This is a genomic window from Streptococcus urinalis 2285-97, assembly GCF_000188055.2.
Classification (GTDB): Bacteria; Bacillota; Bacilli; order Lactobacillales; family Streptococcaceae; genus Streptococcus; species Streptococcus urinalis.
The window spans coordinates 1432744-1548086 of record NZ_AEUZ02000001.1; the positions used below are offsets into that span (position 1 = coordinate 1432744).

116 protein-coding genes and 7 pseudogenes (2 of these 123 only partly in view) are annotated in these 115343 nt (G+C 37.1%); 30 read left to right on the forward strand and 93 right to left on the reverse strand.

Annotated features, from left to right (window positions below):
* The 6 genes and pseudogenes from STRUR_RS07245 to STRUR_RS07280 form a co-directional block, all read right to left on the reverse strand.
* A pseudogene (locus tag STRUR_RS07245) lies at positions 1–12 on the reverse strand (sialidase family protein) (it extends 1151 nt beyond the left edge of the window).
* A gap of 13 nt (positions 13–25) precedes the next feature.
* Positions 26–472: a NanQ anomerase/TabA/YiaL family protein gene (locus STRUR_RS07250; RefSeq protein ID WP_006740228.1), complete on the reverse strand. Its 447-nt coding sequence runs from the start codon at positions 470–472 to the stop codon at positions 26–28.
* A gap of 16 nt (positions 473–488) precedes the next feature.
* On the reverse strand, positions 489–1526 hold the full coding sequence (gene pdxA, locus STRUR_RS07255; protein ID WP_081479445.1) for a 4-hydroxythreonine-4-phosphate dehydrogenase PdxA: 1038 nt from the start codon (positions 1524–1526) through the stop codon (positions 489–491).
* Between the two features lie 4 nt (positions 1527–1530).
* A pseudogene (gene dapA / locus STRUR_RS11330) lies at positions 1531–2427 on the reverse strand (4-hydroxy-tetrahydrodipicolinate synthase).
* Between the two features lie 12 nt (positions 2428–2439).
* Positions 2440–3597, reverse strand: a complete 1158-nt coding sequence (locus STRUR_RS07275; protein ID WP_006739833.1) for an iron-containing alcohol dehydrogenase — start codon at positions 3595–3597, stop codon at positions 2440–2442.
* Positions 3597–4856, reverse strand: coding sequence for a four-carbon acid sugar kinase family protein (locus STRUR_RS07280; protein ID WP_006740465.1), 1260 nt, complete (start codon positions 4854–4856; stop codon positions 3597–3599). The genes STRUR_RS07275 and STRUR_RS07280 overlap by 1 nt, the downstream gene beginning before the upstream one ends.
* Before the next feature lie 221 nt (positions 4857–5077).
* Between STRUR_RS07280 and STRUR_RS11530 the strand changes: the two genes are divergently transcribed.
* Complete coding sequence (locus STRUR_RS11530) at positions 5078–5398, forward strand: helix-turn-helix domain-containing protein (RefSeq protein ID WP_006738791.1); 321 nt, start codon at positions 5078–5080, stop codon at positions 5396–5398.
* Positions 5399–5422: 24 nt separating this feature from the next.
* On the opposite strand, the gene STRUR_RS07290 is transcribed toward STRUR_RS11530, so the two are convergent.
* The 4 genes from STRUR_RS07290 to STRUR_RS07305 form a co-directional block, all read right to left on the reverse strand.
* A complete protein-coding gene (locus STRUR_RS07290) occupies positions 5423–6703 on the reverse strand; it encodes an SLC13 family permease (RefSeq protein WP_006738992.1) in 1281 nt (426 codons plus the stop codon).
* Between the two features lie 254 nt (positions 6704–6957).
* Positions 6958–7416, reverse strand: a complete 459-nt coding sequence (locus STRUR_RS07295; RefSeq protein WP_231288868.1) for a Rossmann-fold NAD(P)-binding domain-containing protein — start codon at positions 7414–7416, stop codon at positions 6958–6960.
* A 39-nt stretch (positions 7417–7455) separates the two neighbouring features.
* Positions 7456–7818 (reverse strand): SDR family NAD(P)-dependent oxidoreductase, encoded by a 363-nt coding sequence (locus STRUR_RS07300; protein ID WP_006740206.1) that lies wholly within the window; start codon positions 7816–7818, stop codon positions 7456–7458.
* 15 nt (positions 7819–7833) lie between these two features.
* Positions 7834–8883 (reverse strand): ammonium transporter, encoded by a 1050-nt coding sequence (locus STRUR_RS07305; protein ID WP_006738578.1) that lies wholly within the window; start codon positions 8881–8883, stop codon positions 7834–7836.
* Positions 8884–8988: 105 nt separating this feature from the next.
* On the opposite strand from STRUR_RS07305, the gene STRUR_RS07310 reads away from it, so the two are divergent.
* Complete coding sequence (locus STRUR_RS07310; RefSeq protein ID WP_006739852.1) at positions 8989–10116, forward strand: NAD(P)/FAD-dependent oxidoreductase; 1128 nt, start codon at positions 8989–8991, stop codon at positions 10114–10116.
* 65 nt (positions 10117–10181) lie between these two features.
* Positions 10182–10325, forward strand: coding sequence for a hypothetical protein (locus STRUR_RS11750; protein ID WP_006739449.1), 144 nt, complete (start codon positions 10182–10184; stop codon positions 10323–10325).
* Between the two features lie 24 nt (positions 10326–10349).
* Here STRUR_RS11750 and STRUR_RS07320 read toward each other — a convergent pair whose 3' ends face one another.
* Positions 10350–10562, reverse strand: coding sequence for a YdbC family protein (locus STRUR_RS07320; protein WP_006739818.1), 213 nt, complete (start codon positions 10560–10562; stop codon positions 10350–10352).
* A 116-nt stretch (positions 10563–10678) separates the two neighbouring features.
* Here STRUR_RS07320 and STRUR_RS07325 point away from each other — a divergent pair, with 116 nt between their 5' ends.
* A complete protein-coding gene (locus tag STRUR_RS07325) occupies positions 10679–11008 on the forward strand; it encodes a hypothetical protein (protein ID WP_006740272.1) in 330 nt (109 codons plus the stop codon).
* An 8-nt stretch (positions 11009–11016) separates the two neighbouring features.
* Here STRUR_RS07325 and STRUR_RS07330 read toward each other — a convergent pair whose 3' ends face one another.
* The 3 genes and pseudogenes from STRUR_RS07330 to brnQ all read right to left on the reverse strand — a co-directional run bounded on the left by STRUR_RS07330 (position 11017) and on the right by brnQ (position 14706).
* Positions 11017–12306, reverse strand: coding sequence for a peptidase U32 family protein (locus STRUR_RS07330; protein WP_006739812.1), 1290 nt, complete (start codon positions 12304–12306; stop codon positions 11017–11019).
* A gap of 36 nt (positions 12307–12342) precedes the next feature.
* Entirely contained in the window at positions 12343–13269 is a 927-nt protein-coding gene (locus STRUR_RS07335; protein ID WP_006740324.1) for a peptidase U32 family protein, read from the reverse strand.
* 84 nt (positions 13270–13353) lie between these two features.
* Positions 13354–14706 (reverse strand): annotated as a pseudogene (gene brnQ / locus STRUR_RS07345) (branched-chain amino acid transport system II carrier protein).
* Positions 14707–14916: 210 nt separating this feature from the next.
* Here brnQ and STRUR_RS07350 point away from each other — a divergent pair.
* Complete coding sequence (locus STRUR_RS07350; protein WP_006738921.1) at positions 14917–15204, forward strand: DUF3270 domain-containing protein; 288 nt, start codon at positions 14917–14919, stop codon at positions 15202–15204.
* A 55-nt stretch (positions 15205–15259) separates the two neighbouring features.
* Here the strand turns inward: STRUR_RS07350 and STRUR_RS07355 are convergent, their stop codons facing one another.
* From STRUR_RS07355 to STRUR_RS07430, 16 genes are all read right to left on the reverse strand, one after another.
* Complete coding sequence (locus STRUR_RS07355) at positions 15260–15736, reverse strand: YtxH domain-containing protein (protein ID WP_006739331.1); 477 nt, start codon at positions 15734–15736, stop codon at positions 15260–15262.
* Positions 15733–16137 (reverse strand): DUF948 domain-containing protein, encoded by a 405-nt coding sequence (locus tag STRUR_RS07360; RefSeq protein WP_006738603.1) that lies wholly within the window; start codon positions 16135–16137, stop codon positions 15733–15735. The genes STRUR_RS07355 and STRUR_RS07360 overlap by 4 nt, the downstream gene beginning before the upstream one ends.
* Positions 16138–16157: 20 nt before the next feature.
* Positions 16158–16934 carry a prolipoprotein diacylglyceryl transferase gene (gene lgt, locus STRUR_RS07365; protein WP_006739073.1) on the reverse strand — a complete coding sequence of 259 codons (777 nt, stop codon included), beginning with the start codon at positions 16932–16934 and terminating at the stop codon, positions 16158–16160.
* Positions 16931–17863 (reverse strand): HPr(Ser) kinase/phosphatase, encoded by a 933-nt coding sequence (gene hprK / locus STRUR_RS07370; RefSeq protein WP_006738643.1) that lies wholly within the window; start codon positions 17861–17863, stop codon positions 16931–16933. The genes lgt and hprK overlap by 4 nt, the downstream gene beginning before the upstream one ends.
* Before the next feature lie 176 nt (positions 17864–18039).
* Entirely contained in the window at positions 18040–18327 is a 288-nt protein-coding gene (locus STRUR_RS07375) for a PspC domain-containing protein (protein WP_006740298.1), read from the reverse strand.
* An 87-nt stretch (positions 18328–18414) separates the two neighbouring features.
* Positions 18415–18858 carry a SprT family protein gene (locus STRUR_RS07380; RefSeq protein WP_006739855.1) on the reverse strand — a complete coding sequence of 148 codons (444 nt, stop codon included), beginning with the start codon at positions 18856–18858 and terminating at the stop codon, positions 18415–18417.
* Entirely contained in the window at positions 18845–20977 is a 2133-nt protein-coding gene (locus tag STRUR_RS07385; RefSeq protein ID WP_006739421.1) for a Tex family protein, read from the reverse strand. The genes STRUR_RS07380 and STRUR_RS07385 overlap by 14 nt, the downstream gene beginning before the upstream one ends.
* 79 nt (positions 20978–21056) lie before the next feature.
* Positions 21057–21710 (reverse strand): phosphate signaling complex protein PhoU, encoded by a 654-nt coding sequence (gene phoU, locus STRUR_RS07390; RefSeq protein WP_006738896.1) that lies wholly within the window; start codon positions 21708–21710, stop codon positions 21057–21059.
* A gap of 13 nt (positions 21711–21723) precedes the next feature.
* The gene (gene pstB / locus STRUR_RS07395) at positions 21724–22476 is read right to left on the reverse strand and encodes a phosphate ABC transporter ATP-binding protein PstB (protein ID WP_006738485.1); all 753 of its coding nucleotides are present in this window, start codon (positions 22474–22476) and stop codon (positions 21724–21726) included.
* A gap of 3 nt (positions 22477–22479) precedes the next feature.
* Positions 22480–23295 (reverse strand): phosphate ABC transporter permease PstA, encoded by an 816-nt coding sequence (gene pstA / locus STRUR_RS07400; RefSeq protein ID WP_006740147.1) that lies wholly within the window; start codon positions 23293–23295, stop codon positions 22480–22482.
* Positions 23288–24151, reverse strand: coding sequence for a phosphate ABC transporter permease subunit PstC (gene pstC / locus STRUR_RS07405; protein ID WP_006738400.1), 864 nt, complete (start codon positions 24149–24151; stop codon positions 23288–23290). Before pstC ends, pstA begins: the two co-directional genes overlap by 8 nt.
* 61 nt (positions 24152–24212) lie before the next feature.
* On the reverse strand, positions 24213–25094 hold the full coding sequence (locus tag STRUR_RS07410; protein WP_006739838.1) for a substrate-binding domain-containing protein: 882 nt from the start codon (positions 25092–25094) through the stop codon (positions 24213–24215).
* A 105-nt stretch (positions 25095–25199) separates the two neighbouring features.
* Positions 25200–26537, reverse strand: coding sequence for a two-component system histidine kinase PnpS (gene pnpS, locus STRUR_RS07415; protein WP_006738474.1), 1338 nt, complete (start codon positions 26535–26537; stop codon positions 25200–25202).
* Between the two features lie 3 nt (positions 26538–26540).
* Complete coding sequence (locus STRUR_RS07420) at positions 26541–27248, reverse strand: response regulator transcription factor (protein WP_006738790.1); 708 nt, start codon at positions 27246–27248, stop codon at positions 26541–26543.
* An 83-nt stretch (positions 27249–27331) separates the two neighbouring features.
* Complete coding sequence (locus tag STRUR_RS07425) at positions 27332–28372, reverse strand: LLM class flavin-dependent oxidoreductase (RefSeq protein WP_006739192.1); 1041 nt, start codon at positions 28370–28372, stop codon at positions 27332–27334.
* A 68-nt stretch (positions 28373–28440) separates the two neighbouring features.
* Entirely contained in the window at positions 28441–28821 is a 381-nt protein-coding gene (locus tag STRUR_RS07430) for a VOC family protein (protein WP_006738448.1), read from the reverse strand.
* Positions 28822–29010: 189 nt separating this feature from the next.
* Between STRUR_RS07430 and STRUR_RS07435 the strand changes: the two genes are divergently transcribed.
* From STRUR_RS07435 to STRUR_RS07445, 3 genes are all read left to right on the forward strand, one after another.
* Positions 29011–29157: an SPJ_0845 family protein gene (locus STRUR_RS07435; protein WP_006740355.1), complete on the forward strand. Its 147-nt coding sequence runs from the start codon at positions 29011–29013 to the stop codon at positions 29155–29157.
* Positions 29158–29242: 85 nt separating this feature from the next.
* Positions 29243–30148, forward strand: a complete 906-nt coding sequence (locus tag STRUR_RS07440; RefSeq protein ID WP_006739782.1) for a permease — start codon at positions 29243–29245, stop codon at positions 30146–30148.
* Positions 30145–30960, forward strand: coding sequence for a TIGR03943 family putative permease subunit (locus STRUR_RS07445; RefSeq protein WP_006740614.1), 816 nt, complete (start codon positions 30145–30147; stop codon positions 30958–30960). Before STRUR_RS07440 ends, STRUR_RS07445 begins: the two co-directional genes overlap by 4 nt.
* 42 nt (positions 30961–31002) lie before the next feature.
* Here the strand turns inward: STRUR_RS07445 and ftsY are convergent, their stop codons facing one another.
* From ftsY to STRUR_RS07610, 33 genes and pseudogenes are all read right to left on the reverse strand, one after another.
* Complete coding sequence (gene ftsY / locus STRUR_RS07450; RefSeq protein ID WP_006739326.1) at positions 31003–32424, reverse strand: signal recognition particle-docking protein FtsY; 1422 nt, start codon at positions 32422–32424, stop codon at positions 31003–31005.
* Positions 32424–33248 (reverse strand): Cof-type HAD-IIB family hydrolase, encoded by an 825-nt coding sequence (locus STRUR_RS07455; protein WP_006740030.1) that lies wholly within the window; start codon positions 33246–33248, stop codon positions 32424–32426. Before STRUR_RS07455 ends, ftsY begins: the two co-directional genes overlap by 1 nt.
* Entirely contained in the window at positions 33248–34045 is a 798-nt protein-coding gene (locus STRUR_RS07460; protein WP_006739660.1) for a Cof-type HAD-IIB family hydrolase, read from the reverse strand. The genes STRUR_RS07455 and STRUR_RS07460 overlap by 1 nt, the downstream gene beginning before the upstream one ends.
* A gap of 133 nt (positions 34046–34178) precedes the next feature.
* Positions 34179–35744 carry a recombinase family protein gene (locus STRUR_RS07465; RefSeq protein WP_006740157.1) on the reverse strand — a complete coding sequence of 522 codons (1566 nt, stop codon included), beginning with the start codon at positions 35742–35744 and terminating at the stop codon, positions 34179–34181.
* Between the two features lie 2 nt (positions 35745–35746).
* Positions 35747–36955, reverse strand: coding sequence for a recombinase family protein (locus tag STRUR_RS07470; protein ID WP_003047272.1), 1209 nt, complete (start codon positions 36953–36955; stop codon positions 35747–35749).
* Between the two features lie 56 nt (positions 36956–37011).
* Positions 37012–37173: an SHOCT domain-containing protein gene (locus STRUR_RS11755; RefSeq protein WP_003047269.1), complete on the reverse strand. Its 162-nt coding sequence runs from the start codon at positions 37171–37173 to the stop codon at positions 37012–37014.
* Positions 37170–37571 (reverse strand): hypothetical protein, encoded by a 402-nt coding sequence (locus STRUR_RS07480; protein WP_003047268.1) that lies wholly within the window; start codon positions 37569–37571, stop codon positions 37170–37172. The genes STRUR_RS11755 and STRUR_RS07480 overlap by 4 nt, the downstream gene beginning before the upstream one ends.
* Positions 37572–37792: 221 nt before the next feature.
* Positions 37793–39262, reverse strand: coding sequence for a LysM peptidoglycan-binding domain-containing protein (locus STRUR_RS07485; protein ID WP_003047266.1), 1470 nt, complete (start codon positions 39260–39262; stop codon positions 37793–37795).
* Position 39263: 1 nt separating this feature from the next.
* Complete coding sequence (locus tag STRUR_RS07490) at positions 39264–39668, reverse strand: phage holin family protein (RefSeq protein ID WP_003047264.1); 405 nt, start codon at positions 39666–39668, stop codon at positions 39264–39266.
* 17 nt (positions 39669–39685) lie between these two features.
* Positions 39686–41542: a DUF859 family phage minor structural protein gene (locus STRUR_RS07495; RefSeq protein WP_003047263.1), complete on the reverse strand. Its 1857-nt coding sequence runs from the start codon at positions 41540–41542 to the stop codon at positions 39686–39688.
* Between the two features lie 12 nt (positions 41543–41554).
* Complete coding sequence (locus tag STRUR_RS07500; protein ID WP_006738705.1) at positions 41555–44470, reverse strand: phage tail spike protein; 2916 nt, start codon at positions 44468–44470, stop codon at positions 41555–41557.
* A complete protein-coding gene (locus tag STRUR_RS07505) occupies positions 44470–45195 on the reverse strand; it encodes a hypothetical protein (RefSeq protein WP_003047260.1) in 726 nt (241 codons plus the stop codon). Before STRUR_RS07505 ends, STRUR_RS07500 begins: the two co-directional genes overlap by 1 nt.
* Positions 45192–48311, reverse strand: a complete 3120-nt coding sequence (locus STRUR_RS07510) for a phage tail tape measure protein (RefSeq protein WP_003047259.1) — start codon at positions 48309–48311, stop codon at positions 45192–45194. Before STRUR_RS07510 ends, STRUR_RS07505 begins: the two co-directional genes overlap by 4 nt.
* Positions 48312–48493: 182 nt before the next feature.
* Positions 48494–48913, reverse strand: coding sequence for a hypothetical protein (locus STRUR_RS07515; RefSeq protein ID WP_003047255.1), 420 nt, complete (start codon positions 48911–48913; stop codon positions 48494–48496).
* 11 nt (positions 48914–48924) lie between these two features.
* Entirely contained in the window at positions 48925–49494 is a 570-nt protein-coding gene (locus STRUR_RS07520) for a major tail protein (protein WP_000818570.1), read from the reverse strand.
* A 2-nt stretch (positions 49495–49496) separates the two neighbouring features.
* Entirely contained in the window at positions 49497–49823 is a 327-nt protein-coding gene (locus tag STRUR_RS07525) for a hypothetical protein (RefSeq protein ID WP_001209975.1), read from the reverse strand.
* A gap of 8 nt (positions 49824–49831) precedes the next feature.
* Positions 49832–50200, reverse strand: a complete 369-nt coding sequence (locus STRUR_RS07530) for an HK97 gp10 family phage protein (protein ID WP_003047252.1) — start codon at positions 50198–50200, stop codon at positions 49832–49834.
* Positions 50193–50531 (reverse strand): head-tail adaptor protein, encoded by a 339-nt coding sequence (locus STRUR_RS07535; protein WP_000684957.1) that lies wholly within the window; start codon positions 50529–50531, stop codon positions 50193–50195. The genes STRUR_RS07530 and STRUR_RS07535 overlap by 8 nt, the downstream gene beginning before the upstream one ends.
* Entirely contained in the window at positions 50531–50788 is a 258-nt protein-coding gene (locus STRUR_RS07540; RefSeq protein ID WP_000988606.1) for a head-tail connector protein, read from the reverse strand. Before STRUR_RS07540 ends, STRUR_RS07535 begins: the two co-directional genes overlap by 1 nt.
* Positions 50785–51993, reverse strand: coding sequence for a phage major capsid protein (locus tag STRUR_RS07545; protein WP_000040506.1), 1209 nt, complete (start codon positions 51991–51993; stop codon positions 50785–50787). The genes STRUR_RS07540 and STRUR_RS07545 overlap by 4 nt, the downstream gene beginning before the upstream one ends.
* Before the next feature lie 14 nt (positions 51994–52007).
* Entirely contained in the window at positions 52008–52706 is a 699-nt protein-coding gene (locus STRUR_RS07550) for a head maturation protease, ClpP-related (RefSeq protein ID WP_001248759.1), read from the reverse strand.
* Complete coding sequence (locus STRUR_RS07555) at positions 52651–53988, reverse strand: phage portal protein (protein ID WP_000523689.1); 1338 nt, start codon at positions 53986–53988, stop codon at positions 52651–52653. The genes STRUR_RS07550 and STRUR_RS07555 overlap by 56 nt, the downstream gene beginning before the upstream one ends.
* 69 nt (positions 53989–54057) lie before the next feature.
* Positions 54058–54261, reverse strand: coding sequence for a hypothetical protein (locus STRUR_RS07560; protein ID WP_000155124.1), 204 nt, complete (start codon positions 54259–54261; stop codon positions 54058–54060).
* An 80-nt stretch (positions 54262–54341) separates the two neighbouring features.
* Positions 54342–54680, reverse strand: a complete 339-nt coding sequence (locus STRUR_RS07565) for a type II toxin-antitoxin system RelE/ParE family toxin (RefSeq protein ID WP_000181406.1) — start codon at positions 54678–54680, stop codon at positions 54342–54344.
* The gene (relB, locus tag STRUR_RS07570; RefSeq protein ID WP_000024185.1) at positions 54673–54966 is read right to left on the reverse strand and encodes a type II toxin-antitoxin system RelB/ParD family antitoxin; all 294 of its coding nucleotides are present in this window, start codon (positions 54964–54966) and stop codon (positions 54673–54675) included. Before relB ends, STRUR_RS07565 begins: the two co-directional genes overlap by 8 nt.
* A 66-nt stretch (positions 54967–55032) precedes the next feature.
* A complete protein-coding gene (locus tag STRUR_RS07575; RefSeq protein ID WP_025195231.1) occupies positions 55033–56625 on the reverse strand; it encodes a terminase large subunit in 1593 nt (530 codons plus the stop codon).
* Positions 56622–57095 (reverse strand): phage terminase small subunit P27 family, encoded by a 474-nt coding sequence (locus STRUR_RS07580; RefSeq protein WP_003047244.1) that lies wholly within the window; start codon positions 57093–57095, stop codon positions 56622–56624. The genes STRUR_RS07575 and STRUR_RS07580 overlap by 4 nt, the downstream gene beginning before the upstream one ends.
* 47 nt (positions 57096–57142) lie before the next feature.
* On the reverse strand, positions 57143–57592 hold the full coding sequence (locus STRUR_RS07585) for a DUF4314 domain-containing protein (protein ID WP_003047243.1): 450 nt from the start codon (positions 57590–57592) through the stop codon (positions 57143–57145).
* Position 57593: 1 nt separating this feature from the next.
* Positions 57594–57845 (reverse strand): Nmad4 family putative nucleotide modification protein, encoded by a 252-nt coding sequence (locus STRUR_RS07590; protein WP_003047241.1) that lies wholly within the window; start codon positions 57843–57845, stop codon positions 57594–57596.
* An 84-nt stretch (positions 57846–57929) separates the two neighbouring features.
* Positions 57930–59198, reverse strand: a pseudogene (locus STRUR_RS07595) (DNA cytosine methyltransferase).
* The gene (locus STRUR_RS07600) at positions 59195–59785 is read right to left on the reverse strand and encodes an HNH endonuclease (protein WP_000073292.1); all 591 of its coding nucleotides are present in this window, start codon (positions 59783–59785) and stop codon (positions 59195–59197) included. Before STRUR_RS07600 ends, STRUR_RS07595 begins: the two are co-directional and overlap by 4 nt.
* A complete protein-coding gene (locus STRUR_RS07605; RefSeq protein WP_006740451.1) occupies positions 59785–61038 on the reverse strand; it encodes a site-specific DNA-methyltransferase in 1254 nt (417 codons plus the stop codon). Before STRUR_RS07605 ends, STRUR_RS07600 begins: the two co-directional genes overlap by 1 nt.
* A complete protein-coding gene (locus STRUR_RS07610; protein WP_000999415.1) occupies positions 61010–61465 on the reverse strand; it encodes a hypothetical protein in 456 nt (151 codons plus the stop codon). Before STRUR_RS07610 ends, STRUR_RS07605 begins: the two co-directional genes overlap by 29 nt.
* Before the next feature lie 324 nt (positions 61466–61789).
* Here STRUR_RS07610 and STRUR_RS07615 point away from each other — a divergent pair, with 324 nt between their 5' ends.
* The gene (locus STRUR_RS07615; protein WP_001140275.1) at positions 61790–62071 is read left to right on the forward strand and encodes a type II toxin-antitoxin system RelB/DinJ family antitoxin; all 282 of its coding nucleotides are present in this window, start codon (positions 61790–61792) and stop codon (positions 62069–62071) included.
* Positions 62072–62074: 3 nt separating this feature from the next.
* Positions 62075–62347: a type II toxin-antitoxin system YafQ family toxin gene (locus STRUR_RS07620; protein WP_003047235.1), complete on the forward strand. Its 273-nt coding sequence runs from the start codon at positions 62075–62077 to the stop codon at positions 62345–62347.
* Positions 62348–62389: 42 nt separating this feature from the next.
* On the opposite strand, the gene STRUR_RS07625 is transcribed toward STRUR_RS07620, so the two are convergent.
* The 7 genes and pseudogenes from STRUR_RS07625 to STRUR_RS07650 all read right to left on the reverse strand — a co-directional run bounded on the left by STRUR_RS07625 (position 62390) and on the right by STRUR_RS07650 (position 68591).
* The gene (locus STRUR_RS07625; protein ID WP_001138026.1) at positions 62390–62749 is read right to left on the reverse strand and encodes an HNH endonuclease; all 360 of its coding nucleotides are present in this window, start codon (positions 62747–62749) and stop codon (positions 62390–62392) included.
* A gap of 1 nt (position 62750) precedes the next feature.
* The gene (locus tag STRUR_RS07630) at positions 62751–63491 is read right to left on the reverse strand and encodes a methionine adenosyltransferase domain-containing protein (RefSeq protein WP_003047233.1); all 741 of its coding nucleotides are present in this window, start codon (positions 63489–63491) and stop codon (positions 62751–62753) included.
* Between the two features lie 74 nt (positions 63492–63565).
* A pseudogene (locus tag STRUR_RS12125) lies at positions 63566–63721 on the reverse strand (DUF6900 domain-containing protein).
* 173 nt (positions 63722–63894) lie between these two features.
* The gene (locus STRUR_RS07635) at positions 63895–64392 is read right to left on the reverse strand and encodes a hypothetical protein (RefSeq protein WP_006738435.1); all 498 of its coding nucleotides are present in this window, start codon (positions 64390–64392) and stop codon (positions 63895–63897) included.
* Positions 64385–65761, reverse strand: coding sequence for an SNF2-related protein (locus STRUR_RS07640; protein ID WP_000773770.1), 1377 nt, complete (start codon positions 65759–65761; stop codon positions 64385–64387). Before STRUR_RS07640 ends, STRUR_RS07635 begins: the two co-directional genes overlap by 8 nt.
* Positions 65742–66023: a VRR-NUC domain-containing protein gene (locus STRUR_RS07645; protein ID WP_001208489.1), complete on the reverse strand. Its 282-nt coding sequence runs from the start codon at positions 66021–66023 to the stop codon at positions 65742–65744. Before STRUR_RS07645 ends, STRUR_RS07640 begins: the two co-directional genes overlap by 20 nt.
* A gap of 279 nt (positions 66024–66302) precedes the next feature.
* Complete coding sequence (locus STRUR_RS07650) at positions 66303–68591, reverse strand: phage/plasmid primase, P4 family (protein ID WP_003047231.1); 2289 nt, start codon at positions 68589–68591, stop codon at positions 66303–66305.
* Between the two features lie 357 nt (positions 68592–68948).
* Here STRUR_RS07650 and STRUR_RS07655 point away from each other — a divergent pair, with 357 nt between their 5' ends.
* Genes STRUR_RS07655 through STRUR_RS07670 form a run of 4 tightly spaced genes read left to right on the forward strand, consistent with a single transcriptional unit; the run spans position 68949 to position 72975 of the window.
* Complete coding sequence (locus STRUR_RS07655; protein WP_000077670.1) at positions 68949–69272, forward strand: hypothetical protein; 324 nt, start codon at positions 68949–68951, stop codon at positions 69270–69272.
* The gene (locus STRUR_RS07660; protein ID WP_003047230.1) at positions 69265–70386 is read left to right on the forward strand and encodes a DUF2800 domain-containing protein; all 1122 of its coding nucleotides are present in this window, start codon (positions 69265–69267) and stop codon (positions 70384–70386) included. The genes STRUR_RS07655 and STRUR_RS07660 overlap by 8 nt, the downstream gene beginning before the upstream one ends.
* A gap of 4 nt (positions 70387–70390) precedes the next feature.
* Positions 70391–70954 carry a DUF2815 family protein gene (locus tag STRUR_RS07665; RefSeq protein ID WP_003047229.1) on the forward strand — a complete coding sequence of 188 codons (564 nt, stop codon included), beginning with the start codon at positions 70391–70393 and terminating at the stop codon, positions 70952–70954.
* A 50-nt stretch (positions 70955–71004) separates the two neighbouring features.
* Complete coding sequence (locus tag STRUR_RS07670; RefSeq protein WP_003047228.1) at positions 71005–72975, forward strand: DNA polymerase; 1971 nt, start codon at positions 71005–71007, stop codon at positions 72973–72975.
* Between the two features lie 58 nt (positions 72976–73033).
* Here the strand turns inward: STRUR_RS07670 and STRUR_RS07675 are convergent, their stop codons facing one another.
* A complete protein-coding gene (locus STRUR_RS07675; RefSeq protein WP_003047227.1) occupies positions 73034–73576 on the reverse strand; it encodes a hypothetical protein in 543 nt (180 codons plus the stop codon).
* 161 nt (positions 73577–73737) lie between these two features.
* Entirely contained in the window at positions 73738–74334 is a 597-nt protein-coding gene (locus tag STRUR_RS07680) for a hypothetical protein (RefSeq protein ID WP_000182251.1), read from the reverse strand.
* 432 nt (positions 74335–74766) lie between these two features.
* Between STRUR_RS07680 and STRUR_RS07685 the strand changes: the two genes are divergently transcribed.
* From STRUR_RS07685 to tnpC, 7 genes are all read left to right on the forward strand, one after another.
* Complete coding sequence (locus STRUR_RS07685) at positions 74767–75891, forward strand: ABC-three component system protein (protein ID WP_003047226.1); 1125 nt, start codon at positions 74767–74769, stop codon at positions 75889–75891.
* The gene (locus STRUR_RS07690; protein WP_001176802.1) at positions 75891–76115 is read left to right on the forward strand and encodes an ABC-three component system middle component 7; all 225 of its coding nucleotides are present in this window, start codon (positions 75891–75893) and stop codon (positions 76113–76115) included. Before STRUR_RS07685 ends, STRUR_RS07690 begins: the two co-directional genes overlap by 1 nt.
* Entirely contained in the window at positions 76106–77764 is a 1659-nt protein-coding gene (locus tag STRUR_RS11630) for a DUF2326 domain-containing protein (RefSeq protein ID WP_000904398.1), read from the forward strand. The genes STRUR_RS07690 and STRUR_RS11630 overlap by 10 nt, the downstream gene beginning before the upstream one ends.
* Positions 77754–77963, forward strand: a complete 210-nt coding sequence (locus STRUR_RS07700; protein ID WP_000673009.1) for a helix-turn-helix domain-containing protein — start codon at positions 77754–77756, stop codon at positions 77961–77963. The genes STRUR_RS11630 and STRUR_RS07700 overlap by 11 nt, the downstream gene beginning before the upstream one ends.
* Positions 77964–78221: 258 nt before the next feature.
* The gene (gene tnpB, locus STRUR_RS07705) at positions 78222–78572 is read left to right on the forward strand and encodes an IS66 family insertion sequence element accessory protein TnpB (protein WP_000154547.1); all 351 of its coding nucleotides are present in this window, start codon (positions 78222–78224) and stop codon (positions 78570–78572) included.
* 53 nt (positions 78573–78625) lie between these two features.
* Positions 78626–78811: an IS66 family transposase gene (locus tag STRUR_RS07710; protein WP_000391861.1), complete on the forward strand. Its 186-nt coding sequence runs from the start codon at positions 78626–78628 to the stop codon at positions 78809–78811.
* Positions 78783–80054: an IS66 family transposase gene (gene tnpC / locus STRUR_RS07715; RefSeq protein WP_071659975.1), complete on the forward strand. Its 1272-nt coding sequence runs from the start codon at positions 78783–78785 to the stop codon at positions 80052–80054. Before STRUR_RS07710 ends, tnpC begins: the two co-directional genes overlap by 29 nt.
* Positions 80055–80334: 280 nt before the next feature.
* Here the strand turns inward: tnpC and STRUR_RS07720 are convergent, their stop codons facing one another.
* Positions 80335–82959 (reverse strand): GA-like domain-containing protein, encoded by a 2625-nt coding sequence (locus STRUR_RS07720; RefSeq protein ID WP_006740417.1) that lies wholly within the window; start codon positions 82957–82959, stop codon positions 80335–80337.
* 241 nt (positions 82960–83200) lie between these two features.
* Here STRUR_RS07720 and STRUR_RS07725 point away from each other — a divergent pair, with 241 nt between their 5' ends.
* On the forward strand, positions 83201–84445 hold the full coding sequence (locus tag STRUR_RS07725; protein ID WP_025195529.1) for a YSIRK-targeted surface antigen transcriptional regulator: 1245 nt from the start codon (positions 83201–83203) through the stop codon (positions 84443–84445).
* 317 nt (positions 84446–84762) lie between these two features.
* Positions 84763–85386: a YczE/YyaS/YitT family protein gene (locus tag STRUR_RS07730; RefSeq protein WP_001872998.1), complete on the forward strand. Its 624-nt coding sequence runs from the start codon at positions 84763–84765 to the stop codon at positions 85384–85386.
* A gap of 567 nt (positions 85387–85953) precedes the next feature.
* Here the strand turns inward: STRUR_RS07730 and STRUR_RS07735 are convergent.
* From STRUR_RS07735 to yycF, 7 genes are all read right to left on the reverse strand, one after another.
* Positions 85954–87255, reverse strand: a complete 1302-nt coding sequence (locus STRUR_RS07735) for a hypothetical protein (RefSeq protein ID WP_003047216.1) — start codon at positions 87253–87255, stop codon at positions 85954–85956.
* A gap of 256 nt (positions 87256–87511) precedes the next feature.
* Entirely contained in the window at positions 87512–88030 is a 519-nt protein-coding gene (locus tag STRUR_RS07740; protein WP_003047214.1) for a ClbS/DfsB family four-helix bundle protein, read from the reverse strand.
* A gap of 899 nt (positions 88031–88929) precedes the next feature.
* Positions 88930–92487 carry a chromosome segregation protein SMC gene (gene smc / locus STRUR_RS07745; protein WP_006738577.1) on the reverse strand — a complete coding sequence of 1186 codons (3558 nt, stop codon included), beginning with the start codon at positions 92485–92487 and terminating at the stop codon, positions 88930–88932.
* Positions 92488–92494: 7 nt separating this feature from the next.
* Positions 92495–93181, reverse strand: coding sequence for a ribonuclease III (rnc, locus tag STRUR_RS07750; protein ID WP_006738912.1), 687 nt, complete (start codon positions 93179–93181; stop codon positions 92495–92497).
* A 118-nt stretch (positions 93182–93299) separates the two neighbouring features.
* A complete protein-coding gene (walJ, locus tag STRUR_RS07755; protein WP_006739451.1) occupies positions 93300–94109 on the reverse strand; it encodes an exodeoxyribonuclease WalJ in 810 nt (269 codons plus the stop codon).
* A gap of 3 nt (positions 94110–94112) precedes the next feature.
* Positions 94113–95462, reverse strand: coding sequence for a cell wall metabolism sensor histidine kinase VicK (gene vicK / locus STRUR_RS07760; RefSeq protein WP_006738842.1), 1350 nt, complete (start codon positions 95460–95462; stop codon positions 94113–94115).
* The gene (gene yycF, locus STRUR_RS07765) at positions 95455–96165 is read right to left on the reverse strand and encodes a response regulator YycF (protein WP_006740362.1); all 711 of its coding nucleotides are present in this window, start codon (positions 96163–96165) and stop codon (positions 95455–95457) included. The genes vicK and yycF overlap by 8 nt, the downstream gene beginning before the upstream one ends.
* A 306-nt stretch (positions 96166–96471) precedes the next feature.
* Here yycF and STRUR_RS07770 point away from each other — a divergent pair, with 306 nt between their 5' ends.
* The 4 genes and pseudogenes from STRUR_RS07770 (at position 96472) to STRUR_RS07785 (ending at position 99472) form a co-directional block, all read left to right on the forward strand.
* Positions 96472–97257, forward strand: a complete 786-nt coding sequence (locus STRUR_RS07770; protein ID WP_006740230.1) for an amino acid ABC transporter ATP-binding protein — start codon at positions 96472–96474, stop codon at positions 97255–97257.
* Positions 97258–97266: 9 nt separating this feature from the next.
* Positions 97267–98013: pseudogene (locus STRUR_RS07775) on the forward strand (transporter substrate-binding domain-containing protein); the annotation flags it as partial.
* 100 nt (positions 98014–98113) lie between these two features.
* Positions 98114–98809, forward strand: coding sequence for an amino acid ABC transporter permease (locus STRUR_RS07780; RefSeq protein ID WP_006739051.1), 696 nt, complete (start codon positions 98114–98116; stop codon positions 98807–98809).
* Between the two features lie 12 nt (positions 98810–98821).
* Positions 98822–99472: an amino acid ABC transporter permease gene (locus STRUR_RS07785; protein ID WP_006738599.1), complete on the forward strand. Its 651-nt coding sequence runs from the start codon at positions 98822–98824 to the stop codon at positions 99470–99472.
* Positions 99473–99501: 29 nt separating this feature from the next.
* On the opposite strand, the gene STRUR_RS07790 is transcribed toward STRUR_RS07785, so the two are convergent.
* The 5 genes and pseudogenes from STRUR_RS07790 to dhaK form a co-directional block, all read right to left on the reverse strand.
* Positions 99502–100482, reverse strand: coding sequence for a DUF3114 domain-containing protein (locus STRUR_RS07790; RefSeq protein ID WP_006740273.1), 981 nt, complete (start codon positions 100480–100482; stop codon positions 99502–99504).
* 87 nt (positions 100483–100569) lie between these two features.
* A pseudogene (locus tag STRUR_RS07795) lies at positions 100570–101280 on the reverse strand (MIP/aquaporin family protein).
* Positions 101281–101291: 11 nt separating this feature from the next.
* On the reverse strand, positions 101292–101666 hold the full coding sequence (dhaM, locus tag STRUR_RS07800) for a dihydroxyacetone kinase phosphoryl donor subunit DhaM (RefSeq protein ID WP_006739539.1): 375 nt from the start codon (positions 101664–101666) through the stop codon (positions 101292–101294).
* Positions 101666–102241, reverse strand: coding sequence for a dihydroxyacetone kinase subunit DhaL (gene dhaL, locus STRUR_RS07805; RefSeq protein WP_006739097.1), 576 nt, complete (start codon positions 102239–102241; stop codon positions 101666–101668). Before dhaL ends, dhaM begins: the two co-directional genes overlap by 1 nt.
* Positions 102242–102252: 11 nt before the next feature.
* Positions 102253–103242, reverse strand: coding sequence for a dihydroxyacetone kinase subunit DhaK (gene dhaK, locus STRUR_RS07810; RefSeq protein ID WP_006738604.1), 990 nt, complete (start codon positions 103240–103242; stop codon positions 102253–102255).
* Between the two features lie 148 nt (positions 103243–103390).
* Between dhaK and dhaS the strand changes: the two genes are divergently transcribed.
* Together dhaS and dhaQ are read left to right on the forward strand one after the other, a co-directional pair.
* On the forward strand, positions 103391–103936 hold the full coding sequence (gene dhaS, locus STRUR_RS07815; RefSeq protein ID WP_006739131.1) for a dihydroxyacetone kinase transcriptional activator DhaS: 546 nt from the start codon (positions 103391–103393) through the stop codon (positions 103934–103936).
* Complete coding sequence (gene dhaQ, locus STRUR_RS07820) at positions 103937–104926, forward strand: DhaKLM operon coactivator DhaQ (protein ID WP_006738551.1); 990 nt, start codon at positions 103937–103939, stop codon at positions 104924–104926. It begins immediately after the preceding gene.
* Between the two features lie 31 nt (positions 104927–104957).
* On the opposite strand, the gene thrS is transcribed toward dhaQ, so the two are convergent.
* The 8 genes from thrS to udp all read right to left on the reverse strand — a co-directional run bounded on the left by thrS (position 104958) and on the right by udp (position 115133).
* On the reverse strand, positions 104958–106898 hold the full coding sequence (gene thrS / locus STRUR_RS07825; RefSeq protein WP_006740436.1) for a threonine--tRNA ligase: 1941 nt from the start codon (positions 106896–106898) through the stop codon (positions 104958–104960).
* Between the two features lie 381 nt (positions 106899–107279).
* Positions 107280–108617 carry a glycosyltransferase family 4 protein gene (locus STRUR_RS07830; protein ID WP_006739752.1) on the reverse strand — a complete coding sequence of 446 codons (1338 nt, stop codon included), beginning with the start codon at positions 108615–108617 and terminating at the stop codon, positions 107280–107282.
* 1 nt (position 108618) lies between these two features.
* Positions 108619–109617 (reverse strand): LTA glycolipid anchor biosynthesis glycosyltransferase, IagA/BgsA family, encoded by a 999-nt coding sequence (locus STRUR_RS07835; RefSeq protein ID WP_006738463.1) that lies wholly within the window; start codon positions 109615–109617, stop codon positions 108619–108621.
* A gap of 87 nt (positions 109618–109704) precedes the next feature.
* Positions 109705–111156, reverse strand: a complete 1452-nt coding sequence (locus tag STRUR_RS07840; protein ID WP_006738919.1) for an alpha-amylase — start codon at positions 111154–111156, stop codon at positions 109705–109707.
* 37 nt (positions 111157–111193) lie between these two features.
* Positions 111194–112195 carry a catabolite control protein A gene (gene ccpA / locus STRUR_RS07845; RefSeq protein WP_006739678.1) on the reverse strand — a complete coding sequence of 334 codons (1002 nt, stop codon included), beginning with the start codon at positions 112193–112195 and terminating at the stop codon, positions 111194–111196.
* A 233-nt stretch (positions 112196–112428) separates the two neighbouring features.
* Positions 112429–113100, reverse strand: a complete 672-nt coding sequence (gene deoC / locus STRUR_RS07850; protein WP_006740241.1) for a deoxyribose-phosphate aldolase — start codon at positions 113098–113100, stop codon at positions 112429–112431.
* A 28-nt stretch (positions 113101–113128) separates the two neighbouring features.
* On the reverse strand, positions 113129–114331 hold the full coding sequence (locus STRUR_RS07855) for a NupC/NupG family nucleoside CNT transporter (RefSeq protein WP_006740491.1): 1203 nt from the start codon (positions 114329–114331) through the stop codon (positions 113129–113131).
* Positions 114332–114353: 22 nt separating this feature from the next.
* A complete protein-coding gene (gene udp, locus STRUR_RS07860; RefSeq protein WP_006738821.1) occupies positions 114354–115133 on the reverse strand; it encodes a uridine phosphorylase in 780 nt (259 codons plus the stop codon).
* Between the two features lie 165 nt (positions 115134–115298).
* Here udp and STRUR_RS07865 point away from each other — a divergent pair, with 165 nt between their 5' ends.
* Positions 115299–115343: the 5' portion of a GntR family transcriptional regulator gene (locus tag STRUR_RS07865; RefSeq protein ID WP_006738609.1), read on the forward strand. The gene runs 714 nt beyond the window's last position; the window shows 45 of its 759 coding nt (coding positions 1–45); the start codon lies at positions 115299–115301; the stop codon falls past the right edge of the window.

The window sequence follows — 115343 nt, forward strand, 5'->3', positions numbered from 1 at the left end:
AAGTTTAACCATTTTAATACCTCACTTATACTTCTAATTTAATAACAGCTTTTGTAAACTGACTTGTTTGATCCATATGAAAAACGGCTTTATGGACATCCCAAGGGAAACAGACGTAGGCCATTCCTCGACTGGCTTTCATAGAATGTAGCGTCTCACCATAATATTTTTCAACATCTTTTTCTTCACTATAAGGAGTAGCTACTGTTACCTCATTATGGTCTGATAAACCTAACCATTCCTCACCTTCTAGAAGAAGTTGAACATCAATATATTTTTTATGTGCTTCAAACTGTGAGTCAGCAACTGCTTTTGTTTGACCTTTTTGGAAGAAGACAAATCCGCCTTCGAAAGGATAGCGAACACCTTCCTCACAAGAACTTTCGAGTTCGTCAACTTTAGAAAGCGCTTTATTAATATTTTTAAGAATAGCTTGGTAGTTAACCAAGCGTTCTATACGGTCAATTATCATATCTTTGACCTTTCTGTTATTTAGAATTTTCTGCTAGTTTTATCGCATAGTCTATGGCATTTTCAAGACTAACTTCGCTAGCTGACCAGTCTCCTGCCACATCAAAGGCTGTTCCATGATCAACTGAAGTCCGAATAATTGGTAGACCTAGTGTAATATTAACCCCCTGTACAGCTTGCCAAGCACCTGCTGCTTGATCATAAACAAAACCAAGTAACTTCAATGGAATATGCCCTTGATCATGATACATTGCAACGACAATATCATACATACCCCCGTTAGCTTTCGAAAAGAGTGTATCCGCTGGAAGTGAACCAAATACATTGATCCCTTCTGCCTTAGCCTCTTCAACAGCTGGATTAATATGTTCAATCTCCTCTGTACCAAAAAGACCATTTTCTCCACAGTGGGGGTTTAAGCCTGCAACTGCAACACGAGGATTTTCAATACCTAAGTTCTTACAAGCTTTATCAGCAATACGGATAACATCTAATACCCTCTCTTTTGTTGCTCGATTACATGCTTCTCGTAAAGAAACGTGTGTAGAGACGTGAACAACTCGGAGATTACCATCAGCTAACATCATCGTATACTTTTCAGTCCCTGTTAAGTCAGCATAAATTTCAGTATGACCAGCATAATGATGTCCCGCTAAATTCATTGATTCTTTATTCAATGGGTTGGTTACAGTGGCATCGATATCTCCAGCCAAAGCCAATTCTATAACTTTCTTTACATATTGGAAAGCAGCATCACCACCTACTTTAGATACTTGACCAATTTGGAAAGTAGCCATATCAACAATTCCTAAATCAATCATATCTATTGTACCGAATTCATAACGTCCTTCAGAAGGGGTTTCGATAACATTAATCGATAAGTTGGTCGCTGAGTGTTTTTCTAAATAGAAACGAACAACTGATTGATCACCCACTAGTAATGGTTTACAACGATCATATAGTTCTTTTTTTGTAAATGATTTAATAGCAATTTCAGGACCAATACCTGCTGGGTCTCCTAATGTGATCCCAATAATTTTTTTGTCATTTTTTATCCTCCTATTTCATCCCTTTTTCATTATTTTCACTCAAAACTTGACGAAGAGCTTCAAGTCCTTCGACAGACAAATGATTAAATGGCGCACGTGCTTTTCCTACAGGATATCCTAATTCTGCAACACCATATTTAACAATAGTATTTGGATTCCCAAATTTGAAGAGATTACGGAAAGATCGAATAGAATCTTGGTAACGACGGGACTCTTCAATGTTCCCTGAAACAAATTGTTCATAGACTTGTGACAATGTGTATGGGTAAACATTTGAACAAGCGGCGATAGCACCAGTACCACCTGCGAGAAGTGTCCACAGAATCAAAGAATCATTACCTGAAAGAACTACGAAATCTTCTGCATCTCTTGTTTGCTCGATGTATTGGAGAATATTATCAAAGTTCCCACTTTAATCTTTGACACCAATAATATTTGGAATGCGACTCAATTTACCAACTGTTGCAGGAGCAATTACGTTACCAGTACGGGCTGGAATGTTGTAAAGAATGATTGGTAATTCTACTGTTTCTGCTACTGTTTTGAAGTGTTCGTACAATTCATCTTGTGAAGCGGCTGCAAATCCTGGTGTAATAATTGACAAAGCGTCCACGCCCAATTCTTTTGCTTTCAAGGAAAAACGAATGGTTTCTTTCGTCCCATTAAGACCCGTTCATGCATAGACAGGAACACGACCTGCTGCTTGTTCTACCGCAACTTGAATAACGGTTAATTTTTCTTCTTCTGAGAGGATATAGCTCTCACCATTTGTTCCGAAGACGAAAATTCCGTGGATACCGCTGTCAATCAATCGATCAACCTGATTACGAAATTCTTCCAGGTTTATTGACTCATCTTCATTCATCGGGGTAATAATTGGGGTAATAATTCCTTTAATTTCAACCATGTTATCTCCTTTTTACAATACTTGTTGATAGATTTGACGAGCATCATCTGCTCTGACTTCACGCATATTATTAACCAAGAGTCGTTGAACTTCCATTCCAGAAGCAACTAATTCTTCTAAGTCAGATTTTGGGACACCAAATTCAGTCAAACTTTTCGGAATTTCTAAAACATCAACAATGCGATCCATTTCTTGAATAATATAAGCTGACTTATCATCTACACTTAGTGTTTTATCTCCATCATGAACAACACGATCATATGCTTCCGCTAGATATTCCTTAATAGCAGGCTCATTAAATTTCATCACTGGCATTAAGAGGATTGCATTTGATACCCCGTGAGCAATATGATATTTACCCCCCAATGGATAAGATAGGGCATGAATAGCAGTTGTTCCTGAAGCAGTAATCGCTACACCCGCATAAAATGCAGCGATGAGCATTTTTTTCTTAGCTTCCATTGCCTCTGGATTAAGGGTAGCTTCAATAATATTATTAAAAATTAAATCAAAAGCCTCTAAAGCAAAGGAATTTGAAAATGGGTTACGTTTTTTAGAGGTAAAACATTCAATTGCATGACACATAGCATCGACACTTGGTGCAGCAGCAATTCGCGCTGGTAGATTTTTTATAAATCTAGCATCTAAAACCACAAAATCTGGGATCATATCAGGATTCACAATTCCAATTTTAAGGTTTTTTTCTGGAACAGAAACTATCGCGTTTGGAGTTGCTTCAGAACCAGTTCCAGCCGTTGTAGGTATCAATAAACTAGAAACTTGTTTTTTCGCTAAAAGTGGATTATCTAATAAATCTTTAACACCGTAATCATCTGTTGATAAGATAGAAGCAAGTTTTGCAGTATCCATAGCTGACCCACCACCTATTGCTACAATAAAATCTGCTTTCTCTGCTTTGAATTGATCGACTACTTCTTGAACTTGATGATAAGTTGGTTCTGCTGGAATATCAGATACGATTTTATAATTAAGCCCTAAATTATTCAAAACTTCTTCAACTAGATTAACTAAACCAGCTTTAATAATACCTTTATCTGTGAAAATTACAATTTTATTGGTTGACTCTGGTATAACATCTTTTATATCTTCAAGTGCATGTTCTCCTGCAAGAACGTTTCTTGGCATTTTCAAACTATAATCTGTTAACATTATTTCACTCCTTTTTGTTCTACAATATTATTTAAATCTATTAAAAGTTCCTTAGATCCAAAACCTCCAGATTTTGTTAAAACGTTCACGATTTTATCTTCAAAAATTATTTGTGAATGAACGACACCTTGACTTATCTCTGAAATCGGTATAAGACTATCTATTTTTAATATGGTCATTACTTGATAAAGTGTATCTCCTCCTGTGAAAAGTATTGTTCTATCAATACCATTTGAAAGTAAAATTTTAGTAAGTTGACCCAACGATTGTCCAATTTTAGTTCTAATTTCCTCTTCAGACAAATTGTTAAGTATTTTATAATTAGATATCTTTTCAATTGTCTCATTTGAAAAGGTGTCAAACATAACTATAGCTGAATTTTTTTTAAGAATATTTAAAAATAATTCAACTTCTTTTTTCCCAATATCAGTTTTCCAATAGTTACTATTTAGTAGCTGCTTATCAGTTAATGAAAGTCTATAATTCCCCTTCTTTTCTGCAAATAATATTTGATCTTTAGTTACTTTGTTAACTGATCCACTCATTACTAATAAAGAATTTGTAGAATATAAATTCAAATCCTCTATCACCTCTTCTAGAAAGAGTTTTTTCTCATAATTTTTTGCAAAACCTGCACAACCTATAACTATTTTAGAAGTCTCGTCTCTAAAGAATAAATTATCTGAAATTATACTAAGTTCTTTTTCTATTTTAGTATTGTAGATATTTATACAACCTTCGATAGGATCCTGATCTGGATTACGAATATTTGATTTTAATTGACTTTTTTCTAATATCTTAGAAATATTTGATTCTAAGACAGGTTCATAAGGATCTTTTGAAAATACACTCTGAGAAACCATCTTATCTTCTATATATAATATTCCTTCATCTACTGTTCGATTTATTTCTGGATAAGCAGGTACCATCGATATTATTGTTTTATCAAAAACATCAGTTAATGCTCTAATTTCACTAGAAATATTTCCTCTTAAAGCAGAATCAATTTTTTTATAAATATTAGTAATATCAATTTTTTTTGTTTTTGCAAAAATTGATTTTAATATATTGTATGACTTTTCTGGAGATAAATGTCTTGTTTCTGTATCAATAACAATAACATCAAATTGTTCTTTTATCTCTTCAAAACTCACATGTTTATTAGTTGTTACTAATACTTTGGCACCTTCTTTAGAAAATTGTACACCTGTATCAAGAGCCCCAGTGAAATCATCAGCAGTAACTAATAATTTTAACATTTCCTTCCTCCTTGATTTTTACATATTCTGTATTAGATAAAACAACAGAGTCTCAAAATCTTTCAAACATAATTAATAATTTAAAAATTTGTGACATCTATTCTCCTTCATTAAATGAACGAAAAAATGAGTTTTCTTCAATAATTACAATATTAATAAATAGGCTCAATTTAGAACTGAATACTTCAATTATTGGATTTGATCCTAAAGCATTCTCATTAATGAATAACTTTAAATGGTTTCAAAATTTTAATCAGCTCGAAAAAGATGTTAAAAAATTAATAATTGAAAGTCCAGGGTACTATATTTCTGAATACTTAGTCACTAAAATTTTAAATGAAGAAATAATTAAATATCAATTACATATTAACTCAGAGGCATCTGAAAATACTATAAAAAATTATAATTCAAAAAAAACACTATTTGATTATAATCAAGATATTATCAAAACGGTTTTAGCTGAAAATGATGGGAATCAAACAAAAACTGCAAAACAACTTGGAATAAGTCGTACAACACTCTGGAGATATCTAAACACATAAAAAAACCTATTTTTAATAGGTTTTTTAGAGTGGAAATATTAATACTGAACCAACTGTTAGAAAGATCAATCTAATAAGATACATTGGAAAAGAATAAAGCCAGAATTCAGGAAGTTTATATTTCCCCATACCCAATATCATGGCTGGCATACCATCAACTGGCATATAACCACCATTCCACCCTGATATAACTACCGCTACCGCTGCAGCAGTTGGATCCAAATTCAAACTCATTGTAGTGGCGATCGCAATAGGTGCAAAAATAAATACTGATCCCATATTTGAACCTGTAAACGTAGAACAAGTACTAGTCAAAAATGCTAATAAAAATACAAGTAAAAAAAGGTTTATATTGTTACCAATCGAATGAGCAACTACTCTACCTATAAGTGCAGTAAAGCCTGAATTTGCTAAGGCATCTGCTACACCAATAACACCTGCCATCATAAGAATTACCGGCGCTCCCATATTATTTCTCACGGATCTAAAATCCAAAGCACCACCAAATAATAGAACAGCAGCACAGAGTCCAGGGACAATATAAGCAATTTCACCAAGTTGATTCATCATCATACCAATAACACTGATAGCAAACATTGCAATTGTTAATTTTTCTTTAGATGGTGTCATCATTGAAACCGCAACATCTTGATCTTTAAAAGCTTCATCTTCTTCATCATCAAGTATTGGATGATCAGGTAATAATCTATAAGCAACCAAGCTCCAAATTAAGAATCCTAAGGATAAAACCAAATTCACTATAGAATATTTAATAATTGAAATATTACCAGACCACCCACTAGAATGAAGCACTTCAACTGTAAGACCAAAAGTTAAAGCAACATTAATAGGAATTAATGGATGATTTGTTGCAAAACCAAGTGGCATCATTAGCTTTGAGGTAGGTAACTTCTTATTATAGGGTATAGTAGAAACAAGTGATAAAATTAAAACATAATAACCTGTTGCACCAGTACCAGCTAAACTTGCACCTAACATTACAACAATTAGTAAAAGCACATATGATTTATATCCTCCCTTTTCAACTAAATTTATCATAGTTGTTTGTACCCTGGATATAAAGCTTGTTTTCATTAGTGCTGCCATCACCACCATAAAACCTGCGACCATAACAACACTAGGATTAATAAAACCTGCAAATGCTTCCTTAACAGTAGATAATCCAGTTAAAACCAAAATTAGACACGCAAATATTGGAGGTGCTCTAAAGGCAAATTTATCTGACATAATCATTACAATCATTAGAATTAGAATACCTAATGCTAAATACATATTTAGAGTCATTTATATACCCTCATTTCTTATTATTTTTTTCATCTACATGTTAGCACAGTATGAAAGCGCATTCTATATCTAACTATTATCAACTTGTTACATTTTTAAACAAAATAAAAAAATAAATGCAAATAATAAGAATCTCAATTTATTGTTACATTTTTGGACAATAAAATCCTCTCTAAAATAGAGAGGATTGAAAATCTATAAAATTAAAAGAAAATTTGAAGCTTTAAAAAAATCATAATGACTAACAAGTTCCCTTATTTTTCATTTAGCTTGCAGAGTTTAAGGCTTTCTTGCCATAATTCCTTAGCATTTTCTAAATGATAAGATAAAGGTGAGGACTGAGCAATCACAGTTCCTCGGTCATAATAGTAGGCTACATCTGATTCAAATTGTGGTTCTGTTATTAGCGACGCTGCCGCAGAAGAAGATTTACTCAAGGTACCATATCGATCTAGCATGTTTATCTTTACAAAGTCAGCTCTTTCCTGTGTCATCTTACCACCTGCTAAATTGGTTTCAGACATAAATCCTGGATTTAAAGCCGCAACTGTTATGTTTCTTGAATCACTCTTTAAATAACGTGATAGTTCGTAAGTAAAATACAATTGACATAATTTTGAATAGTAATATCTATATGGTGTTTTAGTATCCTCTGGATAAGCTAATTGTGATACCCCATTCCAAACTAATTCCTCTTTTGGTGGTTGATGCATATCACTAGGAATATTTAATATCCTAGACTTTTCTGCCATTTAAGGTAAGAGCAATAACGTTAATAGAAAATGGCCTAAGTAATTACTTTGAAAGACAATGTCGTAACCATCTGCTGAAAGGCCTGAATGTTGTGCCGAAAGACCTGCATTATTATCAAGACCATGAAACGTTAAGCTATCTAAATCCTCTACAAAAGCATGAATGGATTTAAAAGAAGCCAAATCAAGTTGTTTTAAAGTAACCTCTCCATTAGAACTATCTTGTCTTATTTTTTCAAGTGCCTCTTGTCCTTTTTCTAAATTGCGGCAAGCTAGTATCACATGGTTTCCCGACTTGACAATTTTTTCAGCAGTTTCAAGTCCTAGTCCAGAATTAGCACCTGTAATAATATAGGTTTTCATAGTCACACTCAATAATTAAGATGCTATCAGTCTATCACTTTTTTCTTTATATTTCCTGAAAAATACCTTTCCAATCATAAATGTCACAATGAAAGACAGACAAATAGTTAGCAAAATAGCTAGTAATTGGACACCAAATGCTTTGGGATAAAAAAGACAAATTCCAATACTTCCAAATAAACCACCTAGACCATTCATAGAAAATGAATCAACAACGTCATCAATGTGAGCAAGTTGGTTCAGTTTAATTGTCAATAGATAAGTTAAAGAAGATGAAACACTAGTAATGATTAGCATTTGAAAGCCATTAGCAAAGCCAACACCAGCTGTACTTGTTACTAAGCCAACAACCATCCCATTTAACAAAGCCGTACAATCTTCTTTTTGATATTTCTGATAAGAAAGAATTCCCCACGAAAAACCACCAGATAATATGGCTATTAAGGTATTAATTAAGACTTGACTTGCTTTTTGATTTAATTGTCCTACAGGTCCAGCATTAAAGCCAAACCAACCAAAAGTTACTAAAATCATTCCAAGAAATAACCATTCATATCTAATTTTATTATGTACATGATGAGTTTTCCCTCTTAAAAATGCCAAAACATAAGTTGACAATCCTGCTGATAAATGAACAACCATACCACCAGAAAAATCTAAGACACCTAATTGACTTAATAAACCTGATTTATTCCAAATCAGATAAGCCAATGGGCAATAAACAAAAATAACCCAAAGTGCAACAATCATTAAGATTTCTTTTGTGGTTACTCTATCAATGACAGCACCAATTAACATAACCACAGCATATAAACAAAAGCATAACTGAAATAAGGCATCTAACATAAATGATAATGATTCTTTACTATCAAATAAAAAGCTAAAATGACCATGAAACGTTAATGAATACATTCCTAACAGCCAAATCAAAGTTGTCAGCAAAATAGATAAGGTAAATTGATAAATGAGTTTAGCTGTTAATTCTACTTTTAGAGCCCCAAAATAAAAAAAAGCAACTCCAAAAATCATTAGCCACATAGCTAATACACAAATAAATAAAAACATCATTCTCTCCTTCTTTACAAATAAATTGAATTCTGTTAGACTTTAATAATGTTAACCAGTTAAGTATTTTAACCTAAGATTTTACAATTGTCAAGGAGTGTTTTCATGAAAAAATATGACATTATTATCGTTGGAGCAGGTGCCTCTGGTATTGGAATGGCTTGTGCATTAAGACGCTTTAACATTTCTAACTTTCTTGTTTTAGAAAAAGGCCAAATTGGAGATAGTTTTATAAAATGGCCAAAAACAACACAATTTATTACTCCATCTTTTACAACAAATGGTTTTGGTTTCCCAGATATCAACGCTGTCGTTCCTGATACTTCACCTGCTTTCACATTTGAAAAAGAGCACCTTTCAGGTCTTGAATATGCCGAATACCTGCGTTTAGTTGCCCAAAATTATCAATTACCTATTAATACTAAGACACTGGTAAAAGATATCAAAAAAGTTGGTAATGACTATCTCGTTACAACTGATAAAGAGCAGTTTTTAGCCTGTTATTTAATAATGGCAACAGGTGAATTTCAAAATCCCAATAAAACTAGTATTAAAGGTGCTGAGCTTGGTATGCACTACGGTGAAGTTGATTCCTTCCATGTTAAATCTTACTCGTCATTTATCATTATCGGTGGAAATGAAAGTGGGTGTGATGCCTTGACTCATTTAGCTTATCTAGGAAATGAAGTTAGCCTCTACACAAGTTCATTTGGCAAAAGCGAAACTGCACCAGACCCAAGCATTTCTTTATCTCCGATTACAAAAGAAAGACTAAAACATATTCAATCAAATAAAGATTTCAATATTCATTTATTTGAATCCAAAAAAGCAACTGCCATTGAAAAAGATGATGACCAATATCGTGTAATATTTGATGATGGTAATGTTGCTTATAGTAAACACCGTCCAATTTTAGCTACTGGCTTTAAATCTTGTGTTCATAATATTAATGGTATCTCTTTATTTGAATATCAAGAAAATGATATCCCTCTTCTTACCGAAAACGATGAATCTACCATTCATAAAAATATATTCTTAATTGGTCCAAGTGTTCGTCAAAAAGATGTGATTTTTTGTTATATATACAAATTTAGACAAAGACTAGCTCCGATTATTGCTGAAATAGCTAAAAGGGAACATTGGAGCTTAGATGAAGAAGAATTAGCTACTTACAGAGATAATCATATGTTTTTAGATGATTTATCATGTTGTGCTGTCTCGTGTGATTGTTAGTCAAATGTCAAAATATCTTGTTTATTTATGTTATACTAGTGATATCATTTGATAAAAGGATTATTATGAAAAGATATTACATTAGTTATTTATCAGGTCTTATATTTTTAACTTATGGTCTCATTAGTCAAAAATATATTTTTGTCGTTTTAGCTCTTATCTTTGGTATTATTGGTTATTCGGACTATCTTAAACAAAAAAAGAAGTAGACACAAAGCTACTTCATTTCTCATCTATTCTCTAAAAGCATCAATCATTTTTTGAAATTCGTCATTTGTCATGGTGATACCTTTTCCCATCTTACTATGATCTGGGCTCCATGTACGAATATCCCACTTAGCTTCAGCATCATTGAAACTAACACGATTCAACTCTTTCGTCCAGCCTTTGTCATTTTCAGATAAAGTTAAGAGATGTTCTTCAATATTAAATTTAAAGTCTGCCATAAAATCTCCTTTCAATGTATTATTCGAATTTAAATTCAACTTATCCATACAATCTCAATTTCATTTTTTTATAAAATAAGATATAATTATTCTATCAATTTTTGAGGAAAAACACTATGAAAACTATTTTTAAGAAAGTAAAAGCCATTCTTTTGGATTTTATTGAGTCAAATCCAAAACCAAAAGAGATAAACCTAAAAGCTAATCAATTATTACACAGTATTGAAAAAGCTCAAATAGAAAAAACCGCTATTCATGTTATTGTTAATAATACAAGTTTTTCAGGCCAAATTTTGAAATTTGATAAAAGTGAAGGCAAATTATTTCTTCAAAATTTTCAAGAAAATGTTACCAATATTATTTCTATTTATGAAATTGATCGCTTAACACCAATTCCTCAAACAATTAAGAAAACTCAAGAAACAACAAAAGAGACTCTTATTTGAGTCTCTTTTTATGCTCTAACTGTTTTACTTCTTCCATCCTGTTGATAGAGGTTGACAAGTCCTTCTTTACAAGCTCTGATCATATCACCTGGTTTTACAGCTCTTGGCAGTGTAATCCTTAATAATTCCATTGGACTAGCAGCTCTTTCAATAGGATTCCCTTCAGCATCTTGTAAATCTTGAATAGTGGTTTCAAAATGTCTGAATCCTGGACCATAAAACTCAACTCGGTCACCTTCTAAGATAACATTTCGTTGTCTAATGGTTGCACGCATTGTGTCTGAGTCAAAACTAACGACTTCACCTACAAATTTATATTGCGGTATTTTTCGTCTTGCCCCAAACAACTGTTCATTTTCAGTTGGCGTATGATAATAAAAGCCTGTTGCCAGTTCTCGTTGAGCTACTTTCCACAGTTCATCAATTAAGTCATCTTTAATAGCATAAAATTTTTCTGGGCTCTCCATGTAAGCATCAACTGCAGCTTTATAACAGTTCGTTACGGTTGATACATAATGAATTGATTTCATTCGTCCTTCAATCTTAAGACTATCAACACCATTTTCTATCAAATCAGGCAGATTTTCAAGCATACACATATCTACAGCTGACATCGAATATTCCTCAGGAATTTCACCTTTTAGTGATTTTCGTTCTGTCCCAAATGGCATATCATATAAATCGTATTTCCAACGACAAGATTGGGAACAGCCACCACGGTTTGCATCACGATGACTCATGTGATTTGACAATACACATCTTCCTGAATAAGAAATACACATCGCACCATGTACAAATGCTTCTATTTCAACATTGGTTCGTTTTCTGATTTCGGCTAATTCATCCATCGTTACTTCACGCGCTAGAACAACACGAGTTAAGCCCATTTCTTTCCAAAATTCAAAAGTTTCAAAATTAGTTGATGATGCTTGAGTTGAAAGATGAATTTCAAGACCAGGTGCTTCTGTCGCACAAATGACAATTAAAGCTGGATCAGATACTATAACCGCATCTAATCCTCTATCTCTTAGTTCTCTAAACCATTGTCCTGCGCCAATTTCATTTCCTTCATGTGTTACCATGTTTGCCGCAACATACACTTTTGCTCCTCTAGCGTGAGCATAGTCTATGCCTTCTTGCATTTCTTCCATTGAAAAATTTCCGGCTCTAGACCTTAATCCATAAGCTTGACCACCAACAAAGACAGCATCTGCACCATAGTCAACAGCTACTTTTAATTTTTCAAGTGTTCCTGCTGGAGATAACACTTCTGGTCTTTTTTTATATTTATTTGACATTGTGAAACCCTTCTTTTACTACCTTTTTTAAAAAAACTATTTGACTGTCTTAGGATCAAAATCAAAAAATCCTGTGTCTAAACCACGACCAAGTGGATGATTTTCGTGTATCACTTGATCTAATTCTTTTGCTTTAGCTTCTGTAAATAATTCTTTATTAATCAATTCACGAGCTTCCACAAAACATTTAGTTATCGTAACAAAATGCTGACCTGGACAATAGATACCATCTAATTTCCAATGACAATAATGGTGTTCTACTAATTCATCTAATTTTTGCATCATATCAATATCATTATTAATAAAAATATGGGTACCATGTTTATCTTCATAAATGGAATAATGGCTCTCTTTGTCACTAGGCTCTGCTAAAAACAAACCACGTTCTCTACTAACTTCATCATCAATATGGGTAAAGTGATAATAGTTTTGCAAAAGTGGCCGTTTTGAATGATGAATAACCGAAGCACCATAAACTAATATCTCAGCCGGATATTCTAAATTTTCTGCCATATCAAACAATTCTTTTGATGGAATTTCCCTAGCTAAGACTGACTCAACAGCACCATGTTGCCCCCAAAAATTTATCTGACGACTAGACGTTACAAAAACTGATGTGTCGTAAATTAATTTAAAATGATACCCTTCTTTTTCATTGATATAAAAGAGACCTGCATCCCCTACAACAAGATAATCAATTTGGATTTCTTTCAAAAAATCCAAAAAAGGTCTAATGGTATCCATCATTCCTTGATGCATGAGCGCATTGCAAGCAATCGTTAATTCTTTGCCTGCAGCATGAACCATATTTGCAATTTCTCTCAATTCCTCATATGTAAAATTATGGGGCAATCTCAAGCCATAATCAGCTTCTCCAACATAAATGCGATCCACTCCAATAGCTAATAATGATTTCACTTGTTCAATGCTTTCAGCTGTAGCTGTTATAATTATTCTTTCCATAAACTTCATTATATCAGATTTTCAGATTTTTTAAGCATATTTCTTGATAAATATTAAATTTTTTGTTAGCAAAAAAACAACACTTTAGTGTTGTTCCTGATTTTTGAAAAAAACTTGATAAGAAAAAACAAAAGAAAAACTAATCAGAGCTGGTAGGACCCATCCCATACCTATATTAAATAAAGGGATATAATGCTTAGCAAAATGTAATAACTGTTGACAAAATTCATTTGATATTATCATTTTTGGTGAAGCATTTAAACCATCAAAAATTGCTGCTAACAGAGTAGTATAGATAGTCACAGCAAAAACAATTCTGTTTAGGTTTATGAAGTAATCTACAATAGTTAATACAATCAAAATAATCGCTAATGGGTAAATAAACATCAAAACCGGTAATGACAAGGCAATAATATTGGTAAGACCAACATTTGCAAATAAACCTAACAAGAAACTAGCTATGGTGATAAAAAAAGATAAGATTTTGATGGAAAAAGTTCAACAAATGTTTCTGAGAAGGCCGTAATTAAACCAATTGCTGTTTTTAAACAAGCTAAAATAATAATTCCTGCCAATAAAATGCTTCCAGCATCACCCAAATAGTAATGAGAAAGCTGAGCTAATGCGATACCACCATTATCAGAAATGGCAAATTTCCCTAAACTTAGAGTGCCTAACAAACTCAATAAAGTGTAAATAATTCCCATCATAATAATAGTGATTACTCCAGATTTACAAGTTTCTTTTGCAATAGCTGCTTTTGTCTCAATATTTTTTAACTTCAAAGTATTAACGATAATAACACCAAATGCCAATGCTGCTAGGGCATCTAATGTATTATATCCTTGTATAAATCCTGTTAAAATTGGACTTTTTTCATAAGCACTTTGACTATTAAATTGATTGATTTGTCCTAAGGGATGTAAAAAAGCAATCACTAATAAGACAGCCAACAGACCTAAAAACATAGGATTTAAGTATTTACCAATATAATCAATTAATTTTCCTGGCTTTTTTGATAAATACCATGCCAGGCCAAAAAAGAGAAGGCTATAGATAGCAAGAGCTGGGGACTGCATATTTTTAGATAATAATGGAGATACTCCTATTTCAAAAGATGTCGAAGCCAATCTGGGTAAAGCAAAGAATGGACCAATAACGAAATATAAGGCTACTGTAAAAAAGTAAGCAAAACCATGCCCAACTCTTTTTGATATACCGAACACACCATCTGTATCTGATAATCCTATAGCTATGATGCCTAGTAGTGGAATACCAATTCCTGTTATTAAAAAACCAAAATTCGCTCCAATAATTGATTTACCTGCTTCTTGTCCCATGTGTAATGGAAAAATAAGATTTCCAGCTCCAAAAAAAAAGGCCAAAAAGCATTGAAGACATAAAAATAGTCTCTTTTTTTGTCAAATGTTTTTTCATTTATCATTTCCAATCTTTATTAAAATTAATACAAAGATACCATAAACAGAACTGATAAACAATATTTTTTTAATAATCTCTCTTATGTTAAATCAAAAGAATAATATCAAAAAAAAATCTCATTTTTTAGACATTTTTTTAAAAAAACAAGTGACAAACCTCACCATTTATGATAGAATGACTAAGTATCTTAAATGAGAGGGGATTGGTATGTCTGAACCACTAAAACAGCATCAGCATGAAGAAGAAAAACATCTTGAAAATCAAGAAGCACAACCACGTTTTCAAGAATTTCAAGCTTTTAATACTGATAGCAATAAACTTAGTGAATTACTTTTCTTCGCTCGTATCGCATTTTTTGGTATTATCACTGTTTTAATATCATTTGCTTTCCTAGTACTTAACATTAAACCTATCTGGTCTTTTGTAATGGCTAGTATACTAAGTCTAGCTGTTACTGTTAGCTTATCTCATGTCATCAAATCATTTAGACAATAATCACTTATTGTCTTTTTTCATCTAAAAAAATTCCTAGATAAATCTAGGAATTTTTTTAGTTTTTATGAGATATATTACTTGAATCTTCTTTATCTGCATTTTCTTCAGGTTTTTCTTCAAATGGATACTCAATGATAATATCTTCTTTAGGATCACTTTCTTCTGACTTGATATGATACTCAATATCGTCTGAAGATTTTGTTAATCCTTCTTTGACATCGTTAACTTTCTCAGTTGCAAAACGTGTTACTTGATCAGCTGTTTGAGAAACTTTATTAAGGATGTCTTCTTTTGTCAATTCACCATTGTCAAATTTTGATTTGTAATCTTTGAAAGTATCAACAGCCAGATCTTTATATTCAGTTGTTTTTACTTTTGCAATTTGATGATATTCTTCTGGGTTTTCTTTGTAAGCTTCATAAGCTGCTTTAGCTTTTGCTTGAAGTTCTTGACCTTTTTCGGTTGTCATAAAATAAGCAGCTGCTGCACCTGATGCAGCTCCAACGATTACTGATTTTAGTAATTTACTCATGCTTTTTCTCCTTTTTTACGAAATACTTTTGAAGCAACTTTTCCAACCATCGCTGCTTTACTTGCTTTACCAACAGTTGAGGTCGCTGAGGATGCTCTAGTACCTAGATGGCGAGCATGATTATTCAAATCTGAAACACTCACTGATAAATCCGCAATAGCTGTAAACAATGGATCAATTGTTGAGACTTTACCATTTACATCTTCCACTAAAACATTAGCTTTAGACAATATTTCATTTGTTTGATACAGTGTTACATTGACATCACTTGTCAAAACAGAGACTGTCTTTTTGACTTCATCAATTGTTTCAGATGTTTTACGCAATACAATAATTAAAAATACCACTAAAGCTACAAAAGCTAGTGCAATAATAAGTAATGAGATACCAACTAAATTCATAAAACCCTCTTTTCTATCTCTCACTCTTTATAAAAAGAGACATCTTTTTTTCTTCTGACAATAATAATAACAATTCCTAGAATAACTAGAAGCAATGATAGCCATTGTGAAACTCTAAGACCAACAAACATCAAACTATCTGTTCTCATCCCTTCAATGACAAAACGTCCACAACCATACCAAATGAGATAAAAACAAGTAATTTCCCCATTTCTTAGCAATTTTGGTCTATGCCTCAAACTCATTATAATGACAAAACCAAGAACATTCCATAATGATTCATACAAGAAAGTTGGAACCCGGTAGCTACCTTCAATAAACATCTGCTTTTTTATAAAACCAGGTAAGTAATTGAGATGGTTGACTACCTTACCATAAGCTTCTTGATTAACAAAGTTACCCCAGCGTCCGATTGCTTGCGCAATCATGACTCCAGGTGCTGCGATATCTAAGAAGCTAATAGGATTAATAACTTTATAATAACAGTAGACGTATAAAACTATTGCACCTGTAATCAAACCACCATATATGGCAATACCACCGTTCCAAATGGCTATAATTTCATTCAAATGCTTTGAATAATAAGACCATTGAAAGACAACATAATAAAGTCTAGCTCCTATTATTGCAATTGGAAAAGCCATAAGAATAAAATCCAGGACGTCATCTCCTGATATTTTTTTAAGTGGTGCTTCTTTCATTGCTAGATAAACTGCTAAAATAAGTCCGGTCATGATACAAATAGCATACCAATGAATCTCAATAGGTCCTAATTTTAATGCTATTGGATCTATCATTGGTTCACCTCATTTTTTGAAATCAGTTGTGTTAATCGTTCTTCAAAGGTTTTTGTTGCATCAAATCCCATCTGTTTGGCACGATGATTCATGGCTGCTGCTTCAATAACAACAGAAACATTTCGACCAGTCTTAACAGGAATTCTAACCCTAGGAATATTGACACCCGCAAAATTAATTTCTTCGTTATCATTTCCTAGTCGATCAAATACTTTGCCTGCTTCAAAATTTTCAAGATAAATAGCTAATTGAACCTGAGTGGAATCTTTTACTGCACTTGCTCCATAAAGACTCATCACATCAATAATACCAACACCACGTATCTCAAGTAAATGTCTTAAAATTTCTGCAGGTTCGCCCCAAAGCGTTTCTTCATCTTTGGCAAAAACATCAACTCTGTCATCAGCAACTAAACGATGTCCTCTTTTAACCAGTTCTAAACCTGTTTCACTTTTACCAATTCCAGAATCACCTTGTATAAGAACACCCATACCATAGATATCCATTAGGACACCATGTACACTTGTCCTCTCAGCAAGCGAAGCATCTAAGAAATAGGACATCTCACCTGATAAACGGCTGGTAGAAATGTAACTTCTAAGAATAATAATATTTTCTTCCTTAGCAGCTTGTAGCATTTCTTCAGGTATATCTAGATTTCGTGAGACAATCATCGCTGGAGTCCCAGCTTTGAACATTTCTTTTAAAACTGAATAGCGGTTATGAGAGGTCATTTGAGTTAAGTATGACCATTCTTGCATCCCAACTAACTGAATTCTTTCCGGTGAATAATAATCAAAATACCCAGTCATCTCTAGACCAGGTCTAGAAATATAAGAGGAAGTGATTTCACGCTTTAACATCTGATCATCGCCAAAAATGACATCTAGTTTTACTTTATCAACTAGTTTTTTTACAGTTACAGTCATAATTTCTCCTTTGCACTATTATATCACAAGTCCTTTTAGGATACGACGAGAAATACTTAAAAAAGAGGCTAATTAACAACCTCTTTGACTCATGTAAATTCTCTTTAAGATGTCCTGTTATTACTAAAGAGATGAATGATTAGACCATACAAAAATTAGATGTTGTCAGTTTTTGATTACCAAAACCAACCGTCATCTTTGTCTTCTTCGTTAATGACCTCAGCGTCTTTTCGACGACGTGGTCCTCTTTGATTTTTATTTTTCTTAGCAATCAAATCCTCTTTGTAAGGGAGAAAAATAGCTAGAAGAACATATAAAACTACTCCAAAACCTGTCGTTGCATAAATTAAGATAGCTGCTAATACCCTGGATAATGCTAAATCCCATCCATACTTGTCTGCCAAACCAGCAACGACACCACCTAGAAGTCTATTTTTTCGTTGTTTATAAAGTGTTAGTTCCATTGTCTTTCCTTTCTATGATATTTTCTCATTCTATACCTTTATTATAATGTAACTTTTTGAAATAAAAATCAGCCTTACGACTGATTTTTAAGATAGCTTTCTTGATTTTAAAATTAGTTTACCACGACATTTACCACACACAAATCGCTTAGTATCTAGGCGTCTTTTCCGAAAGTAGATTTGTCCACAGGATTGACAAAAGTACTCTAAATCCTTTTTATGATCATGTAATGGTGGGCAAAATCGTAAGCCATCGACTTCTTTAAGTAAGGTCTTGAAATCTTTATCTTTGTGTTTAAAGCCTTTCCCTTGAAAATAAAGATGATAATGACACAATTCATGTCGTACAACTTTTCGATAAATCTCTTCAGAATAACGTTCAAATAATAGAGGGTTAAAATCAATGTGACCGTCATGAGGAAAGAAGCGTCCTCCAGTAGTTTTGAGTCTCTTATTAAAAACAGCTTGATGTTGAAAGACAAGCCCAAAATCTTCAATTGAGACTTTTTTGATATAATCAGTGAGATTCATTTGGTGCTAATAAAGATAAATTAACCTTGTGTCTATCCAAATCTATTTTTGAAACCCAAACCGTTACTAAATCTCCAACAGAAACAACTTGGCTAGGATGATTAACAAAACTATGACTCATTTCAGAGATATGAATCAAACCATCTTCATGGACACCTACATCAACAAAGGCACCAAAATCAACAACATTACGAACAGTTCCCTCTAGTTTCTGTCCAATCTTTAAATCTTTCAAATCTAAAACATCTTGACGAAGTACTGGTGCTTCAAACTCATCCCGTAAATCTCTACCTGGTTTTAAAAGATCTTCAATAATATCTTTTAGAGTTTCTATACCAATGTTTAAGACTTCAGCCATGTGATCCAGTTGAATGGATTGTAATTTTAATTTGCCTTCGTCATCTAACTGATTAATATTTAGGGTAGATAGTAATTGTTTTACAGCTGGATAACTTTCTGGGTGCACACCTGTGTTATCTAAAAAGTTTTTTGCATTAGGAATTCTCAAGAAACCTGCTGCTTGTTCAAATGCTTTTGCACCTAATCTTGGTACTTTTTTAATTTCAGACCTTGATTTGATTTGACCATTTTCCTCACGGTATGCAACAATATTTTCAGAAATGGTTTTGTTAAGACCTGAGACATGTGATAGCAATGCAGGACTTGCTGTATTGATATTAACACCAACTTGGTTAACAACAGTATCAACAACAAAATCTAAATTGTCACTGAGTTTTTTCTGACTAACATCATGTTGATACTGACCAACTCCAATTGATTTTGGATCAATTTTCACTAATTCTGCCAAAGGGTCTTGTAAACGACGTGCAATTGAGATGGCAGAACGTTTTTCAACAGTCAATTCTGGAAATTCATGTCTTGCCAATTCCGATGCTGAATAAACAGAAGCACCACTTTCATTAACAATCACATAAGATGTCTCTGGAAAATCTTTTAGAATATCAGCTACAAAAGCTTCGCTCTCACGGCTAGCAGTTCCGTTACCTATAGCTATTATCTCAATACCATAAGTTTTGATAAGATTAGCGAGTTCCACTTTAGCTGCTGAAATTTTAGATTGGCTTGCTGGTGCAACTGGATAGATAACATGTGTTGTTATTAATTTACCAGTTTGATCAATTACAGCTAATTTTGCCCCTGTACGAAAAGCTGGGTCAAATCCTAGAACCATTTTTCCTTTTAAGGGTGAAACCAATAGTAAATGTCTTAAATTTTCAGAGAATAAAGCAATAGCTCCATCTTCTGCCGTTTCCGTTAGTTCTGTTCTAATGCGGCGTTCCATAGCAGGTACAACTTTTTTTCTAACAGCTTGAGAAATAACCTCTTCGATATAGGGATTTAGCGTTTTAAAGCGAACGCTGTAAAAACGAATCATTTTATCCCAATTATGATCAAAAGAAACCTTTAGAACACCTAATTTTTCACCTCTATTCAAAGCTAAAGTTCGATAACCTTGCATTTTAGAAACTTTATCTGAAAAGTCATAATAAATTTGAAAGACTTGTTTTTCATCTAAAGTCTGGTCTTTTAAAGTTGAAGTAATATAACTATACTGCCAGATTTCATTATAAGTCCATGACCGCAATTTGGTGTCTTCTGACATAGCTTCAACCAAGATATCAACAGCTCCAGACAATGCCTCTTTAGGTGTTTTAAATTGCTCATTTGTATACTGTTCAGCTTCTTTTTCAAGATTAGCAGCATTTTGCAAAATAAGTCTTGCCAATGGGAATAAACCAGCTTCTCTAGCAATAGTAGCCTTTGTTCTTCTTTTTTCTTTATAAGGAAGATACAGTTCTTCAACTTCCGCAAGTTTTTCAGCCTTTTGAATCGCTTTTTCAAGCTCTGGACTGAGTTTTCCTTGTTCTCTAATTTTATTTATAACTGTTTCTTTACGGTCACTTAAAGTAGTAAGTGACTTATCTAAGTCAATTATTGATTTAATCTCAACTTCATCCAAATTACCAGTTGCTTCCTTACGATATCTTGCAATAAAAGGGATGGTATTTCCTTCTGAAGTCAGTGATAAAACGTGATCAATTTGTTTTTCAGAAATGCCTAATTCTAAGGCTATTTGTTTCGTATTTTGATTTTCCATAATACTACTATTATATCACAAAGTAGCCTTTTTTCTGTTTTCAATCCAAATAAAAAATTATCACGGTGTGTGATAATTTTTAATTCAGTTCAGTTATTTCACCAGTTTCTAAGTAAACAAGACGTTCGCAAATATTTGAAATATAATCACTATAACGTTCAATGTGTTTTAAGATTGAAATGTATTCTGTCCCATTTCTAATTGAAGTTTCTTGAATTTTCATCTGAGTAAGTATGGTTTTTGAAAGTTGCAGATACGCTTCATCGATAATTTGGTCTTCTTTTGCCAAATTTTTTGCTTTTTCAGCATCATTTTCACTAAAAATATGAAGCATATCATGATGCATCTCTAAAACTGTTTTACCTAATGTATGAATTTCTTCTTCAATTTCAGGGAGCACATTATCTTCTTTCAACTTTAGAATTGATCTGGCAACACCTGCCATATGATCACCCATTCTTTCTAAATCAGAACAAGCTGTCATAACTGTAATCACAAATCGTAAGTCACTTACTTGAGGCTGTTGTAACGCTAATAACCGAGCACATGCCATTTCAATTGTGATTTGGTAGTTATTAATTACTTTATCTTGATCAATAACATTTTGAGCTAATACATAATCTTTAGCTGCTAAGGCAATCATCGTTTTAGAAGCACTTTCTAAAACATCTTGTCCCATCTCTAAAAATTGATTTTCTAAGGTTTGTAATTCACGGTCAAACTGTTTTCTCATCTTGATAACCTCTCTAGCCAAATCGACCTGAAATATAATCTTCTGTACGTTTATCTTTAGGATTTGTGAAAATATCAAGTGTATTTCCAAACTCACAAATTTCACCTGTTAAGAAAAATGCTGTCTTATCAGAAATACGGGATGCTTGTTGCATGTTATGGGTTACAATGATAATCGTATACTCTTTTTTCAAATTTTGAACCAAATCTTCAATTTTTAAAGTGGAGATTGGGTCTAAAGCTGAAGTTGGTTCATCCATTAATAAAATATCTGGCTCAACAGCTAATGCACGTGCAATACAAATACGTTGTTGTTGACCACCTGATAAAGACATTGCATTCTTTTTAAGATTATCTTTTACTTCGTCCCAAATAGCTGCACCACGAAGACTTTTTTCAACTAAAGCATCTAAGGTCTTTTTATCTTTGATCCCATGTGTTCTTGGACCATAGGCAACATTATCATAGATTGACATTGCAAAAGGATTCGGTTGTTGAAATACCATTCCTACACGTTTTCGTAACTGATTTAAGTTCATATCTTTTTTATAAATATTTTTACCATCTAATATGATTTCTCCCTCGATACGACAACCAGGAATTAAGTCATTCATACGGTTCAATGTTTTTAAGAAAGTTGATTTTCCACATCCAGAAGGTCCAATTAAAGCTGTGATTTCACCTTGTGGCAAATCAATTGAAACATCTTTTAGAGCTTGAAAATCACCATAATAAAGATCTAAATTTTTTACTGAAAAAGTTCCCATTTGTTAGGCATCTCCTTTCACAAGACGTCGTGATAATAGGCTTGAAATTGAGTTAATAATTAATACTGTAATAATCAGTACAACTCCAGTTGCATAAGCTTCATTGACATGTAATCCTTCACTAGAAAGCATATACATATGAAGAGCTAAAGAACGACCAGAAGACAATAGACTAGTTGGTGTATTTGTCGATGTTCCCAAAGTATACATTAAAGCGGCAGTTTCACCGACAATACGTCCAATTGCTAAAATAACCCCTGATAAAATACCAGGCATTGCAACAGGAAGCACTATTCTAAACACAGTTCTTAATTTTCCTGCTCCCAGACCAAAACTAGCTTGTCTCATACTATCACTGACAGACAATAAAGATTCTTCAGTTGACCTAATAATAACTGGTAATACCATAATGACTGATGTCAAAATTCCTGATAATAAGGAATATTGGAATTTCAAAAAGATGACAAAGAATAACATGCCAAACAAACCAAATACAATTGAAGGAATTCCTGATAGCGTATCTGAAGCGATTCGGATTACTTTTACCCACCAAGAGCCTTTCTTAGCATATTCAACTAAGTAAAAACCTGCAAAAATACCAATTGGCAATGCAATTAATAGTGATCCAAAAACCAATACAACGGTTACTAAGATTGAAGGCATTAAAGAGACATTTTCACTAGTATAGTGCATTGAGAATAAGGATGGTGTTAAATGTGGTAATCCTTGTATTAAAATAAAACCAATAATTAAAAACAATGATCCAAATGTTATCAAGGAAAATAAATAAACAAGTGTTTTTAAAATATATTTACTCATGTGTTGATTTTCCTTTCAAATATGCAAAACAAGCGTTAATCAGCAAGATAAAGACAAATAATACTGCTGAAGTTGCAATCAGTGCTTCTCGGTGTTCTCCAGAAGCATAAGCCATTTCGAGAACGATATTAGTCGTCATTGTTCTCGTACCCTCGAAAAGTCCTGTTGGGATTACTGGTTGATTACCAGCGACTAAAATAACAGCCATCGTTTCACCAATTGCACGACCAATACCTAAAATCACAGCTGACAAAATACCAGATTTGGCAGCAGGTAAGATGACTCTAAAGATACTTCGTTCATGACTAGCTCCAAGTGCCAAACTTCCAGAATAATAGGAAGTTGGAACTGTTCTTATAGCTGATTCCGATAAACTGATAATGGTTGGTAAGATCATAATACCAAGTAAAATGGATGCTGTTAAAATCGACATCCCATTACCAGAAAAAGTTCTAATCCATGGAACTAATAATTCAAGTCCAAAAAAGCCATAGACAATAGAAGGAATAGCTGCCATTAAGTTAACAGCTGACTTTAAAAAGCCATAAAGTGGTTTTGGACAATAATAAATCATGAAGACTGACGTAAATATACCTGTTGGCACTCCTATAATAACAGCTCCAAGTGTAATGATTAAGGAGCCTAATATCATTGGTAGAATACCATAACTTGCAGGACTATTTGAAGGTGACCATTCTGTTCCAAAAAGGAACTTACTGATTCCATATTTTCCAATAAATGGTAACCCATTTGTGAAAATAAAAATACAAATTAGGAGAATGGCAACAATTGACATTGCTGCACTGAGGAAAAAGATCACTTTAAACAAATCTTCTTTAAAATCTTGTTTATTCACTAGCTATCCTTTCTAAATTTAAAATTAAGGGAGACATTGTCTCCCCTAACTCTATGGATTATTATTTAACTTTATCCCAAGTTGTTACTTTTCCTGTAAAGACATTTGTAATTTGTTTCATTTTGATTTCGCTCAATTTGTTATCAGTATTTACAACTACTGCGATACCATCATTTGCAATTGCATCATCTTTAAGTTCTTTGCTTTCTTCTGGCGTTAATTCACGAGAAACCATACCGATGTCAGCAGATTTTTCTTTAGCTGCTGTGATACCTGCTGATGAACCATTTGAAGTGATATCAATAGTAACATCTGGGTTTAATTTTTTGTATGCTTCAGCTAATTTTTCCATCAATGGAGAAACTGATGTTGAACCAACTAGAGAAATTTTTCCTGAAAGTTTTTGAGAAGTATAATCGGTTGCTTTTGTTTTTGATTGGATGTATTTGTTATCTGTAACAACTTTTTGACCTTCTGTTGAATGAATGTAACTAACAAAGTCTTTAGCTACTCCAGATAAGCTTCCATCTTTATAAACTAAGTTAAATGGACGTTGTAATGGGTAATCGCCATCAAGAACTGTTTCTTCACTAGCTTTAACACCGTCAACTTTAAGTGCTTTAACATGATTATTTAATGAACCAAGTGAAATATAACCAATTGCTGATTTATCACCAGATACTGCTGATATAACACCTTCTGTGCTATTTTGAATAACTGCTGATTTTGATGTATTGTCAACTTCTTTATCGCCATCTTTTTTAAGTATGCCAGTGATTTCTGTAAAAGCACCACGAGTACCAGAACCGTCTTCACGTGAAACAACAACAATTTTGCTATTTGAAGATGATGATGAATTTGAACCATCATTGTTGCCACATGCTGCAAGTGTGATACCTGCTAAACCTAAAACTGCGAAATTAAGAAATTTTTTCATTTTCATTTTCGATAACCTCTTTATTTTTTGTAACTATAGTTTATCAAGTCTTTGTAAAGGTTATTTATGGATTTTTGTAAAGATTGTGTAAAGAAATAAAAAATGAAGCATTTACATAGTAACTGCTTCATTTTTTTCTTTAAACTGCAATGGTAATTGTAGTGTGAATCGTGTTCCAACACCTAATTGGCTTGATACTTTTATTTTACCACCTAATGCTTGTGTTAATTCTTTAACTATTGATAAACCAAGTCCTGTACCACCAGACTGCCTACTTCTGCCTTTATTAACTCTATAAAAGCGTTCAAAAATTCTATCTAGCTGATAGTCACTCATGCCTATTCCTGTATCTGTAACACTAATCTCAGCAAAAGATTCAAATGTTTCAATCCCGACAGTAACACTACCACCGTGCTCAGTATACCTGATAGCATTTGTCAACAAGTTAGTAACAATTTGAGAAAGCATAAATTCATCGGTTTCGATCATACATTCATCTTTCATATCATATAAAAGAGTAATATCTTTTTCTAAAAATTGGTTGCTTAACCCATTAGCCAATGACTTAATGTAGTGATTTAAAGCCATTGATTCGATATTAGGTTTTAAATTATCTAATTTTGATAACGTTAACATGTGATCAACGATATGTTCTAATCGGATACTTTCCTGATGAATGATTTGAAGAAATTGTTTTTGCAACTCAACTTCTTCAGATGACATGTCTAAAATTGTCTCAGAAAAACCTTTAATAGATGTCACAGGTGTTCTCAATTCATGAGATGCATTGGCCACGAAATCTAAATTTTGTCTTTCGTAAGTTCTAATTGGCGTCATATCATAAAGCAGTACCATCACTTGTGTTACTTTATGTTCTATATCAAAAATAGGTACAACTGTTACATCAAGAATTAAATCTCCATCAAAATGGCCAACTAATTCTTTTCTTTGAGCTTGTTTTTGTGTAAAACCAGCACTGATCATAGCTCTTAAATCAGATCTTTCTAAATCTGTGACGTAAGCAATCTTATTTTGAGGTCTATTAGGAAAGAAAGATTGAAAAGATTTACTAAGAAAATTGAGATGCCCATCCGAAGAAAATACGGCTAATCCCATGGGAGAATTTTCTAATAAAGCTTCTAAGTCTTCTTCTACTAAGCCAGATTTTTCCGTAATAACCTCACTGTTTTGGCTGATCGTAAGAAGTTTTTTACCAAGTTTTTGGATGTCTTTAAATTGACTTGTGTAAGCACCACTATAGTTTTCTTGGACTAACCGAAAATCAAGGTACCACTTAACTATTTTTCGACAATAATGAAAACTTATCAGAAAAATAATAATGAGATAAGCCATCAAGTATTTTTCAAAGTCTGGTTTTATATAAATAAAAATAATCCCTAAAATTCCCAAAAAATCAATTGTTATTAATTGAAAGAGGTATTTTTTCATTGATTAGGCTCCTTCAAATTTGTAACCATAACCTCTCACTGTTTTTATAAATTGTGGTGATTTTGGATCTTGCTCAATCTTTTCTCTCAGTTTTCCAATATGGACATCCACTAGTCTGGTTTCAAGTCCAAAGTCATAACCCCATATTCTCTCTAAGAGTCTTTCTCTAGTTAATGTCATTTTGGGATGTTTTGCTAAGTAAAGTAATAATTCAAATTCTTTTGGTGTTAGTGAAACAAGCTGATCTTGACAATAAATTTCGTGACGATCTGGATAGATTTTAAGATAGTCAATTTCTAATACATCATCTGAAATCATATCTTCGTCTTCTTCTAATTGATCATTGTCAGTTCGTCTTAAAACTGCTTTAATCCTAGCCATTAATTCTCTTGGGCTAAATGGTTTTGTCATGTAGTCATCCGCACCTAGTTCTAAAGCAAAAACTTTATCAAACTCATCACCTTTAGCAGAGAGCATAATAATTGGTGTCTTTTTATGTTGAGCTCTCAATCTTTTACAAACTTCAATACCATCCAACTGAGGCAACATAATATCCAATACTATTAAATCAAAATGTTCAGTTAATGCTAAATTCAGTGCTGTTCTACCATCTTCAGCTGTTTTAACTTGATAGCCTTCTTTAACTAAATGATAATCTAATAATGTCAAAATAGGCAATTCATCATCTACAATAAGTATCTGTTTTTTCATGATTACTCCTCATTAAGATTATATCACATTTTCTGAATTCATTATTTTTAATCGTAAAAAGACTAGTAAACTAGTCTTTTTTTTTATTTATTAAAGTGACGACGAACAAGTGGTGCGACCTCTTTTCCATATAGTTGAATAGCTTCCAAGACTTGCTCATGCTGCATAGAACCAATAGGTAAATGAAGCATAAAACGATCCAATTGTAAGTCAGTAATGATGTTAATTATCTTTTGGGCCACATGTTCTGGATCACCAACAAAAATAGCACCTTCTGGGCCGACAGAAGCTAAATATTGTTCTTTCGTCATTTCTGACCAATGCGATCTCCCTTTTGCAATATTATCAACTGTTTGTTTTGTTGGGTAAAAGTAATGATCAATTGCTGCTTGATTATCGCCTTCAATCCAACCCCAAGAGTGAGCTGCAACTTTGAGTTGCTCAGGTGAATGGCCATAGCGGCTACCAATTTCTTTATAAATGGCTACCAACTGCGCAAATGCTTTTGGATTTCCTCCTATTGTTGCATAAACAATAGGAAGTCCTTTTTGAGCAATTTTAACTGTTGAATCAACATTACCACCAGTTGCAACCCAGATAGGCAACTTTCCTACTTGTGCTCTCGGATAGACTGGACGATTATCAACAGTTTGGGATAATTGTCCTTGCCAATTTAATTTTGTATTTTCATTAATTGTCAGGAGCATATCCAATTTTTCATCAAAAAGTTGATCATAATCTTTTAAATCATAACCAAAAAGTGGAAAGGATTCAATAAAAGAACCTCTTCCAGCCATAATTTCTGCCCTGCCATTTGAAATAGCATCAATTGTAGCATACTGTTGATAAATCCTAACAGGATCATTTGATGAGATGATCGTTACAGCTGGTGTGAGTTTGATTTGTTTTGTATTAACAGCTCCTGCAGCAAGTACGATTTCAGGTGCTGAAACAGCAAAGTCTTCACGGTGGTGTTCCCCAATACCATAAACATCTAATCCTACTTTATCAGCTAATTCAATTTCTTCGACCAGTTGTCTAATTCTTTCTTGATGCGTTATTTTTTCTTTTGAAACTTCTAATTGTGTTGTTTCACCAAAAGTTGTAATACCTAGTTCAATCATAAATGACTCCTTTAACTATCTTGATAACTATGATATTACTAATTAGTATCTTTTTCAATTAATCTGTCTTAGACGGTCAATTCAATTTGATTTCCTTCAGGATCATAAATAACAGCTTCATAATAACCATCACCAGTAACTCTAGGTCCATTTTGAATAGGAAAACCATTTTCTGCAAAATAGTTTGCTTTCTGATCAACTGCTTCTTTACTTCCTAATGATACGGCAATATGAGTGAAACCATATTGATTTCTAGTTCCTTCATCTAAATCTGCTCTTGACATGACTTCAAGCCTTGCGCCATTCGAAAAAGAAATAAAATAAGAGTAAAATCCCGTTTTGGAATTATGATAAAGTTCACTTACTTTACCATTAAAGTGTTTGCAATAAAAGTTTTTTTCCAGTTCAATATCTCTTTCCCATAGAGCCACATGTTCAATCTTAACCATATTTTATTCTCCTTTTTTACTTAGTATAACCTATTATTTATTAAAAATCTGATGAAATGCTACGATTCCTAGATACTTTCCTATCTTGATTTTTGCCAAATTTTTCCACTTTATAGTTCAAATTTTCTTATTTAAGGAAATGATAGTATAATAAGATTACTATTGAGAAGAAAGAAGGTCTATCATTAAATGGCTATAACTTATAAACGAAAAGACGATCTTGAAAAGATGCTAGGATCATTTGCCAAACTACCTGAAATGTCAAATGTCAATGTACCTGAAACAAAGACGACTGATACAGATATCAAGAATAACTCACAAAAAGATAACAACTAAATTGACGAATAGGTTTTTTGGGGGCTTCATGTTTGAAGCCTTTCCATTTTTCTAGCCACTACTATGTTGTCGGAGGTCCATTTTCATGTCGGTATTTTCACATTTACCTTCAAGTGTGCTACAATGGTTTGCTATCTTTTTGTCAATCATCATTGAAGCACTTCCTTTTGTTTTACTCGGTGCTATTTTATCAGGTTTTATAGAAGTTTATATCACACCTGATAAGGTTCAGCGCTACCTTCCCAAAAATCGTTTTTTGCGAATTCTTTTTGGAACATTTGTTGGTTTCATTTTTCCATCTTGTGAATGCGGTATTGTTCCTATCATTAATCGCTTTTTAGAGAAAAAAGTCCCTAGTTACACTGCAATTCCTTTTTTAACAACAGCACCTATTATCAATCCTATTGTTTTATTTGCAACTTACTCAGCTTTTGGTAACTCCATGAGATTTTTGTTATTAAGATTATTTGGGGCTATTCTTACAGCTATTATTTTAGGACTAATGTTAGCGTTCTTTGTTGATGAAAACATTCTGAAAGATAATCTAGAACCTCTTCATTTTCATGATTATTCTCATGAAAAATGGACAAAAAAAGTTTTCTTAGCACTTGCTCATGCTATTGATGAATTTTTTGATACTGGACGTTACTTAGTATTTGGTACTCTAATTGCTTCAGCTATGCAAATCTATGTCCCAACACGAATTTTAACAAGCATTGGACATAATAAAATCACTGCTATTTTAATCATGATGCTTTTAGCTTTCATCTTATCTCTTTGTAGTGAAGCAGATGCTTTTATCGGTGCTTCGTTGTTATCAACATTTGGTTTGGCACCAGTACTTGCTTTCTTACTGATTGGTCCTATGATTGATATCAAAAATTTGATGATGATGCTAAAAGCATTCAAGGGCAGATTTATCGCACAATTCATTAGTGTATCTGCTATTGTTATTATGTGTTATTGTTTATTAGTGGGGGTAATAGGATGATCAGATTTCTTATACTTTCGGGTTACTTTGAGTTAACCATGTATCTACAACTTTCCGAAAAATTAGATCAATACATTAATACTCATTATGCCTACTTAGCTTATATTTCGATGGTTCTATCCTTTCTTTTAGCTCTTGTTCAACTGATTATTTGGATGAAAAATATTAAGATGCACAGTCATCTAAAAGGCTGGCTTACAAAAGGAACAAGCCTATTGATTTTAGTTTTTCCAGTTCTTGTTGGTTTATTGGTACCAACGGTATCTCTGGATTCTCAAACCGTTTCTGCAAAAGGTTATACCTTTCCATTAGCTGCTGGTTCAGATAGGAAGATTGCAGATCAAGAAGGAACGACAATTCAATATTTAAAGCCAGATACTAGTTTATACTTTACACATAATGCCTATCAAAAGGAAATGCAAAAAGAATTAAAAGCTTATAAAGGTTCAAAACCAATAATCATCACAACTGAAAATTACATGGAACTTATGGAATTAATCTATCTGTATCCTGATGAATTTTTAAACCGTGATATTCAATACACTGGTTTTGTTTACAATGCTCCAAATAATAAAGGCTATCAATTTTTATTTAGATTTGGCATCATTCATTGTATCGCAGACTCTGGTGTCTATGGATTATTAACGACGGGTAATACCAAGACATACGCTAATAATGCTTGGTTAACAGCAAAAGGACGTATTCGCATAGAGTATGATAAACAACTCAAACAAAATTTACCTGTCCTTCATATTAATGACGTAAAAGAAACTAACCAACCAAAAAATCCATATGTTTATAGGGTATTTTAACCATATAAAAAAAGACTTTAAACGCTGTTTAAAGTCTTTTTTTTATAAAATACCTTCTAACAAGCCTCGCATAAAATCTTCTGAATGAAACTCACCAATATCATCGACTTTTTCACCAAAACCAATGAATTTTACAGGAATATCAAGTTCTTGTCTAATGGCAAGAACAACCCCACCTTTTGCAGTACCATCAATTTTAGTTAGAATAATACCAGTTAATGGCGTAATCTTAGAAAATTCTTTGGCTTGACTGAGTGCATTTTGACCTGTTGAGGCATCCAAAGCTAATAACGTTTCATGAGGCGCATCAGGAATCACGCGCTTAATGATGCGTCCCATTTTTTCTAATTCTTGCATTAAGTTTTCTTTGTTTTGCAAACGACCTGCAGTATCAATAAATAAAACATCAATTCCTTGTGTTATTGCTTTTTCAACACCGTCAAAGACAACCGAAGCAGGATCTGCCTTTTCTGGTCCAGTAATAACAGGCACATCCACACGTTTACCCCACTCAACTAATTGCGCAACAGCACCAGCACGGAAGGTATCAGCCGCAACCATCATAACTTTTTTGCCTTCTTGTTTGTATTTATATGCTAATTTTCCGATAGATGTTGTTTTCCCAACACCATTCACACCAACAAAAAGCATTACAGTTAGTCCATCTTGAAGTTTTACTCCTTCATGATAAACGCCATCTTTTTCATAGATTAAAACTAATTTTTCGACAATAACACGTTTTAGATCTTCTGGTTTCTTAGCATTTTCAAGCCTTGCTTCATAGCGTAATTCTTCAGTTAATGTAGAAGCAACGGTAACACCCACATCTGACAAGATAAGCATTTCTTCTAATTCTTCGAAGAAATCCTCATCAACTCGTCTAAAGTTTGCAAGAAAAGAATTCAGACGAGCACTGAAACCAGTCCTTGTTTTCTTTAAACTGCGACTATACTTTTCATCATCACTTTCTTCATTTTCAGGAAATGGAGCTGTTACAACTTCAGAAGTATCAATAGTCGTTTGATTATCAGATAGAGCCCTATTATCATCATTAGTTACAGGCTTAGTTGAATTAAAAGTACTTTCATCTTGCTCTTCATTCTTATTTAAGTCAGCTTGTGATTCTACTTTTAAGTCTTCACTAACCCTTGTTTCTGACTCTGAATTAAGAGGAAGGTCATTGACCATGTCATTTAGATGTTCATCATTTGTTTCATTGTCTTGGTTAATTTCTGAATAGATAGTTTCTTTTTCTAATATTGTGACAGTCTGATTGTCTTCTTCCTTATCAGAATCAATAGGTAAATCATTTACTAATTCCGTTAAATCTCCAGAAGAATCCTCTTCTAAAGAATGATCTGATTCTATTGTTTCTTTTTCAAGAATTTGAACTTCTTGTTCTGAATCTTCTTTGATTTCAGAATCTTTCTTTTTTTTACCAAATAAGCGATCAAATAATCCCATTATTCTACCTCATCTAAAATATATCGTTTAACAGCTTCAGCCACACCAGATTGATCATTCGTTTTTGTTGTAACAGCTTTTGCTGTTTTCTTTGCAATATCAACGCCATTTGCCATTGCGACACCTAGACCAGCCCAAGCTAACATTGAAAGATCATTTGCTTCATCTCCCATAGCCATTACTTGACTAGCTTCAAATCCCAAATGGTTACAAAGCAGATTCAATCCAAAAGCCTTATGAACACCTTTTGGCATTAACTCAAAAATAATATCCCTTGATTTATAGGCTTCAAAATTCTCAAAAAGCCATTCTGGCAATTGTGCAATTTGTTTGTCTAAAAAATCTGCGTCTGTAACAGTAACAACTTTATTGTAAACAATATCTTTTGGAACTTGCTCAAAGTTTTCAACTTCTACAAAAGTTAACAATGGATTTGCCATATGATATTGTGATTTACGATCTCCACTAGGAATACTGTATACAATGCCATCGCTTAAAATATCTGTTGGTAAACCAGTATTATCTAACATAGTATGTAAGTCAGCTAGTTGCTCTCTTGACAATGAACTCTTATCTAAAATGTCGCCAGTATTGCGCTGAACAAGACCACCATTAAAGGTAATACTATAATCATTTTCACTAATGAGATCTAGTTCTTCTAATAGATTTCCAATTGCTTTCAAAGGTCTTCCTGTTGTGATGACAACTTTAACACCTTTTTCTCTAGCTTTTTGAAGTGCTTCTTTATTTTCATCACTAACTGTTTTCTCAGTTGTAAATAAAGTACCATCCAAATCCAATGCTAATAGTTTAATATCTGACATTATTTTACTAATCCCTCCATATAAGTTAACACTGAACTATCGTCACAATGTCCAATAACTTCATTTGCCACCTCTTTTATTGCATCTCTTGCATTTTCCATAGCTACGGAATGGCCAGCAAAATGCATCATTTCATAATCATTTAAATTATCACCAAAGGCAATGACATCTTCTTTTTTTATGCCTAAGGAATCACACAAATGTGATAAGCCAAAAGCTTTATTAACTTCACTAAGGACAATATCGATAGAATCAAATCCTGTTGTAACTGCTCTAGCATAATCAACATTTTGGTTCAACCATTCTTCTCCTTGAGCTACTGTGTCACCTGTGAAATTGGTTGTTAATTTGAAAATATCATCATTAATAGCCTCAAAATCAGAGACAAGTTGAACATTTTCATAATAAAAGTTTGACTTATCAATATAATCCTGACTTGAACTTTTTAACACATAGGAGCCATTTTTTCCGGAAAGTAACAGATTTTTTCCAGGATGATAAGGGTTTTCAAAAACTTTGTCTTTTATATGAAGGTACTGCTCTCTTGTCATGTAATCGGCAAAGATAATCTTATTTTGATATTGCACAATAGAACCATTTTCAGCAATAATCGCAATGTCTTCTAAAAAATCTTCAAATAATTTTTCAATTGCTAAGAGTGAACGTCCACTTGAAACGGTGAAAATCATACCTTTTTCTTTAAATGCTTCTAATAATTTTGCTAATCGCTCTTTTTCATAAGCACCTTGGCTATTTAAAAAAGTACCATCCATATCTGTCGCTATCAATTTAATCATACAATCTAACCTTTTCCCTTTCAAGGGGGTGCAAAACCCGAGTGGGGTGTGCATCTCAAATCCTAATATAACTCCTTCTATTATAACACAGAAACACCAAAAAAAGACGTGCCGAATTGACACATCTTGTCTTCTATAAATCAATCCGAACACCATTTTTGAAGGTGAGGCTGATTTTCTTGCCCTCTTTAATATCCAATCGCTCAACACTAGTCTGCCAGAGTTCTTGATTGAAATCTGTAATGAGGTCTTCCTGCTGTTTGAGTTGTTGAATAAATCCATCAAGACTTAGCTGTTTACTTTTCTGCTCTTCTAAGGATGACGTAGCTTCCTGCAACTCTTTCTGCCTTTCTTGGTAGGCTGTTACTAGAGTATCGTACTGCTCTTGGTAAAGGTCTTGATTCTGAGCCTTCCTTGCATTTCTATCAACCAAGTCTTCAATGTCTTGTCGAATAGTTTCAAGTTGCTGCTCCAAATCATCAATCTTGTTTTCAAGCGGTGAGGTGTCTTTTGCCAAGTCAATCAAGAGTTCTGTATTAGCGACAATCTCCTCTCGATTACTGAGGAGTTGGTTCATGGCTGATAGGAACAAACCTTTAATCTCTTCCTCCGTCACATGGGGAGTCTGACATTTATGCTCACCCTTATACTTGGCATTGCACTGGTAGATGGTTCGTTTGTACTTGCTGGTAGAGTGCCACACCTTACTTCCAAAGGCTGACCCACAGTCACCGCAGAACAGTCGTCCTGTGAAGATGTTATTGGTTTGCCGTTTCTTTTCTAACTTATCCAATTCAACCTGAACCAAATCAAAGACTTCACGCTTGATAATGGCTTCATGGTTATTCTCCACATAATACTGTGGGAGTTCCCCTTCATTAGGTTTGGTGCTTTTGGTCAAGAAGTCCGTTGTAAAACTTTTCTGAAGGAGGGCATCCCCTTTGTATTTTTCATTCCGAAGCATACGCTTAACTGTACCGTAACTCCACTTCCTTTTTCCTTGTGGGGTTGGAATCCCTTGGGCAGTCAACTCCCTTGCGATTTTATTGGGGTTGTTGCCCAGTAAAACCTGATGGAAAATGTACCTCACGATTTTAGCTTCTTCTTGGTCAATTTCAAAACCACCCGTGTCACTTTTCTTGAAGCCTAAAACTTGGCTGTAGGAAAAGGTCACTTGCCCTTCAGCCAACTGACGTCGTCTGCCCCAAGTCACGTTCTCTGAAATGGAACGGCTCTCCTCTTGAGCAAGACTCGACATGATGGTAATCAGAAGCTCCCCTTTAGAATCAAAGGTCCAAATGTTCTCTTTTTCAAAATAGATTTCAACACCTGCTTCCTTGAGTTTGCGAACCGTTGAAAGGGAGTCCACCGTGTTTCTGGCAAATCGGCTGACTGACTTGGTTAAAATAAGGTCTACCTTTCCGTCAAGGGCATCTTCCACCATTTCTTGAAACCCAAGTCTCTTTTTGGTGTTTGTTCCAGAAATCCCTTCATCGGAATACATCTTGACAAATTCCCAATCTGAGCGACTGTTGATGTAGTCTGTATAGTATGTCATCTGAGCTTCGTAGGAAGTTGTCTGATCTTCATGGTCAGTGGATACTCTGGCATAGCCTGCCACTCGTCGTTTGGTAAAGCTGGGCAGGTCAACCTTATGGGTGACCTGTTTGGCTGGTTCTATCGTGATAACTTTTTTCATGTCTACCGTCCTTTCTGAATGATGACGTGTTTTTCTTCTCCATTTCTATAGGTCGCTTTAGCTTCATTGGTCACGCTATTAAAAGAAATATGGTGAATGTCTTCTGTATTTATGCTCTCACCAAAGGCTTGAAAGAGCTGTTCTTCTGTAACGGTACGTCCTAGACAAGCCTCGACACCCTTGGCATCTCTTGTCCTGCAGTAATACCTCACTCGCTTTTCCTGATTAGATTTGGTCTCCAAAGTTAAAATCATGTCTAAACCGCAGTGCTCACAATACACTTTGCCTTGTAACTTTGCTAGGGCATCATGCTTTGATACTCTCCTCCTAGCACGCCGCTTTTTCTCTTGATTGACCTGTTGGAAATACTCTGGTGTCACAATGGCTTCGTGGGCATTCTCAACGATATACTTTGCCATCTGCCCATCGTTTGGAATAGAGCGACTGCCAAAATGATCTCGAAAGGTCTTCTGTAAAATAAGTCGTCCGCAGTAGGCTTCTTGGTCAAACATGTTATAAATAATTCGCTTAGTAAAGCGATTACCTAGCCTTGTTCGTTCTCCCCTATCATCAAGCCTTTTAGCTATTTTTGGGGCTGAAAGTCCTTCCATATACCATTCAAAGACCTGTCTGACAATTGAGGCTTCATGGGGTTCAATCACATACTCTTCGCCATTCCATCGATAGCCAAAGATGTCTTGGGGAATATAAGGTTTTCCATCTTCAAAGCGTTTCTTCACTCGCCATCTGATGTTTTGACTGATAGACTGTGATTCTTCTTGAGCCATGGAGGCAAGCAGGGTTAAAAGCAACTCCCCTTCAGCGGTTAGGGTGTCAATCTTCTCCTTTTCAAAGCGAACACTGATACCAAGTCGCTTCAGCTCACGAACAGTTTCCAAAAGCTCCACCGTATTTCGACCAAATCGTGAGATAGATTTGGTTAAAATAAGGTCTACCTTCCCCTTGCGACAATCTTCAAGTAACTGTTGAAAATCTCGTCTATGAGCTTGACTACGGCCACTAATGGCTGAATCGCTGTAAACTCCCACATAGTCCCATTCAGGATTTGCCTGTATCATTTGGCTGTAGTAGCTGACTTGATTGGATAAGGACTGGAGTAAACTCGTATGCGAAACCCTAGTGTATGCGGCCACCTTTAACCTTTTGATGGTAGTTACCTTTTGGGCTTGTATCGTTTTGATTTGTTTCATTGATACATCTCCTTTCGCAACTATATATCACTCTAAAGCCCTTATTTATCAAGTTTTTAGGCAACTAATTGGCTCAGAAATGGCTCATATTTTTCGAGCATTTTTGCCTTAAATTCTTGGAAGACGGCTTCAGAAATCAGACCTTGAGACAGGAGCTGCTTGGCCTGTGCCATAGTCAGTTGGTAGGTAAGTTCTTGTTGAAAGTCTTGTTCTGTCATTTCTTGTCTCCAAATCTAGCAGTCACATAGCACTTACGACTACAATATTTTCTCTTAGGATTAGCGTAGGAGGTAAACTCACCCCCACAAGCCAAACAGACATGCTCGGTATAGGTCTGTCGATTGACTTCCTCCAAATGGCTGTTCCACCAAGTTTGGCGACAGGACGTTCCACAAAAGCGTTTCTTTTTCTTACCATCTATATGCGTCAAAACACGACCACAAGCATGACAATAATCTGGTAAAACATCATCTGTTTTCTCACCAGCCTTTATCGCCTCACGACGACAAAATGACTTTATGGTGTTAGACGATAGACTGAGCTTTACGCCAATGGCTTTATAACCAAGTCCATGTTCTCGTAAATAACGAATAGTTGCTTTTTGTTCTGGGATCATGACTTTCCTCCTTCTATCTACTAGGTGACTAAAAGTGATATTTAGTCCAAACTAAAGAAAACTTTTTCTCTACATGACTAGGTAACTTTTAGAGGAGTTTTTCCGGTTTTTTGAAAAAAACTTCTCTCTACCTTCCTAAGTAAGTTTGAGGAGGAAAATTCCGCCATATGGAAAAAAAGAAAAAAGAAAAAGCCTGATGTTTCCACCAGGCTTGATAACTTTTATCCTAATCTGAACCAACCGATGACTTTTCCAAGTTTGACCGTGCCAGTCGCATCATAGAGTGAGCCATCTGCCATCCAGACACGTTTTACTCGGCGAGTAATACCGCCTCCACCAATTTCCAATTGGTCATTGATACCATTCTTGTTGTGGTCAGTATAACCATCGACATTCTGTTCCACACCATCAATGCTTGTACCATCTGAGTCGGTAATACAAATGCCAATGTGGCCATAAGGGTGACTGTCTGTCTTAATGACATAGAAATCGCCAGCTTTAGGATTTACTCCCCAAGCATCCTTGATGACTGTAAAGCCATTGGCTTTTGCCTTGGTTAAGCAGTCAATGGCATTGGTGTAAGCCATATCCTTATCGGTCAACTCCTGTACAATCTTATCCACCAGACTGACGCATTGTCCGCCATAAGGGTTGGTAGGAACAGTCACCTTTTGCCCTACCTTAGACAGGGCAGATGCAACTGCACGTTGAGCAAGGCTTGTCCCCACTGCCTTGATGGAACTGGTTGCCTTATGGACTTTCAAGGTCTGCCCAATCTTTAAAACATCCGTTTTCTTCAAGCCATTTAAGGCTAGAAGACTATCAACGGTTGTCCCAAATTTCCGAGAAATCTTCCAATAACTATCCCCTTTTTGAGCCGTGTAGGTCTGTTCAGAATGTCCAAGGCTTGTTCCCTCCACATCTTGCTCCAACACCCAAGAGGTAATCCCTTCAAGCAGGTAAGCTCTCTTACTCTGAGACTGCGTTACTCCTTTGACTTGGAGGATTTTGTAGGTGCGACCCTTGACCCAACTCGCCATCGCTTGACCCGTTTGGTAATGAGTCGCATGACCAAGCACACGAACACTATCCCCAACGTGATAAACAGGGCTGGTAGAAGAATGGGGCTGTCCTCCTTGCTTACTGGGGGTGGCAGAAACAACTGTCTTCACCTCCTCTTGGGTAATGGCAGATACGAGAGCTTTAGCCAGTTCTTCCTTCTTATTCTCAAAGATGGTCATGTCTTCTTCGTTATCGATAAAGGCAATCTCCACCAAGCGGTAGGAATATCCACGGTTCTTAGCTTCATTGGCATTATAAAGCCAATCCACCTTCTTAATCCCACGGTTTTGGAAGTGACGGCTCAGGACTGACAAAATAGCCAAATCCTCCTTATCTGCCGTCAAGGAGGATTGAATAAGAACTTCTGTCCCTCTTGCTGTACCATTGAAAGCATTGAAGTGAAGTTCGGTAATCGAGTCATAACCCTTACCTAAGCTACCAATACTGCGATAATCATAAACATTTTGATCAGTGATGTAGTCAATGCTTTTTCCACTGTACTTGGACATGAGTTTGACTAACTCACGAACTTTACCAGCTTCTGTAATGCCTCGTTTGCTATTCATTGCTCCTGGATCATAGGCAGTTCGTCCTTGCCCATGACCACAAATCACTAGATGTTTTCCCATATCAGTCTCCTTCTTTTTCGTTGAATTGTTTTAAGATGGCTCGTAGTTTCTCAGGGATAGGCAAGCCAATCCGCACCGCATTTTCCAAAATACTCAAACCTTCATTGCTCAAGTAAAAGAAAATAACCATGGTGCGAATCGCTCCACCCTGCTTAATGATTTCAGTATCAATGAGGTGTCCCACGGATACCAAAAAGAGAATGGCAATCTTTTTAAAGATGCCTTTGAAACCAAGACCGCTTGATAAATTCTTCTCGACGATTGCCGCAAAGACTCCAGTCACATAATCAATGATGAGAAAAATAAAAAGGGCATATAAGACCCCATCCACTTCTCCAAAAATCGAACCGATAAGTCCTCCGATTGCTGAAAAGAGAACCTTATTTGTTGCCAGTAATTCTTTCATAATGACGCTTTCCTTTCTTATGCTGTCCTACGCCAACGGTAAACCGTGACGTAAGGTTGTAAGTTATTGTGTGGCTTTCCGCCACCAGTATTTCCTGTGTTATTCCCTTGAGGGTAAAGGCTAGAGCTACCATCTGAAGAATGGTCACGACGAATTGCTCCTGAGCCGTTGTTAGCTGTCACATACTGAGCGTGTGAGTGAGACGGCATCTCATCAATGGTCAAGGTATGTGCCTTACTACCCCCTGACTTATTAACGCTATTAAACTCACTTTCATTCTCAGATACACCAACTAAGACCCGACCATTGCCAAATCGTTCCCAAGTCCCACCCATAATGGTGGCTGGACTGGTACTTGACGTGGACTCGTAAATGACGCCCACTGGGTAAAAGATATCAAGAAGTTTCTTATTCTTCATATAAATCTCACCATCAAAATAAGCAGGTAAACTCCCATCCACATCTAGCACTCCTCTTGTCCATGCTTTGCCTATCCCCATACCTGATGGACTTAAGCCGTAGACAACCTTTTCTGGACCAATAGTAAATTCAAAGGTCGTGGAGTAAAAGAGGTCTGCGAGCGTTCCAATAATGGTGTAGGATTTCGTGGTATCATAGGCGCCACCTAAAATAGCTTGGAAATCTGTTTTTGTGTGTTCCGTTGTCGACGTCCAGTTGGCAGCACCACCAGCGTTTGTGACCTTCTGGCCACTTGTCAAATCAACCACTTCCCATGTCAAGGTTGCCTTGTTCTTTTGGACACTATTGATGGTTAAAGGGGCAATCTTAAGCTTTCGTGTCACCGTCACCTGATTCATACTAGAACCAGCACGAACCGCTGAGAATGAAAAGATAGGTTTGAAATACTCTAATAGGGTTATCTCTACTTCTTTTCGAGCACTTTGTCGCCCTCTCGAATCGGTCACATAGGCAGAGACCTTAGCGCGACCAATCCAGTTGATACCTCCCAAAAGACCGTTATGACTCGTTACCACATTAGGCAGTTGAACCCACTGATTATTCTCAAATTTAAAGACCTCTGCACGATAACCCGTCGAAGGAATGGTCGAACCGTAAATACCTGCTCCTTGATTGAAGGTCACTTTAGGATTAGACACCAACTGGGCAAAACTTGTGCCAGTTAAAATCGTTTTTGCAGTGGCATGTGATTCTGAAACAGAAATACTGCCCAAAGTTGGAACAACAGACGTCGGTAGGTTGAGGGTAATGGGAATTGTCATTGAGCCTATCGTCTTTCCACCATAGATAGTGGCTAGCGTTAAATGCCCATTACCTGAGGTGCTATTTGGTATTTGAGTTGCTAATTGAGAAATCGAAGGCGTCCAAGTTACAGAGGTCGCAATGCCTGATCCAATCGTGCCGCTTAGACTCCCAAAATGCCAGGTCATGTTATGGGTAAAATCACTACTGGCACGTTTAATCGTAATAGTTACGGCTTGTCCCATCATATTGCCTGACACCGTGGCACTAGATGACCGTGGGATATCACTTAAGCGTAGCGTTTGTGACCCCGTATTTAAGGTGCCAGGCGACCAACCCCCAGAGCCTGAAAAAGTCGCTGAAAAACTGATGGTTTTGGAGCCATTGGAATCATGCGGTACAGTAATGGTCTTATCAATCAAGTGGAGGGAACTATGAGCCGTGTACATATCGGGTCGCCCTGACCAAGAAAGTGTCTGCCCATTGATGGACACACTCGCCCTACAGTCATACATCCCAAAGGTCGTATAACCATTCTTTAGCCAGAGTTGGACTCGGACAGTAGATGTATTGTCAGCGGTCGAAGTGCCTGTTTCTTCCACTCGCAAAAGTAGGGTATAGCCCCTATCATTATTTGAACCATAATCTGCCATAAGGTCTCCTTTCTACTTGGCATCAATAAAACGACAAACCAGATGCTTGGCATTATGCCTTGCAGCTTCTAGTCGGTAATATCCAACCTGTAAGGTCTCCACAAAGACCCCATGATGAATTTTAATCACACCAGCTGTGACAGTCATGACGGCATTCCCAGCTGACTTAATCATCATCCCTTGTGGGGTTAATTCGATATACTCAGAGTTATCCTTCTTACCGATAATAACCCCATTGTCACCAGCTCTCAGATAGGTATTGACAAAGTTAAGCAAGAGACTGTTGGCTTTAAGATCAGCTTCAATCGCTGCGATACGAGCCGTATTATCAATAAAGTCTTGATTAAATTGCGCAAGGACAGCTTCATTATTTTTCTCAAATTCTTTATAAGACTTGAGCCAATCGGCCACTTCTTTTGCCAACGCTTTCGCTTCAAGGTCCACTCGGAGAGATTCTGTCTTTTCGGTTAGAAGGTCTAATTGTTGCTTCATGAAGCCATTATCTGCCTTGGCATCAATCTGGGCGATCAGATCGTTCAAAGACGGTCCTGGAGCTGAAGCAACGTTTCCATCTTCTAGTTGAACATTTCGAAGATAAACCACATCTCCCACCGCCCATGTTCCTGACTTCAGGTAAAAGACATAGGAATGATTCTGGGCACTAGTAACCTTCCAAGACACCGAATACCGCTGCCAGCTAGAACTAACTTGAACAACCTTAGTCCCGCTCAGTTCATTTCCGATGGTAAGACTAACCGTCTTACTTGCCTTGAGGTCCACACTAAACGTCATATTAGCACCAATTCGACTTCTTAAATCATAGAAGTTCCGATGGAAGCCACCAGTACCTGCTTTGGTACAGGTCATCTTAACAGTCACGCCACTGACAGAGCTCGTATCCTCAACCACCTCCTTCTTCCACTCAGAGGTTACTGATGAAAAGGTCGTAGCCTTCATGGCATAATCGTCAATGTAATTGCGCCCACCGAGTTCTGTTCCTTCAAAAAAGGACGACCAGGTATAGTCACTAGGGTTAGTTGAAGGCGTTGCACTCTCCCTGTTGACGGCTAGTCCGAGGTAACGTTTGCCCGTTGAGACGGCAGAAATCCCATCTCCCTTGTCACTATCTGCGTACATCCTCCAAGTGTAGAGGGTCTTTCCGTCCTTACCAACCTTTCCATCCACACCCTTGTCCCCATAAACACCGATAACAACAGGCGTTGTGACTGTCGTTGAGCCATTGGTGAACGTGGTTTTTTCATAATTCCACAAATACTTAAGGGTTGAGGTTAGAGAGGGAATCGTTTTAGTCCAACCAGTACTTGTTGTCGTAAGACCAGTCTTTTGTGCAGAGACTAAGTAATACTGCTCCCTTGACTGAATACCTACCCCATCTGCTCCAGCATCACCCTTTGGTCCAGGAGTTAAAGAGATGGTTTTAAGTTCAGCTTGTGTCGCTAAACTTTCCCCTCTAACCTTTAGAAGTGGCGTATCAATGGAAAGATTCCCATCCCTATCCAAACTAAATACTGGGCTGTGCTGACCTGGAATAACCACCTTATCAGCTTCCACCTCTAAACTCTTCACATACTCTGATAGAATCTGTTGAGAGACAAGCCTTGTCATCCATGCTGAACTAGAGACGGTTAACTCATCAATCTTAGCTTTTTGAAGGGCTGCGACTCGTGCTTCAAGGGCATCTGTTGCCAGATAATCAAGCGCAGCTTTCTTCCCAGAACGCTCGCCTTCTGCTTTGGCCATAGCGATACCATCTTCAACTTCTGTTTGAAGACGCTCAAACTGCCTGTCAAAAACCTTGTTAAAGTTTGCTCGCTCCTTAGACGCTCGGTGTTCTGTAACTGATTGATTGACATCAAGAATAGTCTTTGCCGCACTGGCTAGCGAATGGGTCCCAGATGATCCAGAGCTCGTAAAGCTAACCTCATCATCAAAGGTCACTGAAAGGTACACTTCTTCTAGAGCGTCAAAGGTATAACTAACTGCCTTTTTCTTAACATCTACCTTGTGCTTCTGGCTTTTAAGAGTAACCGTATCACCCAGATGAACTTCCTGACCGTCTAACTGATAGGCTTCAACAGTTAGCTGTCTGGAGATACTGTCGATGTGCTCATGTGTGAATTTAGCCATTGCCCATTGTCGCAACTCTTCCTCTGTCTGAAGCGTGTTATTCTCATACCGTGCTTCATGGACATAAGGGTATTGGGTAATAAGGGGACTTTCCACAACAACAGAAAGAACGGTATCCTCATCACTACCTTCTGCCTGAAAGGTTGAGGTCGCATAGATGCGCGTAATGACCTTCTCAGAATTATCCTTATCCTCAAAAGCTTTCAGATTGTGATGACTTGTGAGAATAACTTCCTTATCGTTGCCACGGTGTTTCTTAATCGTCAGCTGAAAGTTAGCACGAACGAGCTCACCTTCCCAGGTTCCAAGGATGGAATGTTTACCATCCATTAGAGCTTGGTAAAGTGTCAAGTCTTCGTCAGACACATAGGTATGACGCTCCGTCACATCACTGTCAAAGCTAAAAAGTCCTAAATCAGATGGACAAGCTTCAACCAGCCTCATCAGGGCTGATTGACAAGTCGTGTTAGTCGCAAAAAAGGGCTTAATCTGACGCTTCATCACATCATCAGAAATGTGATAGCACTCAAGCTCTATCATATCGTCTTGAATATTTACCTGCTTAACACGAAAGAGCTGCTTTCCCAAATCAGGAGTTGGACACAAAATCAATTCATCTGCTCTAAGGGTTTCATGGACACCTGAATCCGTAATCGGATAAGTTAAACGGAGCTGAAAAGTGCCATTCAACTCCTCTTCTACCGTTGCACTCACCGTTTCAAATAATGGTTGGCCATTCCACTTCGGTGTCTTTGTTTGACCATCAAGAAGGTAAAGCATCACACCCACCCCCAATTCGTCTCAAAGGTAAGCGATAATATCCCACTGCCTAAAATCACTCCGACAGATTGTGTTGGATGACTGACATCAATCGTGATAAAGTCCCCAGACCACTTAACAGCTTTCCCTGATAGGGTCTTAAAACTAGGACGGTCTGGATGATTAACCATAAGGAGAGGTTCTGTAAATTTCTCAATACGGATCACTTGGTCACCTACTGTGAATGAGGTTTCTGACACCGATTGACCGGTGATGGTGATGGTAGGAAAGGCAAGAGCAGAGCCTTGTGTTTTTAACACACCATTGGCACTCAAAACTTGCCTATCCACACTCTTAAAAAAGCGAGTGGGGTGGCAGATAAAGGTCACATCAATCACATACACATCATGGTCATCCTGCTTGATGTCAAAGCTATCCGTACGGTAACACCAAAATCGAGTAAGCTTAAGCCGTTCACTTTCTAACCAAAACCCTTCCTGCATCAGAAAGGCCGAGAACTCATTGACTTCTTTCTCACTCGCACCAATAAGATACAAGCGGTAAGGTTTCTCAATCACATCACGATGCTTATTGGTTTGAACAATCGCCCCACTCAACCCACGATGGTCTAAGAGTTGCGTTTTAGACCGTGGCACTTGAATACTCGGTCTATCTTCCACAAGCACTTTAAAAGGAAAAGACGAGGTGCCTTTTCCATTCAGTACCAATTCATTATGTTTAATCACACTGTTCCTCCTCTCAGTAAGGCTTGTCGTGCCATTTCATCAGCTAATCGACCAGCCACATAATCGGCTAGTTTTTTCATATCCGCTTCTTCACGAATCACAACATCTGTGATATTGACCGTTATGGTTGTTCCTTTGTTAGGCATGGTGGCTGCGATGCTGCGTCCGATACTTCCAAGAGTTTGGTTATTAAGAGGTAGAACTGCTTCACGTCCTGCTTCTCCTCCAACCATCAAGCTATTCCCTGTCATACCAAATGCCGTTGGCTTAGTCAGAATCCCACCCTTGGCGTACCACTGAATGGAAATCTTAGGTAAGCTACCTTTTAACCAATCAAGGGGATTCGCAGAACCTGACACACTAAAGTGCGGAAGAGGAATATGCGGCCACTTAATCTTGAAGTTAAAGAGATTCTTAATGGCATTGATGGCTGAAGAGACTGCATTTTTTGCCCCATTGATAGCATTTGTAATGGTCGATTTGACCCCATTCCAGACAGAGGACACTGTGTTTGAAATACCACTTAGGACACCTGAGATAGTAGCCTTCATTCCGTTCCAAACGGAAGATACCGTTGCGCCAATACTCGATAGAATGGAACTAATCGTGGACTTAATGCTATTCCAGACATTACTAACGACAGATTTGATGCTATTGAGTAAGTTTGTCATGATGCCTTTAATGCCATTCCAGGAATTGGAAATGAACTGAGCAATGGCACTTAGAACAATCGAAATCAGTGACTTGATGGCTTCCCAAACTGTAGAGACGACCTGCTTGATGGTTTCCCAGGCACCTGACCAATCACCCGTGATAATCTGCATGACTGCTTCGATAATACCTAAGACAACATTGATGGCTGTTTCAACGACCACTTTAATGATGTCCCAAGCTGTCGTGATAATCAGTTTGATATTCTCCCAACTGGCTTGAAGGTAAGGTCCAAGAATAGTCATAATGGTCTGAATAACTGTTGAAATGGCTGTCCATACGGTATTTGCGGCATTAAGGATTAGCTGTTGGTTCTCTGTCCACCAAGTAGTCAAGGTTCCCCATATCGACATAACAAAGCTTGATATCTGTTGGATAATGACAGATAAAAAGGCATAGATGGCATTCCAGATTTCTGTCACAGCTGTCCGAAAGCCTTCGTGATGTTGCCAAAGTTGTTGAATCCCAACAACCAGTAAGGCAACAACGGCAATGACACCAAGAATAATCCCTACTATTGGTGCTGCCACTGTTATCATCCCCATGATGGTGGATCCCATAGCCATCGCAGCTGCTTGCAGAGCAATAAAAATCGGTAAGACTAATCCAAGGGCTGCGACCAAACTTCCGACAATAACAATAAATTGTTTCACTGGTTCTGATAGACCAGAAAACCAAGTGGCAACAGCTTGAAGTAAACTCGCTAATATTTCCAAGATGGGAGCTAGGGTTGCGGCAATAGCGTCTCCCATTTCAGCCATCGCTAACTTCGCCGTGTTTTGAGCAGTTGTAAACTTATCAATAGGATCAAGCGTCCCCTCATAGGTCTGTGTTACAATCCCAGCTGCCTTATCAGCTGTTCCTGCTAAATCTTCAAAAGATAAAGCCCCACGCTTGATGGCATCAACCATACGTGGAGCTGCTTTACTTCCGAAAATTTCTGAGGCAAGAGAAAGAGCCTCTGTTTCACTGGTTGAGGTTTTGATTTGCTCAATGGTTCCAGCAAGTCCTTCTTGAAGCGTAATCCCATCGCCCGCATACTTAACAGCTGCCTTTGAGAGTGACGAAAGTGCTGCAGAAGAATCAACCCCTGCTTTTTCAAACTGTCCCATCAAGGTGACACCCTCATCAAAGGAAAGGCCAAAGGCTTTGATTTGTGGTGCTCCCGCTACTGCCTTGTCCATTAACTCTTGGACACCAACACCTGTCGCTTGGCTGGTATAAGTAACCGTGTCTAAAACACTTGATAAATCAGTCGCTTCAAGTCCATAGGCTTCAATCGCTTGTTTGGCTGAAATGGCAGAGCTCGTCACATCACTCCCATTGATCTCTGAGAACTGAATCAACTGGGTAGAGGCTGATTTAAGGGCATCTCCTGTTAACCCAAATTGCGTATTCAACTCCCCTACGGCACTTCCTGCCGTATTAAAATCCGTTGGCAGTTCAGTGGCTAGGGTTTTGGCGATGTCAGTCATCTCTTCAAGGGCAGAACCAGTCGCTCCAGTTTTTGTGACAATGATATCCATACCCTCATCAACTTCAAGAAATGCGTCAAGCGATTGTTGACCAAAGTCAATCAACTTCTGTGACAACTCTCCCAGTTGGTCGCCAAACTCCATGAGAAGGTCAGCCTTTAAGAGACTATTTGTCTCTTCCAAAGAAGCCTTGGAACTCGCAGAGCTAGAGGCCAACTCCTCCATCTCATTTTGGAGATTGTTGTAAGCGGTCTTTGTCTCATTAAGAGTTTTCTCAAGCTTGTTAGCTTCAATCGAATTCTCCCCATACTCGCTCTTTGTCAAAGAGAGTTGTTGTTCCAGATTATGTATCTGTTTCTCAAGGATCTCTGAATGAGAAGCAACCTTTTGTTGAGCAAGTGCTAACTTATCAGTCTCACTTGCGGTAGTTGCTAATGCTGATTCTTGTAGCTTAAAGGAACTATTGAGTTTTTCGCTTTCTGACACCAACTGTGCCTGCTCATTTTGGAGACGATTGAGCTTCGATTGATTGGTTTCAACCTGTGCTCCGTTTTCAGAGAGAGCCTTGTTAACACTTTCTAGTTTTGATTCATAGCCCTTTAAGATCGTTTGAGTGCTCTCCACCTCACGTTGGAAGGCACGGTATTGGTCTGCACCGATGTTACCGGCCTTGAACTGAGCCTCGACTTGGGCTTGAGCTTGACGAAGTGTGGCGAGTTTTTCTTTAGTTGTTTCAACTTGTTTGGCTAAGACTTCCTGCTTCTGGGTCAAAAGAGTGACATTGCCAGTATCAAACTTGAGTGCCTTGTCAATCTGACGCAGTTCCTTAGTGGCTTCAGAAGCCTGTTTGTTCACACCCTTTAAGGCATTTTGTAAGGGCTGGGTATCACCGCCAATTTCAATGGTGATACCTTTGATATTTCCTGCCATCGTCACTCCTCCTCCCTACTAGAAATTGTCAAAGTCTGCTTGGGTAGCTTTACGAACACCACTCTCATCTCGGCTTCTTAGCTCCACATAATCCGTCTGATAATCCAGTGCCATGCCAATTGAGATGTGCTTTAAGTCATCAATGGAAAGGCCAGTCTCCTTACAACAAGAGAGGTAACTCTCTACCGTGAAGATTTCCTCGCTCGCTGTTTCGGAAGTTTCTGCTTTTTTCTGGTTGTCATCCCTTGGTTAAGCATGGACATCAAGACTGGCCCAACTTCCTGAAGGGGAAATTCCTCCATCGACATAAAGAAATCCTCGAATGGTTTGATTCGAGGGTTGGCTGACTTGGCAAAGACCCAAAAGAGACGGTGAAAAAAGGTCATGTCGAAATCAGATAAAATAGACAAGTCAATCTGACTAGCCTTTAACTCTTCCCCCTCTTCCAATTGCTCAAGCTGAGTCATGATGGATTCCGCACTTAACATGTTAAAGAGATCCTGGAAATAATCCTTTCCAAATTGTTCCTTATAAGCAATCGGTGTATAGGCATTCGTAGCCAAAGGATAGGTTTTCCCAGCAATGGTGATTTTTTGTCGCATGTTCTCCTCCTTTAAGCAGCTGGTTCAAAGACAGATTTAAACCAGTTCTCACGAATCTCATCACTGGTTTCTTCAGTCGTTCTGCGGCGAACAATCTTATCAAGTGGGCGTGGACTTGCCGTAAAGGTCAACTCTACCTCATTGATATCAGACCCAGACTTGGTTTTAGAGCCTACAGTTGGGCGTGAAGCGTAACAGTAATAAAGCACATGAAGCGTCTCTTTCTTGTCCCCTTCAAATCGGAACATGAGAGCGAAGTTCTTTTTCTTGCTACTGGCAATTTCTGAAATGGTATTGGTGGTCGCATCAAGCTGCTCGCCCAAAACACGAGTCAGAAACTCTTGCGACAAGAGAGCAACTTTCAGTGTTCCCTCATAGCCGTCATTAGATTCAGTCGTGTAAAAGTTGATGTTGTCTGCCTTGTAAGACCCTTTGTCTCCAGTAGGTTCAAGCGTTAGTTCTGCGGCACCACGAAGGCGCTCGACAGTGCCATAGGTTAAAGCCCCGTCAGCTCCTTCACTAGTGACTTCTGCCCAGTGGACATCTTGTAGGCCAAAGGTGACCTTGTTTTTTTCTGCCATGGTTATCCTCCTAATAGTGTGATGGAATAAATGGTTTGGTAGAGTTTCTCACTAGTGATGTAAGTCTCTACCTTGTCAAAATAAAGACGGTGGGCATCAAGAAGGGATTCCACCGTTGTTTCTGTTGCTAAATCTTTCTTAGTCGTGTAAAGCTCAATCTGTACGTTTAGAGCTTTGTGATAAGCCCAGTTATCGGCTCCAAGGTTATCTGAATCAATGACCAAATAAACCATAAAGGGCGGACTGGGGCTGTGCCCTTCCTCAAAATGGTGATAGGCTACTGGGAGTTTGGTTGCTTTCAAGACACGGAAAAGCTCTTCAAATCGCATAAGCCACCTCACAGTTTCTGTCTCAATTTGTCCTCAAACGACTGAATCGCCTTTTTCTCGACAGGAGCGATGTGCTTTCGCCCTTCAACCCGACCACCATTTTGTTTAGCATGCCCATCTTCAAGCAAATGAGTTAGCCCAGGCGTTCGGTTATGAATGGTTTTAGTCAGAGCGGTATTGGTGTCAGTCGTTGCCTTACTCGTCCACCCTTTAGCATATTTCCCACGTCGTTTTGGGGAAGTAACCTTTAAGGTTTCAACGGCATCGTCTGTCACTTCCTCAACCACCTCACGCATGGTATCCGTGGTGTCTTTGGCATAAGTCGTTAACTCCTTTTCAATAACTGAAGCTAAATCATCAAGTCCAATTCTAGTCATGAGCTTCCTCCTTAGTCGCAACGATATAAATCAAGCTCCGTGGCACAGTATCGCTATCAAGGGACTCAATAGCGTAATACTGGTCACGAAAGTAAATCCGAGTCGTTAAAGAGTTAAGAGTAAGAACAGCCTTATCGTAACGCAAGGTAAACTGCACCTTGTTATGAATCAGTTTTGTCACACTCCCATCACTTTCAGTTAAAGCCAGAGGGCGACAAGAGCACCAACGCATAAAGAGGTCATCCCAAATGGTTGACTCATTTCCGATGTCATCCTGTCTGATTCGCTTTTCTTGAAAGACTAGCTGTTCTCTTAGAGGGGCAATCTTCATCAGAACACATCCTTTCTGTCAGCTAAAAGCAAATGATAGAGAGTTTCCTTTAACTCCTTGTGATTGGCTTCTTCACGGTGTTCATAAAGATAGGCAACCCCGTAGAGGATTGCTGTCTTTAGAACTTCAGAAGTTGAGGTCTCACGAAGAATATCTTCACAGAGCTGGCGACTAGTTGCCATCAACTGCTCGATAAGGTAGTCCTCCTCACCATTTTCCACTTTCAAATAAAGCTTGACTTCTTCTAACGTCATCATGCCGTTTTACCTTTGACAGTCAAAACCTTAACAGCTTCTGGTAGAACAAGTTTTCCATCCACACGTTGGCCGGCAAGAAAACCAATCTGGCCATTGTTGGCATAAAGCTCATTGAGACGTTTGAAGGTACGACCCTGACGGTCCGCAATCCAGTAGTAAGAGAAATCACCAAAGGCAATAGCTTTGTTTCCTGCTTCTGGAAGTGGCGCAAAGGTCGACGTGTAGTAAGGACGGTTGAGAATCAAATCAGGTTGACCAGCCTGTGTAGATGGTTGCCAGATGTAATTACCATTATTGTCCTTAAGCTTGCGGATAGCTTTTACCGTAGTGTCATGTAAAATCCAGACCGCATTCTTACGGTAAGGAGCTGGCAGTGAGTGGTAAAGCTCAATCATGTCATCAAAGGTGATGTCTTTGGTTGCGGTCGTTGGTCCTTCTACATCTGCTTGCGTAAAGATACCTGTTGGCTTTTTAGAACCATCACCCACCAAGAAAGATTTTTCTTCTTCTGTGCCAATACGACGAGCAAATTCAGAAGTCATATAGGACTCAAGATCAAAGACAGAATCATTGAGCAATTCCTCTGAGATACGGATTGCTGTCCCAATCTTATGTGAATCAAGAGTCACTTGACCAAAAGTCTCATCTGTCTCTGGATAGAGCCCATTCTCGTCCATCCAAGAGGCAGAACCGTGACCGGTGACAACTGGAATCTTACGCTCACCACTCGATGTTTTAATAACAGTCGCAAGACTTCTAAAAAAATTTTCTTCTTGAAGACCTTGCACCAGTTTCTTCTCGTATTCATCTGGAACAAGATGACCACCCTCTGTATCTTCACCAACACGAAGAACATCTTTCACATCAAAAAAGTGACGTTTACGGACATTGGTCCAGAAGGTTTGAGAATAAACATCCGAAGCAATACCTTTCTTCTCATCTCCTTTTTCCTTACTAACATCTACTGTAGGTTGCGAGGTCAATGCTTGTGAAGTCGGTTGCGACAATTCTGTATCCAACTTTTCTTGACGTTCCAAACGTTCGATTTGCTTTGTCAGATTAGTAACTTTAGTTTCCATCTCATCATAGCGCTTAGCATCTTCTTCAGACACCATACCATCAGATGTTTCACAGGCATTTAAAAAGGCTTTAGCATCCTGCCAAGCCTTGTTACGCTGTTCTTTTAATTCAAGTAATTTAGACATACAATACACTCCTTTTATTTTATTAACTGTAATCTTTTTTCCAATTGGTTAAGCGGAATACTTAACTTGGGTTTTGGTGGCTCAAGTTTAGCTTGCATAGTCACAACAAGGTCTTTCTCAGTAGTCACTCGACTAAAGGTATAGCTGTCAAGAACGTTAGTTTCACTAGATTTTCCCTCATCAAAGAGAATTGTATCCGCAAAACCTAGCTCAACAGCCTTTTTAGCATTGAACCAAGTTTCACTATCCATCAGATGTGAAATCTTCGTTCTTGATAGACCAGTACGTAACTCATAGGCATTGATAATGGACTCCTTGATTTCCCCAAGCATCTCAATGACTCTTGCCATATCCCTAGCTTCACCTTGTGCTACTGTCCAAGGATTATGAATCATCAGCATAGCTACAGGGCTCATGGTAACAGTTGTCCCTGCCATGGCAATCACGCTGGCAGCACTTGCGGCTAGGCCATCAATAATCACATTGACATTTCCCTTATAATCCATCAGCATGTTATAGATTTGGGCAGCCGCAAACACATCACCCCCTGGACTATTGATCCAGAGGGTGATATCGCCTTTTCCTGCTAACAAATCATTCTTAAAGAGCTGTGGGGTAACTTCATCCCCAAACCAAGTTTCGTCCGCAATCTGTCCTTCAATCCGAAGAGTGCGGACATCTCCCTCTTCGGTAAAATTCCAAAATTGTCGCATTTTCTTCCTCCTCTGGTGTGTCTTCAGCTGGTTCCATTTCTGTCGGTTGCTTCATGAAACCACCAGCATCTTTTAATTTGGTCATGTTGCCGTTAATCAAGTAGAGGTTCCCGCCTTCTTCATCAGGAAGCAAATTCAAGTCTTCCAACTCACGAATGTCGTTTGTAGAGAGCCAGCCATTTTGACGTGCGATGGCATAGCCATTCATACGACTTTGGTAGTCTCCACGAAGTAAACCGTCTACGTTGAACTTGATCAGGTAGCGTTTCTTTTCTTCAGGTAAAAAAAGAGACCTCTTGAAGGCTTGTTCTAAACGAACTACCCAAGGGTCTAAGGTATATTTCACAAATTCAAGTGACTGTTGTTCGATATTTGAAAAAGACGACTTTTCCAAATCCCCAACCATGTGTGGTGGGATACGGTAAAGTCGTGCAATTTCGTTAATCTGAAACTTCCGTGTTTGGAGAAACTGAGCTTCTTCTGGTGGGATACCAACTTGGGTGTACTTCATGCCCTCTTCAAGGACAGCTACCTTATGAGCATTCGTCGCTCCATTATAGACAGCATTCCATGAGTCACGGACTCGTTTAGGGTCTTTCAAAATCCCTGGGTGTTCTAAGACACCGCCTGGGTTAGCACCATTTTTAAAGAATGCGGCTCCGTAATTCTCGGTTGCTAGCGTCATCCCAATCGCATTTTTTGCCATAGCAATCGGTGAGTAGCCAATCAAGCCATCAAAGCCAAGTCCAGGCACATGAAGAATATCCTCCTGTTTCAATAGAACTGTTCCTTTATCTTTGAAGTTAGGGTTCTCTTCAGTCTGTCGCTGGTATTTGTAGTAGAGTTTTCCAGAATCATCACGATGAACGGACATCTTATCAGGTAATAGCGGATATAGACTAATCACTCGTCCAGCTTTATCCCTGATAATCTGAATATAAGCATTTCCCCATATCAGCAAATGACTCATAATTGTCTCTCGAAAGATAAAGGAGGACATCTCTGGATTGGGTTCATCATGAAGGAGAAAGTATAACGGATGATCGATCTTTTTCTCTTTTCCATTACTCGTCAACTCATAAACATGAATTGGTAAAGAGGCAACTGCTTCTGCAAGGATTCGCACACAAGCATAGACCGCCGTCGTCTGCATAGCCTTAAACTCATCCACATTCTCTCCACTAGTCGTGCGACCAAAGAGGTAGGAAAAGTCCTGACCTTCATAACTGTTTTGGGGCTTATCTCTGGTCCTTTTTCTTCCAAGTAAATCAAGTAGTCCCATAATTCCTCCTTATTTTTGGGTATGAAAAAAGCACCTCCGCATTTGGAGATGCCTCATGCTATATTCTTTTTAGCTTTCCAGAATAGTCTCAATCAAATCTCGAATGGACGTCACCGAAGAGTGATGTTCGATATCTTTTTCTTCAAGTGAATAAGCATAAACACCAGTCTCGTCTGACCAATAGGCCACAGCATCATTCTCTGAAAATTCCCCTGCAGAAACTTTACCACTTAACTCAGCTACGATTTTCTCTTGAATTTCTTGAATCGTCATATTAAAACCTCGCTTCTTAATAGTTCTATTATAGTTCTATTTTAACTCTAAATTCTAACTTTCGGTCAAAAAATCAATGGCTATTTATTAAATAATTTAGCCCAATTTTGCTTTGAATTCATAATACGAGCAACGTTGACAGTGTGTTGCTCTATAAAATAAAAAGCAATATAGTTTTCGATAGGCATATAGCGATAGATTTTACTATCGTCAGTCAATTGACCATAACCACGACTTGATACCAAAGGACAAGCCTCAGGAAAAGTTTCTAAGGTTTCAAGAGCAGATAATATTAAATCAATCTTCCCATCTGCAGATTGTTGGCTATAAAAGTTCACCAAGATATAGTCATGGATATCCCTTAAGTCTTGCTTTGCTTGGTCGGCAAGAAGAACCTGATAACGTTTGTGATTAGTCAAGACCAAATTCCTTTCTGACATCAGAGAGTGCAGTTACATTGCCCTCTAGGATATCTTGATGTCCAAGTAAAATCTCCTTTTTCAAATCTTCAAAGGCGATTTGATACTGAGATTCTGTTAGATCACTAGAAACGAATTCTTTTGCATCAACTGCCCCTGTCGCAATTTTGCGGAGAGCCGCATTGAAAACATCAGAAAGAGTTAGCTTTTCATCTGCTAGAATTGCTTTGGTTTGTTGGTAAAAGGCAGAATCTGCTCTAAAATTGACTGGTTGAGTATTTGCCATAATAAAGACCTCTTTTGTAAAGATGATTTGTATTTACACTTTATCAAACTTCTCTTTATACGTCAACTAAAAACTTAGGATGCCTCTCTCATCATAGACACTACCTTCATCACCTTGGTGGCGAATACAACGGTCAAGCCCCATGATAAGAGCCACAATACCGTCAATCTTCTCAACGGATTTTTCCTTGTCTGGCTTGATATTGCCAGCAGGGTCTTGTCGCATAACCACGTTTTGTCCCATCCATTTGAGAACTGGATGACCTCCGTGTTGGATTTTCCCTTCCATCATGAGCTTGTAAAGTTCCTTGGATGGTGGACTCATATCCTTATAGCCTTGTCCAAAAGGCACCATGGTTAAGCCCATTCCCTCAAGATTCTGAACCATCTGGGTCGCATTCCAGCGGTCATAGGCAATCTCCTTGATGTGGTAGGTTTCAGAGAGGTGTTCAATAAAGGCTTCGATGAAACCATAGTGAACAACGTTTCCTTCGGTTGTCTTGATGTAGCCCTGCTTTTCCCAAACATCATATAAGACGTGGTCACGGCGACATCTCAACTCCAAAGTATCCTCTGGCAACCAAAAGAAGGGCAATATAATATAGTTCTCCTCACTATGTCGTGGTGGGAAAACCAAGACAAAGGCTGTAATGTCAGATGTGCTCGATAAGTCAAGCCCTGCGTAGCAATCTCGCCCCCTAAGAGCCTCATAATCTATTGGGACGTTACCTTTTGCATAGACATGTTCAGGTATCCAAGCCACACTGGAACTCGTCCACATATTGAGACGGAGCTGCTTAAAGACGTTCTCCTCTGCTGGGTTATCAAGTGCCTGTTGGTAGGCTTCACGAACACGGTCAATCCCAATCGTGTGACCAAGTGAGGGGTTAGCTTTCAGCCAGTTGGCTTCGTCATTCCAATCATCTTCATCAGATAATCCATACACGACTGGATAAAAGGACGTGTCCTTCTTTCGACCTTTAAGAATGTCAAGTGCCTTGGTATGGAGTTCATAACAGATGGAGTTTTTATCTGTTCCAGCTGTTGTGATGATGAAAAAGAGGGGTTGTTCCCTAGCGTCACCTGAACCTTTGGTCAAGACATCATAGAGATGGCGATTGGGTTGGGCATGGATTTCGTCAAAGACTAGTCCAGACACGTTGAGTCCGTGTTTGGTTCCTGTCTCAGCTGAGAGGACTTGATAGAAACCAGCGTTTGAATAGTTGACTATCCGCTTGGTTGCTCCCATAATCTTGGAGCGTTTTTCAAGTGGTCGGCTCATGAGAACCATCTGTTTAGCAACGTCAAATACAATAGAGGCTTGGTTGCGGTCACAAGCAGCACCATAAACTTCCGCACTGGCCTCATTATCAGCGTAAAGTAGATAAAGAGCAATTGCCGCGGCGAGTTCAGACTTGCCATTTTTCTTTGGTATCTCGATATAGGCTGTTAGAAACTGACGGTTACCATCTTCCTTCACTATCCCAAAGAGGTCACGAACAATCTGCTCTTGCCACGGCAACAAATCAAACTTCTTACCTGCCCACTTGCCCTTGGTGTGGGCAAGGTTATTGATAAAAGTCACTGCCCTATCTGCCTTTGACTTGTCGTAATGAGAAGTCGGAAGCATAATAGGACTTGGTTCATAATGATAGGTCAGAGAATACCTCCTAGCAAAACTTCCATCTCATCACCATTACCAACCTCTGCATCCATAGTCGCCAAACGGTTACGGGCTGAGGGGGTCAGACCGAACTGTTCACAGAACTTTAACATAATTTTTAGGTTCGTTTGACTAATGGATACTTGTGGAACTTGTTGGAGGTAACCATTAGGAGTTTTGATAATCGAACCATGCTTGGATAAAAATTCTTCTGCTTCCTTCCAACGAGCATAGGCTTGGCAATACCCGGCAAAGGCCGTCATGTCCATCTCCGTTAATAGACCCATCTGTTCTAGAATTTTACCCATCCGTTTCCATTCCTTCTTGGCATCGTCTTCGAGCCACTGTGGGCAACGTGGGGCTTTCTGTTTGGGTTTAACCTCATTTGATGGTAGAGGCCGCTTTCCAGGATTTCCTTCAAGTATTTTCAAATTGGTAGGCTTTGGTTTTCGCCCTCTAACTGCCACGGTCTCACCTCCTTTTTTCACAAGAAAAAGGCTTCAACAGAAACCTTTTAGTTCTTAACAACACTTTCAATCTCTTCACGAGATAACTTAACACTAGGTTCTAAGTTATGGTAATGACGTTCATCTTCAAAAATATCAATGTCCGTTTTTGCAGTAGGACTAGTCATTAAGCTCAAAACCTCATCGTGTGATAAGGGGACGGCTTTCTCATCACTATCAAAAACGTACCCATTGTACCCCTGTCTCAGATAGTTGTAGAGGCCTTGAATAAAGCCTTCACGGTCAATCTCAACCTTGACTACATAATCAATCCCATATAAAACATTCAAGCTCTGCCCATTGTCCCAAGAGACAATGAGTGAACCAATATCATCCACATCAAGTACCGTGCCAAGCGTCCCTACTGGAACTGGGCGAGGGTCGTCCATATGAACAAGTCTTACCCTTGTTCCATTTGGATAGGACAATTTGATTCGTTTCAAAAGTTTGTCGTTCATTTTATGCTCCTATTGTTTCAAATGCCCATTTGACTGCGTTACCTTGGTCTTGGAAGTTTCCTTCTTCTTGGTAAATGCGGTCAAATTTTCTTTCAAAATGGCTGAAGTGGTCAAGGCTGTCTGTTGTTTCGTAAATATCTACACTAACGCCTTTGTAACCTGTGTAGGCAACAATCACCCAATCCTTGTAAGGAATGATACTTGCGGTTGCTTGGTAGTAGCCGTGAAGTCTTTCAAGTGTTGCGGTTGTCATGGTTTTGTTCTCCTCTTCTTTTGTTGGTTACATATTACCTCTAAAGGAGACTGATATCCAGTTAATTCTGCTTATTTTTACAAATTATTTCGGAACTTTTTGGGCTTCTAAAATAGCTCTGCCAATGGCATAAACAACAGTAACGGTCACCCCATTTCCAGCTTGTTTGTAGAGCTAGGCATCTGAGTTAACTGCTTCAGCTTTTTCAAACAAGTCATCTGAAAAGCCTTGGAGCCTGAAACATTCTCGTGGGGTGAGCCTTCTGATTTTAACCACTCGACCGTTCCAGACAACCGCTCCCATCTGTCCACCACAGGAAAGGTTATGAGCGATGCCTTTTCCTACCCTTGCTCGCCTAGTAGGTGATGCTGGGTAGGACAGGTCAACGGAGTCACCAACCTCTGCGACTTGGTAGCCCTGCTTTGTCCCATTTCTGACCTTGATACCTTCAAGAACACCATGGCGGTCTTGAGAAGTCAGAGTAAACATTGGCTCATCCTGTTCCTTGAGTCGTCGTCCATTTTGACGTTTGATGACTCTATCTGGTGTCAAAATTGGTTGAACCTCAAGGACACCTGAGTTCATTGCAGTCCGTTTTGTAGCTCCTGATGTATAGCGTGCCGTGATGTACCTTGCTTCATCAGTTAACTTAGGCTCTGTTAGTGACTGGTCAATCAGATAAAGACCTGTCTTAGCTCCTAGTCCCCCACCCTCACCAACAAGGGTTGTGGCAATGCCACTAGGGTCGTAGACACGGTAGCTTTGCATACCACCTACAAGTTGCTTAAGATAGCTACCGCCTTCTCCACTGAGAGGTAATACTTGTCGTCGACCTCGACTTCTAAGATGTCCGAGAGTGTAGATGCGTTCTCGGTTTTGGGGAACACCGTAGTCTTTTGAGTTGAACACTTGCCATTCAAGGTCGTACCCTGCTTCATCCAAGATAGAGAGATAATCGAGATAATCTCGTCCCCCGCCACTTGATAGAAGTCCCTTAACATTTTCAAGGAGAACCCATTCGGGTTTATCTTCTTCTTTTTGGCTTTTGATGAGCTCAACAAATGTAAAAAAGAGTCCACTTCGATCACCGTATAGGCCGGCTCGCTTTCCTGCGATAGACACATTTTGACAAGGGCTTCCCGCAGTCCATAAATCTGCTTTTGGAAGTTGTGTGGGGTCAATGCTTGTGATGTCGTCATGAAACCATTCTCCTTCTGTATCGTACATTGCTTCATAGGATTTCCGTGCAAACTTATCCTTTTCACAGTAACCAAGGCAGGTCATACCTGCCAACTCCAACCCACGACGAAAGCCACCCACTCCTGAAAAGAAATCAAGAAAGGTTAAGGTCATGCAATCACCTCACTTTTATTCACTAAAGAATACGCTTGATACTTCACGCAAATTGATTCAACTTTATGTCGAAGCCACATTGGTGCTTGAGGGACATCATTATATCGACCATATTCACCAAAGAGTAGTTCCATACCGACATTTCTAGCTTGTGTAGCCTCTAAAAATGTATCGTAATAACCAAGATGGACCTCCTGCTGAGATATTTTTATTCTTGCACGATATTTATTTCTCGGTCGATAAAAGCTAACCCCCGTAACTCCAGACGTGTTATTTACTTGCAGTCCTTGATTAATTTGATTTTGCTGATGAGTACAAAACCTAATATTTTCAGAGCGATTATCCAATGTATCAAGGTTGATATGGTCTACTTCTAAACCTTCCCTATGTCCAAATAAATAACGATGAAGATAATTGCCTCTTGTACAAATAATGTACGATTTAGAATCTTCATCGTTATTTTTATTTCGATAAAAGTTTACATCTGCAATCTTTGAAAAGTTTTCCTTATCAAAAATAAACTGTGTTCCATCTTTTAAAGTTCCTGTACCAACAGAGCCTATAAATGAATATTGAACATTAGACATCAGGATGCCCCCTTCTGTAACAATGCTTCATCAAAACTAATCGTTTCTCCCTCTCGAATTACAGTTACGTTAGCTTCACCAGTCGACTCCATGTAGCGTTTGACAATGACATCCACAAACTTTTCATCAAGCTCAATGCCATAACAGACTCGACCAGTCTGATCTGCTGCCATGAGGGTTGACCCTGAACCAAGAAAGGGATCAAGGACAAGTGTCCCTCGCATGGATGAGTTTTGGATAGGATATGCCATAAGCTGAATCGGCTTCATGGTTGGGTGGTCTTTACTAGACTTGGGACGGTCATATTCCCAGATAGTTGTCTGCTTACGGTCACTGAACCATTGGTGTCTTCCCTTTTGTCGCCAACCAAAGAGGCAGGGTTCATGTTGCCATTGGTAGGGACTGCGTCCTAGAACCAGTGAGTTCTTTTTCCAAATGCAACAACCGCTCAGATAGAAACCAGCGTCCTTAAAGGCCTTACGGAAATTCAGCCCTTCCGTATCCGCATGGAAAACATAGATTGAAGCATCAGCTTCCATGTGACTTTCCACTTGCGTGAACATGTCATAGAGGAACTGGTAGAAATCACCGTCCGACATATTGTCATTTTGAATTTTACCTGCCGTCTTTTCAACATCGCAATTATACGGCGGGTCTGTCACAACAAGATTGACTTTCTTATCACCTAGTAGTTGGTCGTAGGTTTCTACCTTAGTGGAATCACCACAAATGACTCGGTGTTTTCCGAGTTGCCAGATGTCCCCACGTCTTGCGACCGTTGGTTTCTTCAGCTCCTCCTCCACATCAAAGTCATCTTCAGACAAGTCCTTGTCATGGACATTGGAGAGAATATCATCAATCTCTGGTGGTTCAAAGCCCGTCAGGTCAAGGTTGAAGTCTGACTCTTGCAAGTCCAAAAGCAAGTCTGCTAGAAGCTGGTCATCCCATTGACCAGTAATTTTATTGAGGGCAATATTCAGTGCCTTTTCATCTTCCTTGGACAGAGAGACAATGACACACTTAGCCGTTTCATACTTGAGGTCTTTAAGAACCGTCAAACGTTGATGTCCACCAATGACCGTCAAATCTTCGTTGACAATGATGGGGTCTACATAGCCAAACTTGAGTAGGCTTTGTTTAATCTTTTCGTACTCCTTATCACCCTTCTTCAATTTCTTTCGAGGGTTATAAGAAGCAGGTTTTAAGTCACTTAGGGGAAGTTCCTTAATCTCCATGTTGGGTTGCGTTATCATTCCTTACTCCTTTTCTAAATCGATAATCAATGTAACAAGGGTGTCCACAGAACTTCCTTGTTGGATTGGCATAGGATAAAAAAGACCTGTTACAGTTGTGACAAGTCAATTCATCGTACGCAGTTTTAGTTTTATCGTGTTGGCTTTGATTGTCTCTCCACCAAATCGCTCGGCAGCTATTTGAGCAGAACTTTTTAGGTCTGCCTTGGACAGCATGGTGTAACTTTTTCAGGCAGGTCTTACAATAAATATGTTCTCCTTCATCAAGCTGATACTTGACGAACTGCCCCATTCCTTTTAACTCTGGGTGTCTACGACAATATTGCTTGACCGAACCAAGAGACAGATTTAACATTTGAGCAATGGTACCATAGCCAAATCCATCTCGCCTAAGTTTCCAAATGTCTCGACGCTGATTATCGTTCATTTTTTTTCCTCCAAGAACTAAAAATGATTGATTTCTCTATTTTTCATGTATTTACCCCTTCAAAAACAGGCTAAAACTGACACTAGCAAACGATACTTACCCTGCTAGAAAGATTGACACCATAATGGTTCAATGCACTTTTTATCTATTTTCAGTATGCCCCTAACGAATTTTGCGAAAATGCACGTTTGAGGGGGCGTCGGTCTTAGTTTCCCAAGAGTTTAGAGATTTCATCCTCCCTACCCCTCTTCTATCCCCCTTCTTTTTGGTTGCAAATGTTAAACATTAGTGATACAATTAAAGAAACTGTAGGAGGATACTAAAATGGCTAAAACAGCTAACATTAATCTACGCATTGAACCCAGTACAAAAGCTCAAGCTGAATCTCTCTTTGGTAGCTTTGGTATTTCTGTTACTGACGCTATCAACATTTTTCTCAATACTTCTATCATGGAGGGCGGGTTCCCTTTTCAGATTAAACAACCTCGTTACAACCGAGAGACTGAACTTGCCATGGAAGAAGCACGCCAAATCATGGAAGGAAAAGTAACTACTAAATCCTATGCTTCTGTATCAGACCTAATGGCTGATCTAAATGAGGACTAAGTTATGTTACAACTCGTTACGACCAATCAATTCCGTAAAGATGTCAAGCGTGCAAAAAAGCGTGGACTCAACCTCAAGAAATTAGAAGCCGTGTTGGACCCATTACAGAAGGAAGAAACTCTCGATGAAAAACACAGAGACCATGCCCTTGTTGGAAATTATATGGGATTTAGAGAGTGCCACATTGAACCTGACTGGCTTTTAGTTTATGCCATAGATAAGGGACAACTTATTCTGACAGCATCAAGAACTGGTTCTCACTCCGACTTATTCTAACTCATCAAAGTCACTTTATGCGAGTGGCTTTTTTCTTATGGTTCAATATCTATAAACTTGATATCGGTCAGTCGTCTTGGTCTTTCTATCGTGACAAGATTTACAGAGAGCTTGCCAGTTGGATTGATTCCAAAAAAGATCTTGGTCTCCTCGGTGAGGAATGATGTGGTCAACCACCATTGCCTTGGTTAACCTTCCTTTAGCTTGACAATAGACACAAAGTGGATGCACCTTGAGGTAACGAAGCCGTGCCTTATTCCAGCGAGCGTTATAACCCTTGGCTTTGGTTGATTTGACATCCAGTACGTAGTTACTTTTGTGGTCATCACAGTATTTGTTTCCATAGGACACAAGATTCGGGCAACCGTTCTGCTTACAAGGGGTGCTTGGTCGACGTGGCATCTTACTGCTCCCAAGGAAGATAAGGCTTGGTGAAATGCCCAAGGCAAGTGGTCTTGGTGTAGTCCACGTCCAAGAGGTTCAGCTCCTTGATAATCCCTTGTGGGGTTAGGTCGTAGCGTTCACGAACCACTCCTACTAGTTGTTCAAGAGGATAATCACTTGTCCCAAAGGTGTTCACATAAACACCAACTGGTTCTGCCACACCAATGGCGTAAGCCAGTTGTACTTCACAACGTTTAGCATAACCTTCACGGACAAAGTCCTTGGCAATCTTCCGTGCCATGTAGGCGGCTGAACGATCGACCTTGCTTGGATCTTTCCCCAAGGCAGGGTGACCAAGGTTGGTTAACTTTTCAAGCACTCGAGTCGCAAGCACATAAGGAAGTGGTAAGAACTCAGGGGTTTCATCGGTCGCATAACCAAACATAATCCCTTGGTCACCTGCACTACCCTTATCCACACCTTGAGCGATGTCTGGGCTTTGAACTCCAAGCAAATTCGTCACCATGACATCTCTCATGCCATAAGGTTCCAGGACTTTTTTGACAATCCCTTCGAGGTTAAAGTAGTACTTTGTTGAGACTTCTCCTGCAACAACCACTTGGTTATCTTTGATTAAGGTTTCAACCGCCACACGGCTGTTCTTATCGTGCTTGAGACATTCCGTCACAATAGCATCTGAGATTTGGTCACAGAGCTTGTCTGGGTGTCCACTTGATACTTGTTCACTGGTAAAAATCATGTTTTCCTCCACGCAAAAAGCCCAACCCTTGTGGGCTAGGCTTTAGTTTATTTTACTGATTGTTGGCCTGCTTCCTAGGCTCGCTCGAGTGCCCTTTTAATTCCCCAAACCGAAACATCGTAGAAATCGAGGTTATCGCTCCAGCGTTGTTCCAAGGTTTCAACTTGTAGTTACTCTTGAGCAATCCTTGTAAAAATCACATCCAGTTTTTCTTGTTGGCGTTTTGTCATGTTGATGACCTCCTCTTGTTTTTGTAGGTGTATATTACCGTACAAGCGGAAGGTTATCCAGTTATTACTGGGACATTTTTTATCTTTTTTGACACTTACAATTCTACCACAAATTTTTACAAAGGGAGTTCAGACATAGTTCAATGTTAGTTCAACATGAGTTCAGCATCAGTTCAAGTTAAGTTCATATATAGTTCAACTGACAAGGGACAACCCATCTTGACGAAGATTTGGCGAATATGTTCCAATAACTTTCTACGCCAATTATGAACCGTTCCACGGCTAATGTGAAATTCCCTCATCAAACTATCCCAATTACACTCTGGCTTTAACATTTCTTGTGCAAACTCAGCCAGGTCATCCTTAAGAAATCGAATAGCCATCTCAAAATTATCAAGGTCATTTGCCAGTCGTATATATCGTTGAATCAAATCTGCTAAGAGCTCTTCATTTTCCTGAATCATCTTGTCACGAAAACTTAGGGCTATCACCTCTGAACGTTGATTTGTCGGAGTAGAGGTGACTTTAGGTTCATCCGACCGTTCGAAGACAAGTGACCCAATCACTTCATTCTCAGTCACAGGCTTAAAATTCTCCAAGCGATACTTCAACATTTCCAAGTCCCCCTTGAGTTCATTATAATGCGTTAGGATATATTCCGCTTTATCCATCCGTTCCTCCTACTTGTGCTTTGACGGATTCAATCAGCCGTGACTGTTGAGCATCTTTGTTTTCCAGTGCTTTGAGGATTTCCTCGTCAATAGTGCCTTCCGCTACAATATGTTGAATGACCACTGTTTCTGCTTGTTGCCCTTGTCGCCACAGACGAGCGTTGGTTTGTTGGTAGAGTTCCAAAGACCAAGTCAAACCGAACCAAACCAAGTGATGACCGCCCTTTTGAAGGTTTAGACCATGTCCGCTACTAGCTGGATGTAATAAGCCGACAGAAATTTTCCCCTTATTCCACTCACAGATATCCTCCTCAGTTTTAAGGACTGTACCATTAACCTTGAGTTTTGCCAAACGTTCCTCGATACGCTGAAGGTCATGTTTGAACCAATAAACAACAAGAACTGGCTCACCGTTGGCAGCTTCAATGATATCTTCCAGAGCATCGATTTTCTGGTCATGTAGGCTCACCACTTGATGGTCATCTGAGTAGACGGCACCATTTGCCATCTGCACCAGCTTATTTGAAAGGCTTGCCGCATTGGCAGCTGTCACTTCACCGTCTGCAAGGTCTGCAAGTACGTAATCTTTCTTGAACTGCTTGTAATCAGATTTTTCTTTGTCAGTAAGATAAACTAGCCTCTTGGTCGATATCAATTCAGGCATGTCCAGATAATCCATAGCTTTCATGGAAATGGTGATGTCGTCAATCTTGTCATAGATTTGACACTCCGCATAATCCATTGGGATATACTCGTAGACAATATTGCCGTTCCTACGACCCTCGTCAAAGTATCGACTACGGTATTCTCCGATGAACCGTCCCAAACGTTCCCCACCATCAATAACCTTGAACTCTGCGAACAAATCCATAAGTCCATTTGAACTCGGTGTACCAGTCAACCCAACGATACGTTTCATGTAAGGACGCATGGCCATGAAGGCCTTAAAGCGTTTGGACTGCCAAGATTTGAACGACGAGAGTTCATCAATAACCACCATATCCCACTTGAAGTAGGGGCTACATTGTTCCACCAGCCAGGGGAGGTTCTCACGGTTGACAATGTAGATGTCCGCATCTTTTTCAAGAGCAGCTCGCCTTTGTTTTGGTGTTCCCACAATCTTGGCATAGCGGAGGTGTCTTAGTTCCTTCCACTGCTCAATCTCATCACTCCACACCGTGTTTGCGACACGAAGGGGCGCAATCACCAAGACCTTTGAGACCTCATAACGGTCAAACATCAGCTCGTTGATGGCTGATAAGGTTGTGGCAGTCTTTCCCATCCCCATGTCTAGGATGACTGCCGCATAAGGTGTCCTTATGATGAAGTCCTTGGTGATTTCTTGATACTCATGTAAATTCAATTTCATCTAGCACTTCTCCAATCTTCTCAATACTGTCAAGCACATGAACCTTGAAGCCCAATCGGTCAAACATCCTGTGCCTTGTCATTTGTAACAAGCGTGGCTTTCCGCTAGGGGCTTTTACTTCCACCATGCCAAAACTACCCTTGGGTAAAAACACCAACCTATCTGGAACTCCGGCAAACGAAGGCGACACCCATTTGGGACAAATTCCACCACGCTTTTTCACTTCACTCACTAACTTTCTCTCAACAACTTTTTCTCGCATAACAATCCTTTCGTCAAATTGAAGTGTGGAGGTATAGTACAGTCATTTCTAAAACTCCTCTTACAGGCTTTTTTATAGTAATTTTTGCTTATAGGATAGTTTTAGAAAAGACCATAATAGACCTACACAAAATCAAATGATGTTAGTCGTGCTAGTCCTTTTGACTAATCTGTTCTAATGATTAGAGCTCATAAATTCTTGTCATCAGGTCAATGACTAGCACACCTAAAATCCCTCCCCATCTCCCTTGTGGAGGTAGGACATGGAAAATGATGGTCACTAGTCTAGGAAATCATAGTCATCATCAACCAATTTCAAACCTAGAATGAGGTTGCCTTTACTGGTACGTTTACGTCTAAATCCTGTCTGATCCAGGGCAGAATAAAAATCTGTCGTGCTGCGCGTGTACTCCATATTTTTGGCACAGTAGGCACGGTACTGACTGTAGAGTTCTCCAGATTTTTCTGTCAACTGGTTACCAACTTCGCAACAGTCACTAAGGAAGTGCCCTAACCAATCATTGGCTTCTCGGTAGGCCTTAACGGAATTCGAGACGGCAGCTGGAATCCTTGTCTTGAAGTTTGCCTGGATGGCTTTTTCTGCCCCTTCAATAATCCAAGACATAATAGCTGGTGCTGCATGGTCGTACAAATAATCCGCAAAGTTCTTGATATCAGAGCGACCAGTGATTTTGGCGTTAAAAGGAATAACCACCAAACGTCGCCAAGTACCATCATCGTTCGCTCCCACTTTAGGCAAATGATTGGTGTAAAGAACTAGCGTATGTGATGGCACAAAGTGGAAAGGATCCTTGTACTTCTTCTCAGCTTGGATTTCATCCGTTGAGGTAATCTGCTTCACAACAGCCGTATTAAGTCGCATCCCTTCTGCCATCTCAGAAGCAATTACGAGACGCTTCCCTTTAAGCTCCGCAAGCTCAGGACTCACGTTTCGCTTGTTAGACATGGTTAAGGCATCAGCCGATAATTTCCCAGAGTAGCTTCCTAGCACACGAGCGATGGTATTCCAAAAGGTAGACTTGCCGTTTGCGCCACCACCATAGGCAATAATCATATGTTCCTGATAAACCTTACCGATTGCGGCCATTCCAATGATTTCTTGAACATAGTCAATCAATTCTTGGTCGTTACAGAAAAAGGTAGCCAAGGTTTCCTGCCACAAATCGTGACCTTTGTCACTAGGAGAGACTGCTGTCATTTTAGTAATGTAGTCATCTGGATTGTGAGCTTGTTGCCCTTTTGTTCCTTTTCGCAAATCATAGGTAGCTTTAGGAGTGTTAAGCAACATGTCATCACTATCCAACTCTGATAATTCAACCGTAAGCATAGGCTTGGCTGTATTGTAAACAGCCATTAAATTCTTATAGTCACGGTGTTTCATGACAAATTTGTGGAACTCTTTAGCCACAAGATAGGCTTTGAGATATTTCAACTGTAGAGGTGTCTCAACAGCATTTTCTAGACGTTTCCCTCCTGCCTTGATGGTCATGTCATCAATACCTGAAGATTGAAGTTGTTTCTCTGTTGCTTCTAAAAAGGTATTTGCTTCCGCAAGTTGAGCATCGGTAAAGTGTACAACCGCCCCTAATGCTAGCTGCTTATTCTCACGCCAGTGTGTTCCATCGTAGAAAAGATAGTCTGTCGCATTGGTGTAGGCTAGTTTATTGGCATACTCTCTAGCAAGAACCCCAGCTTCACCAACATCTGAATAGTCATCAGGTTTTAGTGATTCCCTTTGAAACTCTTCTGGTGACTTATAATCTTTGGAGTTTTTGATGGTTTTGTTATAAAACCGAACAGCACTTCCCCAAATGGTGGCAAGCTCCGCCTTCTCAAGAGGGGGAACACATTTGAGAGCTTGTTCATCAAAGCCGTCTCGTGCTTCCTTTGTAACACCTAATCGCTTAAGAATCTTCGCCGCAAAAACTGACATGGTTGAGTTACGGCTACCTTCAGTGATTGGCCCTGTTGGTGGCTGATAGAAATCTGCATCAAAGTCCTCTTCATCATCTGAAGTCGTCGTAGCATCGAATAAATCCTCATCAATGGTCAACCAAGAGTCGTGCCATAGGACTTGTGCGTTGGGATTTCCAAAAAAGAAACGGGCCGCATCCTTGGCATTGGTATCAAAGAAACCATAGTGATTAACAAGTTCTTCTTTTAGTAAGGCATAGGTGTCTTTATCCGTGACTTCATTGATTTGGAAGTAGATATGGAATTTTGGTCTCGCAGCCTTATCTCCTTTTTGAACCATATGGTTTCGACTGGTCACTAAAGCAAAGTTGTAATCCGCAAAGAGTTCTTTAAGCAATTCCTCAGTTACCCACTCATCAGAGTTGTCCGTATGGTCATTATCAATGTCCATGACCAGTACATCTGAGGTGATGAAGTTGGCATTGGAGCGAGTGTTGTTTGTAAACAAGCCAGCCACATGGTCAAAGAGTGCTACCTTTTGGAGAGTTGTTTTGTCTGAAATCATTACTTGATGAGGATAGACCGTTGTCGTTTGAATACCCGTCTGTCCTGAATGAGATAAGGTAAATTGCATAAATCATAGCCTCCATTTGGGAAAAATAATCTGTGAAGGTTTCCCTTCCTACCTATTAGGGGAAGAATGAAGGCATTTAGTCCAAAAAGTTTCAAAAAATTTTTTCTTCTATAAATAACTATTGAGCGACTTCCCATCGCTCAATTTTTTATATTTTTTTGAATCTGTTTAGACTAAAACGCAAAAAAGTCCCCCTAGTAGGTGTAAGGGAAAGAATAACCCAAACAAACCTAAAGGAGGACTTTCTATGGAAAACACCATAAACCATCAAGAACAAGAAGACTTGACAGACACACTCATCGCCATCAGCGTTATCGCTAGGCTCTTAGCTCGTAAGTTACAAAAGGAGGAAACTAAATGAGTCAACATAAACAACTACTTGAACTAATTACAGAGATGGAAGGCACAGCTAAATACTACCTACGCTTGGTAGATGAGTTCAAGAAACTCCTCTCTAGCGAGGAAGAAACTGAAACAACTTCTGAAGAACCAAAACCAGAGCCACAAAAGGTACTTAAATTGGAAGATGTTCGAGCCGTTCTTGCGACTAAGGCCAAAGATGGCTACAAGAATGAGGTTCGTGCTCTTCTCAATAAATATGGAGCTGAATCATTATCTGCTTTAGCCACTGAGCACTACGCAGCTGTTCTTGAAGAAGCTGGAGGAATTGGTCATGACTAACCATGCCATCCTGTCTGCTTCTGCCTCACACCGTTGGCTCAACTGTCCACCGTCCGTTCGATTGACGGAAGACATGCCAGATGTGACCTTAGAGTTTGCTCTTGAAGGATCAGACGCTCACGAGCTATGTGCTTATCTTATTGAGAAGGCATTGGGTAGGAAGGTGCGTGATCCAACTAAGGACTTATCCTTCTACAATGAAGAAATGCAAAACTGTGCCGAGGAATATCGCAACTACGTCATGGAGCAAGTTGAGAAAGCTAAAGGCTACTCTCGTGACCCAACAGTTCTGGTTGAGCAACGACTGGACTTCTCTAAATGGGTACCTGAAGGCTTTGGAACAGGCGACTGTCTGATTGTAGCAGACGGACTGCTTCAAGTTATCGACTACAAACACGGACTTGGCGTTTTAGTTGATGCAGACCACAACCCACAGATGATGTGCTACGCTCTTGGAGCTCTGGAGATGTTTGTTGGGCTCTATGATTTTGACAAAGTCACTATGACCATCTTTCAACCACGGAAGAACCACATCTCCACCTTTGAGATAGATAAGGTTGAACTGCTTGATTGGGCGGAAAACGAACTCTCACCCAAAGCTGAACTTGCCTTCAAAGGGGAAGGGGAGATGACCTCCGGTAAACACTGTCAGTTCTGTAAGCTCAAGAATGTCTGTCGCAAACGTGCAGAGGATAACTTGGCACTCGCCAAGATGGAATTTGCGAACCCTGCTACTCTAGACTATGAGGATATTGCAGAGATTTTACCTAAACTGGACTTGCTGGTTTCGTGGGCAAATGATGTCAAAGCCTATGCTTTGAAAGAAGCAACTGAAGGATACAATATTCCAGGCTACAAACTGGTAGAAGGACGTTCCGTTCGTAAGTTTTCAGACGAAGTTGCCGTCAGTCAAGCTGTGATTGAAGCTGGCTTTGACCCTTACGAAAAGAAACTCCTAACTATCACTGCCATGACTAAACTCCTTGGCAAGAAAACCTTTAATGACCTACTTGGTGGTCTGATTGTAAAACCAAGCGGTAAACCGACACTCGTTCCTCTTGATGATAGTCGTCAAGAGATGAACCTAGCAACAAATGAATTTAAAGAGGACTAATCTTATGACAATGAAAGCAAAAACAACAAAAGTGATCACTGGTAAAAACACACGCTTCAGCTACTTGAATGCCAATGAACCAAAATCCATCAATGGAAGTACACCAAAGTACAGTGTCTCCCTCATCATTCCAAAGGATGATATTGAGACCATCGATAAAATCAAAGCAGCAATTGAACTTGCCTACAAGGAAGGCGAATCTAAGCTCAAAGGTAATGGAAAATCTGTCCCAGCACTTTCTATCCTTAAAACACCGCTTCGTGACGGAGACTTAGAACGCCCTGATGACGAGGCTTATCGCAATGCTTACTTCGTCAATGCCAACTCGCCACATAAGCCTGGGATCGTTGACGGTAATCGCCAAGAGATTATCGATACTTCTGAGCTTTACTCAGGCATCTATGGTCGTGCGTCTATCTCCTTCTATGCCTTTAACTCTAACGGTAACAAGGGAATTGCTTGTGGACTTAACAACCTGCAAAAACTCCGTGACGGAGAACCACTTGGTGGACGTACTCGTGCAGAAGACGACTTTGCGACCGATGATGACGATGATTTCTTGAACTAGGATGATCGTATCAGATAATACTTCTGGTGGCAGCACTCCTGCCACCTTTTATGAAAGGACAAGAATGGAAAATGAAAGAATTGAGTATTGATATCGAAACATATTCAGAAGTTGATTTACGAAAATCTGGTGTCTACCGCTATGCAGAAGATCCTTCCTTTGAAATCCTTCTTCTTGCCGTATCAATCGACAATGGACCAGTGAGGGTTTATGACTTAACCATGGAAGAACTTCCCAAAGAGATTATTCAGGCTCTCGTTGATGACACTATTATTAAGTGGGCTTTTAATGCTTCCTTTGAGCGTATTTGTCTGTCTAACTGGATGAAAAAACATCACCCTGATTTCTTGACTGAGGAGTTCCTATCTCCAAACTCATGGCGATGCAGTATGGTTTGGTCAGCATATCTTGGCCTACCACTCTCACTTGAAGGAGTCGGAACTGTCCTCAAGCTAAAAGAACAGAAACTTAAAGAAGGTGGAGACTTAATCCGCTACTTCTGTCTCCCCTGTAAACCGACCAAGGTCAATGGTGGACGAACACGAAACTTTCCCAGTCACTCACCTGATAAATGGTCTGCTTTTATCGATTACAACCAGCGTGATGTTGAGGTGGAATTGGCCATCAAAGACAAACTCCGTAACCACCCTGTTCCTGACTTTGTTTGGGACGAATACCATCAAGACCAGAGCATCAATGACCGTGGAATTGGTATTGATGTGGACTTTGTCAAAGCAGCTATTGCCATTGACGGGGAAAGTAAGACTAAAATCCAAGAAGAACTAAAAGAGCTTACTGGACTTGAAAATCCCAACTCCGTTCTTCAGATGATTGCTTGGTTACGAGAACACGGAGTGACCACCGATTCACTGGATAAAAAAGCTGTTAAAGAACTTCTCAAAACCGTCGATGAAAAGACAGCCAAAGTCCTTAAGTTAAGACAACAGGCAGCTAAATCCAGCGTCTCTAAATACCAAGCTATGATGAACTGCGTCTGTAAGGATGGCAGGGCTAGAGGCATGTTCCAGTTCTATGGAGCCAATCGAACAGGTCGTTGGGCTGGACGCTTAGTGCAACTCCAGAACCTACCTCAGAACCATCTTCCTGACCTTGAGGAAGCTAGAAAACTTTTCAAAACTGGGGACTTAGGAGCTACTGATCTACTTTACGACACGCAGGATACCCTATCACAACTTATTCGAACTGCTTTTGTTCCAAGTAAGGGTAAGAAGTTCATTGTGTGTGACTTCTCTGCTATTGAGGCGCGTGTTTTGTCTCATCTTGCAGGAGAGGCATGGCGGAGCAAGGTCTTTGAGCAAGGGAAAGACATCTACTGCATATCTGCTTCACAGATGTTTGGAGTTCCAGTCGAGAAACATGGGCAAAACGCAGACCTTCGTCAAAAAGGGAAAATTGCGGAGTTGGCTTGTGGATATGGCGGAGCAGTTGGTGCTCTTAAAGCAATGGGAGCTATTGATATGGGACTTGAGGAACAGGAGCTGCAACCACTTGTAGATTCATGGCGACAGGCTAACCCCAACATAGTTCTCTTTTGGTGGGACGTGGATAGGGCTGTGAAAACTGCAGTCAAAGAGCAAGTCCAAACCGAGACGCATGGTATTCAATTCGAAGTTACCAAAGGGATGTTATTCATAACTCTCCCATCTGGACGCAAACTATCCTACGTTAAACCTAAAATAAGCGAGAACCAATTTAGTGGAGAATCTGTCACCTACGAAGGTACAGGAACTGCTAAACGCTGGGAACGACTTGAAAGTTATGGTCCAAAGTTTGTCGAAAATATCGTCCAGGCCATCAGCCGTGATATTCTTGCCTACTCGATGAGACAACTTAGTGAGTTCAAGATTGTTGGTCATGTTCATGATGAAGTCATCATTGAGTGTGAGAAAGACCAAAGCCTTGAAGATATAGCAAGTCTAATGGGTATAGCACCTAACTGGATGTCTGATATTAACCTCAGAGCTGATGGGTATGAATGCTCATTCTATCAGAAAGACTAGACACAAAAAACGGTTCACTACTAATTCAGGTAGTGAACCGTTTTATATGTGATAAAAACTATTTCCTTAATTGATTGATGAAATCTTCCTTGGAAATTGCTATTCCCAATTCATCATGAAAGTTGCGTAGAGTGCTAAATCGGTATGGGGTCAATGTTCTAAAAGTGACAGTTTCTCCCTTTTCAATCTTTGAACAAATCTCAATATACTTATTTACGTAATTCTTAACTCGTGAGAAAATACGATTTGAATTTCTTAGATAAAAAATCTTCTCATTTGGATTTTTAAAGTGATATATTCTTGAATTGTCAATATATTTTTCCTCAATAATCGTCAACTTACTGAAATCTAAAGTCTTCAGACACATTCTTCCATCGTGACGTCTATAGGTTGTGTAAGGAAATAAATGACTTGCATTCCTAAGATGCTCAGGAATACCGGAGCGAAGCGGAATTGCAATCAGTTGATTATTGATATCAAGAACCATAACACCATGGCCACGCGCATTATCTTCTTGAAACTCATCTAAATATTGGTAAGTATCGAAATAGTCTTGAGTTAATAGATGAAAATACAGACTATTCTTATTGATTTTTGACATAAACTAAATCTCTATCATACGAAAAAAGGGCCTTTCTTTTTAGAGTCGCGACCCTTACGACTACATCAACTTTAGAGTATTTTCTTTTTAGAGTCGGTATTACTCTCCGACTACTTCTACTTAAATTATACCAAAAACATCGCTAGTGTCAAATATAAACACTATTTCGGATTTAATTCCTTCAATAAGGCCGCCACCAGAGCACGAGCTTTTGGCAAGCGATAAAATCCTGTAGAACGTTTGACCCCAATCTTAATAAACACATCCTCAATGCTCTCATCAAACTCTTTGGCGAGTAAGCCCAAAGTGATATCATACAAATCCTTATCGGCCTGTTTTACTTTCTCAAGTAAATCTTGCAGCATTTCTGCGAACATGAATTCTTCTAGTTCTTCAGTAGAGCTGTGAAGAGTAGATTCATTCGTATCAATCCATTCTTCGTATGAAATAATCTCTTCAATATTTTTGGACTTACGTGTACGAAACTCATTCAAAAAGTTCTCAACAGCATCTTTGTAGATACGCTCTGTTTGATTATATTCTTCAGAATATACTGGGATAAAAGCAACCAATACATAAACATTTAACCGTTTAGCTGGTCTCCAAGACCGAAGGGTATCTCTTTTGAGACGCATATCCTCAATAACTTGTTGGTTCTCAACCAACATAGGAGCTAGCACCTGCCCCTCTAAAAGTCCCACTTCTAGCGAGCATTCCTGCTTTTGACATTCGTTATAAATATTGTCCTTGTTTGTCATGTTTTCCACTTTCTGTCGTAAGCAGAGAAACGTGACAATACAAAGAACTCTTAACAAAATTTTCTGACCACATCAGCAATTCCTCTGCTAATTCATGGTCAACTGACTTTACAAGCTGAACTGCACACCTAATTTGTACTCTTAAAGTCACGGTAAATTAGATTTACTAATTTACAAAGTATCATCATTAGGCACCAACCATCTCAAATTACCTACTAGCGCTATTCGGCAATTGAAGAATTTTACATTCGCAAAACTTTTTATGCGTTCGCAAATATATTTTTGAACATCGCAATCCTGTCATGATATAATAAACTTAATCATTAACGATTACTTTGTTCGACTCTATTGTATTAAATGAGATTTTGAATTCGGGGACAGATTAGTACAATACGGTACAGCTTGGTACAAAAATGAAAAGGAGATAATCACTTGGATTTTCCCACTTATTTTAGAATACTGAAAAAATATCTTGGAGATGGCGCGACTATCCCAGAGTTTTTTCGAGAACTCATTGAAATGATTACTGATGATGACGCCGAAGATATCATTAGTGCTTCTGGTATTACATCTGACAAAGCAGATAGTACGCTTATCTCTTATACAAAGCCCAAAAGAGGCTTCACCAAGAAGATGGCAAATCAATTGCTCTACCGGGTCAATTCAGCTAATATGACGGAGTCTATTGAAAGTAGGCCAGATGAAACTATTCAGTTACTAGCTAATGAATTTAATACTTATTATCCTGATATTACTGCTGAAAATGCCTCGCAAAGAATTCCAGAAATTTTCGTTGACTTCATTAGAGAGAAAGCTGGGATGGGAATATCAACCACAGCTCAAAAAGCTACATTTATTAACCAGTCGAATCAACTCAAAAAACAATATGGACAATTCTTACTGACGGAAGCAAATAACTGTTGTGCATTCCCAGGCTGTGATAGACCACTCATTTTAACAAGAGGTGGTTTAGCATCGGAAAACTATGAGGTTTCAACCATTGAAAAAGATAAGGACGCTGAACCACTGAATCTGATAGCCCTCTGCCCAGATTGTTTTTTAACCTATCAAGCAGAAAGTCGCAAAAAAATTGTAACAGCTCTAAAAAATGTTAAAAAGATTCTAGTCTCTGCACATAACAGCCAACAATCGATTTCTGATATGAAGTTAGATAGTGGAATTGTCTCAGTTTTGACTAGTCTCAATAAACTAAAATTTGATGAATATGATATCTCCTATGACCCGAAGCAATTGACTGATAAGATATCACCTGAGAACAATCGTACGCTTTATCAATTGGTTAAGAACCAAGTTATTGATAACTACTTAACCATTCAAAAAATCATTATAAATTTAGATAAACAAGGAAGAATCGATTACGAGGATATCCAATATCAAATGCGATCGATGTACAAAAAGTTAAAGGCTGCCAAGCATGGTAATCTTGAGATTTTCAATACTATTTCGGAAAAACTCCATAAAGCTACACTACAGGACATCTACTTCTGCCAGATGATTGTCTCTTACTTTATCCAAAAATGCGAGGTACTTGAATAATGCAATTACCAAATAAACTTTATTCCTATCAAAAAAGCACCCTAGCCTATTTACCTAGAGTGCTACATGAAATTAAAATGGGGAACTCAAATGTGAAAGATATCTTTCATACTATCTCAGAAGAGTTGGAGGATCCGACAGATTTCTTATCCATCATGGATTGCTTATATACATTAAACGCCATTGAAATGACCAATGAAGGAGAGGTAACATTATGCTTATAGAAATGTGGTCGCCAGTCTTTAAAAAGGATGGACAAACTCGGGAACCGATTCAATTTCACCCTGGATTAAACGTTATCATGGGTATGGACTTAGCTAATAATTCTATCGGCAAATCCTCTTCTTTATTAGCAATTGACTTCATATTCGGAGGTAATAGCTATCTAAAATCAATTGCGGTTAAGAAATTAGGTGATCATCCTATCTACTTCTGCTTTCAATTTGAGAAAAAGTTTTATTTTTCAAGAGATACAGCCAATCCTGATATCATTATAGTGTGTGACAAGAACTACTCTCCAACTGGTGAAATAATGGACCTTGGAACGTTTCTTAACAAACTTAAGAAACGATATCATTTGGAATCCTCCGATTTATCATTCCGATTAGCTATGAGTGGTTTCTTTAGAATTGCAGGGAAAAATAATCAAAATACCGATTTCCCGTTACAAGTTTATGCAAGCCAAAAATCTTCCGAATCCATTACAACCCTTATCCAACTATTTAATTTGTATGATAACATTGCACGATACAAAGAAAGACTTAAGGATAAGAGTGACCAGTTAACAACGTTTCGCAATGCTCGAAAATATGAATTTATCTCCAACTTAGTTGGTGGTAAAAAGCAATTCGAGCTCAACGTCTCAGAAATTAAAAGATTGGAATATGGCTTATCACACCTTCAAGATACTTATCAAGACAACATTTGTTCGGATGACATTGAGAAACATCAGCAAAAACTCCAGCTTAGAAATACTAAGTTGGAGCTAGAAAGTATTCTCCGTGATAAACAAAGACGTCTTAAGCTATTAGATATCAGTATCGAATTTGGTTTATATCCTACTGAATCTGACTTAACAGAGCTTCAGCAATACTTCCCTGATACTAATCTCAAGAAATTATATGAAGTTGAGACCTACCACAAAAAATTGGCAACTATTTTAGATTCCGAATTCTCAACCGAACGTGAATCCCTAGTAGGTGAGATTGACGAATTAGAGAGTCAATTAGTAACTCTAAACCAAGAACTTCAAGAACTAGGAAGCATCCCAAATCTTTCAACTGAGTTCTTAGAAAACTACTCTAAACTAACAGCAACGATCAATGCACTCAAAGAGCAAAACGAAGCCTATCTGAAAGAGTCTGCTTTATCAAAAGAAAAGTCAGAAGCAGACTCTGACTTGAAGCGTAGCACCGAAGATATACTAATAGAGTTAGAAGGAAAAATCAATGCTAAAATGCGAGAGTTCAATAATATTCTGTATCCAGATATTCGCAAAGCCCCTCAAATCAATCTCAAAGCTCATAACAGCTACTCCTTCTACACCCCAGATGATGATGGTACAGGAACTAAGTTCAAAGGGATGATTTTATTTGACCTAACCATGCTCTATCTCACTAACCTGCCAGCACTGGCACACGACTCATTACTCTTGAGTAATATTAGCTACCAAGCAACCGAAGCTCTGTTGAAGCTATATGACCAATCAAAATCACTAAATAAGCAGGTGTTTTTAGCTTTCGATAAAGCAAGCTCATACTCTCCAGAAGCTAATCAACTCTTATTAGAAAATACTGTATTGCGACTCTCTAGTAACGGAAATGAACTCTACGGTATTTCATGGAATAAAGGAGAAAACTCAGATGAAGTTTAGCTACAATAAATTATGGAAACTTCTCATTGATAAAGATTGGACAAAAACAAAGCTTAGACAAGAAGCTGGGATTAGTTCTTCCACGATCGCAAAATTAGGAAAAGGGGAAAATATCACTACTGATATTTTATTGAAAATTTGTATTACACTTGATTGTAAGATTGAAGATATAGTAGAAATTATAGATAATGATGATTAATTGTAAGCGCCCAATAACAAGGTACCTATCCTCTCTTCCAGTAATTCTGCTATACTGTAGAAAATAAGAATACTGGGGGATATCTGAATGACCAAACAACCTATTGTTCCTTTGGAACAACTACCCATTTCTCGAAAATTTGAGAAAAAGCGAAGAATGCTCTTATCTTTCGTTGTAAAGTGAGAGAGCTTGATCTCTCTTTTTACTCCCCTATCTCATCTGAACAAGCTATCGCTATCTTGGATAAGGTATTGTCCTATGACCATTAACTTAAGTGATTTAGGCCAGGTCTATCTGGTTTGTGGAAAAACAGATATGAGACAGGGCATTGATTCGCTCGCTTATCTTGTTAAAAGTCAATTTGACCTAGATCCCTTCTCAGGTCAGGTATTCCTCTTTTGTGGGGGGCGGAAGGATCGCTTTAAAGCTCTTTATTGGGATGGTCAAGGATTCTGGCTCCTCTACAAGCGTTTTGAAAAAGGAAAACTCACTTGGCCAAACAATGAGTATGACGTTAAGGCTCTGACTTCTGAACAATTAAACTGGCTAATGAAAGGATTTTTCATCACTCCTAACATAAACTGTACAAAAAGTCGTGATTTCTATTGAAATCATGGCTTTTCTTTAGGTATAATATAGAAAACATTAGGAGGAGATCATTTATGGAAGAATTACTTAAAATCATTAAACAGCAGTCTAATGAGATTGCTCTCCTTCGTGAACAAGTCGTTTATCTGACACAAAAAATTTATGGCAAATCATCTGAGAAAACGATTCAAATTAATGGGCAACTCAGTCTTTTTGAAGAAGAACAATTAACTGAAGAAAAAGCGGACTTACCCAGGTGAACTTGAAACCATTACCTATCAGCGTAAGAAGGCTAAAGGAAAACGTCAAACCATTCTGAACCAATTTAAAGCCGAAGAAAGACATTATCACCTAACAGAATGTGCTTGTCCAGATTGTCATGGGGCTCTCAAAGAAATTGGTGCAACCGTTCAGCGTCAAGAACTGGTCTTTATTCCAGCACAGCTGAAGAGAGTTGACCATATCCAGCATGCCTACAAATGTCTGGCTTGTAGTGAGAAGACTCTCAGTGATAAAATTATCAAAGCTCCCGTACCTAAAGCACCACTAGCACATAGTCTAGGGTCTGCTTCAATCATTGCTCATACGATTCATCAGAAGTTTCATCTTAAAGTACCGAATTATCGTCAGGAAGAAGATTGGACTAAACTTGGTTTGCCTATAACACGCAAAGAAATCGCTAACTGGCATATTAAGGCAAGTCAGTATTATTTTGAACCACTTTATGAGCTTTTACACCAGAAATTACTAGAACAGCCCGTCCTTCATGCGGATGAAACCAGCTATCGCGTTTTAGAAAGCGATAGCCAGCTAACTTACTATTGGACCTTCTTATCTGGTAAGGATGAGAAAGAAGTAATCACTCTTTATCATCACGATAAGCGTCGTAGTGGGCTAGTTGCCCAAGAATTTCTAGGTGATTACGCTGGTTATGTTCATTGCGATATGCATGGGGCTTATCGTCAATTGGAGACTGCCAAGGCAGATAAGAGTTCTCTGGTGTTCAAAGGGCTGTGCTATTGTGATAAGATGTTTGCCTTAGAGGAGTCATGGGCTGATTTATCTTTACAAGATCGCCTGATGAAACGCCAAGATGAGTTAGAACCTTTGATGGCAGAGTTCTTTGACTGGTGTCGCAGGCAGGCTGTTCTTCCAGGCTCTAAGTTGGGACGTGCCATTGACTATAGCCTTAAGTATGAAGAAACGTTTAGAACTGTACTTAAAGATGGTAGTCTCGTCTTATCCAATAATATGGCGGAACGTGCGATCAAGTCTTTGGTTATGAGACGTAAAAATTGGCTCTTTTCACAAAGCTTTGAGGGTGCTAAATCAAGTGCTATCATTATGTCTCTATTGGCAACAGCTAAACGACATCACTTGGATAGCGAAAAATATATAGGTTACCTACTAGAGAATCTTCCGAATGAGGAGATATTCGCCAAAAAGGAAGTTCTAGAGGCTTATTTGCCATGGGCAGAGAAGGTACAACAAAATTGTAGATAACAAAATCTTCCAGAGTCAGTGAACTTTGGAAGATTTTAATATACCTTGTTATTGGGCGCTTACGTTATGACTGCTAAACAAATTCAAGAACTCCAAAAACGAAATGCTCTTACAAAATCAAAAGTCTATCTAGATTATACATCTAGATAGACTTTCCAAGCATGATGCTTGAACATATTGAATACTCTATTTAGGTTGGAGAGAGATAATTAAACATAGATCATTCACACCGTAAAACGGAGAAAAGTTTAATGACATTTCAGGTCATAGGTCAAAAGATTTAATCCTCTTTTTTCTTAGAACCATACATAAGAGTGCTTATTAACAAAACAATTATTCCAAACAACGATAGATGAGTATTGATCTCGCCAGTAGAAGGAAGTTCAACAACACCATCTGCTTCAACTTCAGCTTTCTTATCTTTGCCTGCTTGGGCGGCATCTTCGGCTGCTTTCACGGCTGCTTCAGCTGCGGCTTCTGCGGCATCTTGGGAATCTGGTTTGCCGTTGCTATCCGCATCGTTGACGGTTACTTCTGATGTCGTTACTTGATCAAGACGTGCTTTCAACGCTTCTTTGACTGGGCCTTCTGGTAAGCTATCGACTAACGGAGTTGCTGTACCTTTCTTCTCAGTTGTGACATCGTTCAAGCCATCTACGGCTGATTTCTCATCTGGATTAACAACACCATCTGCTTCAACTTCAGCTTTCTTATCTTTGCCTGCTTGGGCGGCATCTTCGGCTGCTTTCACGGCTGCTTCAGCTGCGGCTTCTGCGGCATCTTGGGAATCTGGTTTGCCGTTGCTATCCGCATCGTTGACGGTTACTTCTGATGTCGTTACTTGATCAAGACGTGCTTTCAACGCTTCTTTGACTGGGCCTTCTGGTAAGCTATCGACTAACGGAGTTGCTGTACCTTTCTTCTCAGTTGTGACATCGTTCAAGCCATCTACGGCTGATTTCTCATCTGGATTAACAACACCATCTGCTTCAACTTCAGCTTTCTTATCTTTGCCTGCTTGGGCGGCATCTTCGGCTGCTTTCACGGCTGCTTCAGCTGCGGAAACTCTTAGAGCAACTATACTATCAGTTATAATCTTAACTGCATCATCTACTTTATCTTGGCTTGTAAAACTATCGTTTACTACTACTTGACCTTTTTTGATAGAATCATCGTAAGCCGTTTGTTTTGTTTTATCTGCATTAACATATATATCAGTTAACTTCAAATTAGAATCATTATCTAAAAGTCGTTGTAATTCTTCTTTCTCAACCTTTTTATAAGTATAGGTAATAGTTTGAATACCTGAATTGAAATTAATTGTGTTACTGTCCTGATATCCTACTGCAGTAGGAGCATTAGTCCTCTTAAATGTATAATTAGGTAACATCAATTTATCCGACAAATCTAGAGATTGATAAGTCAGACCTGAGTATAGCTTTTCTTTAATAACATTTCCAGTTGAATCATCAACATACAATAATTTTATATAGCTACCACCTGAAGAATACTCAAACCTAGTTAAATCAAATTGTTGTAAATTTGTTCCTGACCCAGTAGAAGCAAAAATCGCAAAGCCCAACTCTTCTCTTCCCTTAGCCTGGTTAGTAGTTAGTCTACTTTTATCTAAATAGGTTTGAATATTTTTTGTGAATATTTGTCCATCATATGTCACTGTCATAGCCTTTGATTGTCCATTATAATCAACAATCACATTTTTAAATTCGTTATTATGCGGTTGTGACTCTAATCTTCGAGCATCTTGCAACAATGTAATTGCTTTTCCACTAGCATCTGTGCCATAAAAGGCACCAAAAGCCCCATTTTGATATCCACTAAACTTAGGATCCGCTCCTGCTTTCTGATTTACATTAGGGTTTGAGGTATTATGCCATGTGTCGAACTTAAACCCAAAAGAATTTGGAAGGCCACCTAATCCAATACTCGCTCCTGATAGTCCAATTGTCCCTGGTGCAGTTGAAGTAAAAGCAAAAGAAACTCCATCTCCACCGCTTCTTCCACCAACGTTGTATCCTTCATATTTATCACCTAAACTTAATCTACCTTCTAGTCTAAAAGATTCATTCATATCAATTCTTTTATTCAAAAGTAAACTTCCAGCTTGACCTGAAACATCTTCAGTTAGTACAACAGGATTTTGGTCATCACCATGTGCTGTTCCTCTAACTTCAAAGTGGTCAACCATATTATTTTTAGTGACAATTAGATGAGCTTTATCCACATACTCAGCAGATCCCAATGGAAACTCTTGACTACTAGATTCTCTATCAGATAAATTTAATGAACGACGTGACCTTACTTTTGGTTTATCTACACTATCTCTTGAAGGTAACTGATATTTATCTGAGTACTCCTGCTTGTTTGGAGTATCCTGAAGGGTATATACCGTATCCTGTTCTTCCTTATTTTGATGTTCACCAGATACTTCGCTTCCCCTATTATTATCAACACTAGCTTTCTCCAAACTTTCATCAGCATCATCTATAGAACGCATTGTATTTACAGGAGGTACAGTAATATCTTTTTCACTTACAGTTTCTCCCAAATCATTAACTTTATCTGTATCTTCTGATGAGATATTAGAGTCTTCACTGATACCAGATTCCGAAATTTTAACCACATCATCAGGATTTATATTTTCTGTATGACCTGCTGAAACTACAGTATCTGAATTAATTGTATTGTCCACTGAGGTTACTTCAGCCGCTTGTGTTACCTCTGCACTCATAGCACTTGACTCATCCGCCAAAACAGAATGACTATTCATTCCTAAAAATAATAACCCGACTAATACAGAAGCAGCACCAAACTTAAACTTCTTAATCGAAAAGCGTTGTTTCGTCTGTGAAGCATCGTATTGTGTCCCTCTTGCCTTACTAAACATACGTAGTCTCCTTTTTTATTTTGTATATTTTTATACAAAATTAAGTCTACCTGTTTAGGAGTTTGATTAGAATATCTCTATTTATTTATATTTTCTCATGTGTTTTTTTTTTTTTTTCTAATAAAGCGTATTTAATTTTTTTGATCATTTTTGGTATTTTTAACTTTTAGAGGTGATATCTATTGACTTTCTTAGAATCTTTTTTAGAATTATTACTATAAATCAAAAAGAGGAGGTGCTCATCATAAACTCTTTACTGTTAAAATCATTACATAGCACTTTAAAATTATCTATTACCGTTTGTGACAGATCCTTTACAGTTCTAACAGAGTATAAATCAGATAAAACCGTTTCTCTTTATTATGACCATCATCTTATCTTAAATGAGTTTAGTAAAACCAAAGAGAATTTCTTATTTCACTATGGGTTTATGGGAGAATTGTTCCTTGCTCTTCGCACAGACAATCACTACGTCATTATTGGTCCTTGGAGGAGTAATGCCATTGATCCTTTACTCTTTAAAAGGAAAATGAACGAAGCTCATATTGAGAACGATGAACAAAATTATTTCTTTGAGAAGTTGGTTCAACTTCCTTTCTTCCCCCTCAGTCAAATTAGAGAGCTACTTATTTTAGTTAACTATTGTTTAACTGGGAAAATTGAAGATTTGTTGTCAGCCCCTTTACATCACTATACAAAAGGGTGGAGCAATGCTTTTGATTTAAATAAAATCAAACAGTTGTCTGTCGAAAATAGTAATACCTATACTTATCAATACCAGTATGAAACTAGGATTTTACAAGCTGTTAAATCTGGGAAGGAAGAGCTTTTAAGAGAAACTGTAAGTCAATTAAGCAATGCCGTTTCTGCTACGTTAAGTGGCGATGAATTACGGTCCGAAAAGAATTACTCTATTATGATTTATGATCGTTTAGCTCAAGGAGCTGTTCACTCTGGCCTTGATATTGAGACAGCCTATCAATCGCGAGATCGCTTTGTTACAGAAACAGAACAAGCTCAATCATTACACGCTGTTTTGAAGTTACGCGATACAGCTATTCTATTTTACACTCAACAAGTGTCGGGGATTAAACAAAAACTAGTATCACAATATTCTCAAACAGTTATTGGGGTTATTCAATATCTTGAAAATAACCTCAATCGAGCTATTAAGACTGCGGAAATAGCCAGACAGTTTCACATGAGTGAATCTAAATTACGAAAGTTATTTAAACAAGAAAAGCACATGACCATTCTACAATATTTTCTTCATTTAAAAATTGAAGTGGCTAAACAGTTATTAGAGGAAGGAAAAACATTGGCTCACATTGCGGAATTACTCCAATTCTCAACATCAGCTAATTTTTCACGTACCTTCAAAAGAGTGGTTGGGATCAGTCCATTAAAGTATGCGCAGCAAAATAATTTGGCGAGTCAGCAGACCAGTAAAGGACAGACTCAAAAAGATCCAGAGGAGAGCCACTGATGACAGGCTCCTCTCTGGATCTTTTTCTATATAAAAAAACTCTATAACTACTGCCAATGGTATCACCCACTACAATTGACAATGGCAAAATAAATGGAAACTTACTATTATCCCATTCAATGATATACCTAATGTTATAAAATATTCATTTCAACTAATTCGATATGCTACATAGTTGGTTTAAACTAATTTCTGTATTATGGTTTACGTAAACTTATTAAAGGTATATAATTAAGTTGTTGTTTGCTTTCAATTACCTCTCAATCGTCATTAGATTTGATAAATGAATGTTTCTCATATGGGAAAGGATGATTAAGTTGAAATTTTTACGATTTATGATTGGTATCAATATTATGGCTTTAGCTGTTGCCTTATCCAAAGTCTCACAATTGGGAACTTCTCCTATTGCCTCTATTCCCAATGTTCTATCAGAAGTATGGAAACAATCGATAGGGTTATACATGCTGTTGTTTATGCTTTTTTTGATTATTCTACAAATAATAATTGTTGGTCATCAAATAAATAAAGTTAAGCTTTTCAATATTTGTATTCAAATGTTCCCTGGCGCTATATTTGGATATTTTATCAATTGTTATGTTAACCTTTTGAAAATACTTCCTCCATTTGACAATTATTTTTTAAAGATTAGCTTACTATTGATTAGTATAGTTATTTTAGCGCTGGGTGTAGTTATTGAAGTTAAAGCAGATTTTATTTTAATGCCTGGAGAAGGATTACCTCAAACAATAGCAAAGCATTTTCACTTACCTTTCGCAAAAGTCAAACTGTGGTCAGATTTATCCATGGTGTTCACGGCTTTAATCCTTTCGTTTCTATTATCGAGACCCTTTTTGGGAATACGCGAAGGGACACTTCTTGCAACAGTATTCACAGCTCCTTGTGTGTCAATGATTACATATAGCCTTGACAAATTAAAGTAGTATGCTACTAACAATTCATAGATTTAAACCTTTCTAGTATGATGTTTGGGTTAAAAAAATAATCAACAAAATGCTACTTTACTAATTATTCTACTGATTCCAAAAAGTTGGACAATAATTAGTGAAAGAACTTTGGACATATCAAGCAATAATAGACAAAAAGTTAAGCTAATTAAAGACTATTTCTTTCAGACTCTATTCCTCTTGTAATATCTTATTTTCCAAGTTTTTTCTCAAATTGAGCATGACCATGACAAAGAGCGCTCCCATGTCTTGGGAACGCTCTTTCTTCATCTATTTCATATTCTTGAAACCAACGAAACCATTTGGATGAATTCCTAAAGCTTCTCCAACGATTTTTACAGACTACTCCGCCTCAAGAAAACTTTAACAACAGCTAATTTAAACGCCTTATCAAATGTTTTCTTGACTTGATTATTTTCCTCGTTTCCACTTAATTTTGTGTCCACATTATTTAACCAGGTCCAATCCCAAAAGTTAGATTTTCTGTCTAACTTTTGAGATGCAAGTCATTATTTAGTTGGGGGAATATTTTTTAAGAACTAGTTATTTATCTAGTAAAGCTTTTATATCTGCAGAAAGTGTTTCTTCTATGATAACCTTTGGATTGTCATTTCCCTCTTGTTTGATCTCTCCGCCTATTGAAAAATCATGAAGAAAAGCATCTTGCTTAATTTCAATGGTGTGGACATGTTTACCTTTAGTTGCAATGTTTTTACCAACACTAAGATTTTCTATCTCACCGCCAGGTTGTAGGGATAAAGCAATTGCCTTAAGGGATTGAATTTCACCTTTTACTAAGGAATCTCCAACATCACCAGATGTAGTAATAGAATCTTCAATAATAATCTCTCCCACTGGTTTTGAAAACTGCATTCCAATTGAACCATCTCCGTAAGTAGTAATTGACTTAAATGAGGCAAAATCTATTGTACCATCATATTGATTAAACCCCCGTGCTCCTGAGCCGTAAGTCACAACTGCATCATTGGCTTGAAAACGATGCACTGTCCCAAAATTGACAAATCCAATGCCAGAAGTTCCAAAGCTTTCAATAGGTTTTTCTGTAATCCAGCTATCCACTTCACCCCATACATCTAAGACCATATCGTTTACACCGTAGGTGGTAACTGTTCCTTGAGAGTGAATTGATTGAGCATGAGCGCCGGTTAAAATGAATATTCCTCCTGTAATCATATTAGGCTGACCAAAAGGAATCATACCATTTGAATAAATATCTTTAGTTACTAATTCCTTAACTTCTACAGAACCACCTGTTTCATTAAAACCTGCAATAAAAACACCTGATCCTAATACAGGGGCATTCTTACGACCAATTGAAACGTTTTTAATATCGGCTGATATGGTTGATGCACTGTCTTGATTATAATTAAAGATAGTTAAAGCCCCTTGTTGGACGACGACTCCATATTTTAGTGGCTTTTCGGAACGATTTCTGGAGTCGCTAAATGGGATGTCTAAGTCATCAATAATCAGTTCCATAGTTTTATTTGGTGCGCGTGTTAATAGTTGAACCTGACCAGTTACTGTGAGCTTCTCTAAAGTCATTGTAGATAAATCTTCGTCACTTGATGAAATGTAAATCGCTCTTTGGTTAGAGATGCTTTGAATAATTAAGTCTGAAAGCTTATTATTTTTTGTTAAAGCAATCCCATCACTATTTGGAAAACTTAACATGGTTCCTTTATCTCTAGAACCATGAATACTTACTCCCGCTGAAAGTGTCACAGAATAAGGAATAAGGATAGATGAAGCGACATAAATATCATTGTTTTCAATTTTTATTGCTTCGATGAATTCAGTTAAATTATTAACTTGATTTACCATTGTAATACCTCCAACTATTTATGGTAATAATATAGCGCTTAGCTTAAGAAAAGTAAAATAAAAAATATTATTTCAATATTATGTAGTCAAAAACATATTATTTTTAAAATATTGAATGAAGTAACATGATAGCACTATATAGTATTAAATAAAGGATAGTTCAATGAAGTAAGTAGGATTTATAAAAAAAGACGATAGTTTTTCTTTATCGCCTCTAGTAAACAATTTTATGAAATTTTTATTTTACAAGCTACAATTATAATACTACCTTCTTCCATTTTCTGATTTTTGTTCTGAAAGTTCCAAAAGGTGCAACTGTATTAACATGAATAAACTTATATACTTCCCAAGTCGCTGTTTTAGTCGCCTGATCAGCCCATTCTCTCATATGTGGTTTAAATAATTCTTCCTGACTTAGTGCATCAATCATGGCATAAATAGAATTAATGTTTTTATTTAGTTTGGCTTTTAGCTCTTGTAGAGATAATTGAGCGTAAGTATCTGTGAACCATTGATACAAGTCGCCTAGTTGATTCCATTTAAAGTTATCTGATGGCGTATTAACTTGAAGTCCATTTCTTTCATCCTCTTCCCATTTAAGAATCAAAGTTGTCCATCCAACCTGATAAGCAAGATTCTCAGCTGGAGTTCTATCAACTTCATCAACTCTTTTATCTTTTAAGGTTTCCGGAATATTATTAAATTCTGAAATATATTTCTCAAATGCTTTACTTATTTCTTTTTTCAGCTCTTCTTTATTTTCGTATGTTCGCAAAAAAATCACCTCCATTCTGATTTATCAGTACCCTAAATTAAACAGATCTTATTTTCTCCTTTACCTCTTCAAAAAATATTATATTTCTATACCTTTTACGAATGAAGCTTTTAAAAGGCAGTGACTATTCTCAGAAATATTCTGATTGTAAACAAGATTATATCTATTAACAACCACGAACTCTCTTCTTTTCTATTATTATACTACTTTTCTCTAAATGTTAAAATAAGGATATTATTTTACTGATTTAAAAATACTAACTTTAAAATATGTAGTATCAACATATAGAACTCACACTTCTATCGACCATCTTGGTGATATCAGAAAATCAAAAAAGTGGGGGCAAAACTATTCCCACAGACACCCTACCTGTCAGAACATTTTGCACCCCCTCTGCGTATGTGGGAATAAATTTTATACTTTACCGCTATCAATCCAACTACCTCACTTCAGATTGTTTGATTGATACTTCACCAAAAAATTCAAAAAAGGCTTGAAATCAAGGCTTTTCTAAACCCTGAAACGGTGGGCTTTATCCCTCTCTCACCAGCAGTCCGACTACCTCCACATGATGCGTATTTGGTAATATCACATTATTTAACGATTTGACACTATTTAACGATTACAATGCTGAGAGCCAAACTCAACTCCTCTAAAAAGTTTTATTTCCTCAATGCTATCCATAAGATCACCAAAAAATCCTTGAAATTTGCTGATTTCAAGGATTTTATTACGTTAAATTGTATCAATTAACTTCTTCTTATTTCTGTTGCAACTAGTTTTACCATAAATTCTCCTTTTTACATTACTATTATTGTACCAAAAATCACTATTTTTAGGGAAAAATAGCTAATTTTCTTTTTAAACAAAAAGACTTTCATTATGGTGAAAGTCTTTTATTAAGTGAGTCTAACAAAATCTAAATCTGGGTTTGCTTGATCCTTTAACTTGACAGATACTAATTTAGAAACACCTGACTCTTGCATCGTAACACCATAAATACTATCAGCTGCAGCCATAGTCCCTTTACGATGAGTGACAACAATAAACTGACTATTTTTGTCAAAACGATTCAAATAATCACCAAAGCGTTTAACATTTGCTTCATCTAGAGCGGCTTCTACTTCGTCTAAGATAACAAAAGGAATTGTCTTAACGCGAATAATAGCAAATAATAAAGCCAGAGCAGAAAGGGCTTTTTCACCACCACTCATTAAATTGAGAGACTGGATTTTTTTACCGGGTGGTTGTACAGAAATTTCCACTCCTGCAGTCAATAAATCACCTTCCGTTAATAGTAAGTCAGCTGAACCACCACCAAACATTTGCACAAAAGTCTCTTTAAACGATTGTCTTATTGCTTCAAATGTCGTCTTGAATCTTGTTTTAACTTCATCGTCCATATCATTAATAGTATTCAATAACAAGGATTTGGCTGAGTCTAAATCAGCTTTTTGATCATGTAAGAAAATAAGACGATCATTAACTTCCTTATACTGATTAATGGCTTCTAAATTTACAGGACCTAGCGCTTTTATTTGTCTCACAAGATGATTAAGATCAAGTCTGGCTTGATCTGTATTTTCAATAGACTGTGCTTCATTCTTAGCTTCTTGATAAGTCATTTGATAATCTTCATTTAACAATCTTGCATATTGACGCAATTGTGTTTCTACTTGCTCTATTTCAGACTCTGTTTGTGCTTGTGTCCTAATTAAGGATTCATTTGTCTGACTCTCATTTTGAATTTGACTTTCAATATCTTCTGATTGTGCTTCGATATCTTCTAATTCAAATTGGTATTTTACAAGCATTTCTTGAAGGTGACTTTGATGTGTCTTGGCTTGTTCAAATTGATTTTCCAATTGTGGCAAATCATACTGATCAGCTTCTAAATCATCTTGTGATAATAATAATTGATATTTTTCGATATTGGTATCAATATCTTGAAGTTGTTGTTTAACTCTTTCTAAATGAGTTTTATCATATTTTACTTGACTAAGATAATCACGTTCTTCAAGTTTAGTTTCAGATAATTGCTGACGTAGCTTATGTAATTTTTGATTGATATTAGATTTATTTTCTTTTAGTTCATTGATGTCTTTGTCTAATTTTTCTTTTTCTTGATTAATTAAAAGAATATCATTTTCTAGTGATGCTTTTTGTTTTTCTAAATCAATAATAGTTGAACTTTCATGTGCTTGATTCAAGTAATCATAGAGTTCATTGACATCATTTAATTTTTCTTGTAATTGTTGATAAGCTAATTGGTTTTTTTGTTCAACCAATCTTGCTTCTTCTCCATTTTGTTTTAGTTTTTCTAATTCTTCTTTTTCAAGAGATAATTCTTTTTTAGCTTTTGCAACTTTTTCTTCAATCTCTTTTAAATTAAGTTTTTGCGCTTCAATTTGAGATTGTAGTTGATCAAGTTCAGGTTTAATAAAAGTTGTATTATTTTGACGATTGGAACCTCCAGAAAAAGAGCCTCCAGGTCTTATTTCTGTACCATCTAAAGTAATAATCCTTACTTGAAAACGAGTTAACTTGGCTGCTTGATTTGCTTGATCAATATGCTCAAAAACAGCCGTTGCACCTAGTAAATTTTCAAAAATATTCGTTAAGTTTTCATCGTAGTCAACTAGTTTACTAGCAACACCTAAAAATCCTGGACTCGTTTCTAAGGTTTTTAAAAGATTTTGATGAATTTGTCTTGGTTTTATAGTTGTTAGTGGTAAAAAGGTCGCTCTACCATGTCTATTTTTCTTTAAAAATGCTATTGAACGTTTTGCTGCTGCTTCATCTTTGACAATAATATTTTGACTACTTGCTCCTAAAGCAATTTCTAATGCCGTTCGGTATTTGGTGTCAAACGTTAGATTTTCACTAACTGCTCCGATAATACCCTGAAGTTGTTGAGCAGCTTGTAGAACTGATTTTACCCCTACATAAAACTGACTATTATTTTTTAAAATCTGTTCAAGACTTGATTTTCGAGCTTCTTTTGACTTAATATCATCTAAAATAGCAAAAAGGTTATCCTGCATTTGCTGATAAGCTGTTTCTTTTGACACAATGTCTTGATTTTTTTCCTGATAGACTCTTAGTAATGAAGCGACACTTTTTTGAGATGTTTCCAACGCCATCTTTGCCATTTGAAAATCTTTTTCCAAATTAGTTAAGTTTGCTTTTGTTTTCTCCAACTCATTTGTCTGATTTTCTGATTTTTGAGACTCTTGTTCAATATCACTTTTCACACTTGTAAGCTGATTAGAAAGTTGAGCTTCTTTGTGCATTAAAGTAACAAACTCTTCACGTAATTGTTCAATCAGCTGATCTGGATCTGTGGTATATTTTTTCAATTCAGACTCAATTCTTGCAATTGACTGACTGATTTTTTCCAATTTTGATTGAACTGTTCCTATACGCTCAACAATCTCTTCAGACTCAGCTTGTGTCTTTAATTTTGATTGTTCAAGTTCACTTAGAGATTGTGACATTTCTTGCCTTTTTGTTTCTTTTTGGCTAGATTCTAATGTCATAATTTCAATTTGGCGTTGAGTGTCTGAGATTAATTTGGTAATTTCTAATAAAGAGGCTTGTTCTTGACTGATGGTTTGTGATAATTGATGGCGTTTTGTCTTTTGCGATTGGTTTTGCTCTTCCAATTGCTGACGACGTTTGTAATAATCTTTAAGTTCGCTTGTTACTTTTTCTTTTTTTTCATCAAGAGTTTGATGATTTACATGTGCCGTTGCAATATCTTCAACTAATAAATCTAATTGTAACTGTTTACGTCTCGCTTCTAATTCTAAAAATTGCTGAGCGATATTAGCTTGTTTTTCTAGAGGTTTTACTTGAGAATCTAATTCATAAATAATATCCTCTAAGCGATCAAGATTATCTTGAGTTTGGTTCAAACGAGTTTGTGTTTCTTTTTTTCGGGTTTTGTATTTTAAGACACCCGCAGCTTCTTCAAAAATACTACGTCGTTCTTCCGCTTTACTATTAAATATAGCTTCTACTCGACCTTGAGAAATAATTGAAAAAGAATCTTTTCCAAGACCAGTGTCCATAAAAAGGTCGTGAATATCTCTAAGTCTTACTTTTTTGCCATTTATAATATAGTCACTATCTCCATTACGATAAATATGACGTTCCACTCTGATGGTATCACTTGCATTTTTGATAAAATGATCACTATTATCCAGAACAACACTAACCTGTGCAAAATTGAGAGGATTTCGATTTTGTGTTCCTGCAAAAATGACATCTGGCATTTTACCACCACGTAAACTTTTAGCACTTGACTCTCCTAGAGCCCAACGTAAACTTTCAGTGATATTACTTTTTCCAGAACCATTTGGTCCAACAACAGCAGTCACTCCTTTGTCAAAGACAATTTTTGTCTTATCAGCAAAAGATTTAAAGCCTTGCATTTCAATTTCTTTTAAAAACATGTTCCCCTCACAAGAGATTATTTAAGGCATTTTTGGCAGCATCTTGTTCTGCTAATTTCTTTGATCTGCCCTTTCCTTGACTAATCTGCTTATCATTAACAAAAATAGCGACATTAAACTCTTTAGCATGAGCTGGACCATTTTCATCAATAACTTGGTAATCAATTAAAATGTCACCATGAGCCTGTAAGTGTTCTTGAAGACATGTTTTATAATCTTTTACCTTTTCAAAAGTTCCTTTTTCAACTTGTGGAATCATAACTTTATTGAGAAATTGGCGGACTGTTTCAACACCTTTATCTAATAACAAGGCACCTAAAAAGGCCTCAAATAAATCTCCCAAAATTGTGGCACGATCACGCCCACCTGACTTTTCTTCCCCTTTTCCAAGCTTAATATAACGATCAAAGTGACAAAATTTTGAAAATCCTGCCAAACTTTCTTCTCTTACAATCATTGAGCGAAGTTTTGACATATCGCCTTCAGCTTTTTCTGGATAACGACTAAACAGATATTCTGAAATAATTAATTGTAGAACAGCGTCTCCTAAAAATTCCAAACGTTCATTATGTGAAATGTTTAGGAGGCGGTGCTCATTTGCATATGAAGTATGTGTAAATGCAGTTTCTAATAATTCTTGATTCTCGAAGGTAATATTAAAATGTGTTTTTAATTGCAATTCTAAATCTTTCATTTTTCTTCCTTTCTATTTGTCAAAGTGACCTCTTTATTATAACAAATTATTGCCAATAATATAGTGTCTAACCATAATAAAAACATAAAAAAAGCAAAAAGTGAAAACACTTTCTACTTTAAATATCTGTTAGTGGACAAGCAGTATCTGGCGACGTGTCACAAACTTGAAAATCATGACCCACACCTAAATCTGCTTGCATTAATTGATTTTCCATAGTCATATGCGCTAATTCTTTAATATTATTTTCTTTACTTAAATGCCCTAGGTAAATTTTTTTGGTTTTATTACCCAAAGTACGAATCATTGTATCTGCACCATCTTCATTTGAAAGATGTCCACGATCTGATAATATGCGTTGTTTCAAATTCCATGGATAGCTACCTGCCCTTAAAATTTCAACATCATGATTTGACTCAATGAGATAACCATCTGCATTTTGAATAATACCAGACATACGATCACTGACATATCCAGTATCTGTTAGCATCACAAAACTTTTATTATCTTTCATAAAGCGATAAAATTGAGGATCTATGGCATCATGGCTAACACCAAAGCTTTCAATATCAATATCTCCAAAAGTTATCATTTTTCCTCTTTGAAAGACATGCTTTTGACTACTATCAATCTTTCCAATCATATTACAGTCATCGATCACTTGCCAAGTCTTTTCATTGGCATAGATATCAAGATGATATTTTCTAGCTAAAACACCTACACCTTTGATATGGTCTGAATGTTCGTGTGTAATTAAAATAGCATCAAGGTCTTCAGGTTTGCGATCAATTTCTGCTAATAAACTGGTTACTTTTTTTCCAGTTAAACCAGCATCAATTAAAAGACGCTTTTTAGGCGTCTCCAGATAAAAGCTATTTCCAGTGGATCCTGATGCTAATATACTGTATTTAAATCCATTTGTTGACATGTTTTATTCTATGTCATCCTCCCATTCCTCATCAATACTTGTTTTATCATATGGTAAGACAATTGTAAAGGTAGAGCCTTTTCCATATTCACTCTTTGCCCAAATATAGCCATTATGTTGCTTAACAATTTCTTTTGCAATTGCAAGACCTAAGCCAGTACCTCCTTGAGCACGACTTCTAGCTTTATCAACACGATAAAAACGATCAAAGATTAAAGGTAAATCTTTTTTTGGAATACCCAATCCTTGATCTGAAATAGAAACAATTAATTGAGTATCAGTTGTCTTTATAGAGACGGTAATTTTACCACCATCTGGAGAATACTTAATTGCATTATTAACAATATTATCAATAACTTGAGTCATTTTATCATTATCAATTTCTACCCAAATCGAAGTTAAAGGGTAATTCCTGATAATATCATAATGTTTATCATTTATCGTGTGCTGATTTCTAATACGATCAAATCGGTTTAAGATAGAAGTAATAAATGCTGTAAAGTTAGTCATCTCGACTTCTAAGCGCGTGACTTGATTATCAATACGAGAGAGGTTTAACAAATCAGAAATCATTCTCATCATCCTGTTTGTTTCGTCCAAAGAAACTTTGATAAAACTTGGCGCAACATCTTCCTTAATGGCTCCTTCATCTAAGGCTTCTAAATAAGATTTAACAGATGTCAAAGGAGTCCTTAATTCATGACTGACATTAGAGACAAAGAGACGACGCTCCCTTTCTTCCTTTTCTTGCTCAGTTGTATCATGCAATACTGCAACTAAACCAGAAATAAAACCACTTTCGCGTCTATTTAAAGCAAAACGAATTCGAAGTGTAATAAATTCCCCAAGTTCATTTCGTTTATTAATCGCTAACTCAGGCCGCTTAGAAACAAGTTCTCTATAGGTATAATTATTTTCACTATCAAGTAAGTCAACCAAGTTTAGCTTCAGAGCCTCTTCTTTACTAAGATTAAGCTGCTTTTGGGCAGTATCATTAATCATAGTAATTTTACCCGAGCGATCCGTCGCAAGCACACCATCTGTCATATAAGCTAAGATAGAAGCTAATCGATTTTTCTCTTGTTCTAGATTTTCATGAGTTAGGCGAAAAACTTCTGATAAATCATTGAGCTGCTCAGATAGCTCTACTAATTCAGCATCACCTTTCAGAGTAATATCTTCTGTATACTGACCCTTTATCAGTTCTCTGATTTTATGACTCATGGTACGAATCATTTTAACGTTACGATAATCACGAAAAGCTAGATAAATAAAGTAAAAAGCAACAAAAACTAGAAGTAATAGAATCGCTAATTCAAAGAGCGATAAATTCCCTATAATATTGTCATTCATTTGATTTCATGTAATACCCAACACCACGTCTTGTCAAAATGTATTCAGGACGGCTTGGTGTGTCTTCAATTTTCTCACGGAGACGACGAACGGTAACATCAACCGTTCTGACATCACCAAAATAATCATAACCCCAAACAGTCTCTAATAAATGTTCTCTCGTCATAACTTGACCTAGATGGTTTGCCAAATGATGAAGTAACTCAAATTCACGGTGAGTTAATTCAATTTCTTTTTGACGTTTTTTGGCGACAAAAGCCTCGGGTAAAATTTGTAGTTCTCCAATATTAAGTTCAGAGTTAGTTGATGCTTTTCCATCATTATTTGATGAAGAAGTAATCGAATCATTACGTCTAATATGTGCTTTAACACGCGCTAACAATTCTCTATTTGAAAAGGGTTTAGTCACATAATCATCTGCACCAATTTCAAGTCCAATCACCTTATCAAATTCACTATCCTTTGCAGAAAGCATAATAATAGGAATATGACTGCTCTTACGAACTTCTTTTGCTACTTCTAGTCCATCTAATTCTGGTAACATCAAATCCAAAATAATCAAATCTGGATTTTCTTCTTCAAATTTAGCAATAGCTTCGCGACCATCAAATGCCGTGACAGTATCATACCCTTCTTTAGCTAAATTAAACTTAATGATATCTGAGATTGGCTTTTCATCATCAACAATCAGAATTTTTTTCATTTTAATACCTCTTAAGATAAAACTATCTTATTTTTGTTTTGTCTTTAATGATTTTTGATGAGAATTTTTCTCAAATTAAAATCAAAAAGGACCTATACTTAGTTATTATACCAAATTATTAATATAAAGAGAAATAAGAAACATGTATGACTAGTGACCTTGACTTCTTTTAAAACACTTTATTAATAGAATTTTTAAAAGACTTAAAAATTATCTGAAAATATTGACATTAATTTTTTTTTTGTGATAAAATTTTGCCATGTTAGATAATGTGACAAGTATTTTATATTCATTAAAGGAGAAAAAATGACACTGATTGAATTTAAAAATGTTGAAAAATATTATGGAGATTACCATGCCTTACGTGATATTAATTTAGAAATAGAAAAAGGTCAGGTTGTCGTTTTATTAGGACCATCTGGATCCGGAAAATCTACCTTAATCCGAACAATCAATGCTCTTGAGTCTATTGAAAAGGGTAGTTTAAAGGTTAATGGACATGAGCTTGTAAATGCTTCTTCGAAAGATTTAGTAGCACTTCGAAAAGAAGTCGGTATGGTCTTTCAACATTTTAACTTATACCCACATAAAACAGTGTTAGAAAATGTTACTTTAGCACCAATTAAAGTATTGGGCATGTCAAAGACTGAAGCAAATAAAATTGCTGAAAAATACTTATCTTTTGTTAATATGTGGGATCGTAAAGATTCCTATCCTGGAATGTTATCCGGTGGTCAAAAACAACGGATTGCTATTGCAAGAGGCCTTGCAATGAATCCAGAATTATTATTATTTGATGAACCTACTTCAGCTCTTGACCCAGAAACTATTGGTGATGTTTTAGCTGTCATGCAAAATCTTGCAGCAGAAGGCATGAACATGGTTGTCGTAACACACGAAATGGGATTTGCACGTGAAGTTGCTGACCGAATTATTTTTATGGCTGAAGGACAAATATTAGTTGACACCACTGATATTAATGGTTTCTTCGAAAATCCACAAGAGCCTAGAGCGCAACAATTTCTAAGTAAAATCATCAACCATACCAGTGATAAATTAGAAACAAAACACAAAAAACGCCATCAAGAGTGAGGTGATAACATGACATTTAAACAAAAATTAACTCTCCTCTTTGCCTTTTGCTTACTTTTGCTAGGAGCTACTTCTACTACAAGTCATGCTTCCGAACAAACACTTCTTAACTCTGCTGCTGTAAAGAAAATCAAAAAAAGTGGTGTTTTAAAAGTCGGTGTTAAACAAGATGTTCCAAACTTTGGTTACTACAGCGCAAAAACAAAGAGCTATGAAGGTATGGAAATTGATATTGCTCGTAAAATCGCCAAATCATTAAATGTAAAACCAGTTTTTACAGCTGTAACAGCACAAACTAGAGAAGCTGTCATGGATAACGGCCAAGTTGATATGGTCATCGCAACTTACACCATTACTCCTGAACGTCAAAAGTCTTATGCTTTTAGCAATGCTTATTACACAGATGAAATTGGTTTTTTAGTTCAACGTAAAAACAAGATCTCAACTGTAAAGGACTTAAATCATAAGACCATTGGTGTTGCTCAAGGATCAACTACCAAAGCTGCGATTGAAGAATACGCTAAAGCACACAACCTATCCTTTAACTTTGTACAATTAGGATCTTATCCAGAACTAGCTATTTCATTGTATGCTAATCGTATCCAAGCTTTTTCTGTTGATAAATCCATTCTTACCGGCTATCGTAGTAGCAAATCAAAAATACTTATTGAAGGGTTTAATACGCAATCCTATGGTATTGCTAGCAAAAAGTCCAATCAACAATTTATTTCTTATGTTAATACCTTGATTTCAAAATGATCTCAAGATGGAAGTTTAACTTCTATTTATCATAAATACCAGTTGAAACCTGCAAGCAATTAATAAAGAAGTGACAACAATTTAGAAGGGAATTTACATGTTATTAACAATTAGCCATTTTGCTTGGTCAAGATGGTCTGCTTTTTTTGCCAATTTTGGTCAATTTGCAAAAGGTTTTATATACACACTTGGTATGTCTGCATGTGCTTTGCTTTTAGCTCTTTTATTAGGTATCATTTTTGGTGCCATGAGTTCATCAAAACATAAAGTATTAAAAGGAATTGCGCGTGTCTATGTCGAATTATTTCAAAATACACCACTATTGGTTCAATTTGTGGTTGTTTATTATGGTTTAACTATTATTTCAAATGGTCTAATCATGCTTTCAACATTCTTCACAGCTGTATTATGTGTGGGGGTTTATCATGGCGCTTATATATCTGAGGTTATTCGTTCAGGTATTGAAGCTGTTCCAAGAGGTCAAACGGAAGCTGCACTATCGCAAGGCTTTACTTATAGTCAAACCATGAGTATGATTATTTTACCGCAAGCAGTTAGAACTATTTTGCCACCTATGACAAATCAAGTTGTCAGTTTAATCAAAAACACATCTACCGTTGCCATAATCTCAGGTGCTGATATCATTTTTACTGCTAAAGCTTGGGCTTATGAAAGTACTAACTACGTTCCAGCATTTGCTGGCGCTGCTCTTTTATACTTTATTATGTGTTTCCCTCTCGCAACATGGGCAAGACATAAAGAAGAAGAAAACAAAAATTCTTATGCATTGTAGGAAGGAGTTTAAATGAAATCAGTATTAACCTCTACAAATCTCGCCTTTATTTTTCAAGGCTTACTTCTAACTCTTTATATCTCCTTTATTTCAATCGTTTTATCTACCATTTTTGGTACTATTTTGGCTGTTATGCGTAATGGAAAAAATAAATTATTTTACTGGATTTCTAGTATTTATATTGAGTTTGTCAGAAATGTTCTAAATCTCTTGTGGATATTTATTATTTTCTTAGTCTTTCAAATGAAATCAACGCCAGCTGGTATCGTTGCCTTTACCATTTTTACTTCAGCAGCGCTAGCAGAAATTATTCGCGGAGGTCTAAATGGTGTTGACAATGGGCAAGTTGAGGCTGGTTCATCCCAGGGATTTACAAGTAGTCAAGTCTTTATCCATATTATTTTTCCTCAAGCACTTCAAAAGATGTTACCAGCTATCATTTCACAATTTGTTACTGTCATTAAAGACACATCTCTCCTTTATTCTGTAATTGCTATTCAAGAATTATTTGGTAAAAGTCAAATTTTGATGGGAACATACTTTGAACCGAGTCAAGTCTTTACACTTTATGCACTCATTACTGCTATTTATTTTGTCATTAACTTTGTCATTTCATTATTATCAAGACGTTTGGCAAAAAAATGGGAACAAGCGTTACAATAAAAAAAAGATTGTGTAAAACGCAATCTTTTTTATGACAACTTCCTTATCATTTTACGGAATTTTCTCATTTCCAGGCTAACTTGTTTTTCCGCACTTTTATCTTGGTAACTATAAACACCTCTTTTATTAAAGTAACTCAGTTCGTAACCCTGGGGTTTTTGAAACCACTTTGATTCTATATTTTTTGGAGAATAATAACCCTTTGTTACTTTATTTCTAAATGTTGGATCTAGCGGACGAACAGGATCAACATCAAGATCCCAGTGACGTTTCCCGGGAGTCCCATAATTAAAACTAGCACCATTTACAATTCCCATAATATTTGACTTTTGACCATCAATTTCATTAAGAAAATCACCTGTTGAGGAAATAATAAACTCACTGTGAAAATGCAATAAAACTTTGATATTGAAAGACACAATTTCTTCTGGGAAAAGAAAGGCCTCTCCTCTTTTTAACAACTTATTATGAAGTCTAGCTGAGTCTTTTAGAGAGTAATCACTCCGTTTTCGCCAAAAATGACCTGATGTTTTCCCACTCAGATAATAGGCTAATGCTTGAGCATCCGTTTTGTCATTTCCGTAATGAGAGCGAATGTATTCAGCTTGTTGACTAGAGATAAGATAGCGAAATTGATGGACCTTTTTTGTGAATGGCGATTTTTCAGATAAGGCTTTCCCTGGAAAAGCAAGGTTAACTTGCTCAGAAAAATCTAGCCAAAAAGAATGATCTGGAGCTAAATCTGGATGAAAGTTAGCCAATAAGGATCTTGTTTCAGAAAGCTCTCCACTCAATTCAGATGGCATTTGAACAATTGTCAATACCAACTTAATAAGTTGGATAGGACTGAGATTGTGTTTTTCGTTCTCCCAAATAGCATTAAATAATGAAGATCCAACTCTTGGGTCAATCATTTGACCAGATTGTAAAAGGTCCAGACTTTTTTGAGATATGGGACTGTTAAAGATGGCTTTCAAAGCCATATAGCGTTGGTAGCTTGTGAAAACCAAGTGCCTTCTCCTATTTTTTGTTAATCAATACTATTATAGCGCTATCAGTATGATTTAGCTAAAAAAAGCTCCTTAGAGAACTTTTTTTTACATCACATTTAATATCATTTGATAACAGACGGCGCCTATAATACCTCCAACTATTGGTCCAACTACTGGAATCCAAGCATAAGACCAATTAGAATTTCCTTTATTTGGTATTGGTAAAATAGCATGCATTATTCTTGGTCCCAAATCTCTTGCTGGATTTATGGCATACCCTGTTGTTGCCCCTAATGAAAAACCAACACCTAAAACAACTAAACCGACAATCAAAGGACCAAAACCTGAAGCTACTTTATTGGGGCCGATTGCCATAACAGTAATAACCAATACTGCTGTTCCTAAGGCTTCATCAAAGACATTTGATCAGGTATGCTTAATAGCTGGACCAGTAGCAAAGCTTCCTAAAATAGCAGATTGATCACTGGTTTCTTGCCAATAAGGATAATAATGTAAATATAAAGCTACCGAAGCAAACATAGCACCAAGAAATTGAGCTATCAAATAAACTGGGACTTGATTCCAAGCTAAATTACCAATAACTGCCATAGCAATAGTTACTGCAGGATTTAAATGTGCACCACTTAAAAAACCAGAAACATAGACTGCAACTGTAACGGCTATTCCCCATCCTAGAACGATAGCAATCCAACCTGAATTTTGTGCTTTTGTTTTATTTAGTACACAAGCTGCTACAACACCATTTCCTAATAAAACAAGGATAAATGTTCCAATAAATTCTCCTATAAAAGTCATCCTATTCTCCCTTATTTCTTAATTTCCAACTCTGCTAATTGTGTCTTTACCGTTTCTAAATCAGTGCCAGCTTGCAATAAGGCTGCCGCTGTGTATGTCCCCTCAACTATTGGAACAATATTTAAGATGATGTCTTTGTCTGTAAAATCTTGTACCATTTCAATATTCATCCGAGCACTTCCCAAATCAAAGAAGGCTAACAGAGTGTCTTTGGGATTTGATTCAACAACATTCTGAACTTGTTCAAAACTGGTTCCAATACCACCATCTGGTGTACCACCAACATAGGTTAGACTAATATCTTTTGCAACCTCATTTACTAGATTCGCAATACCATCTGCTATCTTTTTTGAATGAGAAACAACGATAATTCCTATCTCTGACATTAGTCTACCTCCGCTTCTATCATAGCTTCGAACAAGAGTCCTGAAGAATATGAACCAGGGTCAATATGACCAATGGATCTTTCCCCAACATAGGAAGCTCTACCTTTTGTAGCTTTCAAATCTTTGGTTGCTTCAACAACGTTCTTAATTTTTTCTATTGTCAATGAATCTGTTTTTAAAGCCTCAATCACTGGTATCCACACATCAACCATTGTTTTTTCACCAATCTCAGCTTTACCGCGTTTTTGAATCATCTCTAGTGCAGCTTGTAAGTGCTGTGGTAAACTTGCTTGTTCATCAGATTTTGCCATTCCCATAAAAGCAGAACCGTAAAGTGGCCCTGAAGCGCCACCAACTTTACTCAATAATTGCATTGCAACAAGTTTAAATACTTCTTGTGCGGAATCAAATGTCTTTCCTTTTAGATTTTCCATTACAGCAGTCATCCCTCTAGACATATTGCCGCCATGGTCGCCATCGCCAATTGGGGTATCTAACTCACTTAGATAATCTTTATTTTCTTGAATTTTTTGATTAAAAAGTGACATCCATTTTAGTGTGTTTTCAACATTCATCTTTATCCCTCCTACCAAGCTGGTGTTGTCACATCTGATTTAAGTGCCTTTTCCCATGAATGGTCTTCTAATTTTATAAGTGTTAAAGAAAGCCCTGCCATATCAATTGAAGTCATAAAATCACCAATCTTTTTATAGACCACTGAAACATTTTTAGAAGCTAGCAAATTAGCCACATCATTTGCAAAAACATACTGCTCCATTAGTGGCGTACTTCCTAAACCATTTACTAGAATTCCAAATTTATCATCAGCTTTTATCTCAAAGCTATCTGTCAATTTTTCCACTAATTCCTTAGCCAGTTCTTTTGATGGTTGTAATTTTTCTTTCTTGTAACCAGGTTCTCCATGGATTCCTACACCATATTCAAATTCATCCTCAGCTAATGTGAAACCTGGTTTTCCAACTTCTGGAACTGTTGCACCAGATAGTGCCAAACCTATTGTTTTGATATTAGGTACTAATTGATCTGCAAGTGTTTTGATTTCTTTTAGTGATTTACCAGCACGTGCAGCTTCTCCTAAAATTTTATGTACTAAGATTGTACCTGCAACACCACGTCTGCCTTGAGTATAAAGACTATCTTCAACAGCAATATCGTCATCGACAATCACACTTTCTACAGAAATATCTTCCATTTCTGCTAATTCTTGCGCCATCTCGAAGTTCATGATGTCACCAGAATAATTTTTAATGACCATAAAAACGCCAGCCCCTTCGTCTGCTGCTTTTATGGCTTCAAGTATTTGATCTGGAGTTGGTGATGTAAAAACAGCACCACAAATTGCAGCAGAAAGCATCCCATCACCGACAAAACCAGCATGTGATGGTTCATGACCTGAACCCCCACCTGAAATTAGACCAACATTTCCAGTTTTATTAGCTTTTTTAACAATAACATCATAGCCATCTAATCTTTCAACCAAGTCATCATGCATATATGAAAATCCTTTAAGCATATCATCTACAACTTGACTAGGATCATTAATAATTTTTTTCATGTGAAATACCTCCATATTTTTGTTTACGCTTTCATTATAACTTTAAGATGATTAAAAGATAAGGGACAAATTAATTAGTTTGTCCCTTTCTTTTTAATCAAAACTTTGATACTGTAGACTTACATTAAATTGGAAATTGGAATACTACATGACAACTTCTATAATTACCAAAAAAAGAATTGCAAAAGCATTTAAAAAACAAATGATTGAAAAATCATTTGATAAAATTTCAGTTGTGGATATTATGGACCAAGCTAATATTAGAAGACAGACCTTTTACAACCATTTTGTAGATAAATTTGAACTGTTAGATTGGATTTTTGAAACAGAATTGCAAGAACAAGTTACTAATAATTTGAATTACATCACTGGTTTCAAATTGCTTGAAGAACTTTTATTCTATATTGAAACCAATCGTATCTTTTATCAGCAACTATTTCAAATAGAAGGCCAGAATGATTTTTATTCATTTTTTCGAGATTATTGTTTTATTTTAATGGAAAAAATAATTTCAGAGGAAGAATATCACAAAAATTGCTTAGCAAAAAACTATAAGATTTTTCTCATTCAATATCATGCTAATGCATTTGCCATCTCTATCAAAGACTATGTCTGCCAAAATACAGATCGTCCAGATATCTTAGCTATTAAACATGTTATTATAGCAAGCATTAAACAAAGTAAGGAGCTATAAGTGGTTACCATCATCAATCAAGTCAATCAAACAATAAATCAGTATATTGACGGCCTATTAACTACGCAGCCACAATTAGCAAAATTAGGTGATTGGCCAATTATTTATAATCGTCATCAATCTAAAAATCATGTTCCTATATTATCTGGTGGTGGTGCAGGACATGAACCTGCGCATGCTGGTTTTGTCGGTGATGGAATGCTATCAGCAGCTGTTTATGGGGATTTATTTATTCCACCAAAAGAAGACGCTATATTAGAAGCAATTCGTTTTTTGGATCATGGCTTAGGTGTTTTTGTCATTATCAAAAATTTTGATGCAGATATTGCTAGGTTTCACCGTGCAATTCATCAAGCGCGACAAGAGGGACATCGTGTTAAATACATCATTTCACATGATGATATCTCAGTGGAACCTAAAGCAAATTTTCAAATGAGACATAGAGGCCTAGCAGGAACTATCTTGTTACACAAAATACTTGGTGCCGCTGCTAAAGATGGTCTGACATTAGACCAATTAGAATCTCTTGCATTTGAATTAGCTACAGAGATTGCTACCATAGGATTTGCAACAAAACCGTCTCAATTACCAGGTGAACAAGAGCCTCTTTTTCAACTAGCGACTAACCACATCTCATTTGGCATTGGGATACATGGTGAAGAAGGGTATCGCGTTGTTGAATTCCAATCTTCTGAACAACTGGCAATCGAAATTATGAATAAATTACACATCAAATTTCACTGGCAAGAAGGAGAGCATTTTATTCTGCTCGTCAACAACCTTGGAACAGCAACAGACTTAGAACAAGGGATCTTTTTAAATGATATTCGTCAACTGCTTGAACTAGAGGGATTACACTTACCTTTCATTAAAAATGGGAAGTTTATGACCAGTCTTAATATGGGAGGAATCTCAGTCACACTGTGCCGGATGAAATCAAAACAATGGCTTAGGTATCTTCAAGAAGATACTAATGCTTTTGCGTGGTAATAAAAAAATAACCCTTTTAGGGTTATTTTTTTTATTCAGGACGAGACTTGCGATCGATATCAGCTAGAATCGTTTTAACAAACTCATCTACTGATTCTGTATGTGTTGCTTTACTTCCATAACGACGGACATTGACAGACTTATCTTCCATTTCTTTGTCACCAACAATTAATTGATATGGTATTTTACTTGTTTGTGAGGCACGAATCTTATATTGCATTTTTTCATTACGTTCGTCAACATCAGCTCTAACGCCACGATCTCTAAGAGTCTTAGCAACTTCCCACGCATAATCAATATGAGCTTCATTTGAAATTGGGATAACTGTTACTTGGTGCGGAGCTAACCAAGTTGGGAAGGCACCTTTATAGGTTTCAATCAAGATAGCAGTGAAGCGTTCCATTGTTGAGATAACACCACGGTGAATCATAACTGGACGATGTTCTTCCCCATCTGCACCAATATATTTAAGGTCAAAACGTTCTGGTAACAAGAAGTCCAATTGAATTGTTGATAAGGTTTCTTCATTTCCTAAAGCCGTTTTCACTTGGATATCTAACTTAGGACCATAGAAAGCTGCTTCACCTTCAGCTTCATAGTAATCCAGTTTCATGTCATCCATGGCTGCTTTAAGCATCGCTTGAGCATTTTCCCACATCTCATCATTATCATAATACTTATGTGTATCTTTAGGATCACGATAAGATAGACGGAAACGGTAATCAGTCAAGTTAAAGTCTTCATAAACATCAATAATCAATTGTAATGTTTTCTTGAACTCATCACGGATTTGTTCAGGAGCTACAAAAATGTGACCATCATTAAGAGTCATTTCACGAACACGTTGAAGACCAGAAAGGGCACCAGATTTTTCATAGCGGTGCATCATACCTAATTCTGCAATACGAATAGGTAACTCGCGGTATGAATGCACATGGTTTTTATAGACTTGGATATGGTGCGGACAGTTCATAGGACGAAGTACAAATTCTTCCCCATCACCCATGTCCATAGTTGGAAACATGTCTTCTTGGTAGTGTTCCCAGTGACCAGAAGTCTTGTAAAGCTCAACTGATGCCAATGGTGGTGTATAAACGTGTTGGTAACCAGAAGCTAATTCTTTATCTGTGATGTAACGCTCAAGCGTACGACGAATCGTTGCACCGTCTGGTAACCAGAATGGCAACCCTTGACCAACTTCTTGGGAAATCATGAATAAATCAAGTTCTTTCCCTAGTTTTCTGTGGTCACGTTCTTTAGCTTCTTCTAAACGTTTTAAATAAGCTTTAAGATCTTTTTTATCAAACCATGCTGTTCCGTAGACACGTTGCATCATAGCGTTGTCACTATTCCCACGCCAATAGGCACCAGCAACATTTAAAAGATGGAAAACTTGAATACGACCAGTCGAAGGAACATGAGGTCCTCGACACAAGTCAACAAATTCACCTTGGCGGTAAATAGTTAATCCAGCTGCATCATCTGAGTGTTCTTGAATTAACTCAACTTTATAAGGATCATCCTTGAAAAGTTCAAGTGCTTCTTCTTTTGAAATCTCTTCACGGATACAGGGGTGATTTTCTTTTACAATTTTTTTCATTTCTTCTTCGATACGAGGAAGATCTTCATTTTTTATTTGGCCTTCACCATTATCTGTATCATAGTAGAAACCTTCCGCAATAGCAGGACCTACACCTAAATGTAAATTAGGAAATAGTCTTTTCGCCGCTTGTGCAAATAAGTGCGCTGCTGAATGACGTAATACTGATAAGGCATCTTCATGATCTGGTGTCACAATTTCAATTGAACCATCTTCAGTAATTGGTCTTGTTGTGTCAATTAATTGACCATTAAATTTACCTGCTAAAGCTTTCTTAGCTAGTGAATTGCTGATAGATTGTGCAATCTCAAAAGTCGTTATTCCAGACTCAAATTCACGAACTGCACCATCTGGAAAAGTAATGTTAATCATAGATAAGATACCAAGAGTTCTATCAGTATTTGAAAATACTTGTTAAAAGGACTCTTTCCTTTCTCTTTTAATAAATTTTCTAGTCTTATCTTTTACTAGAATGAAAAAGCGACATCCTCAAAAGGACGTCGCAACGTGGTTCCACCTTAATTTGTGTATAACGAAAAATAGTTATCGTAAACACCTCATATTGGCTATACCGTTGCCACCGTTTTATGTTTTTGTCATAAAAACGAGGAAGGAGTATTTTAACAATCTACCTTGTGTTCTTTCCACCAACCAACACTCGCTCGTAAACTAGATCATTGTTAAAACATGTCTTCGTCAATAATTGTAACACATTTCATCCAATTTTCAAGCCTTTTTACCATAAAGTCAGTTCTATTCTAAAAAATCTTTAATGGCATAAACTAATTTTAAAGGTGCTTTAACAGCTTTTACAGATGTAACTGCTGTTGCTTTTGCTGCACGTTTGGGTAAATGAACTGCTTGATGAACAAGATTAATGGGTTCAACAAGCTCTTGTTGTCGTCTCACTGTTAAAGAAAATTTTTCTTTGTTTCGACTTTGTTTTGAAATGAGTGTATCTAAATAAAAAGTGTAAACTGCTCTACCAAATTGTTGAGCAGAGATATCATAACGTTTTTCTTCCAATTCTTTTTGAGACATTGGCGGTGTCTCTAACACAGCATCTATAATAGCATCTGAAAGTGTTGCTTCATCATAATAAAGCGTGCCAAACATCTTATCAGAAATTAAATCATCCAAATAGGGATTCCCATGTGCAATGATGGGTTTCCCACTAGCTAGGCTTTCTGTATAGGTTAAACCTTGTGTCTCACTAGTAGATGCTGAAACAAAGAAATCACAGGCCTTATAATAAAGAGCAACTTTATCATGTGCAATCATTCCTGTAAAAATAACATGGTCGGTAATCCCTAAATCTTGACTAAGTGATTTTAGAGTCTCTAAATAAGGACCATCACCCACAATAACTAGTTTTATCTTATCATTATCTCTAATAACTTCTGGAAAATGCATTAAGATTGCTTGAATATTTTTTTCATAAGAAATACGCGACAGACTTAAAAGCATTGTTTCATTTTCTTTAATGCCTAATTCTGCCTTTAAATGTTCAATATCCTGATTCCTAATATCATTTCGAACATAGTTATCTAGTGGAATACCGGTAGGAATAATTCTTTTTGGTACTTTAACGTCATAACCATCTAATAAGTTTAAAACAATCCGACTTGGACAAATAATGCCATCTAAATCTTTTAGGTAACCTTTCATGATATGTTTTATCATACCAGGTCTAATTATTTTTCCTTTTGCGATATAGCCAACATAATCTTCATATTGGGTATGATAAGTATGGACGACAGGAATCCGTAACGCTTTTGCAACCATCTTCCCCAATAAACCTAAACTAAATTCAGTCTGTGTATGAATAATATCTAAATTATATTGTTTAGCGATTTTGTATGATGAAATTAGTCCACGGTAAACAACACGTCGGTCTGTAAAAGACACAAAAGGAACACTTGGTAAGCGAATAATTGTTGGATCTTCAAAGCGTTTAACATGCTTATCAGTTGTCGTAAAAATATAAACTTCATGGCCCATTTTTTCCAACTCTGTTTTCAATGTTTTGATACTTGTCGCAACACCAGAAACTTGTGGAAAATAGGTATCCGTAAATAAACCAATACGCATTTTAATTCTCCATTACTGTTTGATAAACATTTCCTAATTGTTGAGCTATAGTTGCTAAATCTTTCGATTGTGCTACTTTAAAGCCTATTTCTCCTTTATTGTCTTCAGATTGTAGAACTTCTCTAATAGCTTTAACAAACCCATTCACATCTTTTTCATAAGTGACTGCTTCTTCTGGAATCCAATCTTTATAGACAGGAATATCACGTAAAATAACATTTTGGTGACTAGCTAACGCCTCAAGAACAACAATTCCTTCTGTTTCTTCTCTACTTGGAAAGAAGAAAGCATCTGCACCTGACATAGCACCTTCAAAAACGTCACCTTTTATATAGCCTGGAAAAAGAACATTGGTCGGATGATTAGTCGTCACAATATCCCTGACTTGTTTGGGAATGATCCATTTATTAGTCTCACCAAACCAAATAAAAGTCACATCAGGCATTTTTTCTGCAACCTTTATAAAATCATCAATCCCTTTTCTCATAAAATACAGTCCTGCACATATCACAACTTTTTGATTTTCTTTTAAGTTAAAATACTCTCTAAAACTTGCTTCTTTCTCAGGTTTGGGACCATATTTTTCAATTTCAATACCATTTGAAACTGCATAAATAGGTGTTTTGATTCCATATGCTTTTATTAATTCTTTTGAATACTGAGTTGGTGTGATAATGGCATCTGCTTGGCGATAAAAACGGCAAAGATGACGTCTAAATAACGGAGCTAAAGCATTTGAAAAAATAAAAGAATTTCGAAAATCTTCTTCAGTCGAATGCCCATGAATGATAACCTTTTTACCAAGATTCTGTGCTTTACGCATTAAATACCAACTAAATGGTCCATTTGTATTGATATGGACTAAATCATAATGTTCTTTCGGATTAGTTGTATAAGGGATACCAGCAATATCTAAAGCCTTTTCTTGATGTTTAATAGCTCTACCAATACCTGATTGCCTAATATACTTTTCTGCTTCCAAATATAGCAATACTTTCATGAATTCTATTATAGCTTATTTTAGTCTATTTTTCAGCTAGAAGAAAAAAATCAGTCTTGCGACTGACTTTTTTACCAATAATATTACTTATTTTTCGATCCAAGCAGACACTGACCCTGCATTTACTGGAAAGTCAGCCCAGCCTTTCTCGTCAATAGTCACTGTTTCTTCATGATTACCAAGGTAATCAATAAATGTCTTGCCCGAATGTAGGCTTCCTATTTCTATCGTTTTCCAACCAGAATCACCATTTGACAGAATGACAGCCATAGGCTTTTGATGGTCTTCATCACCAAGAAATGCCCAAGCAATACAGTTAGCATGGTCTAGATAATCAACTTGTTCTCCAAAAGTATAATGTTTTCTTAAATAAGTTAATTTATCAATAATATCTCTAAATGAAGATTGGCCATTCTCTCCTTCTACACCATAATAATCGCCATAAAACAGACAAGGAGTTCCTTCTTGCCTCAAGAGTATCAAGGCATAGGCAAGTGGTTTAAACCATTCTTCAACAGTTGACTCTAATGCTTGCCCTTTTTGAGTATCATGATTTTCAACAAAAGTAATCGCTAATGATGGATTTTGTTTTACCAATGTCCCATCAAATATTTGTCGTAAATCAAAGTGATTACCTTCTTGTGATGCTTTAAAAAATGCCAAATGTAATGGAACATCAACTAGAGAAAACTGAGATTGTGTTGAGTCAAGATAATGCTCCATTAAAGCATCATCTGAGACCCAATATTCACCAAAAACTGCTAAATCAGGTTTGATACTGGTCCTAATATCATTAATAAAAGTCTTCATAAAGTAAGAATCAATATGCTTGATAGCATCTAATCGAAAGCCATCTACTTGAGTTGTTTCAATAAACCACTTTACCCATTCCTTTAAGTGTTGAATGACTTCTGGATGCTTAAAATCAATATCATTATACATCAAATAGTCATAATTGCCATTCTCGTTATCAATCAGACTGCTATTTGCCCAACCTTTATTATCACCTTCAATCATGAAGATACCATTTTTTTGGTGTCTTGCATCATAATCAAGTCCTGTAAAATGATACCAATGCCATTTAAAATCATTGTATGTATTTCGACGACCAGGAAAATCAAACCCAGTCCAACCTTCTATTTCAAAGGAATCTGAAATGGGTTTTTGACGATCATTTGGGTCCATCTCTAAGACATAGAATGTTTCTTGATGATCACCATTTGCTTTATGATTTAAAACAATATCTGCAAACGTTTTGATACCAACTTCTTTTAAGGCAGAAATAGCTTCTAAATATTCTTCTTTTGTCCCATACTTAGTTGGGACTGTGCCATTTTGATCAAATTCACCTAAGTCAAATAAATCATATATCCCATAACCAACATCATTGAAACCAGTTCCTTTAAATGCGGGCGGCATCCAGACTTGGGTAATTCCTAATTCTTTTAAATGGTTGGCATCTTCTTTTAATCGCTTCCAGTGTTTACTATCTGCTGGTAAGTACCACTCAAAATACTCCATCATTATGTCTCTTGTCATCAGTGACTCCTATTGAAAAATAGCTGTGTAACAGCTCTTACTTAGTTGTACCACGTTTTTTGATACCATGGTTGAGTAATATTTCTTTTTCTTCTAGCTCTTCTTTATTCATGATTTTAGTTAGCATGCGCATGCTGACAGCTCCTAAATCATAAACAGGTTGACTGATAGAAGATAAGTTAGGCCTTGTGTACTGAACAACTGGTGAATCATTACTTGTAATGATTTCAAAATCTTCAGGAACTTTTTTGCCTAATTCAAATAAGCCATTTAAAAGTCCAGCCGCCAATTCATCTTCAGCAACATAAGCTGCTGTTGCCCCTGAATTAATAACACGTTGAGCTAAATCAAAACCTTCTTTATAGCTATAATTAGCTTCAAAAACAAGGCCTTCTTTGAAGTCTAATTTATTTTGCTTTAGTCCTTCTTTGTAGCCAACGAGGCGAACTTTACCATTGATATCGTCAATTAATGGTCCTGAAATATAAGCAATTTGCTTATGGTTTTCAGCTAAAATATTAACCACGTCAATGACTGCTGCTTTGTAATCAATATTTACACTTGGCAGTTGATGTTCTAAGTCAACAGTACCAGCTAAGACAATTGGTGTTCTTGAGCGGGAAAATTCAGCACGAATTTTTTCAGTTAAATGGTGTCCCATAAAAATGATACCATCTACTTGCTTTGCAAACAGTGTATTGACAACATTGACTTCTTTGTCATCATCTTCATCACTTGAAGCTAAAACAATGTTGTATTTGTACATTGCAGCGATATCGTCAATTCCTTTAGCTAAGATTGAAAAATAGTTATTAGCGATATTTGGAATAACAACACCAACAGTCGTTGTCTTCTTACTTGCTAGTCCACGCGCAACTGCATTTGGTCTATAGTCTAAACGTTCAATTACTTCAAGAACTTTTTTTCGTGTATTTTCCTTTACATTTTTATTGCCATTGACAACGCGACTAACGGTTGCCATTGAAACACCAGCTTCACGGGCAACATCATATATCGTGATAGTGTCATCAGTATTCATTGGTTATACTTCCTTTCTATATGAAAATTACGCTTTCAAAAATTATTTTAGCATGTTTTGTAAACACTTTCAAGTACTAATTTCTATTTTTTGAAAAAGTTTTCAAAAAAAGTTACGATTCATGTCTTTTTTTCTAAAAATAGTGATAGATCCTTTGAAAACCTGTTTTCAATATAAAAAAGGATAGAAAGAATAAATTCTTTCTATCCCAGTTGTTGTCACTTTAATTAAATTTAATAAGTTCCTTCTTCAACGGTTTGATTTTTTATAATCTTGATAATTCTACTTGTTCCTAAGCGTGAAGCACCTAAAGAGATAAATTTTTCAGCGTCTTCTAATGAAGCAATTCCTCCAGCCGCTTTGATTTTAACATTTTTTCCAACATGTTGAGCCATGGTTTCAACATCTTTGAATGTTGCACCACCTGTTGAAAAGCCAGTTGAGGTTTTAATAAAATCAGCGCCTGATCTCGTCACAACACCACATAATTCAATCAGCTCTGCTTCAGTTAAATTACAAGTTTCTACAATAACTTTTAAGATATGGTCTTGACAAGCTTCTTTGATTTGGCGGATTTCATCTTCTACTTTGTCGTATTGACCATTTTTTACATCTGTTAAATTGATAACCATATCAATTTCATCAGCACCATTTTGAATGGCATCTTTGGTTTCAAACACTTTTGTTGCTGTTGTGCTGTATCCATTTGGAAATCCAATAACTGTACAAATAGCTAATTTTCCAGATACGTATTCTGATGCTCTTTGAACATAGGATGCTGGGATACATGCTGAAGCAGTCTGATAAGTCATGGCGTCATCTAAAATAACTTTGATTTCTTCCCATGTTGCAGTTGTTGACAATAAGGTATGGTCAACAGTTTTTAAAATATCTTTTGTTTCCATAAGTAATCTTTTGAGAACCTCTTTTTATTTAAAATAATGTTACGATACCAACAATCATTGCACTAAGAATACTTACCGCTACACCACCAAGCATTGCTCTAAATACTAATCTAGCAAGTGTTCCACGTTTTTCTGGGCACAAAACAGCAATACCAGACACGCAAATTCCTAAACTAGATAGGTTTGCAAAGCCACAAAGCGAAATAGTAGCAATCAATCCTGTACGATAATCTAATGATTTAATCAGATGACCTAATTGTTGGAAAGCGACAAATTCGTTAAGAACTAATTTACTTCCTAATAAATTACCTTCTAATAAAATATTTTTTCCTTCTAAGCCCATAAAGAAACCAAATGGAGCAAATATATAAGAGAAGATTTGTTCTAACCTTATACCAAAGACACTCAATATCATGTTAACGAGAGCAACAAGTCCAACAAAGGCAATTAAACTAGCACCAATAGAAAATGCCATTTGAGCACCTGTTGAGGCACCTTCTGCAATGGCATCAATGACATTAGCATTATTACCTTTATTATCCATTTTGACTTCTTCAATTTCAAAGAATTTTTCAGTTTGAGGATAAAGCGTTTTTGCAACTAAAATACTACCAATTGGTACCATTGTTGAAGCAATTAAGAGATACTTCATTGGTATTCCTAGTGCAATATAGCCTCCTAAAATAGATACTGACATGCTTCCCATACCTGAAACAAGAACGACCATAATTTCACTATCAGTCATTTTGTTAAGGTATTTACTAACTAATATTGGACTGTCTGTTTGTCCTAAAAACATATTGGCAACGGCAACAAAGCTTTCCACTTCAGATGACTTCATTAGTTTTCCGACGCCTTTTCCAATCCACTTGACGACAAATCCCAAAATCCCCACATAGTATAATAAACTAACAAGAGCAGATAGGAATACAATGTTACCTAGGGTTTGGATTGCAAATATGAATCCTGTTGGAGCACTACCATTTGCTAATGATCCAAAAACAAAATCTAGTCCAGCTTTACCACAGTTGATGACATTTGTAACGCCATCAGAAACCACTTCAACAATTTTTTGGCCTAAAGGTACTTTGACCAATAAAACTGCAATGATAAATTGTGCGATAAGTGCCTTTCCTATCAGTTTAACAGAAACCGCTTTACGATTAAAGGAAATAGCATACATTATCCCTAAAACAAGACAGATACCAAGTAAACTATAAATAAATTGCATTTTCAACTCCTAATGTACTTTATTAGTTTGTTTTATCAGCCTCGATTAATGAACGAATTGCTTCAACAGCAACTTTAATTGCAGATTCAGTATCATGTGCCATTGGGTTATCCATTCCTAATGCATTGCGTTCTTGATTACCAACAACTAAGAAATCTGATCCACAACGAACTCCTAAATGACTTGCTGCAACAAAAAGGGCTGCTGATTCCATCTCAGATGCTTTTGTTCCTAAACGTTTCCAAGCTTCCCATTTGTTTAACAACTCATAACTAACAGGCATACGTTCTGGTTCGTGTTGGCCATAAAAGGCATCTTTACATTGAACGACACCAGCATGATTTGTGTAGCCAAGTTCTTTAGCAGCTTTCACAAGGGCATTTGTCACTTCCAAATCTGCTACTGCTGGAAACTCAATAGGGGCATATTCTTTACTTGTGCCTTCCATACGAATGGCACCAGTTGCGATAACAATATCACCACCTTTGACATCTAGGTCAATACCACCACAAGTACCAACACGAATGAAAGTATCTGCACCACATAGAACAAGTTCTTCCATTGCGATTGAAGCGGATGGACCACCAATACCCGTAGAGGTGACACTAACCTTTTCACCATTTAATGTACCAGTATAAGTCACATATTCGCGACTGTCTGCTACCAATACAGGATTGTCAAAATGCTTAGCAATCTTTTCACAACGTTTTGGATCACCGGGCATAATAACATAACGACCAACATCACCTGAGCGAATTTGTAAGTGATATTGTAATCCTTCTTCACCAGAGTAATTTTGCATCTCGATCTCCTCCTTGATCTTGTATAATTTTTTTACACTTGTATAATAACATACAAGATCAATTTTGTAAACGCTTTTTTAATGAAAATATTACTATTTTTTAATCTAGAGGACTTGATTTTTGAAAGAGCTTTTATTACACTAAGACTAGCTAAAGGGGATAACATGACAAAAGATCAATTATCAACAAAACTGAAGAAATTAAAACAT

Excerpts from the sequence above, each read along its gene's own strand:
- STRUR_RS07250 (WP_006740228.1), bottom strand. The coding sequence starts at position 472 with ATGATAATTGACCGTATAGAACGCTTGGTTAACTACCAAGCTATTCTT.
- STRUR_RS07275 (WP_006739833.1), bottom strand. The coding sequence starts at position 3,597 with ATGTTAACAGATTATAGTTTGAAAATGCCAAGAAACGTTCTTGCAGGA.
- STRUR_RS07280 (WP_006740465.1), bottom strand. The coding sequence starts at position 4,856 with ATGTTAAAATTATTAGTTACTGCTGATGATTTCACTGGGGCTCTTGAT.
- STRUR_RS11530 (WP_006738791.1), top strand. The coding sequence starts at position 5,078 with ATGAATAACTTTAAATGGTTTCAAAATTTTAATCAGCTCGAAAAAGAT.
- STRUR_RS07290 (WP_006738992.1), bottom strand. The coding sequence starts at position 6,703 with ATGACTCTAAATATGTATTTAGCATTAGGTATTCTAATTCTAATGATT.
- STRUR_RS07295 (WP_231288868.1), bottom strand. The coding sequence starts at position 7,416 with ATGCATCAACCACCAAAAGAGGAATTAGTTTGGAATGGGGTATCACAA.
- STRUR_RS07300 (WP_006740206.1), bottom strand. The coding sequence starts at position 7,818 with ATGAAAACCTATATTATTACAGGTGCTAATTCTGGACTAGGACTTGAA.
- STRUR_RS07305 (WP_006738578.1), bottom strand. The coding sequence starts at position 8,883 with ATGTTTTTATTTATTTGTGTATTAGCTATGTGGCTAATGATTTTTGGA.
- STRUR_RS07310 (WP_006739852.1), top strand. The coding sequence starts at position 8,989 with ATGAAAAAATATGACATTATTATCGTTGGAGCAGGTGCCTCTGGTATT.
- STRUR_RS11750 (WP_006739449.1), top strand. The coding sequence starts at position 10,182 with ATGAAAAGATATTACATTAGTTATTTATCAGGTCTTATATTTTTAACT.
- STRUR_RS07320 (WP_006739818.1), bottom strand. The coding sequence starts at position 10,562 with ATGGCAGACTTTAAATTTAATATTGAAGAACATCTCTTAACTTTATCT.
- STRUR_RS07325 (WP_006740272.1), top strand. The coding sequence starts at position 10,679 with ATGAAAACTATTTTTAAGAAAGTAAAAGCCATTCTTTTGGATTTTATT.
- STRUR_RS07330 (WP_006739812.1), bottom strand. The coding sequence starts at position 12,306 with ATGTCAAATAAATATAAAAAAAGACCAGAAGTGTTATCTCCAGCAGGA.
- STRUR_RS07335 (WP_006740324.1), bottom strand. The coding sequence starts at position 13,269 with ATGGAAAGAATAATTATAACAGCTACAGCTGAAAGCATTGAACAAGTG.
- STRUR_RS07350 (WP_006738921.1), top strand. The coding sequence starts at position 14,917 with ATGTCTGAACCACTAAAACAGCATCAGCATGAAGAAGAAAAACATCTT.
- STRUR_RS07355 (WP_006739331.1), bottom strand. The coding sequence starts at position 15,736 with ATGAGTAAATTACTAAAATCAGTAATCGTTGGAGCTGCATCAGGTGCA.
- STRUR_RS07360 (WP_006738603.1), bottom strand. The coding sequence starts at position 16,137 with ATGAATTTAGTTGGTATCTCATTACTTATTATTGCACTAGCTTTTGTA.
- lgt (WP_006739073.1), bottom strand. The coding sequence starts at position 16,934 with ATGATAGATCCAATAGCATTAAAATTAGGACCTATTGAGATTCATTGG.
- hprK (WP_006738643.1), bottom strand. The coding sequence starts at position 17,863 with ATGACTGTAACTGTAAAAAAACTAGTTGATAAAGTAAAACTAGATGTC.
- STRUR_RS07375 (WP_006740298.1), bottom strand. The coding sequence starts at position 18,327 with ATGGAACTAACACTTTATAAACAACGAAAAAATAGACTTCTAGGTGGT.
- STRUR_RS07380 (WP_006739855.1), bottom strand. The coding sequence starts at position 18,858 with ATGAATCTCACTGATTATATCAAAAAAGTCTCAATTGAAGATTTTGGG.
- STRUR_RS07385 (WP_006739421.1), bottom strand. The coding sequence starts at position 20,977 with ATGGAAAATCAAAATACGAAACAAATAGCCTTAGAATTAGGCATTTCT.
- phoU (WP_006738896.1), bottom strand. The coding sequence starts at position 21,710 with ATGAGAAAACAGTTTGACCGTGAATTACAAACCTTAGAAAATCAATTT.
- pstB (WP_006738485.1), bottom strand. The coding sequence starts at position 22,476 with ATGGGAACTTTTTCAGTAAAAAATTTAGATCTTTATTATGGTGATTTT.
- pstA (WP_006740147.1), bottom strand. The coding sequence starts at position 23,295 with ATGAGTAAATATATTTTAAAAACACTTGTTTATTTATTTTCCTTGATA.
- STRUR_RS07410 (WP_006739838.1), bottom strand. The coding sequence starts at position 25,094 with ATGAAAATGAAAAAATTTCTTAATTTCGCAGTTTTAGGTTTAGCAGGT.
- pnpS (WP_006738474.1), bottom strand. The coding sequence starts at position 26,537 with ATGAAAAAATACCTCTTTCAATTAATAACAATTGATTTTTTGGGAATT.
- STRUR_RS07420 (WP_006738790.1), bottom strand. The coding sequence starts at position 27,248 with ATGAAAAAACAGATACTTATTGTAGATGATGAATTGCCTATTTTGACA.
- STRUR_RS07425 (WP_006739192.1), bottom strand. The coding sequence starts at position 28,372 with ATGATTGAACTAGGTATTACAACTTTTGGTGAAACAACACAATTAGAA.
- STRUR_RS07430 (WP_006738448.1), bottom strand. The coding sequence starts at position 28,821 with ATGGTTAAGATTGAACATGTGGCTCTATGGGAAAGAGATATTGAACTG.
- STRUR_RS07435 (WP_006740355.1), top strand. The coding sequence starts at position 29,011 with ATGGCTATAACTTATAAACGAAAAGACGATCTTGAAAAGATGCTAGGA.
- STRUR_RS07440 (WP_006739782.1), top strand. The coding sequence starts at position 29,243 with ATGTCGGTATTTTCACATTTACCTTCAAGTGTGCTACAATGGTTTGCT.
- STRUR_RS07445 (WP_006740614.1), top strand. The coding sequence starts at position 30,145 with ATGATCAGATTTCTTATACTTTCGGGTTACTTTGAGTTAACCATGTAT.
- ftsY (WP_006739326.1), bottom strand. The coding sequence starts at position 32,424 with ATGGGATTATTTGATCGCTTATTTGGTAAAAAAAAGAAAGATTCTGAA.
- STRUR_RS07455 (WP_006740030.1), bottom strand. The coding sequence starts at position 33,248 with ATGTCAGATATTAAACTATTAGCATTGGATTTGGATGGTACTTTATTT.
- STRUR_RS07460 (WP_006739660.1), bottom strand. The coding sequence starts at position 34,045 with ATGATTAAATTGATAGCGACAGATATGGATGGTACTTTTTTAAATAGC.
- STRUR_RS07465 (WP_006740157.1), bottom strand. The coding sequence starts at position 35,744 with ATGAAAAAAGTTATCACGATAGAACCAGCCAAACAGGTCACCCATAAG.
- STRUR_RS07470 (WP_003047272.1), bottom strand. The coding sequence starts at position 36,955 with ATGAAACAAATCAAAACGATACAAGCCCAAAAGGTAACTACCATCAAA.
- STRUR_RS11755 (WP_003047269.1), bottom strand. The coding sequence starts at position 37,173 with ATGACAGAACAAGACTTTCAACAAGAACTTACCTACCAACTGACTATG.
- STRUR_RS07480 (WP_003047268.1), bottom strand. The coding sequence starts at position 37,571 with ATGATCCCAGAACAAAAAGCAACTATTCGTTATTTACGAGAACATGGA.
- STRUR_RS07485 (WP_003047266.1), bottom strand. The coding sequence starts at position 39,262 with ATGGGAAAACATCTAGTGATTTGTGGTCATGGGCAAGGACGAACTGCC.
- STRUR_RS07490 (WP_003047264.1), bottom strand. The coding sequence starts at position 39,668 with ATGAAAGAATTACTGGCAACAAATAAGGTTCTCTTTTCAGCAATCGGA.
- STRUR_RS07495 (WP_003047263.1), bottom strand. The coding sequence starts at position 41,542 with ATGGCAGATTATGGTTCAAATAATGATAGGGGCTATACCCTACTTTTG.
- STRUR_RS07500 (WP_006738705.1), bottom strand. The coding sequence starts at position 44,470 with ATGCTTTACCTTCTTGATGGTCAAACAAAGACACCGAAGTGGAATGGC.
- STRUR_RS07510 (WP_003047259.1), bottom strand. The coding sequence starts at position 48,311 with ATGGCAGGAAATATCAAAGGTATCACCATTGAAATTGGCGGTGATACC.
- STRUR_RS07515 (WP_003047255.1), bottom strand. The coding sequence starts at position 48,913 with ATGCGACAAAAAATCACCATTGCTGGGAAAACCTATCCTTTGGCTACG.
- STRUR_RS07520 (WP_000818570.1), bottom strand. The coding sequence starts at position 49,494 with ATGGCAGAAAAAAACAAGGTCACCTTTGGCCTACAAGATGTCCACTGG.
- STRUR_RS07525 (WP_001209975.1), bottom strand. The coding sequence starts at position 49,823 with ATGCGATTTGAAGAGCTTTTCCGTGTCTTGAAAGCAACCAAACTCCCA.
- STRUR_RS07530 (WP_003047252.1), bottom strand. The coding sequence starts at position 50,200 with ATGACTAGAATTGGACTTGATGATTTAGCTTCAGTTATTGAAAAGGAG.
- STRUR_RS07535 (WP_000684957.1), bottom strand. The coding sequence starts at position 50,531 with ATGAAGATTGCCCCTCTAAGAGAACAGCTAGTCTTTCAAGAAAAGCGA.
- STRUR_RS07540 (WP_000988606.1), bottom strand. The coding sequence starts at position 50,788 with ATGATGACGTTAGAAGAAGTCAAGCTTTATTTGAAAGTGGAAAATGGT.
- STRUR_RS07545 (WP_000040506.1), bottom strand. The coding sequence starts at position 51,993 with ATGTCTAAATTACTTGAATTAAAAGAACAGCGTAACAAGGCTTGGCAG.
- STRUR_RS07550 (WP_001248759.1), bottom strand. The coding sequence starts at position 52,706 with ATGCGACAATTTTGGAATTTTACCGAAGAGGGAGATGTCCGCACTCTT.
- STRUR_RS07555 (WP_000523689.1), bottom strand. The coding sequence starts at position 53,988 with ATGGGACTACTTGATTTACTTGGAAGAAAAAGGACCAGAGATAAGCCC.
- STRUR_RS07560 (WP_000155124.1), bottom strand. The coding sequence starts at position 54,261 with ATGACGATTCAAGAAATTCAAGAGAAAATCGTAGCTGAGTTAAGTGGT.
- relB (WP_000024185.1), bottom strand. The coding sequence starts at position 54,966 with ATGGCAAATACTCAACCAGTCAATTTTAGAGCAGATTCTGCCTTTTAC.
- STRUR_RS07585 (WP_003047243.1), bottom strand. The coding sequence starts at position 57,592 with ATGAACGACAAACTTTTGAAACGAATCAAATTGTCCTATCCAAATGGA.
- STRUR_RS07590 (WP_003047241.1), bottom strand. The coding sequence starts at position 57,845 with ATGACAACCGCAACACTTGAAAGACTTCACGGCTACTACCAAGCAACC.
- STRUR_RS07600 (WP_000073292.1), bottom strand. The coding sequence starts at position 59,785 with ATGTCTAATGTTCAATATTCATTTATAGGCTCTGTTGGTACAGGAACT.
- STRUR_RS07605 (WP_006740451.1), bottom strand. The coding sequence starts at position 61,038 with ATGATAACGCAACCCAACATGGAGATTAAGGAACTTCCCCTAAGTGAC.
- STRUR_RS07610 (WP_000999415.1), bottom strand. The coding sequence starts at position 61,465 with ATGAACGATAATCAGCGTCGAGACATTTGGAAACTTAGGCGAGATGGA.
- STRUR_RS07615 (WP_001140275.1), top strand. The coding sequence starts at position 61,790 with ATGGCTAAAACAGCTAACATTAATCTACGCATTGAACCCAGTACAAAA.
- STRUR_RS07620 (WP_003047235.1), top strand. The coding sequence starts at position 62,075 with ATGTTACAACTCGTTACGACCAATCAATTCCGTAAAGATGTCAAGCGT.
- STRUR_RS07625 (WP_001138026.1), bottom strand. The coding sequence starts at position 62,749 with ATGCCACGTCGACCAAGCACCCCTTGTAAGCAGAACGGTTGCCCGAAT.
- STRUR_RS07630 (WP_003047233.1), bottom strand. The coding sequence starts at position 63,491 with ATGATTTTTACCAGTGAACAAGTATCAAGTGGACACCCAGACAAGCTC.
- STRUR_RS07635 (WP_006738435.1), bottom strand. The coding sequence starts at position 64,392 with ATGGATAAAGCGGAATATATCCTAACGCATTATAATGAACTCAAGGGG.
- STRUR_RS07640 (WP_000773770.1), bottom strand. The coding sequence starts at position 65,761 with ATGAAATTGAATTTACATGAGTATCAAGAAATCACCAAGGACTTCATC.
- STRUR_RS07645 (WP_001208489.1), bottom strand. The coding sequence starts at position 66,023 with ATGCGAGAAAAAGTTGTTGAGAGAAAGTTAGTGAGTGAAGTGAAAAAG.
- STRUR_RS07650 (WP_003047231.1), bottom strand. The coding sequence starts at position 68,591 with ATGCAATTTACCTTATCTCATTCAGGACAGACGGGTATTCAAACGACA.
- STRUR_RS07655 (WP_000077670.1), top strand. The coding sequence starts at position 68,949 with ATGAGTCAACATAAACAACTACTTGAACTAATTACAGAGATGGAAGGC.
- STRUR_RS07660 (WP_003047230.1), top strand. The coding sequence starts at position 69,265 with ATGACTAACCATGCCATCCTGTCTGCTTCTGCCTCACACCGTTGGCTC.
- STRUR_RS07665 (WP_003047229.1), top strand. The coding sequence starts at position 70,391 with ATGACAATGAAAGCAAAAACAACAAAAGTGATCACTGGTAAAAACACA.
- STRUR_RS07670 (WP_003047228.1), top strand. The coding sequence starts at position 71,005 with ATGAAAGGACAAGAATGGAAAATGAAAGAATTGAGTATTGATATCGAA.
- STRUR_RS07675 (WP_003047227.1), bottom strand. The coding sequence starts at position 73,576 with ATGTCAAAAATCAATAAGAATAGTCTGTATTTTCATCTATTAACTCAA.
- STRUR_RS07680 (WP_000182251.1), bottom strand. The coding sequence starts at position 74,334 with ATGACAAACAAGGACAATATTTATAACGAATGTCAAAAGCAGGAATGC.
- STRUR_RS07690 (WP_001176802.1), top strand. The coding sequence starts at position 75,891 with ATGCAATTACCAAATAAACTTTATTCCTATCAAAAAAGCACCCTAGCC.
- STRUR_RS11630 (WP_000904398.1), top strand. The coding sequence starts at position 76,106 with ATGCTTATAGAAATGTGGTCGCCAGTCTTTAAAAAGGATGGACAAACT.
- STRUR_RS07700 (WP_000673009.1), top strand. The coding sequence starts at position 77,754 with ATGAAGTTTAGCTACAATAAATTATGGAAACTTCTCATTGATAAAGAT.
- tnpB (WP_000154547.1), top strand. The coding sequence starts at position 78,222 with ATGACCATTAACTTAAGTGATTTAGGCCAGGTCTATCTGGTTTGTGGA.
- STRUR_RS07710 (WP_000391861.1), top strand. The coding sequence starts at position 78,626 with ATGGAAGAATTACTTAAAATCATTAAACAGCAGTCTAATGAGATTGCT.
- STRUR_RS07720 (WP_006740417.1), bottom strand. The coding sequence starts at position 82,959 with ATGTTTAGTAAGGCAAGAGGGACACAATACGATGCTTCACAGACGAAA.
- STRUR_RS07735 (WP_003047216.1), bottom strand. The coding sequence starts at position 87,255 with ATGGTAAATCAAGTTAATAATTTAACTGAATTCATCGAAGCAATAAAA.
- smc (WP_006738577.1), bottom strand. The coding sequence starts at position 92,487 with ATGTTTTTAAAAGAAATTGAAATGCAAGGCTTTAAATCTTTTGCTGAT.
- rnc (WP_006738912.1), bottom strand. The coding sequence starts at position 93,181 with ATGAAAGATTTAGAATTGCAATTAAAAACACATTTTAATATTACCTTC.
- walJ (WP_006739451.1), bottom strand. The coding sequence starts at position 94,109 with ATGTCAACAAATGGATTTAAATACAGTATATTAGCATCAGGATCCACT.
- vicK (WP_006738842.1), bottom strand. The coding sequence starts at position 95,462 with ATGAATGACAATATTATAGGGAATTTATCGCTCTTTGAATTAGCGATT.
- yycF (WP_006740362.1), bottom strand. The coding sequence starts at position 96,165 with ATGAAAAAAATTCTGATTGTTGATGATGAAAAGCCAATCTCAGATATC.
- STRUR_RS07770 (WP_006740230.1), top strand. The coding sequence starts at position 96,472 with ATGACACTGATTGAATTTAAAAATGTTGAAAAATATTATGGAGATTAC.
- STRUR_RS07780 (WP_006739051.1), top strand. The coding sequence starts at position 98,114 with ATGTTATTAACAATTAGCCATTTTGCTTGGTCAAGATGGTCTGCTTTT.
- STRUR_RS07785 (WP_006738599.1), top strand. The coding sequence starts at position 98,822 with ATGAAATCAGTATTAACCTCTACAAATCTCGCCTTTATTTTTCAAGGC.
- dhaM (WP_006739539.1), bottom strand. The coding sequence starts at position 101,666 with ATGTCAGAGATAGGAATTATCGTTGTTTCTCATTCAAAAAAGATAGCA.
- dhaL (WP_006739097.1), bottom strand. The coding sequence starts at position 102,241 with ATGAATGTTGAAAACACACTAAAATGGATGTCACTTTTTAATCAAAAA.
- dhaK (WP_006738604.1), bottom strand. The coding sequence starts at position 103,242 with ATGAAAAAAATTATTAATGATCCTAGTCAAGTTGTAGATGATATGCTT.
- dhaS (WP_006739131.1), top strand. The coding sequence starts at position 103,391 with ATGACAACTTCTATAATTACCAAAAAAAGAATTGCAAAAGCATTTAAA.
- thrS (WP_006740436.1), bottom strand. The coding sequence starts at position 106,898 with ATGATTAACATTACTTTTCCAGATGGTGCAGTTCGTGAATTTGAGTCT.
- STRUR_RS07830 (WP_006739752.1), bottom strand. The coding sequence starts at position 108,617 with ATGCGTATTGGTTTATTTACGGATACCTATTTTCCACAAGTTTCTGGT.
- STRUR_RS07835 (WP_006738463.1), bottom strand. The coding sequence starts at position 109,617 with ATGAAAGTATTGCTATATTTGGAAGCAGAAAAGTATATTAGGCAATCA.
- STRUR_RS07840 (WP_006738919.1), bottom strand. The coding sequence starts at position 111,156 with ATGACAAGAGACATAATGATGGAGTATTTTGAGTGGTACTTACCAGCA.
- ccpA (WP_006739678.1), bottom strand. The coding sequence starts at position 112,195 with ATGAATACTGATGACACTATCACGATATATGATGTTGCCCGTGAAGCT.
- deoC (WP_006740241.1), bottom strand. The coding sequence starts at position 113,100 with ATGGAAACAAAAGATATTTTAAAAACTGTTGACCATACCTTATTGTCA.
- STRUR_RS07855 (WP_006740491.1), bottom strand. The coding sequence starts at position 114,331 with ATGCAATTTATTTATAGTTTACTTGGTATCTGTCTTGTTTTAGGGATA.
- udp (WP_006738821.1), bottom strand. The coding sequence starts at position 115,133 with ATGCAAAATTACTCTGGTGAAGAAGGATTACAATATCACTTACAAATT.